At 72.5% G+C, this 111685-nt stretch carries 101 protein-coding genes, 1 tRNA gene and 5 pseudogenes (1 of these 107 only partly in view); 47 read left to right on the top strand and 60 right to left on the bottom strand.

What is annotated here, in order from left to right:
* Nucleotides 1–1595: the 3' portion of a GAF domain-containing protein gene (locus ACFWFZ_RS03555; protein ID WP_387115932.1), read on the top strand. The gene continues 154 nt to the left of window position 1, outside the view; 1595 of the gene's 1749 nt are visible here — the last part of the coding sequence; its start codon lies beyond the left edge, outside the window; its stop codon occupies nucleotides 1593–1595.
* Nucleotides 1596–1668: 73 nt separating this feature from the next.
* Here the strand turns inward: ACFWFZ_RS03555 and ACFWFZ_RS03550 are convergent, their stop codons facing one another.
* From ACFWFZ_RS03550 to ACFWFZ_RS03540, 3 genes are all read right to left on the bottom strand, one after another.
* A complete protein-coding gene (locus ACFWFZ_RS03550; protein ID WP_387115929.1) occupies nucleotides 1669–2379 on the bottom strand; it encodes a response regulator in 711 nt (236 codons plus the stop codon).
* Nucleotides 2380–3270: 891 nt separating this feature from the next.
* Nucleotides 3271–4380 carry a mechanosensitive ion channel family protein gene (locus ACFWFZ_RS03545; protein ID WP_387115926.1) on the bottom strand — a complete coding sequence of 370 codons (1110 nt, stop codon included), beginning with the start codon at nucleotides 4378–4380 and terminating at the stop codon, nucleotides 3271–3273.
* A gap of 200 nt (nucleotides 4381–4580) precedes the next feature.
* The gene (locus ACFWFZ_RS03540; RefSeq protein WP_387115923.1) at nucleotides 4581–5858 is read right to left on the bottom strand and encodes a pyroglutamyl peptidase; all 1278 of its coding nucleotides are present in this window, start codon (nucleotides 5856–5858) and stop codon (nucleotides 4581–4583) included.
* A 186-nt stretch (nucleotides 5859–6044) separates the two neighbouring features.
* Here ACFWFZ_RS03540 and ACFWFZ_RS03535 point away from each other — a divergent pair.
* From ACFWFZ_RS03535 to ACFWFZ_RS03515, 5 genes and pseudogenes are all read left to right on the top strand, one after another.
* Nucleotides 6045–6117 (top strand): annotated as a pseudogene (locus ACFWFZ_RS03535).
* A gap of 126 nt (nucleotides 6118–6243) precedes the next feature.
* Nucleotides 6244–7383 (top strand): gala protein, encoded by a 1140-nt coding sequence (locus ACFWFZ_RS03530; RefSeq protein ID WP_387115920.1) that lies wholly within the window; start codon nucleotides 6244–6246, stop codon nucleotides 7381–7383.
* Nucleotides 7380–9056, top strand: a complete 1677-nt coding sequence (locus ACFWFZ_RS03525) for an ankyrin repeat domain-containing protein (protein WP_387115917.1) — start codon at nucleotides 7380–7382, stop codon at nucleotides 9054–9056. The genes ACFWFZ_RS03530 and ACFWFZ_RS03525 overlap by 4 nt, the downstream gene beginning before the upstream one ends.
* On the top strand, nucleotides 9053–10252 hold the full coding sequence (locus ACFWFZ_RS03520) for an AAA family ATPase (protein ID WP_387115914.1): 1200 nt from the start codon (nucleotides 9053–9055) through the stop codon (nucleotides 10250–10252). The genes ACFWFZ_RS03525 and ACFWFZ_RS03520 overlap by 4 nt, the downstream gene beginning before the upstream one ends.
* A gap of 15 nt (nucleotides 10253–10267) precedes the next feature.
* Nucleotides 10268–11458, top strand: a complete 1191-nt coding sequence (locus tag ACFWFZ_RS03515) for a VWA-like domain-containing protein (RefSeq protein WP_387115911.1) — start codon at nucleotides 10268–10270, stop codon at nucleotides 11456–11458.
* Between the two features lie 21 nt (nucleotides 11459–11479).
* On the opposite strand, the pseudogene ACFWFZ_RS03510 reads toward ACFWFZ_RS03515, so the two are convergent.
* Nucleotides 11480–11656 (bottom strand): annotated as a pseudogene (locus tag ACFWFZ_RS03510) (alpha/beta fold hydrolase); the annotation flags it as partial.
* Between ACFWFZ_RS03510 and ACFWFZ_RS03505 the strand changes: the two are divergent.
* Both ACFWFZ_RS03505 and ACFWFZ_RS03500 read left to right on the top strand, forming a co-directional pair.
* Nucleotides 11581–11868 carry an ATP-binding protein gene (locus ACFWFZ_RS03505; RefSeq protein WP_387115908.1) on the top strand — a complete coding sequence of 96 codons (288 nt, stop codon included), beginning with the start codon at nucleotides 11581–11583 and terminating at the stop codon, nucleotides 11866–11868. The pseudogene ACFWFZ_RS03510 and the gene ACFWFZ_RS03505 overlap by 76 nt on opposite strands.
* Before the next feature lie 230 nt (nucleotides 11869–12098).
* Entirely contained in the window at nucleotides 12099–13580 is a 1482-nt protein-coding gene (locus tag ACFWFZ_RS03500; protein WP_387115905.1) for a DUF4157 domain-containing protein, read from the top strand.
* A gap of 112 nt (nucleotides 13581–13692) precedes the next feature.
* On the opposite strand, the gene ACFWFZ_RS03495 is transcribed toward ACFWFZ_RS03500, so the two are convergent.
* From ACFWFZ_RS03495 to ACFWFZ_RS03485, 3 genes are all read right to left on the bottom strand, one after another.
* Nucleotides 13693–14100, bottom strand: a complete 408-nt coding sequence (locus ACFWFZ_RS03495) for a PPOX class F420-dependent oxidoreductase (protein WP_387115902.1) — start codon at nucleotides 14098–14100, stop codon at nucleotides 13693–13695.
* Between the two features lie 148 nt (nucleotides 14101–14248).
* On the bottom strand, nucleotides 14249–14770 hold the full coding sequence (locus tag ACFWFZ_RS03490; RefSeq protein WP_387115900.1) for a hypothetical protein: 522 nt from the start codon (nucleotides 14768–14770) through the stop codon (nucleotides 14249–14251).
* Between the two features lie 124 nt (nucleotides 14771–14894).
* Nucleotides 14895–15836 carry a LysR family transcriptional regulator gene (locus ACFWFZ_RS03485; RefSeq protein WP_387115897.1) on the bottom strand — a complete coding sequence of 314 codons (942 nt, stop codon included), beginning with the start codon at nucleotides 15834–15836 and terminating at the stop codon, nucleotides 14895–14897.
* A gap of 89 nt (nucleotides 15837–15925) precedes the next feature.
* Between ACFWFZ_RS03485 and ACFWFZ_RS03480 the strand changes: the two genes are divergently transcribed.
* Genes ACFWFZ_RS03480 through ACFWFZ_RS03470 form a run of 3 tightly spaced genes read left to right on the top strand, consistent with a single transcriptional unit; the run spans nucleotide 15926 to nucleotide 18267 of the window.
* Complete coding sequence (locus tag ACFWFZ_RS03480) at nucleotides 15926–16132, top strand: hypothetical protein (protein WP_387115894.1); 207 nt, start codon at nucleotides 15926–15928, stop codon at nucleotides 16130–16132.
* Nucleotides 16129–17121, top strand: coding sequence for an alpha/beta hydrolase (locus ACFWFZ_RS03475; RefSeq protein ID WP_387115891.1), 993 nt, complete (start codon nucleotides 16129–16131; stop codon nucleotides 17119–17121). The genes ACFWFZ_RS03480 and ACFWFZ_RS03475 overlap by 4 nt, the downstream gene beginning before the upstream one ends.
* Before the next feature lie 30 nt (nucleotides 17122–17151).
* Complete coding sequence (locus tag ACFWFZ_RS03470; RefSeq protein WP_387115888.1) at nucleotides 17152–18267, top strand: DUF4185 domain-containing protein; 1116 nt, start codon at nucleotides 17152–17154, stop codon at nucleotides 18265–18267.
* Nucleotides 18268–18290: 23 nt separating this feature from the next.
* Here the strand turns inward: ACFWFZ_RS03470 and ACFWFZ_RS03465 are convergent, their stop codons facing one another.
* Nucleotides 18291–19196, bottom strand: coding sequence for a helix-turn-helix domain-containing protein (locus ACFWFZ_RS03465; RefSeq protein WP_387115885.1), 906 nt, complete (start codon nucleotides 19194–19196; stop codon nucleotides 18291–18293).
* A 296-nt stretch (nucleotides 19197–19492) separates the two neighbouring features.
* Here ACFWFZ_RS03465 and ACFWFZ_RS03460 point away from each other — a divergent pair, with 296 nt between their 5' ends.
* The gene (locus ACFWFZ_RS03460; protein ID WP_387115882.1) at nucleotides 19493–20014 is read left to right on the top strand and encodes a ricin-type beta-trefoil lectin domain protein; all 522 of its coding nucleotides are present in this window, start codon (nucleotides 19493–19495) and stop codon (nucleotides 20012–20014) included.
* A gap of 110 nt (nucleotides 20015–20124) precedes the next feature.
* Here ACFWFZ_RS03460 and ACFWFZ_RS03455 read toward each other — a convergent pair whose 3' ends face one another.
* From ACFWFZ_RS03455 to ACFWFZ_RS03435, 5 genes are all read right to left on the bottom strand, one after another.
* On the bottom strand, nucleotides 20125–20556 hold the full coding sequence (locus ACFWFZ_RS03455) for a GNAT family N-acetyltransferase (protein WP_387115879.1): 432 nt from the start codon (nucleotides 20554–20556) through the stop codon (nucleotides 20125–20127).
* 171 nt (nucleotides 20557–20727) lie between these two features.
* The gene (locus ACFWFZ_RS03450; protein ID WP_387115876.1) at nucleotides 20728–21390 is read right to left on the bottom strand and encodes a CDP-diacylglycerol diphosphatase; all 663 of its coding nucleotides are present in this window, start codon (nucleotides 21388–21390) and stop codon (nucleotides 20728–20730) included.
* Between the two features lie 444 nt (nucleotides 21391–21834).
* Complete coding sequence (locus ACFWFZ_RS03445; RefSeq protein WP_387115873.1) at nucleotides 21835–22479, bottom strand: response regulator; 645 nt, start codon at nucleotides 22477–22479, stop codon at nucleotides 21835–21837.
* Nucleotides 22431–23759: a sensor histidine kinase gene (locus tag ACFWFZ_RS03440; protein WP_387115870.1), complete on the bottom strand. Its 1329-nt coding sequence runs from the start codon at nucleotides 23757–23759 to the stop codon at nucleotides 22431–22433. The genes ACFWFZ_RS03445 and ACFWFZ_RS03440 overlap by 49 nt, the downstream gene beginning before the upstream one ends.
* 1 nt (nucleotide 23760) lies before the next feature.
* The gene (locus ACFWFZ_RS03435) at nucleotides 23761–24615 is read right to left on the bottom strand and encodes a CPBP family intramembrane glutamic endopeptidase (protein ID WP_387115867.1); all 855 of its coding nucleotides are present in this window, start codon (nucleotides 24613–24615) and stop codon (nucleotides 23761–23763) included.
* Between the two features lie 274 nt (nucleotides 24616–24889).
* Between ACFWFZ_RS03435 and ACFWFZ_RS03430 the strand changes: the two genes are divergently transcribed.
* Entirely contained in the window at nucleotides 24890–25132 is a 243-nt protein-coding gene (locus ACFWFZ_RS03430; protein WP_387115864.1) for a DUF6332 family protein, read from the top strand.
* A 117-nt stretch (nucleotides 25133–25249) separates the two neighbouring features.
* Here the strand turns inward: ACFWFZ_RS03430 and ACFWFZ_RS03425 are convergent, their stop codons facing one another.
* From ACFWFZ_RS03425 to ACFWFZ_RS03405, 5 genes are all read right to left on the bottom strand, one after another.
* Complete coding sequence (locus ACFWFZ_RS03425) at nucleotides 25250–26992, bottom strand: PKD domain-containing protein (protein ID WP_387115860.1); 1743 nt, start codon at nucleotides 26990–26992, stop codon at nucleotides 25250–25252.
* Between the two features lie 476 nt (nucleotides 26993–27468).
* Nucleotides 27469–27588: transfer RNA gene (locus ACFWFZ_RS03420), tRNA-Gly, on the bottom strand.
* A gap of 166 nt (nucleotides 27589–27754) precedes the next feature.
* Nucleotides 27755–29308 carry an FAD-dependent oxidoreductase gene (locus tag ACFWFZ_RS03415; RefSeq protein WP_387115857.1) on the bottom strand — a complete coding sequence of 518 codons (1554 nt, stop codon included), beginning with the start codon at nucleotides 29306–29308 and terminating at the stop codon, nucleotides 27755–27757.
* Nucleotides 29305–30024, bottom strand: a complete 720-nt coding sequence (locus ACFWFZ_RS03410) for a class I SAM-dependent methyltransferase (RefSeq protein WP_387115854.1) — start codon at nucleotides 30022–30024, stop codon at nucleotides 29305–29307. The genes ACFWFZ_RS03415 and ACFWFZ_RS03410 overlap by 4 nt, the downstream gene beginning before the upstream one ends.
* Nucleotides 30025–30090: 66 nt before the next feature.
* Nucleotides 30091–31326: a lycopene cyclase family protein gene (locus tag ACFWFZ_RS03405; protein ID WP_387115851.1), complete on the bottom strand. Its 1236-nt coding sequence runs from the start codon at nucleotides 31324–31326 to the stop codon at nucleotides 30091–30093.
* A 217-nt stretch (nucleotides 31327–31543) separates the two neighbouring features.
* Between ACFWFZ_RS03405 and ACFWFZ_RS03400 the strand changes: the two genes are divergently transcribed.
* Genes ACFWFZ_RS03400 through ACFWFZ_RS03385 form a run of 4 tightly spaced genes read left to right on the top strand, consistent with a single transcriptional unit; the run spans nucleotide 31544 to nucleotide 36547 of the window.
* The gene (locus tag ACFWFZ_RS03400) at nucleotides 31544–32992 is read left to right on the top strand and encodes a polyprenyl synthetase family protein (protein ID WP_387115848.1); all 1449 of its coding nucleotides are present in this window, start codon (nucleotides 31544–31546) and stop codon (nucleotides 32990–32992) included.
* Nucleotides 32989–34509: a phytoene desaturase family protein gene (crtI, locus tag ACFWFZ_RS03395; protein WP_387115845.1), complete on the top strand. Its 1521-nt coding sequence runs from the start codon at nucleotides 32989–32991 to the stop codon at nucleotides 34507–34509. Before ACFWFZ_RS03400 ends, crtI begins: the two co-directional genes overlap by 4 nt.
* Nucleotides 34506–35540, top strand: a complete 1035-nt coding sequence (locus ACFWFZ_RS03390) for a phytoene/squalene synthase family protein (protein ID WP_387115843.1) — start codon at nucleotides 34506–34508, stop codon at nucleotides 35538–35540. Before crtI ends, ACFWFZ_RS03390 begins: the two co-directional genes overlap by 4 nt.
* On the top strand, nucleotides 35537–36547 hold the full coding sequence (locus ACFWFZ_RS03385) for a DUF5914 domain-containing protein (protein WP_387115840.1): 1011 nt from the start codon (nucleotides 35537–35539) through the stop codon (nucleotides 36545–36547). Before ACFWFZ_RS03390 ends, ACFWFZ_RS03385 begins: the two co-directional genes overlap by 4 nt.
* A 184-nt stretch (nucleotides 36548–36731) precedes the next feature.
* On the opposite strand, the gene ACFWFZ_RS03380 is transcribed toward ACFWFZ_RS03385, so the two are convergent.
* Entirely contained in the window at nucleotides 36732–38825 is a 2094-nt protein-coding gene (locus ACFWFZ_RS03380; RefSeq protein ID WP_387115837.1) for a SpoIIE family protein phosphatase, read from the bottom strand.
* Nucleotides 38826–39130: 305 nt separating this feature from the next.
* On the opposite strand from ACFWFZ_RS03380, the pseudogene ACFWFZ_RS03375 reads away from it, so the two are divergent.
* Nucleotides 39131–40485 (top strand): annotated as a pseudogene (locus tag ACFWFZ_RS03375) (NAD(P)/FAD-dependent oxidoreductase).
* A gap of 68 nt (nucleotides 40486–40553) precedes the next feature.
* On the opposite strand, the gene ACFWFZ_RS03370 reads toward ACFWFZ_RS03375, so the two are convergent.
* The 4 genes from ACFWFZ_RS03370 to ACFWFZ_RS03355 all read right to left on the bottom strand — a co-directional run bounded on the left by ACFWFZ_RS03370 (nucleotide 40554) and on the right by ACFWFZ_RS03355 (nucleotide 46925).
* Nucleotides 40554–42665 (bottom strand): xanthine dehydrogenase family protein molybdopterin-binding subunit, encoded by a 2112-nt coding sequence (locus ACFWFZ_RS03370; RefSeq protein ID WP_387115834.1) that lies wholly within the window; start codon nucleotides 42663–42665, stop codon nucleotides 40554–40556.
* Between the two features lie 27 nt (nucleotides 42666–42692).
* Nucleotides 42693–43712, bottom strand: a complete 1020-nt coding sequence (locus tag ACFWFZ_RS03365) for an FAD binding domain-containing protein (RefSeq protein WP_387115832.1) — start codon at nucleotides 43710–43712, stop codon at nucleotides 42693–42695.
* Entirely contained in the window at nucleotides 43709–44332 is a 624-nt protein-coding gene (locus ACFWFZ_RS03360; RefSeq protein ID WP_387116315.1) for a 2Fe-2S iron-sulfur cluster-binding protein, read from the bottom strand. Before ACFWFZ_RS03360 ends, ACFWFZ_RS03365 begins: the two co-directional genes overlap by 4 nt.
* Nucleotides 44333–44801: 469 nt before the next feature.
* Nucleotides 44802–46925 (bottom strand): MMPL family transporter, encoded by a 2124-nt coding sequence (locus ACFWFZ_RS03355; RefSeq protein WP_387115829.1) that lies wholly within the window; start codon nucleotides 46923–46925, stop codon nucleotides 44802–44804.
* Between the two features lie 73 nt (nucleotides 46926–46998).
* Here ACFWFZ_RS03355 and ACFWFZ_RS03350 point away from each other — a divergent pair, with 73 nt between their 5' ends.
* The gene (locus tag ACFWFZ_RS03350) at nucleotides 46999–47496 is read left to right on the top strand and encodes a MarR family winged helix-turn-helix transcriptional regulator (RefSeq protein WP_387115826.1); all 498 of its coding nucleotides are present in this window, start codon (nucleotides 46999–47001) and stop codon (nucleotides 47494–47496) included.
* A gap of 68 nt (nucleotides 47497–47564) precedes the next feature.
* Nucleotides 47565–47771: a hypothetical protein gene (locus ACFWFZ_RS03345; RefSeq protein ID WP_387115824.1), complete on the top strand. Its 207-nt coding sequence runs from the start codon at nucleotides 47565–47567 to the stop codon at nucleotides 47769–47771.
* Nucleotides 47772–47843: 72 nt separating this feature from the next.
* Here ACFWFZ_RS03345 and ACFWFZ_RS03340 read toward each other — a convergent pair whose 3' ends face one another.
* Nucleotides 47844–47990, bottom strand: a complete 147-nt coding sequence (locus ACFWFZ_RS03340; RefSeq protein WP_387115821.1) for a hypothetical protein — start codon at nucleotides 47988–47990, stop codon at nucleotides 47844–47846.
* A 260-nt stretch (nucleotides 47991–48250) separates the two neighbouring features.
* Between ACFWFZ_RS03340 and ACFWFZ_RS03335 the strand changes: the two genes are divergently transcribed.
* Nucleotides 48251–49078, top strand: coding sequence for a S1 family peptidase (locus ACFWFZ_RS03335; protein ID WP_387115818.1), 828 nt, complete (start codon nucleotides 48251–48253; stop codon nucleotides 49076–49078).
* A gap of 296 nt (nucleotides 49079–49374) precedes the next feature.
* Here ACFWFZ_RS03335 and ACFWFZ_RS03330 read toward each other — a convergent pair whose 3' ends face one another.
* Together ACFWFZ_RS03330 and ACFWFZ_RS03325 are read right to left on the bottom strand one after the other, a co-directional pair.
* Nucleotides 49375–50169: a DUF4328 domain-containing protein gene (locus tag ACFWFZ_RS03330; protein ID WP_387115816.1), complete on the bottom strand. Its 795-nt coding sequence runs from the start codon at nucleotides 50167–50169 to the stop codon at nucleotides 49375–49377.
* 248 nt (nucleotides 50170–50417) lie between these two features.
* Complete coding sequence (locus tag ACFWFZ_RS03325; RefSeq protein WP_387115812.1) at nucleotides 50418–51488, bottom strand: hypothetical protein; 1071 nt, start codon at nucleotides 51486–51488, stop codon at nucleotides 50418–50420.
* 257 nt (nucleotides 51489–51745) lie between these two features.
* Here ACFWFZ_RS03325 and ACFWFZ_RS03320 point away from each other — a divergent pair, with 257 nt between their 5' ends.
* Entirely contained in the window at nucleotides 51746–54493 is a 2748-nt protein-coding gene (locus ACFWFZ_RS03320; RefSeq protein ID WP_387115808.1) for a M4 family metallopeptidase, read from the top strand.
* Between the two features lie 100 nt (nucleotides 54494–54593).
* On the opposite strand, the gene ACFWFZ_RS03315 is transcribed toward ACFWFZ_RS03320, so the two are convergent.
* The 8 genes from ACFWFZ_RS03315 to ACFWFZ_RS03280 all read right to left on the bottom strand — a co-directional run bounded on the left by ACFWFZ_RS03315 (nucleotide 54594) and on the right by ACFWFZ_RS03280 (nucleotide 69296).
* Nucleotides 54594–55334: a class I SAM-dependent DNA methyltransferase gene (locus ACFWFZ_RS03315; RefSeq protein WP_387115805.1), complete on the bottom strand. Its 741-nt coding sequence runs from the start codon at nucleotides 55332–55334 to the stop codon at nucleotides 54594–54596.
* Nucleotides 55335–55376: 42 nt separating this feature from the next.
* Nucleotides 55377–56282 (bottom strand): class I SAM-dependent methyltransferase, encoded by a 906-nt coding sequence (locus ACFWFZ_RS03310; RefSeq protein WP_387115802.1) that lies wholly within the window; start codon nucleotides 56280–56282, stop codon nucleotides 55377–55379.
* A 123-nt stretch (nucleotides 56283–56405) separates the two neighbouring features.
* A complete protein-coding gene (locus ACFWFZ_RS03305; protein WP_387115799.1) occupies nucleotides 56406–59387 on the bottom strand; it encodes a condensation domain-containing protein in 2982 nt (993 codons plus the stop codon).
* Nucleotides 59377–61236, bottom strand: coding sequence for a non-ribosomal peptide synthetase (locus tag ACFWFZ_RS03300; RefSeq protein WP_387115796.1), 1860 nt, complete (start codon nucleotides 61234–61236; stop codon nucleotides 59377–59379). Before ACFWFZ_RS03300 ends, ACFWFZ_RS03305 begins: the two co-directional genes overlap by 11 nt.
* A 1-nt stretch (nucleotide 61237) precedes the next feature.
* Complete coding sequence (locus ACFWFZ_RS03295) at nucleotides 61238–63136, bottom strand: non-ribosomal peptide synthetase (protein ID WP_387115793.1); 1899 nt, start codon at nucleotides 63134–63136, stop codon at nucleotides 61238–61240.
* On the bottom strand, nucleotides 63136–66330 hold the full coding sequence (locus ACFWFZ_RS03290) for an amino acid adenylation domain-containing protein (protein ID WP_387115790.1): 3195 nt from the start codon (nucleotides 66328–66330) through the stop codon (nucleotides 63136–63138). The genes ACFWFZ_RS03295 and ACFWFZ_RS03290 overlap by 1 nt, the downstream gene beginning before the upstream one ends.
* A gap of 315 nt (nucleotides 66331–66645) precedes the next feature.
* Complete coding sequence (locus ACFWFZ_RS03285; protein ID WP_387115787.1) at nucleotides 66646–67944, bottom strand: condensation domain-containing protein; 1299 nt, start codon at nucleotides 67942–67944, stop codon at nucleotides 66646–66648.
* 32 nt (nucleotides 67945–67976) lie between these two features.
* Nucleotides 67977–69296 (bottom strand): MFS transporter, encoded by a 1320-nt coding sequence (locus ACFWFZ_RS03280; protein ID WP_387115784.1) that lies wholly within the window; start codon nucleotides 69294–69296, stop codon nucleotides 67977–67979.
* Nucleotides 69297–69826: 530 nt separating this feature from the next.
* Here ACFWFZ_RS03280 and ACFWFZ_RS03275 point away from each other — a divergent pair.
* Nucleotides 69827–70234: a YciI family protein gene (locus ACFWFZ_RS03275; RefSeq protein ID WP_387115782.1), complete on the top strand. Its 408-nt coding sequence runs from the start codon at nucleotides 69827–69829 to the stop codon at nucleotides 70232–70234.
* Nucleotides 70235–70238: 4 nt separating this feature from the next.
* Entirely contained in the window at nucleotides 70239–71399 is a 1161-nt protein-coding gene (locus tag ACFWFZ_RS03270; RefSeq protein ID WP_387115779.1) for an RNA polymerase sigma factor, read from the top strand.
* Nucleotides 71400–71442: 43 nt separating this feature from the next.
* Here ACFWFZ_RS03270 and ACFWFZ_RS03265 read toward each other — a convergent pair whose 3' ends face one another.
* Together ACFWFZ_RS03265 and ACFWFZ_RS03260 are read right to left on the bottom strand one after the other, a co-directional pair.
* Nucleotides 71443–72000 (bottom strand): pyridoxamine 5'-phosphate oxidase family protein, encoded by a 558-nt coding sequence (locus ACFWFZ_RS03265; RefSeq protein ID WP_387115778.1) that lies wholly within the window; start codon nucleotides 71998–72000, stop codon nucleotides 71443–71445.
* 169 nt (nucleotides 72001–72169) lie between these two features.
* Nucleotides 72170–73516 carry an acyl-CoA synthetase gene (locus ACFWFZ_RS03260; protein WP_387115775.1) on the bottom strand — a complete coding sequence of 449 codons (1347 nt, stop codon included), beginning with the start codon at nucleotides 73514–73516 and terminating at the stop codon, nucleotides 72170–72172.
* A 166-nt stretch (nucleotides 73517–73682) separates the two neighbouring features.
* Here ACFWFZ_RS03260 and ACFWFZ_RS03255 point away from each other — a divergent pair, with 166 nt between their 5' ends.
* Both ACFWFZ_RS03255 and ACFWFZ_RS03250 read left to right on the top strand, forming a co-directional pair.
* The gene (locus ACFWFZ_RS03255; protein ID WP_387115772.1) at nucleotides 73683–74171 is read left to right on the top strand and encodes a DUF1772 domain-containing protein; all 489 of its coding nucleotides are present in this window, start codon (nucleotides 73683–73685) and stop codon (nucleotides 74169–74171) included.
* A gap of 142 nt (nucleotides 74172–74313) precedes the next feature.
* The gene (locus ACFWFZ_RS03250; protein WP_387115769.1) at nucleotides 74314–74454 is read left to right on the top strand and encodes a hypothetical protein; all 141 of its coding nucleotides are present in this window, start codon (nucleotides 74314–74316) and stop codon (nucleotides 74452–74454) included.
* A 105-nt stretch (nucleotides 74455–74559) separates the two neighbouring features.
* Here the strand turns inward: ACFWFZ_RS03250 and ACFWFZ_RS03245 are convergent, their stop codons facing one another.
* A complete protein-coding gene (locus ACFWFZ_RS03245; RefSeq protein ID WP_167751168.1) occupies nucleotides 74560–74715 on the bottom strand; it encodes a DUF6131 family protein in 156 nt (51 codons plus the stop codon).
* Between the two features lie 511 nt (nucleotides 74716–75226).
* Here ACFWFZ_RS03245 and ACFWFZ_RS03240 point away from each other — a divergent pair.
* The 3 genes from ACFWFZ_RS03240 to ACFWFZ_RS03230 all read left to right on the top strand — a co-directional run bounded on the left by ACFWFZ_RS03240 (nucleotide 75227) and on the right by ACFWFZ_RS03230 (nucleotide 76525).
* Nucleotides 75227–75406 carry a CsbD family protein gene (locus ACFWFZ_RS03240; protein WP_387115765.1) on the top strand — a complete coding sequence of 60 codons (180 nt, stop codon included), beginning with the start codon at nucleotides 75227–75229 and terminating at the stop codon, nucleotides 75404–75406.
* Between the two features lie 174 nt (nucleotides 75407–75580).
* On the top strand, nucleotides 75581–75826 hold the full coding sequence (locus tag ACFWFZ_RS03235; RefSeq protein WP_387115762.1) for a hypothetical protein: 246 nt from the start codon (nucleotides 75581–75583) through the stop codon (nucleotides 75824–75826).
* Between the two features lie 357 nt (nucleotides 75827–76183).
* The gene (locus ACFWFZ_RS03230) at nucleotides 76184–76525 is read left to right on the top strand and encodes a hypothetical protein (RefSeq protein ID WP_387115759.1); all 342 of its coding nucleotides are present in this window, start codon (nucleotides 76184–76186) and stop codon (nucleotides 76523–76525) included.
* Between the two features lie 83 nt (nucleotides 76526–76608).
* Here ACFWFZ_RS03230 and ACFWFZ_RS03225 read toward each other — a convergent pair whose 3' ends face one another.
* Nucleotides 76609–77043: a VOC family protein gene (locus ACFWFZ_RS03225; RefSeq protein WP_387115756.1), complete on the bottom strand. Its 435-nt coding sequence runs from the start codon at nucleotides 77041–77043 to the stop codon at nucleotides 76609–76611.
* Nucleotides 77044–77090: 47 nt separating this feature from the next.
* Between ACFWFZ_RS03225 and ACFWFZ_RS03220 the strand changes: the two genes are divergently transcribed.
* From ACFWFZ_RS03220 to tnpB, 4 genes are all read left to right on the top strand, one after another.
* Nucleotides 77091–77567 carry a DUF2809 domain-containing protein gene (locus ACFWFZ_RS03220; protein WP_387115753.1) on the top strand — a complete coding sequence of 159 codons (477 nt, stop codon included), beginning with the start codon at nucleotides 77091–77093 and terminating at the stop codon, nucleotides 77565–77567.
* 145 nt (nucleotides 77568–77712) lie between these two features.
* Nucleotides 77713–78525: a polysaccharide deacetylase family protein gene (locus tag ACFWFZ_RS03215; RefSeq protein ID WP_387115750.1), complete on the top strand. Its 813-nt coding sequence runs from the start codon at nucleotides 77713–77715 to the stop codon at nucleotides 78523–78525.
* A gap of 265 nt (nucleotides 78526–78790) precedes the next feature.
* Entirely contained in the window at nucleotides 78791–79375 is a 585-nt protein-coding gene (locus ACFWFZ_RS03210; RefSeq protein WP_387115744.1) for an IS607 family transposase, read from the top strand.
* Nucleotides 79372–80868, top strand: a complete 1497-nt coding sequence (gene tnpB, locus ACFWFZ_RS03205; RefSeq protein ID WP_387115741.1) for an IS607 family element RNA-guided endonuclease TnpB — start codon at nucleotides 79372–79374, stop codon at nucleotides 80866–80868. The genes ACFWFZ_RS03210 and tnpB overlap by 4 nt, the downstream gene beginning before the upstream one ends.
* Nucleotides 80869–80961: 93 nt before the next feature.
* Here the strand turns inward: tnpB and ACFWFZ_RS03200 are convergent, their stop codons facing one another.
* Nucleotides 80962–82479 (bottom strand): SpoIIE family protein phosphatase, encoded by a 1518-nt coding sequence (locus ACFWFZ_RS03200; protein WP_387115738.1) that lies wholly within the window; start codon nucleotides 82477–82479, stop codon nucleotides 80962–80964.
* A 197-nt stretch (nucleotides 82480–82676) separates the two neighbouring features.
* Nucleotides 82677–82868, bottom strand: coding sequence for a hypothetical protein (locus ACFWFZ_RS03195; RefSeq protein WP_387115736.1), 192 nt, complete (start codon nucleotides 82866–82868; stop codon nucleotides 82677–82679).
* A gap of 64 nt (nucleotides 82869–82932) precedes the next feature.
* Between ACFWFZ_RS03195 and ACFWFZ_RS03190 the strand changes: the two genes are divergently transcribed.
* Nucleotides 82933–83478, top strand: coding sequence for a GNAT family N-acetyltransferase (locus tag ACFWFZ_RS03190; RefSeq protein WP_387115733.1), 546 nt, complete (start codon nucleotides 82933–82935; stop codon nucleotides 83476–83478).
* Between the two features lie 106 nt (nucleotides 83479–83584).
* Here ACFWFZ_RS03190 and ACFWFZ_RS03185 read toward each other — a convergent pair whose 3' ends face one another.
* Nucleotides 83585–84124 carry a hypothetical protein gene (locus ACFWFZ_RS03185; RefSeq protein ID WP_387115730.1) on the bottom strand — a complete coding sequence of 180 codons (540 nt, stop codon included), beginning with the start codon at nucleotides 84122–84124 and terminating at the stop codon, nucleotides 83585–83587.
* 266 nt (nucleotides 84125–84390) lie between these two features.
* Between ACFWFZ_RS03185 and ACFWFZ_RS03180 the strand changes: the two genes are divergently transcribed.
* The 4 genes from ACFWFZ_RS03180 to ACFWFZ_RS03165 all read left to right on the top strand — a co-directional run bounded on the left by ACFWFZ_RS03180 (nucleotide 84391) and on the right by ACFWFZ_RS03165 (nucleotide 89417).
* On the top strand, nucleotides 84391–86463 hold the full coding sequence (locus ACFWFZ_RS03180; protein WP_387115727.1) for a SpoIIE family protein phosphatase: 2073 nt from the start codon (nucleotides 84391–84393) through the stop codon (nucleotides 86461–86463).
* 135 nt (nucleotides 86464–86598) lie between these two features.
* Nucleotides 86599–86808, top strand: a complete 210-nt coding sequence (locus tag ACFWFZ_RS03175; protein ID WP_387115724.1) for a hypothetical protein — start codon at nucleotides 86599–86601, stop codon at nucleotides 86806–86808.
* A 130-nt stretch (nucleotides 86809–86938) separates the two neighbouring features.
* A complete protein-coding gene (locus ACFWFZ_RS03170; RefSeq protein WP_387115721.1) occupies nucleotides 86939–87442 on the top strand; it encodes a hypothetical protein in 504 nt (167 codons plus the stop codon).
* A 106-nt stretch (nucleotides 87443–87548) separates the two neighbouring features.
* Nucleotides 87549–89417 carry a M48 family metalloprotease gene (locus ACFWFZ_RS03165; protein ID WP_387115718.1) on the top strand — a complete coding sequence of 623 codons (1869 nt, stop codon included), beginning with the start codon at nucleotides 87549–87551 and terminating at the stop codon, nucleotides 89415–89417.
* 140 nt (nucleotides 89418–89557) lie between these two features.
* Here the strand turns inward: ACFWFZ_RS03165 and ACFWFZ_RS03160 are convergent, their stop codons facing one another.
* The 11 genes from ACFWFZ_RS03160 to ACFWFZ_RS03110 form a co-directional block, all read right to left on the bottom strand.
* Entirely contained in the window at nucleotides 89558–89989 is a 432-nt protein-coding gene (locus ACFWFZ_RS03160; protein WP_387115715.1) for an ester cyclase, read from the bottom strand.
* Between the two features lie 129 nt (nucleotides 89990–90118).
* Nucleotides 90119–91678 carry an MFS transporter gene (locus ACFWFZ_RS03155; protein ID WP_387115712.1) on the bottom strand — a complete coding sequence of 520 codons (1560 nt, stop codon included), beginning with the start codon at nucleotides 91676–91678 and terminating at the stop codon, nucleotides 90119–90121.
* Between the two features lie 157 nt (nucleotides 91679–91835).
* Nucleotides 91836–92594: a 2OG-Fe dioxygenase family protein gene (locus ACFWFZ_RS03150; RefSeq protein ID WP_387115709.1), complete on the bottom strand. Its 759-nt coding sequence runs from the start codon at nucleotides 92592–92594 to the stop codon at nucleotides 91836–91838.
* Between the two features lie 101 nt (nucleotides 92595–92695).
* Nucleotides 92696–93427 carry a class E sortase gene (locus tag ACFWFZ_RS03145; protein ID WP_387115706.1) on the bottom strand — a complete coding sequence of 244 codons (732 nt, stop codon included), beginning with the start codon at nucleotides 93425–93427 and terminating at the stop codon, nucleotides 92696–92698.
* Between the two features lie 240 nt (nucleotides 93428–93667).
* Nucleotides 93668–95185: a glycerol kinase GlpK gene (glpK, locus tag ACFWFZ_RS03140; RefSeq protein ID WP_387115703.1), complete on the bottom strand. Its 1518-nt coding sequence runs from the start codon at nucleotides 95183–95185 to the stop codon at nucleotides 93668–93670.
* A gap of 151 nt (nucleotides 95186–95336) precedes the next feature.
* Entirely contained in the window at nucleotides 95337–96185 is an 849-nt protein-coding gene (locus tag ACFWFZ_RS03135) for an MIP/aquaporin family protein (protein WP_387115700.1), read from the bottom strand.
* 473 nt (nucleotides 96186–96658) lie between these two features.
* Nucleotides 96659–96889 carry a DUF6479 family protein gene (locus tag ACFWFZ_RS03130; RefSeq protein WP_387115697.1) on the bottom strand — a complete coding sequence of 77 codons (231 nt, stop codon included), beginning with the start codon at nucleotides 96887–96889 and terminating at the stop codon, nucleotides 96659–96661.
* Nucleotides 96890–96938: 49 nt separating this feature from the next.
* On the bottom strand, nucleotides 96939–97316 hold the full coding sequence (locus tag ACFWFZ_RS03125; RefSeq protein WP_387115695.1) for a DUF3618 domain-containing protein: 378 nt from the start codon (nucleotides 97314–97316) through the stop codon (nucleotides 96939–96941).
* Entirely contained in the window at nucleotides 97313–97726 is a 414-nt protein-coding gene (locus tag ACFWFZ_RS03120) for a phage holin family protein (RefSeq protein WP_387116312.1), read from the bottom strand. The genes ACFWFZ_RS03125 and ACFWFZ_RS03120 overlap by 4 nt, the downstream gene beginning before the upstream one ends.
* A gap of 86 nt (nucleotides 97727–97812) precedes the next feature.
* Entirely contained in the window at nucleotides 97813–98889 is a 1077-nt protein-coding gene (locus ACFWFZ_RS03115) for a YihY/virulence factor BrkB family protein (RefSeq protein WP_387115692.1), read from the bottom strand.
* Nucleotides 98890–99049: 160 nt separating this feature from the next.
* Nucleotides 99050–99184 carry a CorA family divalent cation transporter gene (locus ACFWFZ_RS03110; protein ID WP_387115690.1) on the bottom strand — a complete coding sequence of 45 codons (135 nt, stop codon included), beginning with the start codon at nucleotides 99182–99184 and terminating at the stop codon, nucleotides 99050–99052.
* A gap of 35 nt (nucleotides 99185–99219) precedes the next feature.
* On the opposite strand from ACFWFZ_RS03110, the pseudogene ACFWFZ_RS03105 reads away from it, so the two are divergent.
* Nucleotides 99220–99411, top strand: a pseudogene (locus tag ACFWFZ_RS03105) (NADPH-dependent oxidoreductase); the annotation flags it as partial.
* A gap of 99 nt (nucleotides 99412–99510) precedes the next feature.
* On the opposite strand, the gene ACFWFZ_RS03100 reads toward ACFWFZ_RS03105, so the two are convergent.
* Nucleotides 99511–99942 (bottom strand): CBS domain-containing protein, encoded by a 432-nt coding sequence (locus ACFWFZ_RS03100; RefSeq protein ID WP_387115687.1) that lies wholly within the window; start codon nucleotides 99940–99942, stop codon nucleotides 99511–99513.
* 167 nt (nucleotides 99943–100109) lie between these two features.
* Here ACFWFZ_RS03100 and ACFWFZ_RS03095 point away from each other — a divergent pair, with 167 nt between their 5' ends.
* Nucleotides 100110–101360 carry a cytochrome P450 gene (locus ACFWFZ_RS03095; protein ID WP_387115684.1) on the top strand — a complete coding sequence of 417 codons (1251 nt, stop codon included), beginning with the start codon at nucleotides 100110–100112 and terminating at the stop codon, nucleotides 101358–101360.
* 298 nt (nucleotides 101361–101658) lie between these two features.
* A complete protein-coding gene (locus tag ACFWFZ_RS03090; protein WP_387115681.1) occupies nucleotides 101659–102042 on the top strand; it encodes a VOC family protein in 384 nt (127 codons plus the stop codon).
* Between the two features lie 149 nt (nucleotides 102043–102191).
* On the opposite strand, the gene ACFWFZ_RS03085 is transcribed toward ACFWFZ_RS03090, so the two are convergent.
* The gene (locus ACFWFZ_RS03085) at nucleotides 102192–102377 is read right to left on the bottom strand and encodes a DUF6381 family protein (RefSeq protein WP_387115677.1); all 186 of its coding nucleotides are present in this window, start codon (nucleotides 102375–102377) and stop codon (nucleotides 102192–102194) included.
* A gap of 36 nt (nucleotides 102378–102413) precedes the next feature.
* On the bottom strand, nucleotides 102414–102773 hold the full coding sequence (locus tag ACFWFZ_RS03080) for a hypothetical protein (protein ID WP_387115674.1): 360 nt from the start codon (nucleotides 102771–102773) through the stop codon (nucleotides 102414–102416).
* A gap of 133 nt (nucleotides 102774–102906) precedes the next feature.
* Here ACFWFZ_RS03080 and ppk2 point away from each other — a divergent pair, with 133 nt between their 5' ends.
* Complete coding sequence (ppk2, locus tag ACFWFZ_RS03075; RefSeq protein ID WP_387115671.1) at nucleotides 102907–103875, top strand: polyphosphate kinase 2; 969 nt, start codon at nucleotides 102907–102909, stop codon at nucleotides 103873–103875.
* 158 nt (nucleotides 103876–104033) lie between these two features.
* Nucleotides 104034–104438 (top strand): hypothetical protein, encoded by a 405-nt coding sequence (locus ACFWFZ_RS03070; protein ID WP_387115668.1) that lies wholly within the window; start codon nucleotides 104034–104036, stop codon nucleotides 104436–104438.
* Nucleotides 104439–104514: 76 nt separating this feature from the next.
* Here ACFWFZ_RS03070 and ACFWFZ_RS03065 read toward each other — a convergent pair whose 3' ends face one another.
* Together ACFWFZ_RS03065 and ACFWFZ_RS03060 are read right to left on the bottom strand one after the other, a co-directional pair.
* Nucleotides 104515–105384, bottom strand: coding sequence for a helix-turn-helix transcriptional regulator (locus ACFWFZ_RS03065; protein WP_387115666.1), 870 nt, complete (start codon nucleotides 105382–105384; stop codon nucleotides 104515–104517).
* A 350-nt stretch (nucleotides 105385–105734) separates the two neighbouring features.
* The gene (locus ACFWFZ_RS03060) at nucleotides 105735–106184 is read right to left on the bottom strand and encodes an SRPBCC family protein (RefSeq protein ID WP_387115663.1); all 450 of its coding nucleotides are present in this window, start codon (nucleotides 106182–106184) and stop codon (nucleotides 105735–105737) included.
* 207 nt (nucleotides 106185–106391) lie between these two features.
* Here ACFWFZ_RS03060 and ACFWFZ_RS03055 point away from each other — a divergent pair, with 207 nt between their 5' ends.
* From ACFWFZ_RS03055 to ACFWFZ_RS03045, 3 genes are all read left to right on the top strand, one after another.
* Nucleotides 106392–106967, top strand: coding sequence for a hypothetical protein (locus ACFWFZ_RS03055; RefSeq protein ID WP_387115660.1), 576 nt, complete (start codon nucleotides 106392–106394; stop codon nucleotides 106965–106967).
* A gap of 17 nt (nucleotides 106968–106984) precedes the next feature.
* Nucleotides 106985–107194 carry a hypothetical protein gene (locus ACFWFZ_RS03050; protein WP_387115657.1) on the top strand — a complete coding sequence of 70 codons (210 nt, stop codon included), beginning with the start codon at nucleotides 106985–106987 and terminating at the stop codon, nucleotides 107192–107194.
* 576 nt (nucleotides 107195–107770) lie between these two features.
* A complete protein-coding gene (locus ACFWFZ_RS03045) occupies nucleotides 107771–108334 on the top strand; it encodes a ribosome-inactivating family protein (protein WP_387115654.1) in 564 nt (187 codons plus the stop codon).
* Nucleotides 108335–108515: 181 nt separating this feature from the next.
* Here the strand turns inward: ACFWFZ_RS03045 and ACFWFZ_RS03040 are convergent, their stop codons facing one another.
* Nucleotides 108516–109370, bottom strand: coding sequence for a hypothetical protein (locus ACFWFZ_RS03040; RefSeq protein WP_387115651.1), 855 nt, complete (start codon nucleotides 109368–109370; stop codon nucleotides 108516–108518).
* A 292-nt stretch (nucleotides 109371–109662) separates the two neighbouring features.
* On the opposite strand from ACFWFZ_RS03040, the pseudogene ACFWFZ_RS03035 reads away from it, so the two are divergent.
* Nucleotides 109663–110908, top strand: a pseudogene (locus tag ACFWFZ_RS03035) (molybdopterin oxidoreductase family protein); the annotation flags it as partial.
* A gap of 88 nt (nucleotides 110909–110996) precedes the next feature.
* On the opposite strand, the gene ACFWFZ_RS03030 reads toward ACFWFZ_RS03035, so the two are convergent.
* Nucleotides 110997–111221 carry a DUF6480 family protein gene (locus tag ACFWFZ_RS03030; protein WP_387115648.1) on the bottom strand — a complete coding sequence of 75 codons (225 nt, stop codon included), beginning with the start codon at nucleotides 111219–111221 and terminating at the stop codon, nucleotides 110997–110999.
* Nucleotides 111222–111339: 118 nt separating this feature from the next.
* Nucleotides 111340–111570: a DUF5133 domain-containing protein gene (locus ACFWFZ_RS03025; protein WP_030302032.1), complete on the bottom strand. Its 231-nt coding sequence runs from the start codon at nucleotides 111568–111570 to the stop codon at nucleotides 111340–111342.
* Nucleotides 111571–111685 lie beyond the last annotated feature (115 nt).

The following is a 111685-nucleotide window of genomic DNA, read 5'->3' as shown; positions in this document are numbered from 1 at the left end:
TGGATCTGCCCCAGGTCCTGCGCGGCATCGTCGAGGCCGCCGTCGTCCTCGTGGACGCGGAGTACGGCGCCCTCGGCGTCATCGGCGACGACCGGAAGCTGGCCGAGTTCCTTCCCGTCGGCATCTCGGACGACCTCCGTGCGCGAATCGGCGATCTGCCGTCGGGCCACGGCATCCTGGGGGAAGTGATCCGGCACCCGCGGCCCCTGCCGCTGTCCGAGCTGTCCGAGCTGTCCGAGCTGTCCGAGCACCCTGCCTCCTACGGCTTCCCGGCCCACCACCCGCCGGTGCACTCCTTCCTCGGGGTCCCCATCCGGGTGCGTGACGCCGTCTTCGGGAACCTCTACCTCACGGAGAAGCGCGGCGGAGCCGAGTTCGACGCCGAGGACGAGGCGGTCCTGTCCACCCTCGCCGTCGCCGCCGGCATCGCCATCGACAACGCCCGGCTCTTCGAGGAGGTCCGGCTGCGCGAGCGCTGGCTGGAGGCCGGCACGGATGTCACCAGCTCCCTCCTGTCCGGGGTCTGCGAGAACGAGGTCTTCGCCGGAATGCTGGAGCGCGCCAGGGACATCACCAGCGCCGACACGGGCGTCTTCTACCTCATCGGCAGCGCCGGGGAGGTGCGCGGCTCCGTCGCCCTGGGAGACTGCGCCGAAGCCCACCGGGGCATGGTCCTGGCGAGCACGAGGGGCACCCTGGCAGAGGCCGCGCTCGCGCAGGACGGTCTGGTGGCCGTAGCGGACGTACAGGCCGACGTACGTATCACCGTGCAGCCGGAGCGATGGACAGGCTTCGGCCCGGCCGTCGCCGTCGCCGTGAGTACCGAGGGGAGGCTCAGCGGCGTGCTGGTCCTGGCCAGGCGTCACGGCCGTCCGGCGTTCGCGACCGCCGAGGTCGCCGCCCTGCCGGGGTTCGCCGGCCAGGCGGCTCTCGCCCTCGAACTGGCCGACCGGCGCCGCGACGCCGAGCAGATGACCTTGCTGGAGGACCACGACCGCATCGCCCGTGACCTCCACGACCTGGCCATCCAGCGCCTTTTCGCCACCGGGATGACACTGCAGAGCGCCCAGCGGTTCGTCGACCATCCCGAGGCGTCCGAGCGGCTGGCCCACGCCGTGGACGATCTGGACGCCACCATCAAGATCATCCGATCGACGATCTTCGGTCTCCGGCAGCACGACGTCGCCGCGACGGGTGCGAAGCTGCGCTCCCGCGCGGTCCAGACCCTGGACGAGGCGACGGCGGGCCTCGGGTTCGTCCCGGCTCTGCGCATGGAAGGCCTGATCGACACCGACGTACCACCCGCCATCGCCGACGAGGCCGTCGCGGTACTCGGAGAGGCTCTGTCCAACGTCGCCCGGCACGCGAGGGCCACCCGCGCGGAGGCCTCGATCGTCGCCGACGACGGTGTCCTGACCGTCACCGTGACGGACAACGGGGTCGGGCTGGCCGACGGAGGCCACCTCAGCGGACTGCGCAACCTCGCAGAGCGCGCCGAGAAGCTCGACGGCAGCATGACGGTCGGCCCGCGCGGGTCGGACGAGTCGGGCACCCGTCTGGAATGGTGGGTGCCCCTCGCCCCACCGACCCCGTGACCACGGAACGTGTTCCGGCTCCGGGCCCGGGGCAGGTGGGCACGTGCCACGTGGCGAACGAGGCGAACGAGGGCTAATGACTCGGCTGGGTCGTGTCCCCTCCGTGCCCCTGGTCGCGAACCTGCGCGGCGATGACGGCCGCCTGCACCCGCCGTTCGACTCCCAGTTTGCCCAGCAGCCGGGAGATGTGGTTCTTGACGGTCTTCTCCGAGAGGTAGAGCTGCTTGGCGATCTGGCGGTTGGTGAGGCCGTCGCCGATCAGTTCGAGGACCGATCGCTCGCGCTCGGAGAGGGCCGCCAGACGGGTGTCCTCGGTCGGCTTGGCGACTTCCGGGTCGCGCAGTGAGTGCATCAGGCGAGCGGTGGTGGCCGGGTCGAGCATGGATTGCCCCGTGGCCACCGTTCGTACGGCCGACACCAGGTCGGAGCCTTTGATCTGCTTCAGGACGTATCCTGCGGCCCCTGCCATGATCGCGTCCAGCAGGGCCTCCTCGTCGTCGAACGAGGTCAGCATCAAGCAGGCCAGGTCCGGCATGCGGGAGCGCAGTTCCCGGCAGACCGTGATGCCGTCGCCGTCGGGCAGGCGGACGTCGAGGACGGCGACGTCGGGGCGCAGCGCCGGTCCTCGGGCCAGGGCCTGGTCCGCCGTGCCTGCCTCGCCGACGACGGTGATGTCCGCCTCGGCTTCGAGCAGGTCGCGCAGCCCGCGTCGGACCACCTCGTGATCGTCGAGGAGGAACACCCTGATGGAGGCCTCCGCGGAGGCTCTCGCTGTGTCGGACATCTTCGCCGCCTGATGGGGATGGCGCCACGTGTTCTGCCACCTGCATTGTCTCAGCAGGAGGCCGGCCGCACCCCTCAGGCCGGAACGGCGGCCCCGTCGCGCCCCGCGCCCCGCGCACGACGAGCCGAACGGCGCCTACCGATCTGCCGGGCTACTGCCCGCGGGGCTGCGGCCGCGCGTGATCGCGGGTGCCCCGCGCGGCCACCACAACAGGCCGCTGACCGCCTCCGGACCGGAGTCCGTACAGCGCGACTCCTGCCTCGCCCTGCTGCGGGACGCGGAGGGCGGCGGATGGCCGGCCTCTGCCTGTACTACCCGGCGATGCAACCGCCGTCGCCGGCGAGGGCTCGTTGACAGCCCCATCGCAGGCCTTGAGCACCAAGTGGTGCAGTCCGCGTTCGTTCGTCGAGCCGATGTACATCCCAGGCCGCTTGCGGATGATGTCCGCGCCCTCCCTGCCGGAGACCGTCCTGACCCGTTGGGTCTGCTCCTCCGACTGGTCGCTGTCCCTGGTGTGGTGCGTCTGCGGCGGGGCCGCGGGTCCGCCTCGGGCTGCTCGTACGCGTCGATGCCGAGGCCGGACAGGTGCAGTACGAGCCGACGCCGGGACGAGCCGGGCGTCACGCCTGCGCTCCACCCACTCCTCCCAGGGCAGCAGGCGTGGCCGGAGAGGCTTGCCGGGTCGCGGTGTTCGGCGCATGGGGTCTCCCCAGGCCCACAGGGCCGAGGGGAAGCGTCGCAATGCGGAGTGCCACGGCTCGTACCGGATGTGCGGGCGTGGTCCGACGACGCGGCGAGGTGCCGCGCCGGGCGCCGCGACCCGGTGATCCTTGGCGGTCACAGCACTAGGGTCTGTATCGAGTTGCCCCGCGGGGCAACTCGATACAGACCCTAGCGGTCGCTGTCCGTGAGGATCGACGGGGACGCTCCGCGCTGGTGGGGAACGGAGGCGGGCGAGGGTGGCGCCGGGACGTCGTCGCGTTGGAGCGCGATCGTGTGGGTCGGGGCCGGGATCGAGATGCCCTCCGTGCGGAAGCGCCGGTGCAGGCGCTTGATGAACTCGTGCTTGATCCGGTACTGGTCGCTGTACTCCCCGACGCCCAGGATCACGGTGAAGTTGATGCGGGAGTCGGCGAACGTGTGGAAGCGGACGGCCCCCTCGTGGTCGGGGACCGCGCCGTTGATGTCGGCCATCACGCCGTCGACGACCTCCAGGGTCACCCGCTCGACGTGCTCCAGGTCGCTCTCGTAGCCCACTCCCACCTGGACCAGGATCGAGAACTGCTGCTCCGGCTGGGTGTAGTTGGTCATGTTGGTGCGCGCGAGGCGGGCGTTGGGGATGATGACGAGGTTGTTCGACAGGTTGCGCACCACGGTGTTGCGCCAGTTGATGTCGACGACATAGCCCTCCTCGCCGCTTGTGAGCCGGATGTAGTCACCGGGCTGCACGGTCTTCGAGGCGAGGATGTGCACCCCGGCGAAGAGGTTGGCGAGGGTGTCCTGGAGTGCCAGCGCCACCGCCAGACCGCCCACGCCGAGAGCGGTGACCAGCGGTGCGATGGACACGCCGAGGGTCTCCAGGGCGACGAGCACGCCCATCACGAGGACCACGATGCGCGTGATGTTGACGAAGATGGACGCCGACGCGGCCACCCCGGTACGCGTGCCCGCCACGGACTGGACGAGGCCCGCCACGACCCGCGCCGTGCTGAGCGTGGCGATGAGAATGAGCATCGCGGTCAGGGACTGGTTCACGAAGCCCAAGACGCGCGCGGTGAGCGGCAGGGTCGTGGCCGCCACCGCGGCGCCCGCGATCAGCGCGGCGCCGGGGGCGATGGTGCGCAGCGCGTCGACGATGATGTCGTCGCCGCGCCAGCGGGTCCGTGCGGCGTGCCGCCCCAGCCACCGCAGCAGGGTGCGCAGCAGTAGTCCGGCCGCGGCGCCCGTCGCCAGGGCGATACCGGCGACGAGCCAGTCGTTCAGGACGAGGTCCCGGTTCAACGGCCCCCCTCGGCTGCGCGGCGTCGGCCCGTGGGCGTGGATGCGGCGGCGGGCGCCGCCGGCCGTCGTATGAGGTGTGTCGTCACCTTGTCACCTGTCAGTTCGTCGTGCTGTAGGCCGCGTTCGGGCGTGTGTACGTATCCGGAACGGGCTGCCATCCTGCCGCACGGCGGGGTGACGCACCGCAGGCGGGGCGGCGACTACCGTCGTACGGCGGCGTGTTCGAGGACCGCGCGAACCTCCGCGGTGATCGCGCTCTCGTTGCGCTCGAACTCGGGTCCGGTCAGCTGCTGCGGGTCGGCCGGCAGGCCGGTGAGCACCGGGGTGTGGAGGTGGCCGCCGGGCAGGTGCGGGGCCAGTTCGGCGCGCAGCCGGTTGGAGCGGTAGGCGACCTCGTTGGACAGGTAGCCGCCTCCGCCGCCCGCCACGGCGCGCGAGCCGGGCGTCGGGCCGTCGGCCCGGTCGACGGGAGCCGTGCCGCCGGCCGGGATCTCGGTGACGTCGCTGTTGAGGAGGACCGGGTACGGGGTCTGCACTGCGGCGGTCACCGCGTCGGCGGGCAGCGTGGTGCGGAGGAACTCCGGGCCCGGGCCGAGGCCGGGGGCCGTCACCGGGTGCTCGCGGGTGCCGCCGGAGAGGGCACGCGCGTTGTCGGGGTAGGGGTCGGCGGACCGTGCCCGGCCGGCCCAGTCCTCCAGGGTGAAGATGCCGGGGTAGCCCTGGCTGACGGTGGTGATGATGTCGGCCGCGGCGGGCCCTGCGGTGAGGTGCGGGGCGAACGCCCGCTCGACCATGCCGGCGTCGAAGTCGGCGTACCGGACGGGCAGGACGACGGCGCGGATCTCGGCCGGGCTGCCGTCGGCGAGGGTCACGCGCCGGCCGTTGAGCTGCAGGGCGGCCGATCCGGACGGATTGGCGCGGCGTATCTCGGCGTCGAGCCCGAAGGGGTCGAACCCGCTGATGAAGATCCTTCGTATGCCGGGTGCCGTCCGGAAGGCGTTGTCGGTGAGGCCGCGGGAGGCGTCCTCGAAGCCGGCGCGGAGCCCGGCCCGGTCGACGGTGAACTGCGGCTGCCAGCGGGCGAGTGCGGCGGTCATGCCCAGCCGCGCCCAGTACAACGGCCGGTCGTCGCCGGAGGCGAGGTCGCCTCCGGGGCGCTGCCCCTGGGCGCGCCGTACGGAGGCCTGCCAGAGGGCCTCGCCCCAGGCGTCGAGGAGCCGTTCGGCCTCGGCGGGGTTGCGTGCCGTGCACAGGGCGGCGGGGAACCGCCGTACGAAGTCCCTGAGTCCGCCGCGCTCGACCAGGGCGGTGGTACGGGCGTCCGCGAGCCGGGACTGTTCGGCGTCGAGCGGCACCGACGCCGGGGGGCGGCAGGCGGACGCGGTGTCGGTGGCGGCGTGAGCCGGGGAGGCGATCGTCACGGGGAGGACGGTGACGAGGAGGGCGGCGGCCGATGCCGCGCGACGTAAGAGCATCATGCGATGTGACATTACATAGCACCCGTCACCCTCACCAGGCACACCGGCCGAAGCCGTCGGGACTGGCTCGACTCCACCGCAGGCGCGTCCGGTTCGGGGCCCCGCCCGCCTCCGACGGCACCCTCGGCACCTTCCCAGAACTGGTGATCGATTTTCGGCCGCCCGGTGGGTATGATCGCCGACAGCAAGGCCGTAGCGCAGAGGTCGTCGCGCCCACGCATCGAGCTGGAGGACGTCGGTTCGAATCCGACCGGTCTTGCGTCTCCTTCAGCAGTTCGGCAGGTCAGCAAGTCAGCAGTTCCGAAGTTCAGCGGTTGTGCAGTACTCGTCTTCTTCAAGTCGTGATGGACGCCGGGCACCGGCGAAGGAAACCGGTGGAGTGGTGATGACACAGCCGACACCCGTACGGTGCCCCGCGATCGAGCACCCCGACCTGCCGCCGGCCGACCCGGCCGGTCTCGACCCGCTGCTCGCCCGACTCGCCGCGGACCGCCCCGTCGAGGCCGACGAGACCTTCCCGCTCGGCACCCTGCGCGCCGACGGCCGCGTCGACCTCTGCAAGCAGGGCCTCGGCCCGGCCGGGGCCGCCCGGCTGCTGCCGGCCGCGGCCGCATCCGCGCACGCCACCCACCTGCTGCTCGGCACCAACGCCATCGGCGACACGGGCGCAGCCACCCTCGCCGAGGCCCTGACCGCCGACGGCCACGGGCTGCACACCCTCTACCTCGGCTGCAACCGGATCGGGCCCGACGGGGTGGGCGCCCTGGCCGGCGCGCTCGCCGAGGACAACACCGTCCGCGCCCTCTGGCTCAAGCGCAACCCCCTCTTCGAGGACGGCGCCCGCACGCTCGCCGCGCTGCTGCGCCGCAACACCGCCCTGCGCACCCTCGACCTCGTCAACACCGGTATCGGCGCCGACGGCGTACGCCTCCTGCTCGACGCTCTCCTGGAGCGCGAGCAGCCCCTGGAACGGCTCTTCCTCGGCGGCAACGGCCTCGGCCCCGACGCCGCACCGCTGCTCGCCGCCCTGATCCGGCAGGCGGGGGTGCGCGAGCTGTACGTCCCCGCCAACCACCTCGGCGACGAAGGCGCCGCGGCCCTCGGCTCCGCCGCGGACGGCTCCGCGCACCCGGTCCGCCTCGGGCTCGGCGGCAACGGCATCGGCGCCGCCGGAGCGCGGGCGCTGGCCGCCTCCCTCGGCGGCATCGAAACGCTCGACCTCGGCCGGACCATGTCCGAGCGCAGCCTCGGAGCCCGCGGCAACCACCCCGGCGACGAAGGGGCGTACGCACTGGCCGCCGCCCTGCCCGGCAGCCCCCTGCGCCGGCTGGAGCTGCGCCACACCGGCCTGACCGGGCGCGGCGCCAAGGGCCTGCTCGCCGCGGTGCCCGACGACACGCCTCTGGAGTACGTCGGCCTCGGCCCCGGACTCCCCCGCCGCGTGAAGCGGTCCTTCAGCGAACGGCTCCGCCCCGCCCGGGCCGCCCACCCCGACGTGCGCGCCATCGGCAGCGTGTACCGGTGAGTCGGGCGAACGCCGAACCGCCCGGCGGTTTCCGGCAGGAGGACGGCCCGGCATGGCAGCGGATCCGCCGCTACGCCGTGCCCGGCTGGATGATCGAGCAGGCCACCGCGCACCGGCTGGCCGGTGACTGGCGGGCGGCCTGCGCGGCCGCCGCCGTGGACGTCGCCTTCGAGCTGCCCGCGCTCGAAGCCCGGTACGGATCCGACGTGGCCGAGGCCGTGGCGCAGGACCTGCGGCACCTCGCCCCCGACCTGCTGCGCTGGCACCTGCCCCGGCTCCTGGGCGGCCGCACCACCATCGCCCCCGACCTGCGGATCGTGCTCGCCTGCTACGGCGGCCCCGGAGGGCCGGCCCTGTCGGTCACCACGCCCGTCATGACCGAGGGCTCGCAGCGGCTGCGCCTGCACTGCGCGCCCGTCGTCACCGAGCGGAACAAGTACACCGGACGCGGCTTCGTCCCGGAGCACTGGACCGCCGTCCGGCCGTTCTGGGACGCCCGCCACGCATCCGAGCTCGGCGCGCGTTTCGCCGACCCGGAGGGGCTCGCCGAGCGGGTCGCTCAGCTCAGGGCCGACGGGGACACGGTCGGCGCGTTCGGCGCGGCGGGCATCGCCTGTGACCTGACGGTCCCCGCGACGCGGCCGTACCAGAGCCCGGCGGACCCGGAGGTCCTTCTCCCGCGGCTGCCCGCCGACCTCACACGGATCGCGCCGGAGGTGACACGGCTCGTGGCGGCCGGAGCGGGCGACCGGTACCGGCTCCCGGCCGCCTGGCCCTACTCACTCCTCCTGGAGCATGCCGGTCCCGGCGCACTCCGGGCCCGCTTCGTCCAACAGGCCGAGGCGACCTCCCTGCCGGCCCTGCCCCGGTACGCCTGGCAGCGGCTGCCCGATCTCGAACTGGTACGGACCGGCCGGATCTCGCCCCGCGAGCTGCACCCGCTGGTGGCCGCCGCGCTGTTCCCCGGAGCCGGTCCGGCGGCGGGCCCGCCCGGCCCCGAGACGGACGGCGGGCCGGTACGGGTGCGCTGTCGCGGGGCGTGGCACGAGGTGCGCTCGCGAGGCGGCGTACTCGACGTGCCGCACACCCCCGAGGAGCAGCAGCGGGAGCGCGCGATGCGGGCGTTCGGCGGCGCCGTCTCGGGGTGCTTCGCCGTGCAGCAGTCCTGGACCACGGGCGAGGGGCGGCTGCCGCGCGGCCTCCAGGCGCAACGGCACGAGTTCTTCCTGCGCGTGCAGCACGGTGACACCCCAGGCGTGGTGGCGCTGCTGGACGCGGGGGTGGACCCCCGGATCCGGGACGCCCGCCATCGCGGGCTGCTGCACGCACTCCACCTGCTCGACCACGAGGTGCTGCTGCCACGGCTGTTGGCGGCCGGTCTCGACCTGGAGGCGCGGGACAAGGCCTGTCGCACCCCGCTCCTGTCCGCCGTGCACTGGGGTGGTTCGCCGGATCTGGTCAGGGCCCTGCTGGCGGCCGGCTCCCGGATCGACGTCCTGGACGAGATGGACCTGTCGGTCTCCCAGGAGATCCGCCGCTACAAGCGCACCGACCTCGCCTTCCTCCGGGACCGCGTCGACGAGGAGTTCCCCGGGATCGGCGCCGACTGGTTCGACGAGCACATGGAGTACCGGGAGGACGAAGACACAGAGGAAGGGGACGAGGACGCATGAGTGCCACCCAGCCGCGGCCCGCGCGGGCGCTGGCCGCCGCCGACGCCCTGGGCGCCCGGCTGAGCGCCACCCGTACCGAGCCCGCTGCCAACCCCCAACTGGAGGCGCTGGCGCTGGCCGTGACAGCCAATCAGCCTGTGCTGCTGTGGGGTGAGCCGGGCATCGGCAAGTCCGCCGGCATGGAACAGCTCGCCACCGCGCTCGGCGTCCCGCTGGAGACCGTCATCGCCAGCGTCCACGAGCCGTCCGACTTCGCCGGGCTGCCCATCGTCGGAGACGACCCCGCGACCACCGGTGTCCCCATGGCCCCGCCGGACTGGGCGGTACGCCTGGCCCACACCGGCCACGGACTGCTGTTCTTCGACGAGCTGTCCTCCGCCCCGCCCGCCGTCCAGGCGGCCCTGCTGCGCGTGGTCCTGGAACGCCGGGTCGGCAGCCTCGAACTCCCGGCGGCCGTAAGGATCGTGGCCGCGGCCAATCCGCCCGCCAGCGCCGCGGACGGCTGGCACCTCAGCCCGCCGCTCGCCAACCGCTTCGTCCACCTCGACTGGACGCACAACCCGCGCACCGTGGCCCGCGGCATGGCCGGCACCTGGCCCGAGGTGGCGATCCCGACCGTGGATCCCGCCAAGGCGTCCGGGGCGGCGGCCCGCGCCCGCGGCGCCGTCTCCGGCTTCCTGACCGCCCGGCCGGGACTGGTCCACCACATGCCGGCCGAGGCCGCCGGGCGCGGGCGCGGCTGGCCCTCCCCCCGTACGTGGGAGATGGCCCTGCGGCTGCTGGCCACCGGATACGCGGCCTCGACGGGCCGGGAGGCCCTGGCCGCCGCGCTCACCGGCGCCGTCGGGGAGGCCGCCGGGATCGAGCTGCTCTCGTACCTCGAACACCTGGACCTGCCCGACCCGGACCGGGTGCTGGCCGATCCGGACGCCTTCGCGCTGCCCGAGCGCGGCGACCGGCAGCTGGCCTTCCTGATCGCCGTGGTCGCGGCCGTGCAGAGCGAACTCACCCGTCCCCGGTGGGAGGCAGGCTGGGCGGTCCTCGCCAAGGCCGTGGACGCGGGCGTGCCCGACGTAGCGGCCCGCGCCGCCGCCGACCTCGCCGCGATGCGCGACCTCGACTGGCCGGTGCCCGCGGGCATCGACGCCTTCGTGGAACTGCTCCAGCTGTCCGGCTCGCTACCGGGCAGCGCCTGAGGCCCGGAGGGGAACGTGGACCGAAGCCTCGACCGCGCGAAGCTGCTGGCAGCCCGCTACAAGGCGGCCGAGGCCCGTCCGTACCTCGCCTCCGCGCTGTACGCCCTGACCGTGGTCCCCTCGGCCGGGGTACGCACCATGGGCGTCGACCGGCACTGGCGCTGCTACGTCTGCCCCGCCTTCGTCGAGGCGACGCCGGTCGTCGAGCTGGCCGGGGTGTGGATACACGAGGTGGCCCACCTGCTGCGCGACCACCACGGCCGGGCCGAGCGCCTGCCGGCCGCCGAGCAGCGCGACCCCGTGCGGGTCAACATCGCCCAGGACTGCGAGATCAACGACGACCTGCTCGCCGACGGGCTGGTGCTGCCCGAGGGCCGGATGGAGCCCAGGCTCTACGGTCTGCCCACGGGCGGGCTGTTCGAGACCTACCTCTCGTCCATTCCCCCGACTCCGCACGGGCCCGACTGCGGTTCCGGTGCGCACGGCACCCCCGTGCCCTGGGAGCTCGGCGAGGACGGCGGCCCCGCCCGGGTCGGCCCGGTGGAGGCGGAGGCGCTGCGCCGGCAGACCGCCCAGGCCGTACGCGCCCACCAGCGCACCCGCGGCCGGGTACCCGAGGGCTGGGCCCGGTGGGCCGAGGAGCTCCTGGAGCCTTCCGTCGACTGGCGCCAGGCCCTGGCGGGAGCGGTCCGCGAGGCCGCGGCCTGGGCGGCCGGTGCGGTGGACTACACCTACCGCCGCCCCTCGCGCCGGACGCCGGCCCTCGGCGGCCGGGTGGTGCTGCCCAGCCTGCGCAGGCCGCTGCCGCGGGTGGCCGTCGTGGTGGACACCTCGGGTTCGATGGGCCCGGACGACCTCGCGGCCGCGCTGGCGGAAGTCACCGGCGTCCTGCGGGAGGTCGGGGTCGGCGGCAACCGGGTGGCCGTCCTCGCGTGTGACGCCGACGTGCACGCCGTGACCCGGGTACGCAGCGCGGGCGAGGTGGCCCTGGCCGGCGGCGGAGGCACGGACATGCGGGTCGGCATCAGCGCGGCGCTGGCGATGCCCGACCGGCCGGACGTCGTGGTCGTGCTGACCGACGGGTACACGCCGTGGCCGGACGAGACGCCGTCCTGCCGCCTGATCGCCGCCCTGATCGGGCAGGCCCCGCCCGTTCCCCCGTCCTGGGTGGAGACCGTACGGGTCGCAGACTTCGGCCCGTCGTAGGCTGCCCCGGGGTGCGCGCGCTCAGCCGTGAGGAGGCAGCCGCAGGTGCAGGTGCAGGTGCAGGGCGAAACGGCGGACGGCGTCGGTGAACGCCTGGGGATCGTCGAAGTTCGCGAGATGGCGTGCCCGCGGGATCAGTTCGATGCGGGCGTCCGGATGGACGTGGGCGAACTCCCGCTCGCCGGAGCGGAAGACGGAACACAGGCCGCCCGCTCGCCGGAACCGGTACCGACCTGACCGAGCCCTTCCAGCGCGGAACGGAACGCGTACGCACCGGCGAGCACGCCGGCGCGGGCCTCGGTCCGGCCATCGTGCACAGTGTCGTCCGCGCCCACGACGCAGCCCTCGACCTGTCCCCCCGCCCCACCGGCGGCCTCGTCGTCACGGTCCGCGTTCCGGCCGCGGCGTAGGCCGCTCGCCGCGGTGGGGGCTGGTGGGCTGCCTCAAGGGGCACCCCGGTTGCACGGCTTGATGTGCGTCCGGGCAGAGTGCCCGCGCCAGGCGGCGATCGTTGGTTTCGCGTCGGCGCGTCAGCTGATAATGCTTCAGGCCCCCTGGTCACGATGGGTGTGACCGCTCACGGGGATGTGGCCGGCAGCCGCCTGGTGCGGCTTCCCTGACATACCGAGAAGGCGATCGCGTGAGTCCCAGGCAACCCCGCTCGACGCGGAAGACCGACGACCAGCTACCGCAGTCCTCACGCCAGTCCGCCGCTCCGCAGCAGGCGGCCGCACCGCCTGTGGGGCTGCTGGGGCTGCAGGCCGGCGCGGGCAACGCCGCGGTCGTGCAGATGCTCCGTCGGGCCGGCCAGCTCCGGGACCGGGAAGAGCACCGGCACACGGACGGCTGCGGGCACCAGCAGCCCGGGCAGCACGCGGTGCAGCGGTCCGCCGTGCACGACGTCCTGCGCGCCCCCGGGCGTCCCCTGGACGCCGCCACCCGCACCGACATGGAAGCCCGGCTCGGGGCGGACTTCTCCGACGTCCGCATCCATGACAACAGCGCCGCCAGGGACTCCGCCGCGGAAGTCGGGGCCCGTGCCTACACCTCCGGCAGCCATGTGGTCATCGGCGCCGGCGGCAACGACAAACACACCCTCGCCCACGAACTCACCCACGTCATCCAGCAGCGCCAGGGGCCTGTCGCGGGCACCGACAACGGTGCGGGGCTCAGGGTCTCCGACCCGTCGGACCGGTTCGAGCGGGAGGCGGAGGCCAATGCCAGCCGGGTCATGGCACCCGGGCACCAGGCCGCCGCGGACGTGCAGCGCCATGCGGCACCGCCGGCCGCGTCCGGCTCCCGACCCTCGGTACAGCGCGTCGAGAACCCCCAGGACCGGTTGACGGTCGAGTACTGGGAGGACAAGGCAGGAGTGGGCGGATCCACCTCTGCGGCAGCCAAGGCCAAGTCCGCGCAGATCGCCGCTTCCAAGAGGGCGGCGAAGGGGTTCAAGGCCAGCAAGCCCGCGCGCACGATCGACGAGATCGTGAGGACCGTCGGACCTCAGCTCCTCGCCAGTCTGGCGAACATGCCGCAGGACGCCGGGCGGTTGGAGCTGTACAGGTCCATGAGTTTCGACGAGGCCCACAGCGCCCTCACCTACTGGGGCGACGAGGCCTCGCGCAACGAGATGACGGCCTACATAGCCGGCGGCGAGGGCACGGGTAAGGGGTTTCGGGAGAACGGGTACACCGGCATGACGATCGGTGCCCATCTCGGCGACCAGGGTCAGGCCGACAACTACTACGAAAGCCAGGGCGACCCCTATGCCGTCCAGCTGAAGTTCACCTTGAAGCCCGGCGCCCACGAACTCCTCTTCAACCAGGCCCACATGGCACTCGGACCGGGTTACAAGAACGACCTGATCCGCAAGGCGAACGACGGAGGGTACAAGAACGCGAACGCCAACGAGGGCACGCTGGGCGGGTACATCGGCGTGAAGGCCGAGGACAAGGAACCCTACAGCCTGGGCATCGCGCAGGGTAACAACGGCAAGAACGGCAGGGAGCTCGGTGCGAGTCAGCTGCTCTTCCAGCTGTTCGTCGAGAGGGTCGAACTCGTGAAGAACAGGTCCGGGAAAGACCTGCCCGCTGTCGCAGCCCCGCAGGAACTGACCGCTTAGGTCGTCTCCGCGGTCGCGGATCGCCGTGGATGCCCGGGGCCGGTCCCGTCCGGGGCATCCACGAAGCCCACGATGCCAGTGCTGAGGCTGGAGAGGCCTGCCGGCCACAGCATCAGATCGAACCGACGACCTTGCGGGGAACGACCCGGACCACGACGCGTGTGGCGTCGTCGACGGAGGCGGGGTTGAAGTCCCGGTAGTCCTTGCCCGTGTACTTGCGCGAGAGCTCGTTGATCAGCTCCTGCCCGCCCTCCGTGGTCAGCTCGGCGGTGCCGCGCACCTCGGCGTAGGTGTACGGCGCGTCGGGCGGGTTGATCATCACGGTGATACGCGGGTCACGGCGCAGGTTCTGCTCCTTCCTGCGCCCCTCGGTGGTGGAGATGAGCAGGTCGTCGCCGTCGCGCATGAGCCATGTCACGGACAGTTGCGGGCTGCCGTCGGGCTGGATGGTCGCCACCGTCGCGAACATGGGGGAATCGTCGATGATGCGCTTCAGATCATCGGAGAGTGCAGCAGACACGGGCGCAAGCCTTTCCGGAAGGGCGTCCCGCACCCACGGCACGGAACCCGACAACAACACTGACCCTGTGTCACCATAGCCCTCGACGCCACGACGCAACGTCACCACGCGGCTGCCGGCGTCCGATCGCGCCGCCGCCCGCCGGGCCCTACCCGGACGTGGGGCGGCCCGGCAGGGCCGTGCCGCAGCCGGTGCAGTAGCGGGCGTCCGCCTCGATCGCGTGGCGGTGGCAGCGGGTGCAGACCGCGTGGAGCGCGCACGGTTCGGGGGCGGCGGCAGGGGTGCTCCGCGCGGCAGGGGTGCTCCGTCCGATGCTCATTCCGCGGCGCCTGCGGTGTGTGGTCAGGACGAGCAGGCCCTCGGGGCCGGCCCGCAGCGCCCGGGAGGTGCCGCGCGGCAGCAGGCCGATGAATCCCGGGGTCAGCCGGGACTCGATGCCGTCCAGGGTGAGGGTCCCGCCGCCTTCGACGACGACCAGCATCACGTCGACCTCGTCCTCGGTGTACGCCGACCCTCCGGTCCCGGGCAGGTGGCGCACCAGGTTCGCGTCCAGCTGCCGTTCCGCACCCACCAGCCGCCACAGCGCGCCGCTCTCCCCCTGCGCAACCGCCGCGACCAGCCCCGCGACCGTTACGAACTCCGCCTCCCGCACAGCTTGCCTGTCCTTCACACCCGAGCCGAACCTCACCGCACCACACCATCATGATCTCCCACTCGTGGCGAACGGGCAGACCGACAACATTCGCGGGCCGTGACTGTCGGTCTCAGTGTGCATGTGATGCGCGTGGCACGCGTCAGCCGAGCTCACCGCGTGCGTTCGCGGGCGGGTCCGCCAGCCAGTCCCGCGTAGGGTCGTACTCCAGCCAGCGCCGTTGCCGCGCTTGTCCTGTGCAGGCCGCGGTGAGGCTGTTCAGGCCCGGGTGTCCGTTGCCGGTGCGCCACAGCAATGACCAGGCGTACAGCGGCGTGGGGTTGACGAGGGGGACGGAGCGCAGCCCGGGGACCTCCGGCAGGGGTACGTCGGCGGGCAGCAGGCAGAAGCGGTGGGGGTCCTGTGCCACCTCGGCGAGGAAGTGGGCAAGGCCCAGATTCACGCTCGTGGCCCTGTTCCGGATGCCGAATCGCTCGGCGAACCGGTGGAGGAAGTCGAGCCGTTCCAGCGCACCGGGGGCCCACATCACGCTGTCGCGCAACTGGTCGGGCCGAAGCTCCGCCTCGGCCGCGAGCGGATGGCCGGCGCTCAGGACGGCGTCCACCGGTTCGAGGCGGACGAGGCGGTGTACCAGGCCGGTGGGCAGAGGCGGGTGGACCCGGCCGAAGGCCGCGTCGATGTCGCCGCGCAGCAGCGCCTCCGTCACCGACGGGAGATCCCGCCCGTGCCCCAGCACCAGCTCGCCGGCCTGTCCCGCGATCTGGGCCAGGGTCCGCATCGGTGCGTAGAGGTGCCCCCAGACGTCCACGTGCAGCGGGCGGTCCCGCCCGGTCGCCGCGGCGACCGCGGCGTCGGCCGCGGTCACGGTCTGCCGGGCGGGTGGCAGGAAGCGCTGGCCGGCCTCGGTGAGGCGCACCCCGCTGCCGTCACGCCGGAACAGCTGGGTGCCGAGGAGGGATTCGAGTCGCGAGATCCGTTTGGACAGGCCCTGTTGGGTGATGGCGAGCCTTCCCGCCGCCCGGCCGAAGTGCAGTTCCTCGGCGGCGTGCACGAAGGCACGCACCTGCGCCACGTCGAGATCCACGGCTCCCACCCTAGGCGACAACCAACGGTTGTCGGCCGTGTCCGTGCGTTGTTGGACCAGGGGATGGCCTCGGGCGTTGGATTCCCGGTATGCGAAGACTGATTCCCTCCACTACGCCGGCAGGCGCCCCGTACGGCTCCGATCTCGCGGCGCTGGTGCGTCTCGTGAAGCGGGGCCGGCTGCATCCGGAGACCGGCTCGGTGACCGGCCGGGCCGAGACCCCCGGCACACTGGTCGCCCTGCGAGAGCGCCGCATACGCGGCAAGGCCGTGCTGGTGACGGGAGGGACCCGGTGAGCGTCCGCGAGTTCGCCGCCGCCCAGTACACGCGCGCGGTCGGCGCGGGCCTGGACCCGCCCGAGTACCGGCGCGTCACCGACGGCCTCGCCTCCCTCCCCGACTGGGGGCCGGCTTTCGCGGACACCGGGCACGCCTACCTGCGGCGTGCGCAGAAGGCGGCGTCGTCCGTCTCGGCGGGCGAGCACCTGTTGACGGCGGCCCGCTGGTTCCACGTGGCCACGCTCGCGCCGTACACGCAGGCCCACCGCGCCGCCGTCGAGGCGGACCAGGCCCTGGGCCGGGCCCTCGCCGCGCTGGAACCCGGAGCGCGGCGGGTCAGCGGCGAGGGATTCACCGGCTGGCTGCGCGGCCCCGCCGACGCCGCCGCCACCGTGGTCGTCGTGCCCGGTCTGAACTCGGCCAAGGAGGAGTTCCTCGACCTGTCGTCCGCGCTGCTGGCCAGGGGACTCGCGGTGTTCGCGATGGACGGCCCCGGGCAGGGCGTCCTCGCTGCCACGACCGTCTTCAGGCCGGACTGGGAGCAGGTCGTGAGCCGGGTCGTCGATGCGCTCGGTGTCCCACGCATCGGGCTCGTCGGCCTCAGCCTGGGCGGCTTCTTCGCGGCCCGGGCCGCGGCGATGGAGGCCCGCGTCGCGGCGGTCGCCACCGTCAGCGGCCCCTTCCGCCTCGACTGGGAGGAACTTCCCCCGTCGGTACGGGACATCATGGCGCAGCGTGCCGGAGGGGAGCGCGCCGCCCGCGATTTCGCCCGTGAGGTGGACCTCGCCGCCCTGGCATCGCGCATCGCGGCCCCGCTGCTGGTCGTGGACGGAGGCCAGGACGTCATCCCCGGCGTCACGAACACCGAACCTCTGGCCCGCCTGGCCCCGCACGGCGCCTACCTGTCCGTCCCGCACGGCGATCACCTCCTCGGCAACGCACGGTCCGACTGGCTGGCCCCCCTGGCCGACCACTTCCTGCACACCCTGAACGGCGGGGAGGCGTAACGCCCGGGCCGCCGCTCCGGTTGTGGGAGCGTGACGGGTGTACAGGGACCGGGACGGGGGCTGCGCAGGTCGACGTTTCTGAGGGCGGGCGCCGCGGCCGCCCTCGGGGCGGGCCGCGCCGGCCGCGCGGTCGGCGGGGATCCCGCCAGGGCAGCCTGTTCCGCGGGGCTGCAGGTGGTGAAGGTCCGCGATCTGACGGGCCCCGGCATCACGACGCGCTTCCGGATGGACGCCACCGACCTCGGCATCCCGGTCCGGACGCCCGACGGGCGGATGCTGTTCGTCTTCGGCGACACCTTCGAGGAGGCACGGGTGGGCGGCGGCTGGTGGCGCTCGCCGGTCGGCCTCTACTCGGCCACGGACCGCCTCGACGAGGGGATCACCTGGAGCGGGGCGGTCGGCGGACAGCATGCGCAGCAGCTGTGGGCTTACGAGCACGACAATCCGCTCTTCAGTACCCAACTGCCCTCCGACGTGCTCGCCGTCGGAGGCAGCCTGTTCCTGCACGTCAGCGTGCACAGGGGGTGGGGCAGTGTGCTGTGGAGCGAGATCTGGCGGTCGGATGACTCGGGCGCGCACTGGCGGCACACCGGGGCCCGGTTCCCGGGGAACGCCCACGGCGGGCTGTTCCAGCTGCTGACCTGGGCGCTCGGGGACGACGGTTTCGTCTACCTGTATTCGACCGGCTACGGCCGCAACGGGCCGCTCCTGTTGCACCGGGTACGTGCCGGGGCCGTCGCCGAACCGGCCGCGTACGAGCCGTGGGGGTATCGCGCGGGATCGTGGGGCTGGGGGAACGCGCCCACGCCGGTCCTGGACGGCGGCTTCGGGGAGCTGTGCCTGCGGCGGCTGGACGGGCGCTGGCTCCTGGTCTGCTTCAACGCCGCCGAGGGCCGTATCGAGGCCTTCGTCCTGGACCGGCCCACCGCGGACCTCGGCACGGCGTACCGGCGGACACTCATCCACGGCACGGCCTGGGGGCAGGAGGCCGGCCCGTACGTCGCCCAGCCCTACGGCGGCTACGTCGTCCCCGGCTCGCGCCTCGACGACCTGCACCTGACGGTGAGCCAGTGGCGGACCGGGACCGAGACCGGCTGGCCGTACCGGGTGATGCAGTTCCGGGTCCGGGGGCTGGAACCGCGCTGACGGCCGCCGGGCGGGGGCGGGGGTCAGGTCCAGCGCTGCGGATCGGATCCGTCGCAGGCGCGGGCCGTCAGGGACGTGGGGCCCGCCGCGAGACAGGTTCCGGCGGCCAGGTTGCGGAGCTGCACCGTGCCGTCCTCCCGGCCGGTGACCGTCCATTCCTGATGCGTGGAACTGTCGCACGAACGGGCGCGGGGGACTGTCCCGCTGTTGTCCAGGCAGGCTCCCGTGGCCCGGTTCCGCAGGTCGCCGGGGCCGGAACCCTGCGGACGGAACTCCCATTCCTGGTAGTGGAGTCCGTTGCAGGGCCAGCTCCGCAGCCCCTCGACGCTGTCGTCCAGGCAGGTCTCGGTGGCCTTGTTCCGGAACACGCGGGCCGCCGCGTCGGGGTCCGGCGACCCGCTCAGCAGCGTGGTGCCGGCGACTCCCAGGGCCAGGCCCGTCAGCAGTCCGGCCGCCGTCCACCGCCAGCGTCCGTAGGCGGACGGGCCGGCGCCGGGCCGTCCGCGGAGCGGCGCCGTGCCCTCGCGAACCGGCGAGGGCACGGTAGCCGGCCCGCCGGCCTCCGCCGCGGGAGACGGGGAAGGGACGCGTACGGGCACGGGCACTGGCCCGGACACCGGCGGGGCTGTGGCCGGTCCCGCACCGGCGTCCGAACCGGCCGGCTGTCGGCTCTGCGTCCGGTCGGCGGCTTCCCAGAGCGCACGGTAAGCGGCCGGGTCGGTGTCCATGGCCCGGCAGATCTCCCGTACGACGCTCCAGGGCGGCACCGTCGACCCGCGGAAGTAGCGGGAGAGGGAGGAATCACTGATCAGCGCCCGCTGCTCCAGGTCCCGCAACGTCATCCCGGATCGCTGCTGCAGCGCCCGCAACGCGTCGCCCAGCCGCCGGGCGGCCGTGGTGTGCCGGTCGACGCCGTCAGGATGACTCATCCGTGCCTTCTTCCCCAGTGGAAGGTCGCCGAGGCGAGGGTCGAGGTGTCCCGGAGCGGCGCACCTGTCCCGGGATACGCCCGTCCCCGCAGGTCAGGAGGTTAGGGATCCCGATATGGGCGAAGCAACCGGGACAAGGTTGCGACACCCTGACGGACCGCCACAAACTTGGAGCATCCAGTCGGCGGTTCACCCCTCAAGGTGAAGAACGCGGCGCCCCTCCCCCGCCTGTCGTGCGGCACAGGTGTGCCCGCCGCCGGCCCGTTTCCTCCCCACAAGCGAAAGGTCCATCAGCAATGCGCTTCGACACCCGTACGGCCCGGAACCTGTCGGCCGGCCTGGCGCTCATGCTCCTCCCCCTGGCCACCGTCGAAGGAGCCGCCGGCGCCGCGGAGTCCGGAAACCGACCCGGTACGGCGGCAGCGGCCGCGGTGGCCTACAGGGTCCAGCTCAGCAACCGGTGCCTGGACGCCGACACCAACCACATCAACGACAACCCCGTGAAGGCGCAGGTGTGGGACTGCAACTACGCCGCCAACCAGCGCTGGATCCTGGAGCCGTCCGGGGCACTGAGGGTCGACTTCAACAACAACAAGTGCCTGGACGCCGACACGAACACCATCAACAACGACGGGGGCACGGTGCAGCTGTGGACCTGCAACGGCCAGCCCCAGCAGATCTGGGACCGCCGGGCCGACAACACGATCCGCCTGAGGTACAACGGCAAGTGCCTGGACCACGACACGAACAAGAACCACAACGGCGGAAGGGTCCAGCTCTGGACCTGCAACGGCAGCCCCCAGCAGACCTGGCGCTGACGGTGTCCCCGGCGGCCCGGGCCGCCCCCTGAAGCCCGGAGCGGAGCGCGGGGCCGACGGCTTCCCGCTCCGCTCCGGCAGTTCCGCCGCCCCCCCGGGGGGCGGGTGGCTCACTGACTGCCGAGTGTCATCCACCGTTCGGGCGCCTCCAGCGGGGCGAAGCCGATCTTGGAGTACACCGCGTGCGCGTCGGCGGTGGCCAGCAGGACACGCCGGAGGCTGTACGGGGCGAGGTGATCGCGCACCGCGGTGACGAGCGCGGTGCCGATCCCCTTGCCGCGCACGTGCGGGGAGATGTACACGTCGCAGAGCCAGGCGAAGTCGGCGTGGTCGGTCACCACGCGCGCATAGCCGACCTGCGCGCCGGAAGACCGTTCGTAGACGCCGAAGTTGAGGGAACCGGCGATGGCCCGGTCCTGCTTCTCCCGGGACCGGTCGCGGGCCCAGTACGCGTCCTGCGAGAGCCATTGGTGGACCAGCGCGTTGTCGATCCGTGCGGAGTCGGCGGATATCTCGTATGCAGCGGGAAGGAGAGTGGTCATGGCTGCATCCAAGCAGTTCCGGCCACTCCCCCACCGCTGGATTTCGCTCGGTGCCTGATCATGGAGCCGTGTGGACGTCGCCGGCGACCCGCCGGCCGGACCGCTGCCTCCGGGTCGGAGCCGGCCGCCCGCGCAGGATCATCTGTGATCCTGCGCGGGCGGCCGGAGGCTTCAGCTGTACACGAGCAGGTGGTCGCAGGTGTTCGTCCCGCCGGTGAGGGAGGAGTCGCTGTTGAGGACGTAGAAGGTCCTGGCGAATCCCGTCGCCGTCATCTTCGGTACGACGATCAAGGTCTGGCCGGCCATGTCCAGCCCGAACCTCCGCACCACGTACAGGTTCAGGAGGTCGAAGAGGTTCTGCGTGAGCGTGTCGAGCCGCAGGATCCGGTACGTGCGGTCGCCCGTTCCGTCCGAGCCCGTCACGGCCGCCTGATACTGGGTGTCTCCCCATTGCGACGGCTGGGGGGCGACACGTCCCGATGCCTCAAGGTCCTGTAGCCGCCGTTGCGTGCTGGTCCGGACGGCGGCCATGTGGATGTGCAGCTGGTTGAGCTGCCGGGCGGACTGCGAGTTGATCCCCAGACCGATGTACGGGGACTGGACGGGGACGTCTCCTCCGGAGCGGGCGTTCTCCCATGCCTCGTGCCAGTAGTTCGCGACGGTGGTCGTCACCAGGAACGGGCACTCGATGCCCGTGATCCGGCAACTCGGCAGGAGGAGGTAGTTGTGCTGGTTCTCGGGTTTGCCGTGCAGCACGACGTAGTTGGGCATCGTCTTCAGGCAGTCCGGCCTCTGCCCGGACGGCGGGACGATCCCCTGTGTGCAGTACTGCACGTCCTGCCAGAGCGGGTCGTTGTCGGTGGGGCTGCCGCAGAAGGGCTGGAGATGCGACGGAGGGCAAGGGCTCTGTCCGGATCCGGGCGGAGCCGGATCCGTGGGACAGGGGCAACACGGCGGATCCCCGGCGGCGGAGCCCGGCCCCGCCGCCGCGGACGCGCTGCCGCCCGCGCCGGTCAGCAGTGTTCCCGCGCCCAGGGCGCCGGAGAGTGTCACGAATTGACGCCGACGCATGTCGCTCGTCTTGGCGGTGTCCTTCACAGGTGCGCGCTCCGATGGTCGCCGACCGCTGGTCCGCTCACAACGTAGGGGGTGGTCCGGCCTTTTCCCGGCAGTCAGGCGGGGGCGCGGCAGGTATTACGCCGGACGGCGGGGCCGGCCCCCGTGGGGCGTGCCCGCGGCCGCCGCCCTGACCGCGACCGTCACCCGGTGAGGGGCTCGCTACCGCTTGAGGTAGGCCAGGACCGCCAGCACGCGGCGGTTGTCGTCCACGGACGGTTCGATCCGCAGCTTGGTGAAGATGGCCGCGGTGTGCTTGGCGACCGCGCTCTCGCTGATGAACAGGGCCTGAGCCACGGCCGCGTTGGAGCGGCCTTCGGCCATGAGGCCCAGTACGTCCAGCTCACGCGGTGTCAGCTCAGCCGTGGTCCCGCGGGCGTCGCTGCGTGCCAGCAGCCGTGCGATGACCTGCGGGTCCATGACCGTACCGCCCGTGGCAACGGTGCGTACCGCGTCGACGAACTGGGTGGTGTGGGTGATCCGGTCCTTGAGGAGGTAGCCGATGGCACCCTGGCCCCCGGCGAGCAGTTCGTGGGCGTAGAGCTGGTCGACGTACTGGGAGAGTACGAGGACCGGCAGCGCGGGCCGGATCCGTCGTGCGGCCAGGGCTGCCTGGAGGCCTTCGTCGGTGAAGGTGGGTGGCAGCCGGATGTCCACCACGGCGACGTCGGGGGCGTCTTCGAGGAGGCTTCTGAGGAGGGCGGGACCGTTGTCGACGGCGGCGACGACCTCGAAGCCGTGGTCCTGGAGGGTGCGGGTCAGCCCGTCCCGGAGGAGGAAGAGGTCTTCGGCAAGGACGACGCGCACGGTATCTCCAGGGTCGCGGTGGTCGGGCCGCCCCGCGGGCTGTGCAGGACGAGGGTTCCGTCGAAGGGTTCCAGGCGGCGACGCAGCCCCCGCAGTCCGCTCCCCTCCGGGTCCGCGCCGCCGCGGCCCTGGTCGGCGACCGTGACGCGCAGGAGGCCGTCCGCATGGCTCAGGCGGATGCGGACCTCGGGGGCGCCGGAGTGCTTGGCGGCGTTGGCGAGCAGCTCCGCGACGGCGAAGTAGCCGGCGGACTCGACCGGGGCCGGGAGCCGGCCGGGCAGGGCCGCCTCCACGTGCACGTCGAGATGGCTGTCGAGGGCCAGCGAGCGCACCGCGTCGCCGAGGCCGCGGTCGGCGAGTACGGGCGGCAGTACGCCGTGGACCAGCTCGCGCAGGTCCTGGAGGGCCCGCTGCGAGGTGGCCCGTACCTCGTGCAGCAGGGCGCGGGCGGCCAGCGGGTCGTGGTCGAGCAGGCGGGTGGCCTCGTCGAGGGTCATGCCCAGGGAGACCAGCCGGGCCTGCGCCCCGTCGTGCAGGTCCCGTTCGATGCGCCGCAGTTCGGCGGCCTGCACGTCGAGGACGTCGGCTCGGGAACCGGTCAGGTGCTCGATACGGCGGACGAGTTCGGTGGTGTACGGGGCGGCCAGCAGCCGGCCGCTCCAGCGTGCGTGCAGCCGCAGGGCCACAGGGGCCAGTCGCAGCCCCGCGGCCGCGAACCCGAGGCCGAGCACGAGCGCGGCGAGCATCGCCGGCGTGGAGTCGACCAGGACGAAGCCGTACCAGTTCCCGTCGCCCAGTAGCCGCCAGACGAAGGGCTGGACGGCCGCGCCGAAGAGCCCGTACTCGACGAGGGCCAGCGGCACGGCGGCGAGCAGCGCGCCCGTCCAGGGTTCCGCCCAGGCCCAGCGCAGGTCGTGCCAGAATCCGGCGTCGCCGAGGAGCGCGAGGGCCTGTCGGCGGCGGCCGGCCGGGCCGCCCTCGGGTGGGGTGGGCGGGGGTGGCAGCGGTCGGGGCGGGCTGATGACCGTTCCGGTCCAGCGGGCGGCCCAGTCGCGGTAGCGGTCGGACATGTGGCGCAGGGTCGTCGCCGCGGGCGGGAGCAGGAGGAGACCGACGCCGACGGGCAGGAGCAGCAGGGCCCCGATCACGAGGCCGCCGGCCCCGGCCACGGCGAGCGCGGCCAGGGACAGCAGCTGGCAGCGGCCGATGTCGGCCAGCGCTCGTCCGATGCGGGGCCGCTTGCCCCCGTACCCCGCCATGCCCACCTGTCGTCCTGTCATGTCAGCGCACGTCGGGCGCTGTTGCGACGGTGATGGTATCCGGCGCCGCGTGCGCCCCGCGGCGGGCGGTGGCGATCCACGGAAGCGCCGCGAGCAGGGCGGCGGCTCCGAGGAACAGCATCGGCGCCGTCCTCGCCGCCGTCTCGTCCGTCACGTACAGCATGCCGAGGTTGATCAGGGTGTGGAAGCCGCCCGCGAGCAGCAGCCGGTTGCTCCGTACGCCGTCCAGGGCCAGGCCGAGGATCACGGACATGGAGGTGGTGGCCAGCAGGAACCCGGCCGCATGGGCCGGTGCCTGTGTGAAGACCGGTACGTGCCAGAGGCCCCAGAGCAGCCCGACCGTGGCGGAGGCGGTGATCGGGCCGAAGCGGGTGCGCAGGAGCGGCTGGAGGTAGCAGCGCCATCCGATCTCCTCGGCGCATGCCCCGATGAGCTGGGCGGTCACGACCAGGGCGAGGGGGTGGGCCAGGGCCCGGGGGCTGGTAACGGGGAGCGAGCCGGAGGCCAGCAGGCCGCCGCACGCGCACAGGGCGACGATCAGGGCGGGAGTGAGCAGGAGGGCCGCTGCCCGGCGGGGGTGGGCTCCGGTACGGGTGTGGGTACGGGTACGTGTTCGGCCGGGCAGGGTGCCTGTGAGCCGGTCCCTGATCCGGCCCGGCCACAGGAGCGCCGCGGCGGCCACGGCGGCGGCGGGCCCGAGCTGGGTCAGTTGCACCACCTCGGGCGGTATACCGGTCGCGGGCTGGACGGCTCCGCACATCCCGGCGGCCACGAACGCGACCGCGAGGAACACGCCCGCTTGCGCCGCCCACCCCGTAGGCGGTGTCCGCCGCTGCTCCTGCTTGTGTTCCGGCATGCTGCCCGGCCTCCCCGTAGCTCGCTCAGGCGTGCCCGTCACGCCCTCCTTCGACTCTGCCGGTGGGGATCTGGCCGGTCCTTGCACGTGGATGCCGAAGGGGGGTGTACCCAGGTACACCCCCTGCTTCAGCGGCGCTTGCGCAGACGACCCTCCAGTGAGCGACCGCCGCGCCCCCGGCGTCCCCGCCCCAGTCGTCGGAGCCTGGCCGATGCCCGGGCCACGGCCGGCTGACCACGTGGACTACCGGCCGGGCAGATGCGATTCTTCAGCCATGACGACGAGACAGCGAAGCCAGGCCGAGCGGGACGCGATCCCTGTGGAGATCGGTTATGCGCTGCTGAGCGCATGCTTCCTCGGCGTCCTGGTGTTCGCGACGATCGCGGGGCCGACCGCCGTCTGGGACCTTCCTGCCGGGATGGAGAACTTCCTCCGCGTTGCAGGGCTTTGGGTCGCCGGAGGCCTGGCGGTGATCCGTGTGGTTCATGTCCTCTGGCGCTATGGACAGCGCGGCTGAGGTCTGTCGTCAAAGGTCGTCGCAGGGGCGCCCGCGGCCCGCGCTGCCGGCCGCGGCGCAGGCCGACCGGCGGGAGGGGGTGGCGCGGTGCCGCGCCGGTCGCGCCACCCCCGGGGGTCACTTCGTCTGGTAGACGCCGAAGACGTCGAGCACCAGGTCGGCGTCCTCGTGGCCCTGGTTCCAGAAGGTGATGACGCCGTGGTCGCCGTCGCTCGCCTGGACCAGGTTGGGGACGGTGTCGCCGGTCGTCCAGTTGAGGGTGGAGGAGCCGGGGCGCGGTCCGGCGGGTGTGGCGGGCTCGCCGTCCGCCGGCAGCGCGTAGGGGCTCGGGGCGACCGAGAGGAATCCGGTGCCGCGGGTCTCGGTGACAGTGGCGTTCAGCACGTAGGCCTCGACACCCGCCGCCGCCTCGGGCGTGAAGCCCTGCGTGATGAACTCCCGGGCCCGGAACCTGCCGCCGGGCCAGCCGTACGCCTCCTCGCGGGTGTCGAGCGTACGGAAGGGGGCGAAGGGCAGAAAGGCGGCCTTGCTGTCCGGGCTGTAGTAGCCGACGACGTCGACCACCACGTGGGTCGGGGACCAGGCCCCGTTGAAGACCTTGATCGTGCCGTCCTCGGCCACGGGCACGATCACCGCGTTGGCCACGGTCTGTCCGGGTACGAAGTTCACGTTCGACGCCGTCGGGACCGGCCCGGTGCCGGAGAAGGCGGTCATGTGGCCGGGCCCCTCGGGTTCGGTCACGGTGACGTTCAACGCCACGGCCGTGACGTTCTGGGGCACGCCCTGCCGGCCGCCGATCGGGGTGGTGAACGTGCTGCGGGCGGCGAGCTTGCCGTGGGCGGTGCCGCGGCCCTCACGGGTGTCGACGAAGCGGGCGGGCGTCATCGAGGTGTAGCCGCTCGCCGAGGCCCGGGTGAAGTAGCCGGTGACGTCGGCGATCAGGTCGACCGGGTGCCAGCCGCCGTTGAAGAGCTCCACGTACCCGTCCTCACCGACAGGCACGATCACCATGTTCGGGACGGACCGGCCGGCCGTGTAGTTCAGGTTCGAGGTGTCCGGGCGGTCGTAGCCGGCTCCGGGCCACACGGTCACGTGGCCGCTGTCGACGGTCTCCGTGGCGGTGACGTTGAGGGCCACGGCGGTGGCGCCCGCCGGGACGGAGGCGTTGCCGGCCACCTTGACGCGGGTGGAGCCCTGCCCGGGGACCTTGCCGGCCACGGCTCCGGTGCCGTTGCGGGTGTCGAGGAGCCGGGTCGGGGTGTGCGGGGTGAAGTCGGCGCCGGGGGTGAGGAAGGCACCGCCGTTGGTGGCCTGGACGGCGTTGACGGCGTCGGTCACCTTGACCTGCACCTGGTACTCGCCGGACTTCTCGTACGTGTGTGAGTGGTGCAGTTCGTGGTTGCCCTGGGCGGTGGCCGTGTCGCTCTTCCCGTCGCCCCAGTCGATGACGATGTCGAGCGTGAAGTCGGCGCTCGTGATCAGGGCGGTGAGCTCGATCCCGTGGGCGGTGTAGCTGGTGCCGCTGACGTCGACGGCCAGGGCCGGGTTGGCCCCCGCGTCGAGTGCGGCCTGCTCGGTCGGCGAGGCCTGGGCGGTCGGTGCGGCCTGGGCGGCCTGAGCCTTCTGCGGTGCGGCGGACTTGGCGGTCTCCTCGGCCTTGCCCTCGGTGGCGGTGGCAGTGGCAGTGGCAGTGGGCAGGGTGGTACGGATCGTGCGAGCCGCGGGGCTGTGGAAGCCCTCGGACGTGGATGCCTCGGCGATCGCCTCGGCCACGCCGGCCGCGACAGGTACGGGATCAGCCGCCGCCTGCGCGATGCCCGGGATGATGCCGATTCCGGCCGCCACGAAGGCAGCGGTCATTACGAGTCGGTGGTTGCGCACCGGCCCCCCAGTTGTGGTGATGAGCGAAGAGGGGCCACCGTATGGAAGGTTCCGGCCAAGGCTCACAGGGTTCTGGCGCCATTCACCCCATAGGGGTCAACGCCTCACCTGTGTGCGGTTTGCGATCGACAGCAGGGCCTCTGGCGCTGCGTCGGGGCCGTCGGCTCGCGCCGGTGTCCGGAGCCTGGCCGGGCGCACCGCACGTCAAGCCCGACCGAGTGCCATCAACGCTGTGTGAGGCAGCGCCGGCACACCGTCCGGACCGGCGAACCCGGAGGAGCCTGCGCCCGTCCACAAGGCCGCCACCCGCGAGGGTGACGGCCCTGTGGCGCGATCCGGGACCGGTGTCAGGACTTCGCTCCGGCGCGGCGAGCGCGGCGCATACAGGCCCTAGTGTACCCGCGCCGCCCCCGGCGCGACCGGTGTGTCCGCGCGCCCTTCGGGGCCTTCGGCCGCGGTGCCGACGGGATTTGAACCCGCGAGACAGCTGGGGGCAGGTCCGCCCCGTCCCCGTCAGTCGCCGTGGGAGGGACCTCCCCCACGGCGATCGCATTGGACCGCTCTGCCACAGCACCGCAACCTGACGGGAGCACGCGCGCTCCCGCTCCGGCCAAGCCTAGGGGCGGTGTTCTCCACGGACGAATCGTTTTCCCGGACACCGGCGACTGTGGTCGACACGGGAACGGCCGTGTGCTCCACCGCACCGGGGCCATCTGCCGACAGGTGGGGCGGTCCGGCAGGTCAGCGCCTTGCCCACTCGGCCGCCTTCCTCAGTACGGCGCCTCGGCCCCGGTCCGGTACGGTCCACAGCGCTTGGCCTCGGATGCCCCAGCGCTTCAGGAGGGCGTTCGCGGCCAGGAAGCCGGTCGTGGCCGCCCGTTCCATCAGTGCGACGGGCAGGTCGGTGCGGACGCAGTCGCCGGCCACCATCAGGCCGGGATCCGGCGTGTGGACGGTGGGGCGGTCGGCGTAGCCGCCCACGGGGAACAGCGGGCAGTCCTCCCGCCATTCGTGCCGGGCGTCGACGACCGTGGCGGCGCGGGTCTCCGGGTAGACGCGGTGGAGCTGCTCGACGAGGTCCCGTTGTTCGGCGGTGCGCGCGGCGCGCGGGTCCACCGCGTAGGCGTGGAGTTCCACGACGGATCCCCCGGTACGCGCCGCCCAGCGGGCCGCCTCGTCCTCCCAGCGGTCCAGCACGCTGACGTTGTCGAGGCCGCCGAATCCGCTGGTGCCCAGGAATCCGGGGCGGTCGGGGGCGACGGGCCGGTCCAGCCACAGCCGAGTGACCAGGAAGGGCGGTGCGGGGCGCAGGCGGGCCACTCGCTGCCGCCAGGCTGCGTCGCCCAGCCGTTCCGAGCGGGCGGCCAGGGACCGCAGGCCGGTGGCGTCCAGGGCGAGGACCACGGCGTCGTACCGGTGCTCGTCGCGGCCTCCCGCGACCTCGAACCCGCCGCCGGCCGGTGTGACGTGCTCGACGGGACTGCTCGTCCGTACCTCGGCGTCGTGTCGCCCCAGGTAACCGGCCAGGGGGGCCCACAGCGCCGCCGGATAGGCCGAGCGCGGCACGTCGAACAGCAGGCCCTCGGCGGAGCCGAGGAAGTAGATGTGGAACATCAAGGCCATCTCGGCCGCCGACAGCTGTCGCGGGTCGGCGAAGAAGCTCCGTGAGAACACCTCGAACGCCAGGTGGCGTGCCTGTGCCGGGAAGCGGATGGCTTCCAGGAAGTCGTAGGCGCTGATGTCGTCGAGGCGGAGGTACACGTCGGGGACGCGGACGTCGAGCAGCGGCAGAGCGCGGGCCGGGTCCATGGCGGGCAGATCCCGCATCCGGAAGGAGGGGCTCAGCGCTGCGAAGCCGAGTGCACTCCACGGCGGGGTGCGCGGTACGCGCCGGAAGCTGTCGCGCAGCCCGTCGGCGTGCAGCAGGGGGTAGTCGGGGAGTCCCGCGAGGCGTGCCAGGGCCGGGTCGGTTCGCCGCAGCAGGCCCCGCAGGTTGTAGTACTGCCGGAAGAAGGCGTGGAAGCCGCGGCTCATCGTCACGGTGGTGCCGTCGCGCAGTCGGGTCGGCCACCCGCCCGCCCGTCCCCCGAGGTAGGGCTCGCGCTCGTACAGGGTCACCGCCACTCCCCGCTCGGCGAGGGCCGTCGCGGCGGCGAGGCCGGCGATCCCGCCGCCGACCACGGCGACCGTGTGCCGTGCGGTGGCGTGACGGGTGCCCTGGTGCGCCGGCAGGATGCGGGCTCGCCGGTCCCGGCCGCGGCGCGCGGCAGACCCGGGGTGTGCGGGGCGGATCATCGGAGGTCCTGCGCGCGTGAGGCCACGAAGGTGTGGGTGATGCCCGTCTGCCAGCCCGGCAGGGGCAGGGCGCGGACCCGGTCGAAGCCCGCCTCACCGATGCGGCCGGCGAATCGGTCGGCCTGGTCGAAGCGGACGACGCTGTGCCACAGGTGACGGTACAGCGGCCCGTCGCCCAGCAGGGTCGCGGCGGGCTGGACGATGCCGCTGCACACCAGCGTCCACACCGCCCGGTCGGCGCGGCGGCCGCTGAGGCTGTACTCGTGGACCGCGAGCCGTCCGCGCGGTCGCAGCACGGTGCGGACGGTGCGCAGGACGGCGTCGGGATCGGAGACGTTGCGGAAGAGGTAGGCGGCGAACACCGCGTCGAACGGCCCGTCCACGCCGGCCTCGGCCAGGTGCTCGGCCGGCGTGTGGACGAAGCGGACGCTGTCCGCCCAGGGCTTGGTGGCGGCCCGGGCCAGCATGCCCGCCGAGGCGTCCACGGCTGTGATGTCGGCGGCCGGGAGGACGGTGCGGATCGCGGCCGTCGAGGCTCCGGTGCCGCAGCCGAGGTCCAGTACCCGCAGCCCCTCCCCACGGCCGGGCAGGCCGAGACGGCGCACCGAGCGCCGCAGGTGGGCGTGGTAGCCGGGGTTCGCTGCCACCAGGGCGTCGTAACTGCGGGAGGCGTGGTCGAACGCGTCGGCGAGGTCCTCGTCGCGCAGCAGTGTCATGCGGTCTCCAAGACGGTCGGGGCGGGAGGAGAAGGGGGTCAGGAGGAGAAGGGGGTCGGGTGAGGGTCAGGTGAAGGCGCGGCGGGGCAGTCCGGGCAGTTCGAGGGCGGTGCGCAGCATGGGGCCGACAGGGGCGTGCCGGCCGACGGCAAGGTCCTCCAGCAGATTCGTGCGCCCGTCGAGGAAGCGCAGCAGCCGGGCCGCTGGTACGCGGGTGAACAGGCGGCAGAACAGTTCGGGCCCGTCGACGCGGCCGCTGTCCAGGGCGCGCAGGAGTACGGAGTCCATGGCGCGGGCCCGCACGGAGTGCGCGGCCGGGGGTACGGGCCTGCGGCCTTGGCGCAGCGCGGCGGCGACGGACCGGGTCTGGCGCTGGAGTCCGGCGAAGGTGTACCCGGTGGACGGGCGGGTCGCTCCGCCGGCGGCGCCGATCCGGAACACCGACGTACCGACCCGTCGTGGCATGGGGGCGTCCGTCATGGGGATCACGCCGGTTTCGGCGGCGACGATCTGCACGTCGCCGAGGGGGAGGGAGAGGACGTCTTCGGCGTAGTGCCGCAGCGCCGCCTCGTAGCCGCTCGCCGTCAGGACGCGCGGGGAGAACTCCGTGTACTCCAGGAGGGCTTCGTGGGGGCTGGTGGGCAGGACGTAGCCGAAGGAGAGTCCGGAGGCGGGCTGCGGTGTCCGGAAGTCCATCAGTTCGGCGCTCCCGGGGTCGAACGCGGGGTGGGCCGTGCGGACGAACCAGCCGTGGAAGTGCTGCAGCAGGGTGGTGCGGGCGGCCGGGAGACTGCCCAAGGGACGGGAGTCGAACACCCAGCGCGCCTCCAGCTCGGCGGCCGGGCCGCCGGGCGGGGTCATCAGCACGCGGGCCCCGGTCCCGGCGGGGATCTCCTCGACGGTGTCCACGGCCGCTTCCAGGCGCCGGACGTTGGGGCTGTGGGCGAGGTCCCGCGACACCAGGGACTCGAAGTCGTCGGAGCGGATCATCTTGTACCGCAGCGGCGTGATGTCCGCCTCGACGGCGGGACCGGTGGGCGGCCGTACCCGCAGGTGGCGCCATTGCGAGCGCACCGCCGCGTCGAAGCGGCCGCGTCCGGACTCCCAGAAGCACCAGGTGCGCGGGCCCGGGCGCAGTGGGCCGGGTGGAGCATCGATGAGGATGACGGATGGGGTGAGGGCCCCGGGCACTGCGCGCACGCCGGGCATCCCTGGCAGGTCTGCCGGGTGTCCGCTCAGCCGGTGTGCCAGCGACAGCCCGGCGGCACCCGCCCCGATCACCGCCACGTCCGCCTTCAACACGGCTGCTCCCTCCATCCGATTGCACGCACACACCACGTAGCCCTTCCTGCCCCGGCCCCGGATCGGATGCGGTCTGCACCCGCGGGTCACCTGGTCAGCCGCGTCCGCACGATGGCATTCGTGCACGAATCGGGCATCTACGCCGACCCGCATCCGTATCACGGGAAGGGACCGAAGACCCGAGACAGCGATGGAAGCCACGACGAAAGGAACCGGGATGCGCCCGATTCAGGCGAAGGACCCCTCTGCGGCCGCGCCGCCGCCCGTCCCCCGCCTGACGGCTCCCGCGGAGTCCTCACCGCGGCCGAACCGGCCGGACGAGCCGAACCGGCCGGACGAGCCGAACCGGCCGGACGAGCCGAACCGGCCGGACGAGCCGAACCGGCCGGACGAGCCGAACCGGCCGGACGAGCCAAGTCGGCCGGACGAGCCGACCTGGCCGGTCCGGCCGGACCCGGCGTACGGCACGCAGGCCCCGATCGGCGTCAGCACTCCGAGCGGCGACGCCGTCGACGCGGACGTACCCGGGGCCGTCGGACGCGCCCTGGAGCAGGTCCTCACCGACCGGCTCGCACGGGCCGGGGTGCTGGACGCCCTCTTCGCCGAGGAACTGGCCGGACGCGTCGCGCGCTTCACCCGGGAGGGCGGCAAGCGCACCCGCTCGCAGCTCCTGTGGTGGTCGATGCGCGCCTGCGGCGGAGGCGACGAGATGGCCGTCGCCGCGACCCTCCGCATCGGGGCTGCGCTCGAACTGCTCCAGACCTGCGCCCTGGTCCACGACGACCTGATGGACGGATCGGCTCTGCGCCGCGGCCGGCCGACCTTGCACACCGATCTGCGCAACCACTACGCCGGTGCCGCGCCGGCGGACCGCTCCGCCCGCTTCGGGGAGGCAGCCGCGGTCCTCGCCGGGGACCTCGCCCTCGCCTGGGCGGACGACGCCGCGGCGGAGACGCCACTCGATCCGGCTACGGCGACCACGGTGCGCAGGGTCTGGAGCGACATGCGCACCGAGATGGTGGCGGGCCAGTTCCTCGACCTCCATGGTCAGCTGACCATGTCACGCTCCCAGCCGCAGGCACTGCGCGCCGCCCACCTCAAGAGCGCCCTGTACTCGGTCCAGCGGCCCCTCGCGCTGGGCGCGGCCCTGGCGGGCGCGGACGGCCGCACCACGCGGGCGCTGTGCTCCGCAGGGCGCTGCGTGGGCATGGCCTTCCAGTTGCGCGACGACCTCGACGACGTCTTCGGCGACCCCCTCCGGACCGGCAAGAGCTGCGGGGACGACATCCGCAACGGAAAGCCGACCTATCTGGCCGCGTTGGCGCTGGCGCGTGCCGAGGCCACAGCCGACCGGCCGGCGATGACGGTACTCGAACGAGCGCTCGGCAATGAGGACCTGAAGCCCGCCGACCTCGACGAGGTACGCGACGTCCTGGTACGGACCGGCGCCCGGCAGGCGGTCGAGACGAAGATCGTCCGACTGTCGGCCCGGGGACTGCGCCACTTCGACGGCGCCCTCCCCGACACCGCCGCCAAGGCACGCCTGCGAAGGCTGCTGACCTCGGCGACGGCCTCCCGGGCCACCGACGGCGGCCCGCCCGATCCCGTACGTCCCACACCTGCCGGGCCGTCAGAGGGCTCCGCCGCGCCGGGGACCCGGCGGTGACGCGCACCGTGCGCGGCCGCACCGACCACGTGGTGGTCGTCGGGGCGGGTCTCGCGGGCCTGTCGGCGGCTCTCCACCTGCTGGGCGCCGGGCGCCGGGTGACCGTCGTGGAGCGGGGCGATCTGCCCGGCGGGCGGGCGGGACGCCTCGATCTGAACGGCTACCGGATCGACACCGGCCCCACCGTGCTGACCATGCCCGACCTCGCGGACGAGGCCTTCGCGGCGGTCGGCGACAGCCTGTACCGGCGGGTGGACCTGGTCCCGCTGCACCCGGCGTACCGGGCGTCGTTCGCGGACGGCAGCACCCTGGACGTCCACACCGGCGCCGAGGCGATGGCCGCGGAGGTCGAGCGGTTCGCCGGTACGGCTGAGGCGGCGGGCTACCTGCGGCTGCGAGCCTGGCTGGAGCGCGTCTACCGGGCCCAGATGCGCCGCTTCATCGACGCGAACTTCGACTCCCCCCTCGACCTGCTCACCGGGGACCTCGCCCGGCTGGCCGCGCTCGGCGGCTTCGGCCGGCTGGACCGGCGCATCGGCGGCTTCCTGAACGACGAGCGGCTGCAGCGGGTGTTCACCTTCCAGGCCCTCTACGCCGGCGTGCCACCGGCCCGGGCACTGGCCGCGTACGCCGTCATCGCGTACATGGACACGGTCGCCGGGGTGTACTTCCCGCGCGGCGGCATGCACGCCCTGCCGCAGGCCATGGCGGACGCCGCCGCCGACGCGGGCGCCGAGCTGAGGTTCGGCGAGCCGGTGACCCGGCTGGAACGCTCCGGCGAACGGATCACGGCCGTGATCACGGCGAAGGACCGCATCCCCTGCGACGCGGTCGTCCTGACCCCCGACCTGCCCGTCGCCTACCGGCTGCTCGGCCGCCGTCCCGCCCGGCCGGTGCGGCTGCGGCACTCCCCTTCCGCCGTCGTACTCCACGCGGGCACGCACCGCACCTGGCCGCTCCTGTCCCACCACACGATCTCGTTCGGCGCCGCCTGGCGCACCACGTTCGACGAACTCACCCGGCACGGCCGCCTGATGAGCGATCCGTCACTGCTCATCACCCGGCCCACGGCGACCGACCCCGCACTCGCCCCACCGGGCCGCCATCTGCACTACATCCTCGCTCCCTGCCCCAACGCCCGGATCGGGCCGGACGGCGCCGCCTGGGGCGAACTCGGCCCGCGCTACCGGGCCGACCTCCTGCGCGAGTTGGAACGGCGCGGCCTCGACGGCATCGAGGCGGCCATCGACGAGGAGTCCCTCGTCACCCCGGCGCAGTGGCTGGACCAGGGCCATGCCGCCGGAACCCCCTTCTCGGTGGCCCACACCTTCCTGCAGACGGGGCCGTTCCGGCCCCGCAACCTGGTCCGGGGCACGCAGAACGCAGTCCTCGCCGGCTGCGGCACCACCCCCGGCGTCGGCGTGCCCACCGTTCTGGTCTCGGGAAAGCTGGCGGCCGCCCGGATCACCGGCCCGGCCCGGCGTCCCTCCACCCACGCGAAGGGGGCGACCCGTTGACCGCACGCGAACTCGACGCCGCGGGCATCACCGACCCGGTACTCCGCGCCGCATACCACCGGTGCCGGGAACTCAACGCGGCGCACGGCAAGACCTACTTCCTGGCCACCCGCCTGCTCCCCGCCGAGCACCGGCCTGCCGTACACGCCTTGTACGGCTTCGCCCGGTGGGCCGACGACATCGTCGACTCGACCGACCCCGGAATCGACGACAGCCTGCGCGGGACGCGCCTGGCAGCGCTCCAGCAGCGTCTGTGCAGCGGACTTCGCCGGCCGAGCGGCGACGAACCCGTGGTATTGGCCCTCGCCGACACCGCCCGCCGATACGCCATCGACCACCGCCACTTCCACGACTTCATGACGGCGATGCGCTCCGACCTGACGGTGACGGACTACCCCACCTACGCCGACCTGCGCACCTACATGCACGGCTCGGCCGCGGTGATCGGCCTGCAGATGCTGCCGGTGCTGGGTACGGTGGTACCGCCCGAGGAGGCCGAGCCGCACGCCGCGGCCCTCGGCGTGGCCTTCCAGCTCACCAACTTCCTCCGCGACGTCGGCGAGGACCTCGACCGCGGGCGCGTCTACCTGCCGGCCGACCTGCTCGCCGCGCACGGAGCCGACCGGGAGCTGCTGCGCCGCTGCCGGGAAGCCGGCCGTCAGGACCGGCGCGTCCTGGCCGCGTTGAGGGAGTTCGAGGCACTCACCCGCAGCGTCTACGAGGACGCACGGCCCGGCGTCGCCATGCTCGACCCCGTCTCCCGGCCCTGTATCCGCACCGCCTACATCCTGTACGGGAGCATCCTCGACGCCGTCGCCCGGGACGGCTACGCCGTGCTCCACCGCCGCGCCGTCGTACCCGGGCGCAAGCGTGCCGCCGTCGCGGCCGAGGGACTGGTCCGGCTGGCCGCGGCCCGGCTGCGCCACCGCGTGCGGTCCGCCGAGGCGCGCACGCCCGTGCCCCCGGCTCCCGCCGCTCCCCCGGCTCCCCCGGCCGACCCGAACCGACCGGTCTCGAAGGAGGTCGCGTGAATCCGCAACCGTCGGCACGCAGGTCCCGGCTCCCCCTCTCGCTGCGCCGCGAGCCCGTTGCGTGGGACCGGCAAAGGCCGACCTGGCGCGACGCGAGGCCGAGCCTCATCGCCGGGGCGCTGAAGCGGGCGCAGGCCCGGCCGTCGGGGAACTGGTACGTGGTGGGGGCGACCGCCGGCCTGTGCCCTGACCGGCCCCTGGCCCGCACGGTGGCCGACCGCGAGGTGGTCGTCTGGCGCGGCGGCGACGGGCGGCTCCACGCGGGGCCCGGTATCTGTCCGCACCTCGGAGCGCCCCTCGCGGACAGCCCCGTCCGGTGCGGGACACTGGTGTGCCACTGGCACGGACTCGCTCTGGACGGATCCGCGTTCGCGGGCTGGGAGCCACTGCCCGCCTTCGACGACGGCGTCCTCCTCTGGGTGCGTCTCGACGAGACCGGCGGGGAGGCGCCGCTGGACGCCCCCGTCGTACCGGACCGCCCGGCCCCGGCCCGCGGGCTGACGGCCGTGTACGAAGCCACCGGGCTCTGCGAACCCGAGGACGTCATCGCCAACCGGCTGGACCCCTGGCACGGGGCCTGGCTCCACCCCTACTCGTTCGTGGACCTGTCCGTGGTCGAGTCACCCGACGCGGACGACCTCCTGGACCACCTTGAGGTCGAGGTCTCCTTCAAGGTCGCCGGCCGGCTCGTGGTGCCGGTGCGGGCGACGTTCACCGCGCCCGGACCACGGACCGTCGTCATGCGGATCACCGAAGGTGAAGGCGCGGGCTCGACGGTGGAGACCCACGCCACCCCGCTCGGACCGGATGATCGAGGCCGTCCCCGCACTGCGGTGATCGAAGCCGTCGTAGCCGCCTCCGACCGCCCGGGCTTCGCGTTCGTACGGCGTGCCGCCCCGCTGCTGCGCCCGGTGATGCGCGCGGCGGCGGCCCGGCTGTGGCGCGACGACCTCGCCTACGCCGAACGCCGCTGGCACCTGCGCTCGACGGCCCGGTTCCCGGGCTGACTGCGCAAGGACGGGCAGCGCCTCGGCCCGCACGGCCGGGCGGGAGCGGACGCGGAGCCTGGTTCGGCGGCGTGGATGGGCGGTTCAGGCCGGAGGCAATGGGGCGGCGCGGGAAACACCGACGGGGTCCCTCACCGGGCTCCGCGACGGGGCTCAACCCCTCGGCCGCATCGAGGCCTCCCCTTCATGTCGTGCGGAGGGTCTGTTCGGTCCAGATGGTTTTGCCGTTGTCGCTGTAGCGCACGCCCCAGTCGTCGGCGAGCTCGCCGACGATGAACAGACCGCGGCCGCCCTCGTCGGTGGGACCGGCGTGGCGTAGGTGTGGAGCGGCGACGCCGGCGTCGCGGAGTTCGCAGGCAAGTGTGCGGTCGTTGATGAGGCGCAGCTCAAGGGGTGGTTTTCCGTAGCGGACCGCGTTGGTCACCAGCTCGCTGACGATGAGTTCGGTGTGGAAGGCCGTCTCCTCGTCCACGTTCCAAGCGGTGAGTTGTCGGCGTACATGGTGTCGGGCGGTCGCGGCGGCCTTGGGTGCCGCGTGGAGCTGCCAGGTGGCGACGCTTTCGGCGGGGAAGGCGCGCGTACGGGCGAAGAGGACAGCGGCGGGAGCCGCCCGGCTCTCGGCAGGCAGGGCGTAGAGGACGTCGTCGCGCAGGTCCGCGAGCGAGCGGTCGGCATGCGCCGTGAGGAGATCGGCACTGGGGGATCGGCCGACCACTTCCAGGGCCGGGACCGGATGGGTGGAGAGGATCACGAGGCTGTCGTCGGGGACCTCGAAACGGGAGGCGGCGAAGGGCGTCCGATCCGGCATGCCCAACGGCGAGCCCGAAGAGAGCTCCTGTGACCAGGCACTGCCGTCCGGCAGGACCAGGGTGAGGGCCGGGGAGCCGGCGCCCGCGACGGTGAGGGTCCTGTTCAGCGGATCGTGGACGGCATAGGCGCACGCGGCTGCGAGTACCTGGTCGTGCAGCGGGTCGGTGGGCGGCAGGCCGGCGCGCTCGGCTGCCAGGAAGGCGACGGTGCCCTGCAACCGGGCCAGGAGTTCGTCGGGCTGCAGGTCGAAGGTGGACAGGGAGCGGATGACGGTACGCAGTTGTCCCATGAGGGTGGCGGTGTGGAGGCCGCTGCCGGCGACAGTGCCCACGACCAGCGCGGTTCGGGCCCCCGACAGAGCGATGGTGTCGTACCACTGGCCGACGCCTCCGGCCGGTACGAGAAGGTGCTCCGTCTCCAGCGCGGTGCGTGAGAGCGGGCGGCGGGGCAGCAGGTGGCGTTGGACGGTCGCGGCGATGGTGTGTTCTCGGCTGTAGCGCCGGGCGTTGTCGACACACAGGGCGGTGTGGTCGGCCAGCTGGAGCACGAGGTCGGCATCGGACTCGTCGTACGGAACCGGCTGCCGTGTGCGGTACAGGCTGATCAACCCCAGCACGGCGCCCCTGACGGCCAGCGGGGCCGTGATGAGCGTGTGCGCCCCCGACTCGCGGATCGCCTCCTTGCGGTTCGGGTCGGCGGCCAGCCATGGCAGGTCGCCGTCCAGTGCCACCACCCGGGGCCGCAGGTCCGACAGCGCCTGGGTGTAGGGCGTGGGGAAGGGAAGGCTGCGTACGTCGCCCAAGGGGTGAGCCTGCGGCTTCTCACCTCCCGTGTCGACGTTGCTGCGGAACGCGGCGCGGCGCAGGGGCACGTCCGGGGCGAGGGGGGACGGGTGCGGCTCCTCTCCCCGCACCACGGCATCCACTACTTCGACGACCGCGATATCGGCGTAGGACGGTACGAGGGTGTCCACCAGTTCCTGACAGGTGACCATCACGTCGAGGGACCGTCCCACCTGCTCACGTACGGCGTTCAGGACCGCCGCGCGTGCCCGCCCCCTCTCCCGCTCGCTGACGTCCACCACGATCAGTGCGACGCCCAGGACCTCTCCGGATGGTGCCTGAAGGCGAAAGACGGACACCTCGTGGAACTGCCCCCGCGAGGCCTCGGCCTGACGGTGCACCTGTACGACGTGCCCCACCACGGAGCGGCCGCTGTCCAGCACCCCGCGGACGAGCGACGCGACGGCGGGCCCGTCCACGAGAAGCGGGAGACAGACCTCTTCGAAAGGGCGTCCGACGACGTCCTCCATCCGCACGCCCCGCATGCGCGGCGTGGCGGCGTTGACCCGCACGACGCGCAGCTCGGCATCCAACAGGTGCAGACCCACGGGTGACCGGCCGAACAAGGCGTCCAGCAGGGCAGCCTCCGGATCCCCTACAGACCTGGTCGAGTCACCCCGGCCCATCGCCACCACCTTCCGTCGTCCCGACTCCCGCCGCCGGTGGCACCGTCCCGGGCACGCGACCACTCCTGCTCGTCCCCAGATGTAGACCAACCCGTCAGAGCGAGCCCGCGCGCCACGCCGAGGGGTCGTCGTCCCGCTGGACGTTCCCAACCCGCTGTGCAGGCCCGCCCGGCATTCCCGCTGCGGGGCCGTTCGGCGGCGCCGGCCGGGGTCCTGCGGGGGTTCATCCCGCTTTCCGGGTGCATGGAACGGCCTGCCGGGGAAGGTGCGCCGGGGACCTGTACTCCCGAGAAGGGACGGACACCATGGCGCGACCGAGGATCGTGGTCGTCGGCGCGGGCTTCGCCGGCGTCGCCTGCGTACGCCGCCTGGAGCGGACGCTGTCACCCGGGGAGGCGGAGATCCTGCTGGTCACTCCGTTCTCCTACCAGCTCTACCTGCCCCTGCTCCCGCAGGTGGCCTCCGGGGTGCTCACCCCGCAGTCCGTGGCGGTGTCAGCCGCCGCCACCGGACCCGGATCGTGCCCGGCGGAGCCGTGGGCGTCGACACCCGGGCCAAGGTCTGCGTCGTCCGGAAGATCACCGGCGAACTGGTGGACCAGCCCTACGACTACCTGGTGCTCGCGCCGGGGAGCGTGACCCGCACCTTCGACATCCCGGGCCTGGCGGAGCACGGCCGCGGTATGAAGACGCTCGCCGAGGCGGCCTACCTGCGCGACCACGTGATCGCCCAGCTCGACCTGGCCGACGCCGCCGCGCCGGGATCACCGGAACGGGCCTCACGACTCGGTTTCGTCGTCGTGGGCGGCGGCTACGCCGGCACCGAGACGGCCGCCTCCCTGGAGCGGCTCACCACACACGCCGTCAGCCGCTACCCCCGGCTGGACCGGCGGGAGATCACCTGGCACCTCGTGGACGTGGCCCCCAAGCTGATGCCCGAACTCGGCGACCGGCTGGGCCTGGCAGCCCTCGACGTGCTGCGCCGCCGCGGCATCCAGGTCTCGCTCGGTGTATCCGTCGCCAAGGCGGGCCCCGAGGAGCTCACCCTCACCGACGGCCGCGTGCTGCCCTGCCGGACCCTCATCTGGACCGCCGGCGTCGCCGCGAGCCCCCTCGTCGCCACGCTGGGCGCAGAGACGGCCAGGAGCGGCCGGCTCGTCGTCGCTCCGGACCTGCGGGTGCCGACCGCGGACGGCACGTTCGCACTCGGTGACGCGGCCGCCGTACCCGACCTCGCCGGCGGCGGGGACGGCGCGGTGTGCCCGCCCACCGCGCAGCACGCCGAGCGCCAGGGCAGGGTCGCCGCCGACAACGTCGTCGCCACCCTGCGGGGCACGCCCCTGCGCCCGTACGTCCACAAGGACCTCGGGCTGGTCGTGGACCTCGGCGGCCGCGACGGCGTCTCCCGGCCGCTCGGCATCGGCCTGCGCGGGATGCCCGCCCAGGCCGTGGCCCGCGGCTACCACTGGGCGGCGCTGCGCACCGGCGCCGCGAAGACCCGGGTGATGACGAACTGGCTCCTGAACGCCGTGGCCGGCGACGACTTCGTCCGGACCGGCTTCCAGACGCACAAGCCGGGGACGCTGCGCGACTTCGAGTACACGGACCACTACCTCACCCCGGAGGAGGTACGGGCCCGCACGGCTGCCGGCGGGGGCTGAACGGCCGGGGCAGCGCGGATGCGCTCCGCCATCCGCCACCCCGCCACCCCGCCACCCCGCCGTTGGTCTCAGTCGGCGCGTCCGAGTGCGGTCAGCACGCGGTCCGGTGTCAGGGGGAGTTCACGCAGACGGTGTCCTGTGGCGTGGCAGAACGCGTTCCCGATCGCGGCCGCCGTGCCGACGATGCCGATCTCGCCGATCCCCTTGCTGCCCATGGGGTTGAGGTGCTTGTCGTGTTCGTCGATCCAGTGGACCTCGATGCCGGGTACGTCGGCGTGCGCCGGGACGTGGTAGGCGGCCAGGTCGCTCTCGGTGAAGTCGCCGAACTCCGCGTCCATCGTGCTGTGTTCGGTCAGCGCCATGCCGAGTCCCATGACCATGGCGCCCTTGAACTGCGACCGCGCGGTGAGCGCGTTGAGGATGCGGCCGGCGGCGAAGACGCCCAGCATGCGCCGTACGCGGACCTCCCCGGTGACCGTGTCGACCCGTACCTCGGCGAAGTGCGCGCCGAAGGCGTGCCGGGAGTAGGGGGACTTCTGCTTGGCGGACTGCGTGGTGTCGGCGGAGGCGGACAGTCCCCCGGTCGGCAGCGGCCCGTGGTGGCGCTCCAGTCGTGCGGTGAGGGCGGTGCAGGCGTCGTGGACGGCCCACCCCCAGGAGCCGGTGCCCGAGGAGCCTCCGGCGAGCGAGGCCGCGGGCAGGCCGGTGTGTCCGATGGCGACGGCCACGGAGTCGAGCGGAACCCGCAGGGCATCGGCTGCCACCTGGGCCAGGACGGTACGGGCTCCCGTGCCGATGTCGGTGGCGTTGATCTCGACGAGGTAGCTGCCGTCGGGGCGGGCGTGCGCCCGGGCGGTGGAGGGCGCGATGAGGACGGGGTAGGTGGCGGCGGCCACGCCGCTTCCGATGAGATACGGGCCCTGGCGGCGCGGTTCGCGGCAGTCTGCCCAGCCGAACCTTTCGGCGCCCTCGCGCAGGCACTCGACGAGGTGACGGCTGCTGAAGGGGAGGCCGCTGTCCGGTTCGGTGCGGGGTTCGTTGCGTACGCGCAGCTCGATCGGGTCGATGCCGAGGGTGTCGGCGAGTTCGTCCATCGCCGATTCCAGGGCGTACATGCCCGGTGCCTCGCCGGGGGCGCGCATCCAGGACGGGGTGGGTACGTCGAGGGCGACGACCCGGTGCGTGGTGCGGATGTCGGGCACGGCGTACATGACGCGGGCCGGCACCGCCGCCTGTTCGACGAACTCGCGGACGCGGGAGGTGTGGGTGGTGACCTCGTGGGTGAGGGCGGTCAGGGTGCCGTCGGTCCGGGCGCCGAGCCGGATGCGGTGCAGGGTTGGCGCCCGGTGGCCGACGGTGGCGGGCAGGTGGGCGCGCGGGAGGGCCAGTTTGACGGGCCTGCCGTAGTGGCGCGAGGCCATCGCCGCCAGGACCACGTGCGGGCGCGGGGTGCCCTTGGAGCCGAATCCGCCGCCGACGTGCTCGGAGACGACGGTGACCTCCTCCTCGGTCAGCTTGAGGAGTGCGGCCAGCGCGGTGCGGACGGGGCCGGCGCCCTGGCTGGAGTCGTGCACGGTGAGGTGGTGGCGTTCCTCGTCCCAGTCGGCGAGGGCGGAGTGCGGTTCCATGGGGTGGTTGTGCAGGGGCGCCACCGCGTACCCGCAGTCGATCTGTACGGGGGCGGCGGCGAGCGCCGCGTCCGGGTCTCCTTGCTCACGGTGTGCGGGGTGGCCGCCGTTGGCCACTTCGGGGGTGTAGGCGCGCTGGTGGTCGACGCTGAGGGTGACGTCGTGGGGCTCGGTCTCGTAGCTGACGTGTACCGCGGCGGCTGCGGCCCGCGCCCCCTCCAGGGTGTCGGCTACGGCCAGGGCCACGTACCAGCCGCGGTGGGGCACGCTCAGGTCCTGGAGGAGGCGCAGGGTGGGGTCGTCGGCCGCGCCGAGGCGGGGTGCGTCGTGGGGCGTCAGCACGCCGACCACACCGGGCACGGCGGTGGCGGCCGCGGTGTCGACGGAGGTGACCCGGCCGCGGGCGATCGTGGCGGGCACGGGCCAGGCGTAGGCGCAGCCGGGGGGTGTGTGCTCGACGGCGTACCGGGCAGCTCCGGTGACCTTCTCGCGTCCCTCGCTGCGCCGGGCCGGGCTGCCGAGGGCGGAGGGGCTGTCGGGCGTGGTGGGCATCGCGGGTCCCCATTCTGTTCGGGGCGGTCAGGGCTGGGGGCGGGCGGGAGGAGCGCCGGAGGCGGAGCGGATCAGCGTCGTGAGGGCGTCGCGCGCGAGGTTGTGGGCGAGGTCGACCTTGTAGGCGTTGCCGGGCAGGGGCCGGGCCGCGGCCAGCTCCGCGTCGACGGCTTCCCGTACGGCCTCGTCGGTGGGGGCGATGCCGGTGAGCAGTTCCTCGGCGGTGGTGGCGCGCCAGGGCCGGTGGGCGAGGCCGCCGAAGGCGAGGGCGACGTGGCGTACGCGGCCGTCGTCGAGTTCGAGCACGGCGGCCACCGAGGCGAGGGCGAAGGCGTACGAGGCGCGGTCGCGGGCCTTGCGGTAGAGGGAGACGGCTCCGGGCGCGGGCGGGGGCAGGAGCACGGCGGTGACGATCTCGCCCGGGCGCAGGACGGTGTCCTGTTCGGGGTGCTCGCCGGGAAGCCGGTGGAAGTCGGCCGCCGCCACCTGGCGGGTGCCGTGCTCGCCGTCGTAGAGCTCGATCTCGGCGTCCAGGGCGGTGAGGGCCACTGCCATGTCCGAGGGGTGGGTGGCGATGCAGTACGGGGAGTGGCCGAGGACGGCGTGGTCGCGGTGGACTCCGTCGCGGGCCGCGCAGCCGGTACCGGGTTCCCGCTTGTTGCAGGGCTTGGACACGTCCTGGAAGTACGGGCAGCGAGTGCGCTGGAGCAGATTCCCGCCGGTGGTGGCGACGTTGCGCAGCTGTCCGGACGCGCCGGCGAGGAGGGCCTGCGACAGGGCGGGGTAGCGGGTCCGGACCAGGGGGTGCACGGCCAGATCGGTGTTGGACACACCGGCTCCGACCCGGAGTGCTCCCGTGGGCAGCTCCTCGATGTCGTGGAGGGGCAGCCGGGTGAGGTCGATCAGGGTGTCGGGGGTCTCCACGCCGTGCTTCATCAGGTCGACCAGGTTGGTGCCGCCGCCGAGGTAGCGGGCGCCGGGGTGGCCGGCGTAGGCGGCTGTCGCTTCCTGGAGGCTGGTGGCCCGTACGTAGGCGAAGGGCTTCACGCGATCACGTCCGGAGTGTGGGGCGGAGGCGGGGACGGGGTCCGGTCAGGGGCCTCGACGGCAGCGCAGGCCGCCACGGCGTCGGCGATCCCGTTGTAGGCGCCGCAGCGGCAGAGGTTGCCGCTGAGCCGCTCCCGGATTTCCTCGGCGCTCAGGACGGCCGGGCGGGCGGTGTCGGCCGCGGTGGCCTCGTCGGTCACGTGGGAGGGGTGTCCGGCGGCGGCTTCCCGCAGTACCGCGACGGCGGAGCAGAGCTGGCCGGGAGTGCAGTAGCCGCACTGGAAGGCGTCGTGGTCGAGGAAGGCCTGCTGGAGGGGGGACAGCGTGCCGTCGGGGGCGGCGAGCCCCTCCACGGTGATGATCTCGGATTCGTCCAGGGTCACGGCCAGCAGCAGGCAGCTGTTGGCGCGCCGGCCGTCGACGAGGACGGTGCACGCCCCGCACTGCCCGTGGTCGCAGCCCTTCTTGGAGCCGGTCAGGTCCAGCAGCTCCCGCAGGGCATCGAGGAGGGTGACGCGGTGGTCCAGGTCGAGGACGTGGGTCCGGCCGTTGACGCGGAGCGCGACGCGCGAGCGGACGGGGCCGGCGGCGGCCGGTGGGTCGGCCAGCCGCTGTTGCAGGGGATTGCGTGCACGTGCGGCCACAACGGCCCTCCATGTCCGATGGCGGAAGGTATGCCCTGGCATCTTCCCCGGCCCGGCGGTGCCATACGTCCCCGACGCGGCCGCCTGGGGGCGGCCCGTCGGTGTCCGTGAGGCTGTGGGTCAGCCGGTCGGCCCAGTGGGCATCGCGCTGCCCGGCCCGGTTCCGGCGCTCCGGGACCGTCGTGCCGACGGGGCCCGAGCAGAGGCACGCGGACGACGCCGTGTACGTGGACTTCCGGGGCGCGTACGTCGCGTGCACAGGGCTGGTGAGGGAGGCATGGGAGGTCAGGGGCGGCGAGGTGTGACCAGGCCGCCCGGTTCACCTGCTCGACCGGCGGTCGTAGCGTCACGTGGGCCTGCCTCACGGTGAACCCAGCCGCACGCGACCCGGGGGCGAGCCAAGAGGCCCGCCCCCGGGGGTGGTCCGTGCGTGCGGCGCCGTCGCTCAGCCTGAGGAGGTGCGCGCCGGCTCGGGCGTGCCCTTGGCCGCGGTGGGACGGGCCAGGGCGCTGGGCCACCAGGCGCGCGGGCCGATGTCGATGACGAGGGCGGGGACGAGCAGGGAGCGTACGACGAGGGTGTCCAGCAGGACACCGAAGGCGACGATGAAGGCGATCTGGACGAGGAAGGCCAGCGGGATGACCATCAGGGCGGCGAAGGTCGCGGCGAGGACGACGCCCGCGGAGGTGATGACCCCGCCGGTGGTGGTCAGTCCGCGCAGCACTCCCTGGCGGGTGCCGTGGGCGAGGGCCTCCTCCCGCACGCGGGACATCAGGAAGATGTTGTAGTCGACGCCGAGTGCGACCAGGAAGACGAATCCGTAGAGGGGGACGGAGGCGTCGGTGCCGCTGAAGCCGAGCAGGTGCTCGAAGACGAGGGTGGAAACGCCCAGGGTGGCGGCGAAGTTGAGGGCCACGGTGGCCACCAGGAGCACCGGGACGAGCAGGGAGCGCAGGAGCAGGATGAGCACGAGCATGATGATGGCGAGGACGACCGGCACGATGACGGTGCGGTCGCGGGCGGCGGTCGCCTGCGTGTCGTACTGCTGGGCGGTGTAGCCGCCGACCAGGGCGTCGGCTCCGTCGACGGCGTGCAGGCGTTGGCGCAGCCGCTGGACGGTCTCCTTGGCGGCGTCGCTGTCCGCGGCTGCCTCCAGCGTCGCGTCGATCCTCACCCGGCCGTCCACCACCAGTGGGGTGCCGGGGCCGGGCCGCCCGGTGGTGGTGACCGGGGCGGCGGAGGCGACGCCGTCGGTGTCCTGGGCTGCCGCGATGACCTGGGCGGCCTTGTCGGCGGTGGCGATGATCACCGTCGGGTTGCCGGAGCCGCCCGGGAAGTGCCGGCCCAGGGTCTGCTGGGCGCTGACGGACGGTGCGTCGTTGACGAAGATCTCGTCCAGCGGAACACCCTTGGCAGACAGGCCGGGTGCGAACGCCGCCAGCGCCAGGAGGACGAGCGTGGTGGATGCCCACACACGGCGCGGAGCCCGGTCGACGAGGGCGGCCACCCGGCGCCACACGCCGTGGCCGCCGCCTTCGGTTTTCGCGGGGCCTGGGGCGGCGGGCCAGTAGGCGGCGCGGCCGGTGAGGACCAGGACGGCGGGCAGGAAGGTGAGGGTGGCCAGCACCGCGCAGACGATGCCGATCGCTCCGACCGGGCCCAGCGCACGGTTGTTGGTGAGGTCGCTGGCGAGCAGGGCCAGCAGGCCCAGGGCGACGGTGGCGGCGCTGGCCGTGATCGCGCCGGCCGAGCGCCGCACCGCGGTCCACGCCGCCCGCGTACGGTCTCCTTCGCGGGCGGTGAGTTCCTCCTTGAAGCGGGCGGCCAGGAGCAGCGCGTAGTCGGTGGCCGCGCCGATGACCAGGATCGACAGGATGCCCTGGACCTGGCCGTCGACCCGGACGGTGCCCCTCGCGGCCAGCCAGTACACCACCGCGCAGGCCAGGCCGAGGGCGAACACGGCGCTGAGGATGATCACCAGGGGGAGCAGGACGCTGCGGTAGACCAGCAGCAGGATCAGCAGGACCGCTCCGAGGGCCACCCCGAGCAGCAGACCGTCGATCCCCGCGAACGCGTCCGCCAGGTCGGCCTGGCTCGCGGCCGGACCTGCGATCTGGGTGCTGGTGTCGGGCACCTGTCGTGCCGCCGCGCGGATGTCTTCCAGCACGGTGGGCAGCTCCTCGCCGAGGTCCGGCGCGAGCGGGACCACGGCCTGCAGGGCGCCGCCGTCGGCGGAGACCACGGCCGCGGAGGGTGTCCCGGCGATCCCCGGCCGGCCGGCGAGGGACCCGACGGCCTGGGTGGCGGTCTGCTGCTGGGAGTCGCTCACCCGGCCGCCGGCAGCGGTCCACACCACGATGGCAGGCACCGTCTCGGACCGCTCGAAGGCCTTACGGGCCTGCAGCACCTGGGTGGATTCGGCGCTGCGCGGCAGGAACGCCGCCTGGTCGTTGGTCGCGACCTCGCCCAGCTTGCCCGCGTACGGGCCGAGCGTCCCTCCGATCGCCAGCCACACGACCACCAGCACGAGGGGAATCGTCCAGCGTACCCAGCGCGATGCTCTCACCATGTCCGTCCTCAGAACACACCGACTATGTCAGCGATAAAGTATCTCAATCATTGAGAGATCTTATGCTGAGGGTATGCGCAGCGCCGACGAACCCTCCCAGACCCTTCCGCCCCAGGACCCGATCGGGTTGCAGTCCTTCGCCGTCCTGCTGCGTCACATGAACGGGGAGTTCAACCGCATCACCCAGGAGTTCGCCCAGGCGCAGGGCCTGCACCTGACCGACGTACAGGCTCTGATCGCCATCCTCGACGCCGACCAGGACGACACCGAACCGGGCCCGATGACCCCTGGCCGGCTGCGAAAGCGGATGAACCTCACCTCCGGCGCCGTCACCGCCTGCCTGGACCGGCTCGAAAAAGCCGGCCATATCCACCGGGTCCGCGCCGAGGACGACCGCCGGGTGGTCCACCTCCACTACGCCCGGGCCGGCCGGACCGCGGCCCGTGACTACTTCCGCCCCCTCGCCGAGGCCACCGACACCGCACGTCGTCAGTTCAGCGCCGACGAACTCGCCACCGTCGTACGCTTCCTCGCGGAGATGAACCGCCGCCTCGACCTGGTGCGCCGCTGAAGCGCGACCGTGTCGTAGCCGGACCAGGCGTCACCGCCGACGACGGTGTCGCCCTGCCCGGCAAGCCGGTGACCACTGAGCGCCACCTGCATGCCGACGGTGTCGACGCTGCCGTCGTCCCGGACGAACTGCGCGTCCAGAGGGGAGACGTCGACGCCTCCGAAGAGCCTCCGGTGCGCCTCGGACGCGAGGCCAACCGGCTGCGCGCGGCGCGGTTCCGCACCCGGCCGTGGCCCGACCGGCATGCACCGGTCGACCCTCACGGCGGTCGGTGAGACCGCTGCAGCCCGGAGCCCGGCCGGGGCCTGGTCACCTCGGCCGGGCAGCCGTACGCGGGCATCCCCGGTTCACCGCCGCCGGCGCAGCCGCTCCAGTAGGCGACCGGTTCGCGCCCGGTTGCGGGGGTCGCCGGCGGCTCGACGGGCGGCGGCAACGGCCCGCTGCCCCTGCGGACTGCGCGCGAACTGCCTGATACGGGTCAACAGCGCTGACATGGCTCCTCCTTGAGGTTTTCTGTCACCGCTCGTGCCCCGCTCCGCGGGAGTCATGCCAGAGCGTGGCCACTACGCTCCACAGCCCGTGCAGCGGTCCCCGCTCCCCCGCGCTCGGGGCCAGGGCCTCGACCACGGGGGCACGTGGTGGGGTTCTCCCCACCACCGCGGTGCCGCTGCCTGGTCTGTTCATCGTCCCGGTGCCCCGATGGGCGGATCGATCTTGACTCAGCAGGCTGGACACATCCGAAATCCCCCATGGAATGGAGTGTTCTGTGTCCCCTGTGCAATCGGTACGGGCCCGCGCGGGTCGTGCCGCCGTCGTCACTGTTCTCGCCGCCGCGGTGTGCGGCACGCTGACGGGCGGCAGCGCCGGAGCGATCGTCAACGGCGGTGATGCCACCGAGCGGTACCCCTTCATGGCGATGATCCCGGAGTCGGCCCCGGCGGCCGGGGTGCACGACGGCAACTGCGGGGCATCGCTGATCGATCCGCAGTGGGTGCTGACGGCTGCCCACTGCGTGTGGGGTGACCAGCTCGTGCTCGACGGTGTCGTCCGTGTCGGCAGCGACCACCGGAAGTCCGGCGGGACCGTCCGGGCCATCGACCGGATCGTCGTCCACCCCGGCTACGTCAACGGCGCCGGCACAGGCGCCAACAAGGACGACATCGCCCTGGTCCGCCTCGACCGCCCCGTCGCCCAGCAGCCGATCCGCCTCGCGCAGCGGGCCGGTCAGCCGGGGACCCCGACCCGGATCCTGGGGTTCGGCACCACCTCCGACACGGAGTTGAGGTTCGCGGACCGTCTGCAGGAGCTGGCGGTCCGCAGGGGTTCCGACGCCGAGTGCGCCCCCGGCTACGCCGACCGGACCCGGCTGTGCACCATCGGCCGCGTCCCTGACGCCATGGCCTGCTTCGGCGACTCCGGAGGTCCGCAGCTGCAGAGGGGCATGCACGGGCGGTGGGAACTGCTCGGAGTCACCTCGGGGCCCGGCGCCCCCGGCGTCGCGTGCTCCAAGGGGCCGGGCCTCTACAGCAGTGTTCCCGCCTACGCCGGCTGGATCCGGGAGACCATCAGGCGCGACGCCTGAGGGTCGACGAGGTTACGCCTGCGCAAGGGATCGCAGGGGACGTGCGGGGTCTGCCGGCCGACGCCCTCCGGCGGTGCCCCGGCAACGGCCCCACCGCCCGCGCCGCGGCCGGGGTGATGTCCCGGCGCTCCCGGTTGCCGGCCTCCCGGCCTCCCCGGCCTCCCGGACCGATCGGTGCTCGCTTCGCCGCCGCCCGGGGCGGCGGCGGGGGCGCATGGGGCGAGTTCGCGGTCGGCGCCGCCGCGGGCCGACCCGGCAGTGCCGGCAGTGCCGGCAGTGATGGGTCGCAGGCCCCGTCAGGCCCGCGCGTACGGGCCTTCCGTCGCCATCGTGTTCTGCATCGCCGTCAGCCTGCGGACGAAGAGGACGGCGAGCACGCCCGCGATCATGGTGGCCAGGTCCGCGACGATTCCGAGCTTCCCCACCCCGAGCAGCTCGTCCACGGTCTCGGCCTCCATGTAGAGCCGGCTGAAGACGCGGCCCACGATCGCCGCGAGGACCCAGACGACCCACCAGGACGTCAGCAGCGCGGCGGGCGCCGTGCGGTCGGAGCCGTCGGGGCCGCGCTGGGTGCTGGCCCGCCAGGTCTGCCGGGCGATCCGGTAGGGCAGGAACAGGTGCGCCACGGGGATGAACCAGGCGCCGATGGCCCAGCCGCGGCCCAGGGTGAAGGCATCGGGGCGGAAGATGCCGCCGTTGCCGCGGACACGGTGGAACCAGACGATGAAGACGACGACGGTGGGCAGCATCGTGAGCATCTGAAGCAGTCCGGCGATGACGGTGAGCGCGGGTGACAGACCGAGTTCGAGGTCGTCGAAGTGGGTCTCCCCCGTGAACCCTCCCATCCACGACTGCTCGTACGCACCGGCGCCGGCGGAGAACAGGTACACGGCGGAGGTGGCGCCGAGCAGCCAGGTCAGGGCCGTCGCAAGGCCGTTCGGGGAGCGCAACTCGCCCTGGGGCACCGGCGGAGCCGCGTGGACAGGCCCGCCCGGGTAGGGGTGGTGCTGCTGAGGGGCCTGGTACGGGGCCGGGCCGGGCTGCGGGAACGGCTGCGGAGGCGGCGGTGAGCCGGGCGGGCTGAAGGACACGACGGTGGACCCCCCACGGGAACGGATGGCATGCGGACCGGCCTCAGCCCGACGGGCGGGGGCCCCGGAGAACATATGCCGGTCGCATGCCCGGAGTCCAGACAGTTTCTGCTGGTCAGAGCGTAGGCGCATGGGCAAGGTGGCCCGGCGGTGTTCGTGGAACGCCGCGCGCTCGGGCAGGCATGCGCATCGGCGCGCACCGCCTCTGGGGGGCGCCTGCGGCCATTGTCGTGAGTGGGCACAGCGCTTCAGCGGCGCAGGGGGGCCGTCCCGTCGGGGGTCGGGCTGGGGGTGCCCAGGGGCTCGGGGGCGCCGTTCGGGGCGGGGAGCGGTTGCAGCCAGCCGCGGATGGCGGCCTGGACGCCGGCCTGGAAGCGGGTGTCGGCATCCAGTTCCTCCAGCATGCGGGTGATCCGGCGGCGGGCGGTGTGTACGTGTACGCCGAGCCGGCGGGCGATGGTCTCGTCCTTCAGGCCGGAGGCGAGCAGCCCGAGGAGTACCCGCTGGTCCGCGGTGAGGGGGCTGCCAGGGCTGCCGACGGGGGTGGCGCGTGCCCACAGGGATTCGAACAGCGGTAGAGCGGCGCGGTGCACCAGGGAGTCGCCGAAGACCAGGGCCGCTCCGTCGGCTCCCTCGGCGTCGGAGGGTTGTGGGGGCAGCAGGCAGATGCGCCGGTCCACGAGGACCAGGCCCGTGGGCAGGCGCTGTCCGATCCGGGCGTGGAGGCCGAGTCGGGTGAGGGCGACCAGCGCCCCGGCCCGTTCGGGGAAGTCGGTGCCGCGCCGGTCGGTGACGGTCCGTACGGTCACACCACGGGCCAGGAGACGGCGGATACGGCCCGCGCCCGCCTCCCCCACCTCCCTCGCCTCCCCGGCTGCCCCTGCCTCCCCCGTCTCCTCCCCCGTCTCCGCCGTCTCCTCGGCATCCCCGACGTCACCGCACCGAGGCGCCGTCAGCGCGCCGCGGTCGAGTACGAGCACCTCCGTCTCGGCGGAGTCGAGCATGCTGTCGAGGCGGGCTCCGACGGCTTCGGCGCCGGTGACGATCTCGATGCCGGGCGGGGGTCCGACGGGTAAGGCAGGCGGCGGCAGCTCGTGGGCCAGTCTGTCGGCGTAGGTGCGCAGGGACTTCAACTCCGCCGATTCCCGGTGCAGGAGGGCCTGCCGGCGCTGGATGAGTACGCGCAGTACGGCGGCCGGGTCGGAGGCCGTCATGGCGGACGGCGGATCGGAGGCCGGGGCGGAGCCCGGGTGGATCACCGCCCTGCTGTCGTCCTGTGTGCGGGCCGGAGTCCGGTCGTGCGAGTCGGTTTCGATCATGCCGGGGATTTTGACCGCCTTCACAGGGCCCCCACAACCGTGCATGTCCACTTCTGAGGGGGCCGGGGCTCTGGTCGCGAGCCGCCCACGGCGCTTGCATGGCGGCGACTGACAGCAACGCATCAGGCACTCATGGTTGAGGAGACCCCTTGCCCAAGTTCAGCGCAGGTTCGTCGGCTCCGACCCCGACCGCCCGACGGATATGGCGGAAAGAGCTCCGATCCGCCGGAGGAATCGCGGTTCTACTGGCCGTCGCGATGACCTTGCAGGCGTCGCCGGCGTGGGCCGCCGACCCCGGCCCCTCGAACGTCATCCCCGGCCAGGACACCGCGACCCCGGTGCTCGTCGAGGGCATACGGGAGTCCGTGGACGCCAAGGCCGCTCCGGCCGACGCGGCACGCGGACACCTCGCGGCGAACAAGAGCCGCTACAAGATCCCGCGGGCGGGCAGCGACCTCGTCCCCCTGTCGGCGACGGCCACCGGGTCCAAGGACGAGACGGTCCGGCTGCAGCAGAGGCACCGCGGAGTCGACGTCCTGGGCGGCCAGTACGTGGTGCGCATGCAGAAGCAGGACGGCAAACGCGTCGTCACCGGCACCTCGGGGCACTACTTCACAACCCTGAGCACCGACGTCACCCCCCAGGTCGCCGAGGACGTCGCGGTCCGCCGCGCGGTGGCCGCCACGGCCCGCCGACTGGGAGCCACCCTCGACAAGAGCCGGGCGCCCCGGTCGGAGGCGGGTGATCCGGCAGCCACCGGCATGACCGGCGAGGCCAAGGGGCTCGTCGTCCTGCCCAAGGGGGCCGGCGTACTCGCCTACCGCGTCACCGTACGCGGCACCGCGCCCGGCACCGGCGCGCCGGTCGTGGACGAGGTGTACGTGGACGCCCGGTCGGGCTACCCGGCGCTCCAGTACAGCGCGCTGAAGACGCTGGCGGCTCCTGCGGCCGCCGCGCGGACGGCCGGTGGGGCCGCGGAAGGCGCGACGGCGGACGGGCCGCCGGCCGCTCCCGCGAACCTGGTGCCGGAGACCGGGGCCGGCACCCGGCTGGGCGGCGCCGCGGCCTCGCTGGACATCGCCTACGATCCGGCGGCCGGGAACTACCTCCTGGCGGACGCGGGCCGGATGCGCGCCACGTCCAAGAACCTGCTGTCCACGTGGGACGCCCGGGGCAAGTCGGTGTCGGAGACATCGGGCCGGTGGCCCTCCGGCATCACGATGTTCTCCTCCCCGAACACCACCTTCGGCGGGGCGGCGACGGATTCGGGAGCCGTGGACGCCCACTGGAACGCGGGCCAGGTCTACGACTTCTACAAGAAGAACTTCGGGCGCGACAGCCTCGACGGGGCCGGCGGAGCCGTCAACTCCCTCGTCGGCGTGACCTATTACGGCCTTCCCTACGCCAACGCGTTCTGGGACGGCACCAAGATGGTCTACGGCAACGGCGACGCGGAGTACAAGCCGATGTCGGCCGACACGGACGTCGTCGGCCACGAGATGACCCACGGGGTCATCGAGCACACGGCGAACCTGGTCTACGCCGGCCAGTCCGGCGCCCTGAACGAGGCCCTGGCCGACTACTTCGGCAACGCCATCGACGTCACCGCGAGCGGCACGCCGATGAGCGATCCGGCCGCCGGCCTGATCGGCGAGGACCTGTGCCGCACGAAGGCCGCCGCCGACTGCGCGCTGCGCGACCTCAACGACGGGGCCACCACCTCGAAGAGCTTCCTGGGCGTGTCGTTCGCCACCGACAACGGCGGCGTGCACCTGAACTCCACGATCTTCTCCGGGGCGCTGTGGGACATGCGCGAGGACCTGGGCGGGGAACTCGCCGACAAGATCGTGTACAAGGCCGTCACCGAGTACATGACGCCGATCGACGGGTTCACCGAGGCCCGGGGCGCGGTGCTCGCAGCGGCCAAGGCGCTGGGCGCGTCCTCCGCCCAGCAGAACACCGTCAAGCGGTCCTTCAACGCCCACGGCATCGTCCCGGGCTGGGAGCAGGCCCTCGGCGTCGACAGCGACACCCTCTTCGGGACGCTGAACACCACCGACTCCGGGGTCGGTGCGGGCGGCGGCTGGTGGACGGCCTCGAAGTCCAACGACGACGGCTCCGAGCCCTATTCGGTCTACGCCGGCCGGCTGGACGGCAAGGGCGCGCCGAAGGTGGTCAGCCCCAACGACGGCCGCTACCACACCGCCCCGGCGACGGACGGCAAGACCGTGGTGTGGACGGCGTACGGTCCGAAGTCGGTCGACGTGCTCTCCCGCCCCGTGGCCGGCGGCCCGGTCAAGACGCTCTACACCTCGACGACCGGCGTCGCGGGCCTGCGGGTGCAGAAGAACACGGTCGTGTTCGAGGAGTACGACATCCTCGGCGGCCGGCACGTCGGCTACATGCGGCCCTCCGACAAGGCGCCCGTCTTCACCGACGGGAAGAAGTGGACCACCCTGACCGCTCTGCCCTCCATCAGCGACAACAAGATCGCCTACGCGAAGCTGTACCCGCAGGACGGTTCCTACCGGCTGGGCGTGGAGGTCGTCGACCTGGCCACCGGCAAGGCGGTCATGACCGAGCAGCTCGACGAGCCGGTGAGCCTGGGCCAGACCGGTATCAACGGCAAGAACGTGTTCTGGCTGGCGGACAGCGACGAGAGTGACGGCGGCCTGACGTCGGTCGTCAGCTCCGGCCTGGACGGCCGCGGCGCCTTCCTCGTCAGCAGCGAGCACAAGCCGGGCGCTTTCATGGCCTCCGACCTGACGGTCTCGCAGGACGCGCTGACCCTGGTCGCCCGGACGCCCGACACGCGCTACCGCAACGACTCTCTGCCCAAGCTGTGGCAGCTGACGACCGACGGCTCGCGCCGCGAGCGGGTCTCCTGCAACCGCGGTGAGCAGAACTACCCGGCGGCCGGTGCGGGCCGTCAGGTGGCCTGGCTGGACGCGACCACCGGCTCGACCGACCTGGTGGTCCGGGAACGCCCCGCCGGCACCTGCTGATCCACACCGCCGAGAGAGGGGGCCGACGGCTGTGCCGTCGGCCCCGTCCGCGTGCCGGGACGGTTGCCACCGAGTCGGTCACCGGACCGCGGAGAGTGCCTCAGGCCGGCTTGCGCCACACGGAGACGTGCTTCTCGGAGTCCTGGGTGAACTGCGCTCCGTCCCAGTCCGCGACGCGCCGTTCCAGTTCGAGCCCCGCGATCCGTGCCATCAGGTCGAGTTCCGCCGGCCACGCGTACCGGTGCCGGGACTGGTCGCGGCGGTAGGGGCCGTCGTCGCCGTCGCGGGTGAGGTGGTGCGAGACGAGGACCTGCCCGACCAGGTCGAAGGTGTCGAAGCCGAGATGCCTCTCGGAGATGTCGAAGGGCACGGCGACCTGCCCGGGCGGCAGGCGGCGAAGGGGCGGCACGCCGAGCTCGATGACGAACCGGCCGCCGGGTGCCAGGTGACGGGCGGCGTTGCGGAAGCACTCGACCTGCTCGTCCTGCGTGAGAAGGTTCGTGATCGTGTTGTAGACGAGGTAAACCAGGGTGAACATGCCAGGGACGACGGTCGTGGCCATGTCGCCGATCGTGACAGGCAGCACGTCCTCGTCGATCTTGCGCCGCAGGACCGCTGCCATGGGCTCGGACAGTTCGATTCCCACGACGGGCACGCCGCGTTCCCGGAGCGGGACGCCGACTCGTCCGGTTCCGACGGCGAACTCCAGCGCCCGGCCGTCGCCTGCGAGTTCGGCGAGGAAGTCGAGGGTCGGGCCGAGAACGGCGGCCGAGGACATCTCGCGCTCCTCGGCGTCATAGCGGTCGGCGGTCGCGGCGGTCCACAGCTCACTGCTCGTCACGGGCGACCACTCTGCCGGGCGCGCCGGGGGCCGTCCACTGGTTTACGCCCGGAGCCACGCCGCGTCAGCGGACTCCGCTCGGTCCTTGACGGCGATGGAACGGGCGGGTTCCGTGGGCGCAGCCGGCTGGCACAGGCGTGTCGTTGCGAGGTGGACCCTGAAGGCGCAGGGGACGTTCCCGTCGGGCGTCGTCATGTCCGCGACCTCGGCGAAGAACGCGTTGCGCAGCCGCTCCACAGTCGGGCGATCGAGCGGGCCGAGATCATAAAGGCCGGAAACAGCGGCCCATACCTGCTCCACGGGTCCGCTCAGATCGATGGGAACGCTCTCCCAGTCGACCGCTGCGAAGCCTGCGGGGCCGAGGACTTCGTCGAGCCCCTCACGGCTCCGTGTCCTCCTGTCCCCCATCGCCGGGATCCGCTGTGAGGCCGGCGCCTCTTCGATCGTGCGCCGCAACAGCGTGAGGAACCTTTCATAGGCCTCACCGCCTACGGCCCCGCCCCCCACCGCGCATGCCAGCACCCCGCCGGGAGACAGTACGCGGGCGACCTCGGCTGCGACGTGCTCGATCTCGCTCATCAGCATCAGCGCCATGTGGGAGACGCAGGCGTCGAAGCTGCCGTCGGCGAACGGAAGCTCCTGGGCACGCCCCTGTGCCAACGCGGCTTCGGAAAGGGCCGGTCGGCGTCGTGCCAGCGCCAGGGAGTGCGCGGACAGGTCCACTCCCGCCAGCTGTCTACCGGGGCTGCTCGCCAGCACATCGAGCAGAACGCCGTCGCCGCAGCCGAGGTCGAGTACGCGCGGACTTCCAGCCACCCGGTCGCACAGGACCTCATAGCTGGACCGGCCGTCCGGAGCACGGCCGCGGCCGAACGCCTCCGCGGTCACTGCCGGGTACTCGGCGTGGAACGCCTGCAGGAACGCCTCGTGCGGTGAGGTGGTCGTCATCCCTCCAACCTACGCCGTCGGCCTTCCTGCCGGCCGTCCCCGGTCCGGAACATCCTCTGGGCAGGAGGGGGACCGCGGCTGCGCCCGGAGTGCAGTGCCGGTGCTCCGGGCGCAGGCGGCGGGTCAGGCGGTGGCCGGTGTCGTGGCAGTGACCATCTCTGCCAGGACGGTGCGCCGGTCCTCGCCCGGCCGGGGGCGCAGGGGCCGGGCCAGGCGTGTGCTGTCGTAGTGCCAGCGGTGGTCCAGGTCCTGCGGTACCGCGTCGGTTTCGCGGAGGTCCGCCCGGGTGCCGAGCAGGTCCGTGAGGTCGTGGGCGAGGTCGTGCCAGGAGACGTGGCCGCTGCACGCGTTGGCGACGCCGTGCACGGGCCGGTCCAGACAGTCGGCCACCGCGCGGGCCAGGGCGGCCGCGTGCACCCAGGCGGCTCCGAACCAGGCGTGTCCGCCGGTGCCCGGGCGGGGCAGTTCGATAGGCCGGCCCTGTTCGGCGGCCTGGTAGAGGGTGCCGAGCGCGCCCCAGCGCAGCTGTTCGCGCAGCCGGTCGTGGGCGCCCCAGACGATCGGTGACCGTACGGCGCTGGCGCCGCCGCGTCCTTCGGTCCCTGCCGCGCGCAGCAGCATGGCCTCGCAGTCGAGCTTGGCCTGTCCGTACGGGCTGACGGGCTGGTGGGACGCCGACTCCTCGGCGACGCGGGCCGCCACGGGATGCCCGTAGGCGTCGACGCTGCTGACGAAGACGAACGGTCCGCGCCGCCACGCGTCGACCATCGTCTCCATCGCCGCCAGGTCCACGTCGTGCCGGGTGAAGGTGCAGGCGGCGTGGACGACCGCGTCCGCCTGCGCGACGGCTTCCCGCAGCCCGGCCAGGTCGGTGAGGTCGCCCTCGAACACGTCGACGCCGTCGGTGGCGATCAGGTGGGCGGACTCGGGTCGGGCCAGCGCCAGCACGGGACGTCCCTGGGCGGCGAGTTCACGCACCACGAACGCGCCGACACCGCCTGTCGCGCCGGTGACCAGCACCGTGCCCGGGCGGATCTCCCGGGAGCGGGGAGCCGGCCGGCTCGCGGCTTTCGCGGCGCTCTGCCGTGCCGCCCGTTCGTCGAGGAGCGCGGTCAGTGCCCGCGGCGTGCGGGCCTGGAGTACGTCGAGGCCCGTGAGCGGCAGTCCGAGGTCCGTACGCAGCCGCTCGGCGAGCTGTACGGCCTTCAGGGAGTGGCCGCCGAGCGCGAAGAAGTCCTCGTCCGGCGACGGGCGGAGGCCGAGCACGGCGGCGAAGGCCTCCGTGACCGCCTGGGCGCGGGGGCCGGACGGTGCGTTCGGCGTGGACGGCCGCCCGGGCAGCCGGGCGTGGTCCGCCGCCCCGGCGGCCGTGCGCGGCAGCGTGTCGAGCAGGGTGACCGCGGCGGGCAGGGCCTCGGGGGCGAGCGTTCGCCGGAGCAGACCGAGGAGTTCGTGGCCGGACGGGCCGACGCTGTCGTGGAGGACGGCGTAGGCCACGGCCGGCCCCTGCTCGGACTCGACCACCGTGGCGTCGGCGACCATCGGGTGGGCGCACAGGGCCTGCGCGGCCGGGTGGCGGTCACGGGCCGGGAATGCCTCTTCCGGGGAGCTGTAGTGGGGGAAGGGCCGTGAGTCCAGGGTGAGTTCCGGGTCGGCCGCCACGGCGTCGAGCAGGGCCGCGTAGTCCCGTAGGGCCGCCTCCGCCGCGGTGTCGTCCAGGGCGTGCGCGTCGTACTGGACGAGGGCCCGGGGCCGTGCGGGATCGCCCAGGTCCAAGCCGTAGGAGAGGTTGAACTTCGCACCGTCGGAGGGGAGGTCGACGTACTCGGCCGAGGTACCCGGCAGCCGCAGCACCGTCGGTTCGCCGAGGACGTCGGAGGTGACACGGACCAGCGCGGTGCCGTCGGCGCCTCGTGCCCCGGCGCCGAGGCGTTCGAGGACCAGGTCGAAGGGGATGTGGCGGTGCTGCTGGGCTTCGAGGAGCGCGTCGCTCACGCGGCGCAGCAGCTGGGTGAAGGACGGGGCGCCGGAGAGGTCCACCCGTACGGGCAGGGTGTTGACGCAGAGGCCGACCAGGCCGCGCATGGCGGTTCCGCTGCGGTGGGTACCCGCCACGCCGATGACGAGGTCGTCGTCGCCGGTGAGGCGGTGCAGTGCGGCGAAGGCCGCGGTCAGCGACACCGCGAAGAGCGTGGCCTGCCGCTGTGCGCCCAGCGTCCGCAGGGCGTCGGGCACGGTGGATGCGAGGGGCACGGTGCGTACGGCCGCAGTACGTACGGCGGTGGGCGGCGCGGGCGCCGCCGGCTGGGGCAGGCGCGGTGGGGCGGCGTCGGCCAGCAGCTCGCTCCAGCGCTCCAGTTCCTCCTCGAAGCCGGGCAGGCTGTCGTGCTCGCGGCGGGCGTGGTCGGTGTACTGCGGCGCTGCGGCGAGGGTGCGTGGGGGCGTTCCGCCGGTGGCCGCCGTGTAGAGGTCGGCGAGTTCGGCGGCCACGGTCTCCAACGAGGTCCCGTCCACCGCGATGTGGTGGAACGTCAGCAGCACGGTGTGGTCCTGCGGTCCGTGGCGCAGGACCAGCGCCCGTACGGCGTCGCCGGCCGCGAGGTCGAACGGCCGGGCCGTCTCGCGCCGCAGCAGCTCCGGGGCCTGCGTCTCGTCGGTGTCGACGACGTGTACGGGGACCGTCCGCGGGGTCGGAAGCACCTCCTGGCAGGGCTCGCCCCCGTGCTCGGTGTAGCGGGTGCGAAGGATCGCGTGCCGGGCCACCAGGGAGGTGAGGGCGGTGGCGAACGCGGCCACCTCGAAGGGGCCGCGCACCCGGGTGGCGAACGGTACGTGGTACGAGTCGCCCGTGCCGCCGAGCCGCTCCATCAACCACATGCGGCGCTGCGCGCGGGAGAGGGGGGCGCATCCGGACCGCGGCGGCGCGCTCTCGGACTGCGCGGCGCACTCGGGCTGCGGTGTGCGGCCTTCCCGGCCGGTGCCCGCGCCGGTGGCGGGTTCGGCCGTGGTCGTGCCCCGGGCGGTACCGGCGCGGGCCCGGCGTAGCAGTTCCCGCTGGAGTTGCTGTCGGCGGTCGCGGGTCGCGGAGTCGGCGTCAGTGGACATCGCTGTCCTCCGGGGTGTCGGGGTGGAGGTCCGCGTGGGCGGCCAGGAGGGTGCTTTCGACCAGCGCGGCCTGTGCGGCGACGGTCGGCGCGGCGAAGAAGTCGGCGAGGGAGATCTCCACTCCGAGTTCCTCGCGCAGGTCCTCGGTGACGACGAGGGCGAGGAGGGAGTGGCCTCCGATGAGGAGGAACTCTGCATCGGCGTGTGTCACTTCGGTGCCCAGGGCCCGGCTCCACACCTCGGCGACGGCCTGTTCCAGCGGTGTCATCCGCGCCGCCGGCTCGTCGGTGGGCCGGCTTTCGGCGGCTTGTGCGTGTGCGATGAGCGCGCGCCGGTCGACCTTGCCGGCCGGGGTGAGGGGAAGCCGCTCCAGCACGGTGACCGCGTCGGGTACGAGGTGGGCGGGCAGGACCGCGGTGAGGCGTTCGCGCAGCGCAGTGCCGGGAGGTACGGGGCCGGGCGCGGCGACGACGAACGCGACGAGGCGCGCTTCGGGGGTGCCGGCGCCGTCGACGGTGACGGCGGCGTCGTCCACGTCCGGCTGCTGGCGCAGGGCGTGCTCGACCTCGGCGGGTTCTATGCGGAAGCCGCGGACCTTCACCTGGTCGTCGTTGCGGCCGTGGAACCGGAGGATGCCGTCGGGGCGGAGGGAGACGATGTCGCCCGTGCGGTAGAGCCGTCGGCCGGCGGCGGCGGGATGTTCGACGAACCGCTCGGCGGTCAGTGCGGGCAGGCCCGTGTACCCGTGGGCGAGCCTGCTGCCGCCGATCCACAGCTCGCCGCGGTCTCCGTCGGCCACCGGGTGGCCGTCGGCGTCCAGGACGTGCGCCGTGGCCCCGCAGATGGGCCTGCCGATCGGTATCGGTCCTGCGCAGTCCCGTTCGGTGACCCGGTGGGCGGTGGCGAAGGTGGTCGTCTCGGTCGGCCCGTAGCCGTTGACGAGTTCGAGCCAGGGGAAGGCGGTGAGCACCTCGCGGGCCTGTGCGGCGGCCATCGCCTCGCCGCCCACGACGACCGAGCGGAGCTGGGCGAAGACGCGGGAGCGGCGCGCGGCGAGCTGGTGGAAGAGGGCCGTGGTGAAGAACGCCACCGTCACGCCGTGCCGCTCGACGTGCCGGGCGAGGTCCTCCAGGGTGGGCCGCTGTTCGGTGCAGACGACGACGGCGGCGCCGTTGGCGAGCGCGGCCCAGACCTCGAAGGTCGAGGCGTCGAAGGTCATGGGCGAGTGGAACAGGACGCGGTCACGGCCGGTGAGGGTGACGTAGTCGGGCGCCGTGACCAGCTCGGCGATGGCACGGTGCGGCACCAGGACGCCCTTGGGGCGGCCTGTCGAGCCGGAGGTGAACATGATGAACGCGGGGCTGTCCGGGTCGGACTCGTCGACCGGCCGGCCGCTCGTGAGCGGCTCCTCGGGCAGAGCGAGGACGGGTCCGCGGAGTGCGGCCGCTTCCAGCAGTTTCGCGTCGCCGACGGTGAGCGTCACGTCCGCGTCGGCGATCATCGCGTCGGTGCGCGGCCGGGGCTGGGAGGGATCGAGCGGTACGCACACGGCTCCGGCCAGCCACAGGCCGAGCTGGGCCACGACCGTTCGGGACGACCGTGCCGTCAGCAGCGCCACCCGGTCGCCTCGGGTCACGTCGTGCTCGCGCAGGCGCGCCGCGAGGGCGTGGCCGGCCTGGAGCAGGCGGCCGTAGGTGAGGGTGGTGTCGCCGTCCACGACGGCGAGGGCGTCGGGGGTGAGTGCGGCATGCCGCGCGACGAGTGCGGGCAGGGCGGTGCCGTTCCCGGCGTCGGCGGACTGCGGATCGGCGGACTGCGGATCGGCGGGCTTCGGGATGGTGATGGTCATGTCAGGCTCCGGCCGGCTGCGGGGTCCGGCGCTGGTCGAGGAGGGCGGCGAAGGCGCGCAGGTCGGTGCTGCGCAGCAGTTCGGGGGCGCGCAGGCGCACTCCGGTCTCGCGTTCGACGGCTTCCAGCAGCCGTGCGGCGATGATGGAGGTGCCGCCGGCGTCGGTGAAGTTGTCGCCGAGGCCGGTGCCGGGGCGACCCAGGAGGTCGCGTACGGTCGACAGCACGAGCCGCTCGGTGGCGGTGGCGGCGGCGTCCGTGTCGGCGTCGGCGTGCTCGCCCGCGGTGGCGGTTGCGGGGGCCGGGACCCGGGCTGCCAGGGCGGGCCGGTCCACCTTGCCGTTGGCGTCGAGCGGAAAGCCGTCGACGATCCGTACGCCGCCGGGGACGGCCTGCTCGGGGAGCCAGGCACGGACCGCGTCGAGGAGGTCCCCGGTGGCCGGTTCGGCGCCCTCGGCGAGCCGCAGGTGTGCGACGAGACGGCCGTGGCCGGAGCTGTCGCGCTGCACGGTGACGACGGCGGTGCGTACCCGCGGGTCCTGCTCGAAGGCGGCTTCCACCTCGGCGAGTTCGATCCGCACCCCGCTGATCTTCACCTGGTCGTCGAGGCGGCCGAGGAAGTCCAGGCTGCCGTCGGCCTTCATCCGCACCCGGTCCCCGGTCCGGTAGAGGCGGTCGGTCGACGCCAGCTCCGGCTCCTGCGGGCGTGCGGTGAACCGGCGTGCCGTGAGTTCGGGGTCGAGGTAGCCGAGTGCCAGGCAGTGGCCGCCGACGCGGAGTTCACCGTCCTGGCCATGGGGGACGGGGTGGCCGTCGTCGTCGGTGACGACGAGGGTGACGCCCGGCAGCGCGGTGCCGATGGGCGGCGGGGCCTGCACGCCGGCGTCCGGGTCGGTGCTGCGCATGGTGTGGGTGGTGGTGACCACGGTGGCCTCGGCGGGACCGTAGGCGTTGTGGACGGTGGCGGTGACGTCGGGGCCGGGGCGACGGCGCATGCGGTCGCCGCCGACGACGAGGTGGCGGAGCTTCAGGTCCCGCGGCCAGGGCCGGTCCAGGAGCGGTTCGACGGTCGGGGTGGCCGCGACGGCGTGGGTGAGGGCGGAGTCCCGCCACCAGCCGGTGAGTACGTGTGAGTCCCAGCGGGTGTCGTCCGGCGCCGGGACGAGGGCGGCTCCGGAGGTCAGTGCGGCCCACAGTTCCAGCAGATGCGGATCGAACGCGACGCCGATCAGCAGGGACTGGCGGTCGCCCGGTGCGAGGCCGGTCTCGGCCCGGTACCAGTCGAGCGCGACGGAGAGGGAGGCCTCGCCGACGGCGACCGCCTTGGGGCGGCCGGTGGAACCGGAGGTGAGGACGGCGTACAGGGCGCCCTCGGGCGCGCGCCGGGTGCCGCGTACCGAGTCGGTGAAGGCGGCCACGACGGCGGCGGGGGCGTTGACCCCGTCGGTGGGCAGCGGCAGCGCGAGGTGCTCCCCGCCGCGGTGCGCCTCGGGCAGGAGTCCGGGGTCGCCGATGAGGCAGGCGACGTCGAGGTCCTCGGTGACGGCCTGGGTGCGGCGTTCGCCGGGGCGGGGGCCGAGCGGGAGGTAGACGGCGCCGATCCGGGCGAGCGCCACGGCGGTCGCCACCAGGGCGGTGGAACGGTCGAGGCAGACGCCGACCAGGTCGCCCGGGCGGACGCGGTCGCCCAGGGCCGCGGCGACCTGTTGGGCCGCCCCGTCGAGGTCCTGGTACGTCCAGATGCGGGTGCTGTCGACAACGGCCGGGGCCTGCGGGGCGCGCCGCGCCCAGTCCTCGAAGCGGGCGAGCACTGCGGTCGGTTCGGCGGAGGGCCCGTGGGCGACGCTGAGCGGAGCGCCGGCGTCGAGGAGTGCGGCAGGGGCGGTCAGGGACTGGGTCATCACGACTCCGTGGAAAGGGCGGTGGCGGCGAGGGCTTCGGCCTGGTCGGCGAGGACGGGGTTGCGGAAGAGCACCCGCAGCGGCGGGCGCGTTCCCAGCCGGGGCTCCAGCCACGCGGCCAGCTCGGCGGCCAGCAGGGAGTGGCCCCCGCTGTGGAAGAAGTGGGAACGGGCGTCGATCCGGCTGTGGCCGAGTACCTTCCTCCAGCCCTCCGTGAGCAGCGCCGTCATCGGGTCGTCGGAGGCTGCGGTGACCGCGGGCGAGGGCTCCGGGCCGGTTCCGGCCCCGGCCTCGGCGGTGTCGCCCGCGTGGCAGGTGTCGTCCGCGTGGCAGGTGTCGTCCGCGTCGAGTTCCGCCGCCCGGCGGGAGAGGACCGTACGGTCGGGCTTGCCGCCGGCGAGGGTCGGCATGGTGTCGAGCGATGCCCATCGGGCGGGCACGAGGGGGCCCGGCAGGCGGCGGCCCAGCTCGGCGTGGAGGGCCTTCTCGTCGAAGTCCGCCCCGTCGGGCCCGTCTTCGAGGAAGCCGACGAGCCGCGGGCCGCCGGGGCCTTCCCGGTCCAGTACGACGGCGCAGGACCGGCCGCCCAGCACCGTGGACGCCGCGGCCTCGATCTCCTCCAGTTCGATGCGGTGACCGCGCAGCTTGATCTGGTTGTCGCGCCGCCCGAGGAAGTAGAGCAGGCCGTCCAGACCGCGGTAGCCGAGGTCGCCGGTGAGGTAGACGCGCTGCCCGTCGAGGGCGTCGACGGTGACGAACCGGGCGGCGGTCACCTCCTCATTGCCCGCGTAGCCCTCGGCGAGACCGGGTCCGGCGACGGCGAGTTCACCGACCGCGCCGGTCGGCAGCGGGCGGTGGTGGGCGTCGAGTACGTGGATCCGCTCGCCCGGGAGTTCGGTGCCCAGCGGGATCTCGGCGCCCTCGACGAGGGCGTCGCGGGAGACCTCGTGGACGGTCGAGGTGACGGCCGCCTCGGTGACGCCATAGGCGTTGAGGACGGTGGCATCGGTCTCGGCGAGGACGCCGCGCAGTGCCTCCGTGGGAAGACGCTCGCCGCCGAGGACCAGGAGCCGGGGCGTCCAGCTCTCGTCACGCAGTGCGGGGCGCAGGTCCTCGCGGGTGGCGAGGAAGTAGCTGGTGGGAAGGTTGGCGACGGTGACCCGGGCGGAGGCCAGCAGTTCGGTGAGCTCGGCGCCGGTGGGCACCTCGTGCTCGGGCAGGACCAGGCACGCGCCGGCGTACAGGGTGGGCAGTACCTCTTCCAGCGCCACGTCGAAGGACGGCTGGGCGAACATCAGGACCCGGTCGGAGGTGACGAGGCCGAACCGGTCGGCGGCCGCCGTCATGTGGTGCACCAGGGCTGCGGGCCCGACGGCGACCGGCTTGGGGGTGCCGGTGGAGCCGGAGGTGTGGATGACGTACGCGGTGCCGGGAAGCACGGCGCCGTCGCGCGCCGGGGGCAGTACCGGGGCGTCGATCCGGGTGGTCGGCAGTGCGTCCGGCAGGGCCGGGCCGCCGTCACCGGTGAGGACGAGCGCCGGTGCGAGCCGCTCCAGCAGCAGGCCGAGGCGGGCCGGCGGGTCGGACGGGGACAGCGGGCAGTAGACGGCGCCGGTGCGCAGGCAGGCGAGCAGGGCGACGACGGAGTCCGTCCCGCGGGGCAGGACCACGGCCACCGGCCGGCCGGGGGTGACACCGGCGGCCTTCAGGCGCTCGGCGAGCGAGCCGACGCGGGCGTCGAGTTCGCCGTAGGTCAGACGGCGGGCGCCGCACAGCAGGGCCGGCTGCGAGGGGTGGTGCGCGGCCACGGGATCCAGCGGATCGCGGCCGTCCGGGACGGGTACGGGTTCGGCGGCCGGCTCCACGGCGGCCGGAGCGAGATGGGCCAGCGGGGTCTCGGGGCTGTCGAGGTAGGCGCGGAGCAGGTCCAGGAAGCGGCGGGAGAGCAGCCGGGCGACGTCCTCGCCGAGGAGGTCCGCGTCGTAGTCCCAGACGAGGGTCATGCCGGGCGCACCGTGGCGCGGGGTGACGCCGCGCCGGTCGTCCGGGAGCAGGACCACGTCGAGGTCGAAGCGGGTGGTGCCGGTGTTGAAGCCCTCGAAGAGGGTGATGTCGAGGCCGGGTACGTCGATCTCGGGCAGGGGCGCGTCGTGGGCGCTGAACATGACGGAGAAGAGCGGGTTGTCGGCGCCGGAGGTGTGCATGCCCAGTGCCCGGGTCAGCTCCTGCACCGGTACGTCCTGGTGCGGCAGCGCCCGGATGAGGGTGTCGGTGACCTCGTCCATGGTGTCCTGCGCGGGGACGGCGGCGTCCAGGGTGAGCGGCAGCGGGATGGTGTTGACGAACATGCCCACGGCGTCCTCGTAGCCGAGCGGGCGGTTGCCGACGGCGGTGCCGATGACCATGCGGGAGCGGCCGCTGTGCCGGCGCAGCAGTTCCGCGAACAGCCCGAGGAGGGTGGAGAAGGGGGTGAGGCCGCGGGTACGGGCGTGTCCGCGCAGGCGTTCGGCGAGGTCGGCGCCGATGCTCTGGCGCAGCTGACCGCCGTGGTGCCTGCGGCGGGCGCCGGGACGCGTCAGGCCGGGCAGCGGCAGGTCGTGCTGCTGGTCGCGCAGCTCGGTCCGCCAGAAGTCGAGCGATGCGGGGGCGTACGCGGTCTCGGCCCGTGCCTGGACGTGGTCCGCGTACGAGGAGGCGGCCGGGAGTTCCGGGGTCTCGCCGAGGACGTGGGCGCGGTAGACGCGGAAGACGTCGTCGAGCAGGATCGCGAAGGAGTGGCCGTCGTGGATCAGGTGGTGCTCGACGTGGACCAGCCGGTGGTGGCGCTCGGCCAGGCGTACGAGCGTCCAGCGGATCAGCGGTGCCTGGAAGGTGTCGAGCGGTGTCTCGGCCTCGGTGCGCAGGAGGCGGGCGAACGCCGCCTCGGGGTCCTCCGCGCTGCTGAGGTCGACGGTGTGCAGCCGTGGCGAGCAGTGCTCCGCGACCCGCTGCTCCGGTACGGAGCCGGCGGAGGCGACGAGTTCGAGGCGCAGGCCGGCATGGCGTGCCAGGGTGGCGGCGAGTCCGCGGCGCAGGGCCTCGGCGTCGAGAGTGCCCCACAGGTCCAGTGAGGCGGTGAAGTTGTAGGCGCGGCTGCCGGGCTGCATCTGCTCGTGCAGCCAGACGATCTCCTGCGAGGAGGAGAGGGGAAGCATGGGCGATCCCTGAGGTTGTCGGGTCGGTTTCCGGTGCCGGTCACGGTCGTGTCCGGCCGTCGTACGGGCGGCCTCGCGGGTCGCGCGGTGCCGCCCGGACGTGCGGGGATGCTGGGGGGGGAAAGCCCGGGGGCACGGCGCGCGCGGCAGGGTGGGGGCGCGCTGGGGTGCCGGGAGGGCGGTGTGGGGGCCGGTGTACGGCGGCCGCGGGCCGGTGTCGCGTCGGCGGGAGTGCCTGCGGTCGGAGGCGGGTGCTGGGGAGGGACACGTGTGCGCGGACCGTCCGGGCGGCGGGGAGACCGGGCGGCCGCGGGGTCAGTGCACGGTGTGCTCCGAGGGGCGCAGCGCGTGGGTGAGCGCGGCGAACGCCCGGTTGGCGGTCTCGTCGTCGAGTACCGCACGGTCCCACACCATCCGCAGGCGGATCTCCGCTCCCTGGGTGACGGACACGGCGAAGGGGCCGCGGACGGGCCTGCCGTCGACGTGGACCTCTCGTCCTTCGACGCCGGCCAGGGTCAGGGGCGGGCGACGGCTGTCGTCGTCCACGGTGAGCAGCCCGTCGAGGCCGCCGGTCCAGCCCGAGCCGGTGGCCCGTACGGCGGTCACGACCGCGTCGAACGGTACGTCGGCCCGGTCGAGGTCGTCCCACCACGCGTCGGCGGTGGCCTCCGCGTCGGGTCCGTGGCCGGTGTCGGCGGGGAATACGAGGGTGTTGAGGAAGCAGCCGATGACCGGCTGCGCCCCTGCGGGACGGCCGCCCCACGGGTAGCCGAGCGGGACGGTGCGGTCCGGGCCGTACAGTTCGCGGGCCGCGGAGCGGCAGGCGTCGAGCAGTCCGGGGAAGGAGACTCCGCCGTCGTGTGCGGGCAGCAGGGCCTGCGCGGCTCCGCTGGGCGGGGCGCTCTCGGGCGCTCGTGCGGGGCGGGGCGCCGGAGCGTGGGTGTGCAGCGTGCGCAGCCGTTCCGCCCAGTACGCGGCCGCCGTGGGCGTCTCCGCTCGTTCCTCGGCGGCGAGTTGCCGCAGGACCGCGTCCTCGTAGGCGGCGAGTTCGGCTGCCGTCTCCCCTGCCGCGGCGCCGGGTTCGGGCGCCTCCTCGCTGTAGGCGGCGCCGAGTTCGTCGACGATCCGCGCCAGCGACCGGCCGTCGCAGACGGCGTGGTCCAGGGCGATGGCGAGGACGTCCTCCTCGCGCTGCTCGTCGCGTACGAGGAAGAGCCGCAAGGGGGGACCCTGTGGATCCCAGGACGCGAGGGCGCGACGGAGCGCGTCGGCCGCGGGCTCGCCCGGTGCGACGGCAGGCCGGGCCACGGTGACGTCCGCATCGTCGGGAGCGGCGACGCGCAGTACGGGGGTGCCCCGGACGATGGCGGGCCGCGAGCGCAGGGCGGTGTGCCGTGCGGCGAGCCTGTGGGCCGCGGCACGCAGGCGTTCGGTGTCGACGGTTCCCCTGGGGAACGCGAAGAACATGGGCACCACGTCGGGGCGTCCCGTCGGGTCCAGCGAGCGCACCAGCATGAAGCGGCGCTGTGCTCCGGTGACAGGCAGCAGGGCGTCGGACCGGTCGGCGGTGAGACGCCGGTAGCGGGCGAGGTACTGACTCGTGATGCTGAGCACGGGGTCCTCTTCGTCGTGGCGGCGGGCGGTGGTCAGCCGGTGGGCGCGGGGGCGGGCCGTTCGTCCCCGCCGGCACGCGCGTCGGCGTCGGGGGCGGCGTCGGCAGCAGTGCCGTCGTCGGGGGCGGCGGCGTCCTGCGGACCGGGCAGGTCGCGCATCCGGCGCAGCGGGGAGAGCAGCAGCGGCAGTGGTACGGCGAGGATGCCGACGGCGCACCAGACGAGGGCCGTACGCGACCCGTAGGTCTGCGCGAGGGCCCCGCCGATGAGCGCGCCGAGCGGCAGCGTGCCCCACATGAGGAAGCGCAGAGTGGCGTTCATCCGGCCCAGCAGGCGGGGCGGGCACATCCCTTGGCGGAAGCTGACCTGGGCGACGTTGTAGACGACGGCGCCGAAGGAGACGGCCGCGGATCCGGTGGCGAAGAGGACCGCCCCGGCGAGACCGTGCGTGGACAGGGGCCACAGCAGTGCGAACGGGCCGGTCACGAGGAGGGACAGGAGGATGACGCGGGCCTGCCCCAGCCGTGCGGCCAGGCGGCCGGCGCACAGCGCGCCGAGGAGCCCGCCGACGGCCGAGGCGGACAGCACCAGCCCGAGCCCGGCGGCCTGCAGTCCGACGGTGCGGACGAGGTGCACGGTCTGCGTGGCCATGAGGACGGCCGTGCAGAGGTTGGCGAGGCCGGTGGTGAGGGCGATGACACGGAGCAGGGGGTGGCCGAAGACGAAGCGGACGCCCTCGCTGATCTCCTTGCGCAACGAGGCTCCGGGCGCGGCTGGTTCGGGGGCTTCCTCGGCCCGCCCGATGCGGTGGAGGAACAGGGCCGAGAGCAGGTAGCCGATGGCGTCGAGGATGACGGCGAACTGCGCTCCGACCAGCTGGACGAGTCCGCCGCCGATCCCGGGGCCGGTGACGTGCGCGGTGGAACGGACCGTCTCCAGCGCGCCGTTGCCTGCGACGAGCTGGTCGCGGGGCAGGATCTGCGGCAGGTAGCTCTGGTGGGCGACGTCGAAGAACACGGTCGCCACGCCCGTCACGAGCGCGACGGCGTAGAGCTGGGCCATGGTCAGGACGTCGGCGAGGGCGGCGGCGGGGATGCTCGCCATGGCCAGCGCGCGCACCAGGTCCGCCCGGATCATCAGGGGCCGTTTGCGCATACGGTCGGTGAGTGCGCCGGCGGGCAGGCCGACGAGCAGGAAGGCGGCGGTCTCCGCTGCGGTCAGGAGGCCCACCTGGAAGGCGGGGGCGTCGAGTACGAGGACGGCCACGAGGGGCAGTGCCACCAGCGTCACCTGGGCACCGAACTGTCCGGTGGCGGCTCCCGCGAGCAGCAGTCGGAAGTCACGCAAGCGCATGGGGCCACCTGTGCCACCGGTGGCGGCGCGGTTTGTGTCGGACATGTGAACGACATTCACCGATTAATCGCGCAACAGTCAAAGCAAACCTGTCAGTTTCGGACTTGTTTTGCGGCCACCCGGACACCAGTCGGGAAATTTTTCGTACTACCCCGGGTACCGCAACGTAAATTCCGGCGAGTCGAACTGGCGGCGCGAGACGGGTGGGGCAAGGGGTGCCAGGGGTGCGCGAGGGCCCTGAGCGGCGACCCTTACCGTGAGTAACCGATTCTATCCTGGCCGAAAAGGTTCATCTGTGATCACGTTCCTGCGGAATCGGATATTCCGTCCGCTATGAACGCCGCGCGGCCTCCGCTACGCCACCCATGCCGCACGCGGGCCGCCGGGCGCCCGGACGCCGGCCGCCGGCCGCCGGACGCCGAGAAAAAGGGGCCGGGATGTCCGACGGGGATGTCGAGAAGCGGCTTTCGGCTCCGTCCCCGGTGTGAAGGCGACCAGAATGGGTCGCACCAGCACCGAGGAGAAGCACCATGGCCAAGTACCTGCTGCTCAAGCACTACCGCGGCGCCCCGGCTCCGGTCAACGACGTGCCCATGGACCAGTGGACGCCGGAGGAGATCTCGGACCACATGCAGTACATGCACGACTTCGCAGCGCGGCTCGAGGCCACCGGCGAGTTCGTCGACGGCCAGGCGCTCGCCCCCGAGGGGACCTTCGTGCGCTACGACGGCGAGGGCCGCCCGCCCGTCACCGACGGGCCGTTCGCCGAGACCAAGGACCTCGTCGCCGGCTGGATGGTGATCGACGTCGACAGCTACGAGCGCGCCCTGGAACTGGCCGGGGAGCTGTCTGCCGCCCCCGGAGCGGGCGGGAAGCCCCTCCACGAATGGCTTGAGCTGCGCCCGTTCCTGTCCGCGCCGCCCACCATCTCGGAGTGACTCGGTGAGGGACGAGGTCCTCCTGCGGAGCCTCACGCCCGGCGTGCTCGCCGTCCTCGTCCGCCGCGGAGCAGACTTCGCGGCGGCCGAGGACGCCGTGCAGGACGCCCTGGTCGAAGCGGTCCGCGTATGGCCGGCCGACCCGCCGCGCGATGCGAAGGGCTGGCTGGTCACCGTGGCCTGGCGCCGGTTCCTCGACGCGAGCCGTGCGGACGCCTCGCGCCGCCGGCGGGAGGACCTCGTCGGCCAGGAGCCGGCACCCGGGCCCGCTCCCGCGGTCGACGACACCCTCCAGCTCTACTTCCTGTGCGCGCACCCCTCCCTGACGCCGTCGTCCGCGGTCGCGCTCACCCTGCGGGCCGTCGGCGGACTCACCACCCGCCAGATCGCCCAGGCGTATCTGGTGCCCGAGGCGACCATGGCGCAGCGCATCAGCCGCGCCAAGCGCACCGTCTCCGGTGTGCGGTTCGAACAGCCCGGCGATGTCGCCACCGTGCTGCGCGTCCTCTACCTGGTCTTCAACGAGGGCTACTCCGGCGATGTCGACCTCGCTGCCGAGGCCATCCGGCTCACCCGTCAGCTCGCGGCCCGGTTCGATCATCCCGAGGTGGCGGGGCTGCTCGCGCTCATGCTGCTCCACCACGCCAGGCGGGCCGCGCGGACGGCGCCCGACGGCAGCCTGGTACCGCTCGCCGAGCAGGACCGCGGCCGGTGGGACACGGGGATGATCGCCGAAGGTGTCGCGGTCCTGCAGGCGGCTCTCGTCCGGAACCGGCTGGGCGAGTTCCAGGCGCAGGCCGCCATCGCGGCGCTCCACGCGGACGCGCCCACCGCCGAGGAGACCGACTGGCCGCAGATCGTCGAGTGGTACGACGAACTCGCGCGCCTCACCGGCAGTCCCGTCGTACGGCTCAACCGTGCGGTGGCCGTCGGCGAGGCGGACGGACCGCGGGCCGGTCTGGCGGCGCTCGCCGCGCTGGACGATACGCTGCCCCGCCGTGCCGCGGCGGCGGCCTACCTCCACGAGCGCGACGGTGACCTGGCGACGGCGGCGCGGCTGTACGCGGAGGCGGCCCGGAAGGCTCCGAACCTCGCCGAACGCGACCACCTGACGCGCCGGGCAGCCCGGCTCAACGCCCGCCTCAACGGCATCCGTTGCGACTGAGGGGCTGCGGGCCGCGCCCTCGCGGGCTGCGGGACCGCGTCGCTCAGAAGGTCCACCGCGTGTGGCTGTAGACGCCGTCGTCGCGCCCGAAGCCGTACGCCGTGGTCGGAGCCACCGCGAACACCACCGCGGTGCCCTGCCGGAACGCGTCGTCGATGCCGTGGAAGGTGCCCTCGGGCGAGGTGATGTGGGGCCCGTACTTCGTCTCGTACGCCGTGATCACCTCCTCCACCACGGCCGGGTCGGAAACCTGCTCCGCCCTGCCCTCGACGACGATGTCGAGCCCCTCGGTGAGCGAATTCCCCCCGGTGGTCAGCGCGCAGTGGCCGTCGTGAGCCAGGTTCTTCGCCTTCTGCTCCCCCGGTCCGGTGGAGAAGTACATGACGCCGTCGTGCCAGGCGGCGATCACGGGGGTGACGTGCAGGCGCCCTTCGGGCCGGACCGTGGACAACCAGAAGATCTCGGCGGCGCCCAGCTGTCGCTGGGCCTCGGCCCAGTCGGTGGCGGTGACTTCGGCGGCACCCGGGCGGGGGTTGAGCGCCGAGCTGTAGCGGGCGTCGAGTTCGGTGGTGGGGTGCTTCGCGGATCCGTGGGGCGGCATCGTGGATCTTCTTCCTCTCCCCCGTTCGCTGTCGGCACGCTGCCGAGGGGGAACGAGCCCGTGCATCCTCCCGCGCGGGTGCGCCCGCCGGCGCCCTACGCGGCCGTCGACCGGTCCGGGGTCACCCGGCCGGTCGCGTGCCACGGCCGACGGCGGGCAGGGAAGACCTTCAGCCGTCCAGGAGGAGGCGCTTTTGCGGTTTGCCCATCGCGTTGCGCGGGATCGCCTCGACGAAACGGACCTCGCGGGGGCGCTTGTGGACCGACAGGTGGGCGGCGACGAAGTCGGTGAGCTCCGCTCCGGTGACCGCCTCGGCGACGACGAACGCGACGATCCGCTGGCCGAGATCCGCGTCGGGGACGCCGACCACGGCGGCCTCGCGCACCCGGGGGTGGTCCAGCAGTGCGTTCTCGATCTCACCCGCCCCGATCCGGTACCCGCCCGACTTGATCATGTCGGTGGACGCTCGGCCCACGATCCGGTGCACGCCGTCCTTCTCGTCGACGGCCGCGATGTCACCCGTACGGAACCATCCGTCCTCGGTGTATGCGGCGGCCGTCGCCTCCGGTTGGCCCAGGTAGCCGGAGAACAGGGTGGGGCCGGTCAGCTGGAGTTCGCCGATCTCCGCGCCGTCCTCGGCCGCGATACGGGTGGCGATGCCCGGCAGCGGGGTTCCGACCGTGCCCGGGTGGAGGTCGCCGCCCGCCCGCCCGCTCACCGTGATCAGTGTCTCCGTCATCCCGTACCGCTCCACGATGCGGTGCCCGCTCGCACGCTCGATGTCCCGGAAGACCGGCGCGGGCAGCGCCGCACTGCCCGACACCAGGAGCCGGGCCCCCGACAGGGCGGCCGCGGCGTGCGGCTCGCGGGCGATGCGCGACCATACCGTCGGCACGCCGAAGTACAGGCTCCCGCCCGCGGCCGCGTACGCCTCGGGCGCAGGCCGGCCGGTGTGCACGAGGCGGCTGCCCGTACGCAGAGCTCCGAGGACGCCGAGGACCAGTCCGTGGACGTGGAACAGCGGCAGTCCGTGGACCAGGGTGTCCTCGGCGCTCCACTGCCAGGCCTCGGCCAGCGCGTCAAGGTCTGCGGTGATAGCGGCGCTGCTGAGGACCACGCCCTTGGGGGCGCCCGTGGTGCCAGAGGTGTAGAGGATCAGCGCGGGATCCTCGGGTGTGCGTACGCCCGCCGGGGCGGGGGCCTTGTCCGATCGGCGGGCGAAGTCGACGTCGAGGGCGCGGGCACCGGAGTCGCGCAGGATGTGCCCGCGCTCGGCCGGACCCGCATCCGGCGGCAGCGGAACACACGGCACGCCGGCGAGGAGCGCTCCGACCACGGCGGCTACCGTCTCCAGAGAGGCCGTCGCGGTCACCGCGAACGCCGGGATGCCCGATGCGGCGAGATCTGCGGCCACCTGGCGGGCAGCGCCCAGCAGTTCCTCGTAGGAGGCGGTGCGGCCGGCGACGGTGACGGCGTCCGCGCGGTCCCCGTGGACACCGGTGAGGGCGGTCAGCATGGCGGGGCGGCTCCGTTCGGCGGTGGCGTGAGGTGCTGTTAGGCGATGTGCACGGTCCGGCCAGCCTACGCGGCCCGGACCGGGCCGTCGCACCCTATGATCGGCGGGACTCGACCGTTCGAAGACCAGTTCTCGACCTGATTCTCGATCCGGGGGGAAGCAGCACGTGGAAACGGCACGGCTGGCGACGATGATCGCCGCGACGATCACCATCGGCTGGATGAGCGGCCTCTTCTACGGATTCTCCGTGTCCGTGATGCCGGGGCTCCGGGTCGCCGCCGACCGTACCGCCATCGAGAGCATGCAGCGGATCAACGTGGCCATCCTCAACGGCTGGTTCCTGCTGGGCTACATCGGCGCGCTCGCCTTCAGCGCGGCCGCGGTGGTCCTCCACGCCACCGGCAGCGGCGGCCGGGACGCACTGGGGCCGCTCATCGGCGCGCTCGTCGCCTACCTCGCGGCCATGGGCGTGACGGCCCGGATCAACATCCCGCTGAACAGCGCCCTCGAACAGGCCGGCCCCGTCGAGCGCATCGCCGACCCGGCGGCGGTCCGCCGGGCCTTCGAAGCGCCGTGGGTACGTGCCAACGTGTGGCGGGCCGTGCTGTGCACGATCTCCCTCGGCCTCCTCGCCTGGGCGCTGGTCCGGCACTGACGGGACGGCGGGCGAGCCCGAATTCGGGCCCCGCAGCGCGTTGTCGGGCAGAGCGCGGGCAGGTGCGGTACATGAAGACCACAGAGAAGCAGCAGACACGCTTACGGCAGATCGGCGCCCCCGGGGAACGGAGGGCTCTGCGATGACGGTCCCGAGTACGAACGCGAGTGTCGGTGCCAGTGCCGGTGCCGGCGTCGTGGACGCCCCCGTGTGGGTTCACCTGGCGGTGATGGCGGCAGCGATCCTGATCCTCTTCTACAACCTGGCCAGGGACGGCCGTTGACGATCCGCTCGTCCCCCACGGGAAATGCCGGCGTCATGCGGCCGACGTGCCGAGGCCTGTCCGGTCATGATCGACCGGACAGGCCCGATGCGGCCACGGCCGCGTCTACCAGTAGTGGCGCCGGCCGCCGACGGCGTGTCCGACCGATCCCATGATCCACAGCGCCGCACCCACCACGAGCAGGATGACCCCGAGGGTCCACAGGATGGAGATCCCGGTCAGAAGTCCGATCAGCAGGAGGATCAACCCGACGGCAATCATGAGTACCTCGTTCTCGCGTTGGAGTGTCGGCGGAAACGGCGGGATCCGCCGTGGTGCTTCAGTCGCCGTCTGCCCCCGAACGCGGTCCTTATCTGTGCCTCCACACGATCCGACGCGATGGGTTGGAACCCGTACGGCCGGGCAGACGCAGTAGCGCGCGTAACGGCGCACCACCATCCTCGATCGCCGAAAAGCCGAGGTGAGCCGCATGGACCGGGACACGTCCGAACCGAAACCCGACAGCTCCAGGCCGAAGCCGAGGCCGCCGCACCCGACCCCGCGGGACGTCGCCCACGCACAGCGCGGGCCCCGGCCGGACGAGCCCCGCCCCGCTCCCGCCGAACCGTCTCCCGTCAAGCGGCCGCCGGTGGCCGAGCCACCTGACTGAGCCGTCTGAGGCGTAACCCGGGGCGAGCGCCGGACGGCCCACTGTGCGTTGCGGGTCCCTCCCGGCGGACGCATGGTGGGCAGTGCATTCCCCCCACTCGAGTCACTCAAGGAGTACCTCGTCATGAGCAAGGCAAAGGCTAAGGCCAAGCAGGTCAAGGGCAAGCTCAAGGAGACCGCTGGCGACACCATGGACGACAAGCGCATGCAGACGGAGGGCAGCGCCGAGCAGATGGCCGGCAAGGCCGAGGAGATGGCTTCGGAGGCTGCGAACAGGACCAAGAAGGGCATGCACAGGTCCTGACCGGCGCACCTCCCCGCGCCCGACGCAAGGAGGGGCCGGACCCGTCATGCCGACGGGTCCGGCCCCTCCTTCCGTCACCCTGACGGTGCATCGCGACGCCGGTAGTCCTGCCCGCCCGTGCCCGTCGGCCGGGGCCCGGCCGCGCCGCCCCCGCGCTCGGCCTGCCCCGGCAACATGGCCGGTACCTGCCTGGCATGCCACCAAAACGGATGTCGTGGTCGTCGACCCGGCCGCCCTGAACTCGCCCCGCGCTTCGACTGGGTCGGCAAGGTCGTCTTCAACGGGCGCCCCGAGAACATCGATGCGGTGTCCGTGGACGGGCGGCCGCTGAAGCTCGACGGGCGGCTGGTCGGCGTCGACCCGGGCTGCGTCGTCCGCGAGGCGGAAGCGGCCGCCGGCCGCCCCCGCGCAACCGGGTAAGTGCTGCGGCGGGGAAGGTGGCCGGGTCGCGGTGTTCGGTGCGGGGCGTCGCGAGGCGGAGGGCCACGTCCCAGGTCTCCGGCGGCTTCCTCGGCGGCCTCCAGGGCTTCCGCGGTCTGGTGGTGCGTCATGCCCGTGGCCTGTCGGCGTACCCTGTCGCGGGCTGCACGTTCCTCGGGGGTCGGCTCGTGCGGCGGTTCGTTCGTCGCGGTGTCCCGGATCATCGGTGGTACGCCTTCCACCGGTGGCCTGTCAGGCCCCTCGCCTCGTCCCTCCTCCGTACCCGCGGCAGGCCCTTCCGTCTCCGGTGGTGCGGAGCGGCCGGCCGCCGCGACCGCCTTCCTCCAGGAGTCACCCATGACACGCTCGCTCGACGGTCTCGTCTTCGTCCCCGTGGCCGACCAGGCACCCGGCCAGGTCGGTCGGCAGACCCGGTTCGCGTACCACGAGCGCGACGGTCTCGTCTGGGCCGACTACCAGGGCGGGGACGTGGTCAAGGGGCATCTGATCGGCACCCGGGAGGACGACACCGTCGCCTTCCGCTACGTCCAGCTCCGCGTCGACGGCACGACCGCGTCCGGGCGCTGCACGTCGCTCGTGACCGTCCTCGCCGACGGCCGCCTGCGCCTTGAGGAGTCCTGGAGTTGGGAATCCCAGGAGGGCAGCGGCACCAGCGCGGTCGAGGAACCGCTGGACTGACACCGCGACCTCCCTGCCATCGGCCGCCAGGGTGCCGACGGCAGCGGTACGGCAACGGCGGTGCAGCAAGGGCCGTACGGCCCTCAGTCGAGACAGAACTCGTTGCCCTCGACGTCCTGCATCACGAGGCACGACTCGTTCACCCCATCGGCGGCGAGCAGCCGCACGCGTACCGCGCCGAGCGCGACCAGTCGTGTGCATTCGGCCTCAAGGGCGGCCACGCGCTCCTCGCCCACGAGCCCGGTCCCGACCCGCACATCGATGTGCAGACGGTTCTTGACGGTCTTGCCTTCGGGAACACGCTGGAAGAACAGTCGCGGGCCCACACCCGTGGGGTCGACGCACGCGAACGCCGAACCCTGACGCTCGGGCGGCAGGGCGCGATCGAAGTCGTCCCAACTGGCGAACCCCTCGGGTGGCGGCGGTACGACGTACCCGAGTACCTCGCACCAGAAGCGGGCGACGCGCTCGGGTCGTGCGCAGTCGAAGGTGACCTGGAACTGCTTGATCGACGGCATCGGGCCATCGTAGGGACGACCCGGGCCGGTTGTCGGAGAATTTCCCGGTGACTCTCGTATCCGGAGCCGGTGACGGCTCCTCCCCCCGCGACCCGGCCGCCGTACGGATCCGTCTGGTGGCGGCCGGAGCGGCTCTGCTGACGGTCGGCGCGGGGCTCGGGCTGCGGGCCGTGGCGGCCGGCGGCGTGGCCGAGTACGGCGGGGACACGCTGTACACCGTCCTGCTGCTGGCCCTGCTGGTGCTGGTCGCGCCGCGGTGGACGCCCCTGCGCGCTGCCGGTACGGCGCTGGCCCTGAGCTGGGCCGTCGAGCTGTTCCAGCTCAGCTCCGTCCCGGCGGAGCTGTCCCGGCACAGCGTGGCCGCCCGCCTGGTGCTCGGTTCCACCTTCAACGCACCGGACCTGTTCTGGTACGCGGTCGGCGCGGTGGGCGGCGGGCTCCTGCACACGGCGATGAGCCGGCGCCGCCGGACCCCGGTGGCCGGTGGCAGGACCCCCGTGGCCGGTGACACTCCTCACACGTGACGGGCACGGTGGGCCGCTGGGCCCCGTATCGGCGGGGTACGGGCCGCCGGACCGGCCGATCGACCGAGGGGCATCCCGGACATATGACCTAGCCTGGATCGGCAACGCGAGTTCGGGGGGCCGAGCGCAAAGGAAGAGCGCCTTCATGGGCACCACCAGCATCTCCGCACGCCGCCTGCGGCGTACGGGATCCGCCGCCACGGCGGCCGTCCTCGGCATACTGGCCGTATCCGGTACCCCTGCCCTCGCCGCCACGGACGGCTCTGCGGACGGGGCCGCGGGCAGGAAGCCGTCCGATTCCGCCGCATCGGCCGGAAACCCGGGGGCCGCCCGGAGCGCCACGGGGATCCCGTCGGGGATCTCCCGCGTGGCGCAGGGGTCGGGGCGCGATGTCGCGATCACCATCGACGACGGCCCGGACCCCCGCTGGACGCCCCAGGTCCTCCAGGTGCTGCGGAAGAACCACGTCAAGGCCACCTTCTGCATGATCGGGACCAAGGCACAGAAGTACCCGGAGCTCGTGCGCGAGGTCGCCGCCGACGGTCACCGCCTGTGCAACCACTCCGTCGACCACGACGTGACCATGGACCGCAAGCCCGTCGCCTTCCAGAGGCAGCAGATCCTCCAGGGCAAGGCCATGATCGAGAAGGCCGCGCCCGGAGTGCCGGTCGGTTACTACCGCGCACCGGGCGGTGCCTTCACCCCCGACAGCCGGGCGATAGCCGCGGCGAGCGGGATGCGGCCGCTGGGCTGGAGCGTGGACCCCAAGGACTGGAGCCGGCCGGGCCTGCCGGCGATCATCTCCGCCGTCGAGGAGAAGCTTCCCCAGCAGCCGACCGTCCTCTTCCACGACGGGGGCGGCGACCGCAGCGAGACCGTCGCGGCCCTCAAGGAGTACCTGCCCTGGCTCACCACGCAGGGCTACCGCTTCACCTTCCCGGCGCGCACGACCCCGTAGCGGGCCCGCCGACGGCTGCGGGCGCTCCCGTACCGCGCGGACGGGGGCGTCCCACGTCCGGGACGGGCCGCTCCGGCGCCTCCGGAGCCGGTCCCGCTCCCCTACGTCCTCCGCGGGCGTCGGCGCATCGCGCTCGCGGCACGCACGAGGAGCTGCCGGAGACAAACCCGCCTGGCCGCCACCACCCGTGAGGGGGGCGGGGGTGAACAACAGTCGCATTTTTCATCAGTAGTTATCTTCCTTCGTCAGTTTTTATCCTGATGGCGTGAAGCTTTCCGAGTGGGCGGCGCGCAACGGTGTGCACTACCAGACCGCATGGGCCTGGGCGAAGGAGGGCCGTATGCCGGTCCCTGTCGTGCAGACGCCGTCCGGTATGTGGCTGGTCGAAGAGTCCGCTCCCGAGATCGGCGGGCGGACGGTGGTGTATTGCCGTGTTTCGTCCGGCGACCAGAAGGCGGATCTTGACCGGCAGGTCTCCCGTGTCGTCCGGGGGGCCAACGGGCTGGGGCTCGCCGTTGCCGAGGTTGTGACCGAGGTTGGGTCGGGAATGAACGGGAAGCGGCGGAAGCTGCACCGTGTCCTGTCGGACCCTGCCGTTGCCGTCATCGTCGTGGAGCGTCGCGACCGGCTGGCCCGTTTCGGTGTCGAGCATCTGGAATCGGCATTGTCGGCTTCCGGCCGACGCCTGGTGGTGCTCGATCCGCAGGAGACGACCAGCGACCTGGTCCGGGACATCACCGAAGTCCTCACCTCGATGTGTGCCCGACTGTATGGGCAGCGAGCGGCGAAGAACCGGGCCGCACGCGCTATCGCCGAGGCCACCGCCCCGGCGGCGGAGACGACCGGGTGAGCGTGGCGGAGCCTGCCGGGAGCGGGAAGAAGAAGCGCCGGGGGTTCGAGGCGCGGCCCGGCTTTCACGTCGTGGGCCACAGACTCGCCCTCGACCCCAACGCGTCCGCCCTGCAGGCTCTGGCCTCGCATTGCGGGGCGGCGCGGGTCGCCTACAACTGGGCGGTACGGCATGTGCTGGCGAGTTGGTCGCAGCGCGCAGCGGAGGAGACCTACGGCGTCCCCGAGGCAGAGCGCGTTCCGTGGCGGTCGTGGTCGTTGCCGTCGTTGCGGAAGGCGTTCAACGAGGCCAAACACACGGACCCGTTCCTGCGGGAGTGGTGGGCGGAGAACTCGAAGGAGGCCTACAACACCGGCCTCGCGAACGCTGCTGCCGCGTTCGACAACTACGCCAAGTCCAGGCGCGGCGAGCGTAAGGGCGCCCGGATGGGCAGGCCCCGTTTCAAGTCGAAGCGGAAGGCTCGCCTGGCGTGCAAGTTCACCACCGGCACCATCCGCCTCGATGACCGGCGGCATATCGTCCTGCCCCGCCTCGGCCGGATCCGCCTCCACGAGGACGTCCAGCCCCTCGTGGACCCGATCGCCGAAGGCGGGACGCGGATTCTGTCGGTGACGGTGCGGTTCGAGCGGGGCCGCTGGTTCGCGGTCCTACAGACCGAGGAACGTCAAACCATCGCCCCTGCCAACCGGCCTGGCACGGCGGTTGGGATCGACCTCGGCGTGAAGACTCTCCTCGTCATGGCGGACTCGGCCGGCGAGGTCCGCGAGGTCGCGAACCCCAAGCACTACGACCAGGCACTCACGCAGCTCCGGAAGGCCTCCCGGACCGTCTCCCGGCGACGCGGCCCGGACCGGCGCACCGGACAGGCCCCGTCCCGTCGCTGGGAAAAGGCCAACGCGGTCCGTAACCGCGTGCACCACCGGGTGGCGAACCTGCGGGAGAACCATCTCCACCAGGCCACCGCGCATATCCCCGCCGAGTACGGCACCGTCGTGGTCGAGGACCTCAACGTGAAAGGCATGGTCCGCAACCGGCGTCTGTCCCGCCGTATCTCCGACGCGGCGTTCGGGGAACTGCGGCGCCAGCTCACCTACAAGACCCAGCGCCACGGTGGACGTCTGATCGTCGCCGACCGCTGGATGCCCTCCTCGAAGACCTGCTCCCGCTGCGGTGTGGTGAAAGCCAAGCTGCCCCTCAGCGTGCGTGTCTTCGAGTGCGACGCCTGCGGACTCGTCCTGGACCGGGACGCGAACGCAGGCCACAACCTGACCGCCCTCGCGGCGGCCAACCGTAAAACGGGTACCGGAGTGGCCGGAGACCCGGGCCCCGCCCTGGTGGTGGTGCCGAAGCCTCGTGGAGCCAAGCAGAAGACCCGCACCGCCCGAACCCGCAAGGGGACGGGCACGCGGGCAGCTGGCGCAACACCCCACCAGGGGACGGAAACGAGAGATCGTCGACAGGACACCAGGCGCGAGCAACTCGCGCTCTGGTGACACCGTCACGAACCTTCCGGACGGAAACGCCCGGAATACTGAGAGTCGCTGAGACTCGAAGCAACGGCCTCACCCGGCGGCGGCTGGGCGCGATCAGGCGAGTGGGTCGGGGGTGGGGGCCGGGGCGGGTGTGGCGCGGGCGATCAGAAGGGCTACGTCGTCGTGGACGCCCGGGTGGCGCATGGTGTCCAGTAGTAGGTCGCAGGTCTCGTCCAGGGGGCGGCCCGGGTCGTCGAGGGCGTCGAGGAGGACGCCGAGGCGCTCGTCGATCGGATCGTCGCGGGTCTCGACCAGGCCGTCGGTGTAGAGGACGAGCTGGTCGCCCGCCTCGACGGGGAGGCTGATGGTGTGGAAGGCGACGCCGACGCCGCCCAGGGGTGCGCCGGTGGGCAGGTCGAGGAGTTCGCGGGTGCCGTCATGTCGTAGGAGGACGGGTGGGAGGTGCCCGGCGAGGGAGAGGTGCCACCGCGCGGCACGCGGGTCGTAGACGACGTAGACGCACGTCGCGATGGTGTCGAGGCCCTCGGTGACGTGGTCGAGGTGGTGCAGGACCTGTGCGGGGTCGAGGTCGAGGTCGGCCAGGGTCCGCGTGGCGGTGCGCAGCTGGCCCATGCTGGCCGCGGCTCCGACTCCGCTGCCCATGACGTCTCCGACGACGAGGGCGGTCTTGTCCCCGCCCAGCGGGATCACGTCGAACCAGTCGCCGCCGATCTCCATGGTGGCCTGGGCAGGCCGGTAGCGGGTGGCGACCTCCAGGCCCGGTCGGCGCGGCGGTGTGTGCGGCAGCAGGCTGCGTTGGAGGGTGAGGGCGGTGTGGCGTTGCTCTTCGACCGCCCGGTGCCGCTCGGTGACGTCGACGCTGGCGGTGGCCACGCCCAGCACGGTCCCGTTGGGGGCTTCGAGCCGGTAGAACGAGATCGACCAGGCATGGTCGTGGTCCGGGTCGGCCGGGGTACGGCCGACGGTGTACTGGTCCACGATGGGCACACCGGTGGCCAACACCTCACGCATCGCGGCCTCGAAGGACGGGTCCACGGCGGGCAGCACCTCATGGACGTGGCGGCCGATGTGCTCGGCGGCGGGCACCCCGTTGAGGCGTTCCTCCGCCGGGTTGACCGAGACGTAGCGCAGGTCCGTGTCGAGCACGCCGAGGCCGACCGGCGACTGGGCCACGAGCCGGGCGGAGAGTGCCAGGTCCCGTTCGACCTGCCGTACCGTCGCCTGGTCCGCGGCGAGGCCCAGGGCGTAGTACTCCTGCTGGGAGTCCAGCAGCCGCATGTTGCGGAACTCGACCATGCGTGTGCTGCCGTCCTTGTGCCGGACGGGGAAGACGCCGACCCAGCTGACGCCTGCCTCCATGACCTCGGCGAACATTTCCAGTACGACCGGGAGGTGCTCCTCGTGGAGCAGCAGGCGGCCCGCGTACTCCCCGAGGGCCTCCTCGGCGGTGTAACCGAACAGTTCCTCCGCCTGCGGGCTCCACAGGTCGATCCGGCCGTCGGCGTCGAGGAGGATGGCGGCCACGCGCAGCACGTCGAGCAGGCCGCCCGGCCCGGACGCGGCGGGCTGCGGCCCTTCCCGATCGCCGTGCGAGGGCTCGATCGCTCCCATCTGCGGGCTCTCCTTCCGGCCGCCGCAGGCTGCGGCCTCACCTCCCGGCCATCTCATCGTCCTCCTCCACGGGGCGGGCGTGCACGCCACGCGTCGGGGGATGGCGCTCACCACTACGGCGCACTCGATTCGCACACGTGCGCGAAGAACGGTCCTCCGTGTGCGGGGTCCGCGACGACGGGCCGGCAGGAGCCGCTTCAGCAGGGCTCGTCGGCGCACCGGCTCCGGTGTCTTGGCGGGCGGCCGGTGGCGGCCCGCTGCTGGACGCGGCCGCTGACCGGGACGCTGCCGAGGACGAGCGCGGTGGCGAGGCCGGCTCGGGCGAGGGGGACTCGGCCGTGGACGGCTTGGCGGAAGACGCTGTGGACGGCAGCGTGCCACAGCGGCATCTCGCCCCACGGTGCCGCCAGATGCGGACGTCTCCTGTCAGCGCCGGCTGCCATGCTCCTTCTCATGACGGATGAGAGTCGGCCCCAAGTCGCCCAGGTCACCGACGTCCAGGAGGTCGCTCCGGCGCTGCGGCACCAGCTGATCGACTGCTGGATCGAGGTCACCAACTCGGGGGGCGCCGCCGGGTTCCCCTTCCCGCCGGTCGACCGCGGCCACGTGGCACCCGTCGCGGACGAAGTCCTCCGCCGTCTGCATCCGCGGCGGAGCAGGCTCGTCACCGCCGGGTTCGACGGGGTCCTCGCCGGATGGGTCGTCCTCCGGCGTGATCCCGACCGGCTCGTCGGGCACTGGGGCACGGTTCACCATCTTCAGACCCGTCCCGGGTTCCGTCGCCGCGGAGTCGCGTCCGCCCTCATGCGGGAGCTCCGGAAGATCGCCCGCGATGAACTGGGGCTTGAACAACTCCACCTCGCGGCCCGGGGAGGAGAGGGCCTGGAGGACTTCTACGCCGGACTCGGCTGGCGTGAGGTGGGCCGCTGGCCCGGAGCCCTGCGCCTCGCCCCCGACGACACCCGGGACGAGGTCCTGATGCTCCTCGACTCCCTCTGACCCGGCCCGGCGGACACAACGCACGATCGACACCCCGGGCCGCCTCCCGGTGCGGGACCGGGAGGCGGCCGGGTGTGGGGCGGGTGGACCGGCGCGACAGCGTGGATCAGCGGAACAGCATGGACGCGTCCCCGGCCGGGGTGGTCACGGAGCCCGGGCACAGGAAGCTGCCCGAGGTCTTGGTGGCGGTGAAGGCCCGGTTGACGTACTTGCGGCTCGTGCCGTCGCGGTCCCACACGATGTTCGCCGCCTTGTAGCGGCAGGAGATGAAGCTCTGCCTGCCGGTGATGTCGATCAGATCGGTCCGGGCCGTGCCGGCCGCGTCGTCGAAGGTGAAGGCGGGGTTGTTGTTGAGGGTGGCGGCGATACCGCCACCGCAGGCGAGATTGCCTCCGGGCGTGTTGATCGTGGTGCGGTCGACGGTGAGGGCGTTCGGGGCGGCGGCGCTGGTGCTCCCGTTCGTCCAGCTGCAGCTGTTGCCGGCGACCGCCATCACGCCGTCGACCTTCTGGTCGTCGGCCGCTGCGGCGTGGTCTTGTGCGAGGGCGGTGCCGGTACCGGCCAGGCCCGCGGCGACGACGAGTGTCGCGATTGCGGCGGCGCGGGCGAGTCGTGTGGTGCGGGAGATGGGCGTGGTGTGCCTCATGGGTCGCTCCTCCATGCCACGTACTGGTGGGGGTGGGCGAGGCGCTGGGCCTCTCAGGGGGTGCGGAGTGCGTGCCGGGAGCGTCCCACAGCCACCTTGAAGTGTCAGGAGCCTGTCAGGTACATGGCGATAAATGGCTGGAATTACCGGTCGGTACGGGCATGCGGACCGGGGTCCGCTGTGAGACCGACACGAGATTCGCCGTGAGGTCCGCGTCCCGAATGACGGGCACAATGAGGGAAGACCTCGACGAAGGGGGACCCCTGATGTCATCGGACCGGCCGGGGGGTGCGGACGCCGACACCCCCGGTCCGATCCGGTCCGAGCCGGGGTCCCTTCTGGAACACGTCTCGGTGGCCGTGTTCGGTCTGGACGGCGAGGGCCGGGTCCGCTACTGGGGGCCGGGCGCACGCCACCTGTTCGGCTACGCGCCCGAGGAGATCCTGTCCCGGCCGGCCTCCGTCCTCTTCCCCGACCCTGCCCCGGGAACCCCCGGCGGGGCCGCCCAGCTGGTGGAACGCGGCCTGAGCCTGGGTTACTGGCGGGTCCGTATGCCCGCCCGGCACCGCGCGAGCGGGGTCTTCGACTGCGGTTTCCGGGTGTTCCCGGTGACCGGGGTGTCGGACGACTCCGTGATCATGGGGCTGGCCAGCAGGGGTGACGAGCTCGACCGGGTCAAGACGAACCTCGTCTTCCTCGATGCGCTCTTCGAGACCTGTCCGATCGGCCTCGTCATGCTCGACGAGGAGCTGCGCTACGTGCACCTCAACCAGGTGCTGGCCGACATGGACGGACTCCCCGTGCGGGAGCACCTGGGGCGGCGCATGACCGACATCATGATCACGTCCGACGGGGGCGAGTACGAGCGCATGCTCCGGGCCGTGGCCGAGAGGGGACGTCCCCTCGTGGGCGCGCTGGTGGGGCTGCGCACACCGGGCCGGCCCGACCGCGACCAGGTCCGCTCCGTGAGCTTCTTCCCGCTGAGCGGGGCGGGGGACACCCGGCCCGGGGTCGGCGGGCTGCTCGTCGACGTGACCGACCGCGAGCAGGCCCTGCTCGAAGCGACGGCCGCCCGGCAGCGGCTGGATCTCCTGGACCGCGCGTCGGCCCAGGTCGGCACGACCCTGGACCTGGAGGTCACCGCCCGCGAGCTGATCGCCGCCGTCATGCCCGACTTCTGCGACGGCGCCGTCGTGGAAATGATCGAGTGGATGTACGAGGACGAGCGGTACGACCCCGCGCTGCCCCTGACCACCCGGCGGATCGCCTCCGGGACCGTCCTGCCGCCGCCCGCGCCCGAGCTGGTCGGCGGCCTGGAGCGGGTCACGTACCCGCCCGGCTCCGGCATCCACCAGATGCTGAGCACCGGCCGCCCGCTCCACGTCGTGGTCGACGAGGAGTTCGCCACCCGCACCGCCGCCCACCACGCCCGTGCCCGGCTGCTGCTCGACAGCGGTCTGAGCGGCATCGTCATCGCCCCCCTCATCGCACGGGGCACGGTGCTGGGCATCGCGATGTTCGGCCGGTCCGCCGCCCGCACACCCTTCGCCGACCAGGACATCACCCTCGGCGGCGAGCTGGCCTCCCGCGCCGCGCTGTGCCTGGACAACGCGCGCCTGTACGGGCGGGTGCAGGACATCGCGCTGACCCTCCAGCGCGCCCTCCTGCCCAGCGCCGTGGCGTCGGGCGCCCATGTGAGCGTCGCCCACCGCTACCTTCCGGGCAGCCGGATCACCGAGGTCGGCGGAGACTGGTACGACGTGATCAGTTTGCCCGGCGACCGGGTCGCGCTGGTCGTCGGCGACGTCATGGGGCACGGCGTACCGGCTGCCGCGTCAATGGGCCGGCTGCGTATCACGGCCAAGGCCCTCGCCACCCACACCCGCACCCCCGAGGCGCTGCTCGCCGAACTCGACACGTGCGCCCAGGATTCCGGCATCCAGCTCGCCACCTGCCTCTACCTCGTCTACGACCCGCACACCGGCCGCGCCCGCATCGCGAACGCCGGCCACCCGCCGCCCCTGGTACGCCTCCCGGACGGCACGGTCGAAACCGTCGGCGAGGGACTGGGGGTCCCGCTCGGGGTGGGCGGAGTCCCCTTCCGGTCATCCGCGGTCGACCTGCCCGAGGGGGCGGTGCTCGCCCTCTACACCGACGGCCTCATCGAGGCGCGCGGCCAGGACATCGAAGCCGGCCTGGACGCGCTGCGGGAACAGCTCCGTACGGTGACGGGCCCGCTGGAGGAGGCCGCGGACCGGATCATCTCGAAGCTGCTCCCCGACGAGGCCACCGACGACACGGTCCTCGTTCTGGCCCGCATCCGCCGCGCCGCCGCCTGATACCTCGTACGCACGCGCGGGGTATCAGGGGCAAGGACACCCCGCTTGCCGTGTCGGTCTTCACGGCCTGGGACCGACGGAGGGCCGCCGGGCGGGGGGAACCGGCCGCGACGGGCACAAGGGCCCGCGTCGTCTGTGCTCAAGCCGGTCCCGCGGGACGTCCCGGAACCCCGCCGCGACCTGGAGCTCCACCCGAGGATCACCGAGCTCTACCGGGGAGACCCGGCCGGGACGGCTCCGACCGCCACCCGGGAGTCGGCCCGCCCCCAAACCAGCGCCTGGATCTGGCTCGGCGCGGCCGCAGCAGCCGGAACCGCCGGAAGGAGGCGGGGCGTAGAGCTGTGAGCCGGGCGGTCCCGACGTAGGCTTGGAAGACGGCGGTCCACCGACCGCGCAGGCGGCAGGCCTGTGCCCGAGCGCTCGCGAACGCTCGGGACTGCGTTCCCATTCCCGTTCGGCAACTGGAGGTAGGGACGTGGTTGACCCGACGATCTGCGCCGGAGCGCAGGAGCGGGCACTGGTGGCCGACCTGGTAGCGGCTGTGCTGCAGGACGCCGCCCCCGAGGAGGTGGAAGTCTTCCGACAGGACCGGGACGGCTTCCTGGACGGGCGTTCCCCGCATCAGGAGCACAGGGACGAAGAGCTCGGCTTCGGGGTGGAGGTCGTGGCCCTCCTGACACCGTTCGTCGTCGCGGCAGCGCAAGCGGCGGTACGCCTGATCGCCGATGCCTTCGCCACATCCTTGCAGGAGGAGGCGCAGTCCACGTTCTCTCATTGGCTGCGCCGGATCCTGCACCGCGGGTCCGGTGACGCAACCGGGGTCCGCGACGACAACCCGGCTTCCCTGACACCCGAGTTGGTGAAGCGGGTTCGCAGTGCCGCGTACGAGGTCTGCTGTCGCATGGGCGCGGACCAAGGCGACGCCGATCTCGTGGCCGACGCTGTGGCGGGTCGCTTCGTGGTGGGAGGGACGGGTTGAGGAGAGTCCTGGTATGGCTTCCGCCGCTCAACCTCCCACCGGTGCCCGGCCGGCCGGCTCATGGTCGGCAGGAGTACTGAGGTACCCGGCCGGAACCAGCGTACGTGTGGCCTTGTTGCTGGCCGCGGTCCTCACCGCCGGAGTGTTCGTGGGCGACTGGCTCTACCTGGGCAGCACCACCGGCCCGCCGCGGCTCGTCGCCCCGTTGGTGTGGCTGGCGCTTCCGCCACTGCTGGCGCTCGTCGCGTTGGTGGCCCTGGTGGCTGCCACTCCTACCGTGCTTGAGCGTCGCCGCCGTTGGGCGGAGGTACCCCTTGACGTCGGCCGGGCCGCACGCAGGCGGGTGGGACGTCTGTCGGCTCAGGCGGGGCTGAAAGACGCCCCCCGCCTCATGTGGAATGCTGCGGCTGCGGGAGCGACGGCACAGGCCTACGGTGTTCCCGGACGGTACCGTATCGCGATCGCACCAGCCCTCCTCGGCGCCGCCAGCCGACGCCCGGACGTCTTCGACACCGTGCTCCGCCACGAACTCGCGCATGTGCGCAACCACGACGTCGTCCCGGCTGCGGTTGCCCGCGTCGCCGGTTACGTCGTCATCGTTCTCCTCGCCGTACCCGTGGCAGGGCGCATAGCCGACCACGACCTGTCGCTGCTTCCTGATTTCCTGTGGCGCGCGGTGCTCCTCGCGTTGCTGGTACGAGCCATACGAGCGGCGGTGCTGCGCTGTCGCGAACACTACGCCGACGTTCGCGCCGCCTCCTGGTCCGACCAGCCTTTGCACATCGCCGAGATCCTCAGCTCCTCCCGGGTGGTTCTGCGCAATCGGCCGTGGAGGAAGCCAGGTTGGTTCGCACTCCATCCGACGCCCGACCGGCGTGCCGCGATCGTACGTGCCCCGGAGCTCTTGGGGCGTCCGCAGGCGGTGGAACTGCTGACCGCCGCGCTGCTGGCCGCGGCGGCCCAGCCGCTGCTCCAGGAACTTCTCGTCGCCTCCGGCGAGAGCAGTGCCACGGCGGACCGTACCTCCCACACGGTGGCTTACGCCGCCGTCGGCACCGTGGTCGCGTCCGTCGCCCTGAGAGCTGTCGGCACGCGGACCCTCGACTACAGAGCGCTGCTGGGCTCGGCAGTCGTACTGGTCGTCGGTGCGGGAAGCGGCGCGGCGATGTCTCTGGCCGGCACCGGGGTCCTTTCGCCGCTTCCGGGTGTCCCCGCGGAACTGGCGGGGACAGCCCTGTCCTACCTGCTCGTGGAGGTGCTCACCTGTGCGGTCGCGGGGAGCGCACTGCTCGTCCTGCTCACTGACGGACTGCGCCTGCGCCATGACAGCGGCGATCGGGAACCGGGCACCTCATCGACACTCCTCCTCGGCACGCTGGGTGGAGGTCTGGCCGCCGCTGCCACGTTCCCTGTTGCTCTCTTGTTCACCAGGGCCGGTCCTGCCGTCACGCAGGGGGTCCTGCTCGACAAGGTCGGGAACGACCTGGCGGCCGGCGCGCTGGGCCTCCTGGCAGTCGCCGGTGCGGTCGTCGTGCTGCTGGCAGCACGCAGGAGAAGCTCCTTGAGAAGGGGTCTGTGGACCGGCGTCGCCGCAGGCGTCATCGCGACCGCGGGATCGATCGCCCTGCGGCTGCATATGCTCCCCTTCCCCGACGACGACGCGGCGTGGCGCTACTACGCGGGGATGGCCTGGATCGCGATCACGGCGGCGGCGGTGGCGGCGGTGCTCGTCAGCGCACTGGGGCGGGAGGGCGCCCCCCTGGGCATCGTGGCATCGGCCGTCGCCTGCGTCACGGCCACGGTCGGATTCGCGCTCACCCAGAGCATCGCGGTCAGGCTTGTCGACCCGCAGACAGCGGTCATGACGTTTCAGTACATGGGGAACATGGCGGCTGTGACCAGTCCGCCCCTGGCCGCCGCGGCGTCGATGCTCACCGGGGCGACGCTACGTGGAACGGCACAGACGTCCCCGTAGCCGTGCAACGGGTGGGCTTGGCCGTCGCGGTGTACTTGTCGGAGGACGACCAGGCCCGCTCTTCGTGGTCGGTGCTGGGTGGTCGGTGCCGCCTCGCGGCACCCGGACGGTTGTGGGCCCCTCGGCGGGGCTCCTGACAGTCAGCCCTGCAGCTGCTTGGTCAGACCCAGTTGGCTCATGATGGCGCCGGTGTCCAGATAGACGCGGCCCTCCTGGATCTTGCCGTCCTTCACCTCGTAGATGTCACACGCGTGCACCGTGACGGGACGCCCCGTGGCGGGTACGGTGCCCGCGTGCAGGACCAGGTCCGCGGTCTGTGTCCCGCTGCCCGTGTACTCGACGACCACCCGGTCCCCTTGGGAGGTGAGGTGGTCGAGGGTGAACGTGCCGTCGGGCATGGCGTCGAACAGGGCCTTCGCGAGTTGGGTGAAGCCGTCCGGGCCCTGCAGTGTCCTTCCGCTGCCCTCCTCCACGACAGTGCAGTCGGGAGCGACGGACCCTGCGATGGACTCGAAATCACGGTCGTTCCACGCCCGGAAGAGCTCGCGGACGAGAGTTTCATTGTCAGCCATGGGAACCTCCAGTTGGGAGCATGCCTTCCCTTCCATGCTGACTCCCCGCCTGCGACTGTGCGACCCGATGACGGGACGGCCGGGGTGCGCCGGTTTCCCGAGGCCGCTCAGGCCCGTGAACGGTCTGCCTCAGGACCCCGCCGTCCCCGACGGCTGCTGCGGTGCCGCCCGGGCCCGGCGCGGAATGATCAGGTACGCCGCCACCGCCAGGGCGAGAGGCAGGAGGCTCACGATCAGCATCGTGAGCCGCAGGCCGTCGGTGAAGTCCAGGTCCAGATCCAGTCCGGACTGCCGGAGCAGGTTCGGGTCGTACCCGGCGGAGCCAGGACTGCGCGCCATCGCGCTGCGCGTCGCGTCCACGGCCTGATCGGCTTCGGTCGCCGAGATTCCGCGCTCGTCGGCATCGTTGAGCCACTGCTGCTGGAAGAAGAGGTTGAAAAGCAGGAGGAACACGGCGGGGCCGAGCGCGTAGCCGCTCATTCCGAACGCCGGCTGGACGGAAGCCACGGCGCCCGACTTGCCGGGCGGGGCGTGCGAGAGGATGGTCTCCGCCACAGCGGCGGACGTCACCAGTGATCCGAGGTTGGTGAGCCAGGTGGCCAGTACGACGATCCACAACGCCATCGTGGGTTTGGCGGTGGCCGCCATCAGCAGCACGCCCGCCGCCATCAGCAGCAGGCCCGTGATGAGGACCGGCCTGGGGGTGTACTTCCCGATCAGGCGCCCTGCGAGGATGACGGCACCCGCGATGGCCAGTGTGCCGGGCAGATACAGCAGGCCGATCGTGCTCTGGGGCAGCGACATGATCACAGCGCCGAACTGCCCCAGGGCGAAACTGAACCCCGCGACGATGAAGTTCAGCGTCAGGCTGGCCAGCGCGGCCACGGTGAACGGGCCGCTGCGGAACAGCGACAGGTCCAGGACCGGTTGCGGTGTCCGGCGCTCACGGAGTACGAACAGCACGCCGGCGACAGCACTGACCACCAGCGGCAGCCATGCCTGGAGCTGGGTGATCCCGGTCTCCGCCTCGGCGATGCCGTGCACGAGGGTCAGCAGGGTGACGCCGACCAGGCTGACGCCGAGGAAGTCGACTCGGGGACGGTCCAGGACGGGGGGTTCGACGACGTACCGGGCCGTCAGCCCGAGGGCGATCAGTGCGAGCAGGGGGGCCAGCAGGAACAGCCACCGCCAGCCCCAGTTGTCCACCACCCAGCCCCCGGCCGCCGGGGTGACCCCGCACAGCAGCATTTCGATGGCCATGAAGAGGCCGATGGCCGCGGGCCGCTTCTCCGCCGGCACCGACAGCTTGAGCAGGGCCAGCGACACTCCCAGAACCGCGGCCAGTGCCAGGCCGTCGAGGAGGCGCATCACCAGCAGGAAGATGTAGCCGGGGGACAGCGCTGACATCAGGTTGACGGCGATGTCGCCGACCAGCCCCAGCATCAGCGTTCGCTTGAGTCCGAAGGCGTCCCCGAGACTGCCCACGGCGAGCACGGCGGCGGCCACGACCAGCGTGGCCGCGCCTCCGAGGAACCCGACGGCCTCGGGCGGCACCTGGAGCGCCCGGGTGATCTGCGGCATGTTCAGGCTGAGGACCAGCGGGTCGACCGCCGTGATCGTGAAGGCGAGGGAGAGTCCGGAGATGACCGGGAGCATCGCGAGCGTGGAACGCGAGTCCGCAGGCGACACAGCAGTACCTCCCATAGGGCCCAGTGCCCCCGCCGTCGACCGACGGTAACCCGCACTCCGCTTCCGACCGGCCCGTCCCGGCAGGTGCGCGCGGCTCGACACCTGTTCGGACCAGCGGACCTGCGCGTACCGGCCCGGACCGGTCACGCCGCGTCGGTCAGCCGGGCGTGAGGGTCGTCACCAACACGTCGCGGTGGGCCGGGCGCGCGGCGTCGACCGGGCAAACGGGCGACACATCGTGCAGGGTGCTGCGGTCGTCGGAGACCAGCAGGCTCGCCGGTTCGCGCAGTGTGACGGAAAGGATCTCGTCGCCCTCGGGGGTGTAGACGGTGCTTTCGCCCCCGGCCGCGTTGTCCCGGTCGAGGAGCAGCGAGGACACCAGGCTGACGCCGTCCCGGTGCCTGCCCTCGGGTGACGGCTGCCCTGCCCCCTCCGCCGTGGCGACGACCCGGAAGGGATGGACCTTGACGCTCCACCACTCGGCGACGTCCAGCGCGCCCGCCAACCGGCCCAGCAGACCGATGACCTGGCGCAGCACCGGATCGGCCACGAAGTCGTCGGTGAGCGGATCGAAACTGCGGTCCACCGACGCGTAGAGCGGATTGGTCTTGCCCGGCTGGACGAACACGGTGTGGGGCAGCAACCGCAGCTCCCCCGTCACGGGCGACAGCGAGAAGTGCCCGTAGCGCCGGAGTCTGTGGGTGCCGCGCCGGGCCGCGTACTCGTCCTGCGTCAGATCCTGCCAGTGGGCCGCGAACCGTGCCCAGGACGATGCGTCGGCCCCCAGGCAGGCCAGTACGTCGGCCGGAGGCATGAGGTAGGCGCCGGCGCCGGCCAGCGCGGCGCGGGCCGCCGCCTCCGCGGCCCTGGTCCGCTCGTCCGCCGGGGGGAAGAGGAAGCCGGTGTCGGTGTTCACGGTCTGCCACCACCCATTCTCTGGTGGGGTGGAGAAATGCGGGCTCAAGACATCATCGGTCGGCCCCGGACACCGCGCACCTCCGTGCGGACGGCATCGGCTCAGGAGGTCCTGGTGGCGCGGAGGACGCCGATCTTGTCGATGCGGTGTTCCGGGTTGCCGTGGGCGTCGCTCCAGAAGTTGCCCTCGGCGTGGTCCTCCGGGGTGGCGCAGGTCGAGATCGTGATCATGGCCTGGGTGGGGGCCGCGCCGGGTGCACCGGGTACCGCCGCGCGCTGTTCCTCCAGTGAGCGCGCCGACCGGAAGGACGTCTTGCGGGTCTCGATGACCTCGTAGGTGTACTCCACTGCGCCCACGGCCACGAGGACCGTGTCGCCGGCGCCGACGGCGGGCAGGTCGCGCAGCGGACCTCCGGCGGAGAGGCGGTGCGCGGTGACCAGGAAGTTCCCCACCTGGCCCGGTCCGACTCCGCCCCGCGTCCCGTACGGGCTCGCCGCGACCCCGCGGTCCTGGATCCGGGTGCCCGGTACGTCGTCGGTGGTGCCCTCGTAGGGCACGACGCGCAGCCCGGATATGCCCGCGGAGGGTATGGACAGCGTCGACTCCCGAATGTGGTCCTCGCCGGGCTTCGGATCGGCCGCGCGTGAGGGCGTAGGTGAGGGCGCGAGTGAGGGCGCGGGTGGGGGCGCGGCGGCGGCTGATGCGGGGACCGCAGCCGACGGCGGCGGCGCCGCGGGTCCCGCAGCGGCCGAGGGCCCGCAGGCCGCCAGCAGGGCGGTCATGGCTCCGGCCAGCACGACGGGAACGGCTCTGGACGAGAACGGCGGGGGCATGGGCGCATCCGTGGGGGGTCGGTCGCCCGGGTCGAGCGGCAGGTGGGTGACCCGGCGGACGGCCAGGGTGACATACGGAGCAAGAAGTCCATAAGGGTCCAGGTCTGTGACCTCCCTCCCCTGGGCGCCGGAGGGAGGTCGGCCCCCGCCGCGTGCCCGGGGGCGGTGCGACCAGATCGAGGGCGGTGTGGCTCGTCGGCTCGTCCAGATGAACGGAGCGGGAACGGGAACGGGAAGCGCCTATTCGACCTTGGCCCAGTCGAGCGTGCGCTCCACCGCCCGCTTCCAGCCCTCGTACCCTTCGGTGCGCCGTTCCTCGGACCACTGGGGGTCCCAGCGCTTGGACTCCTGCCAGTGCGTGCGCAGTTCGTCGGTGTCCCGCCAGAAGCCGGTGGCGAGGCCGGCCGCGTAGGCGGCGCCGAGCGCCGTCGTCTCGGCGACGACCGGACGGCTGACCGGTACGCCCAGGATGTCGGACTGGGTCTGCATGCACAGGTCGTTGGCGGTGACGCCGCCGTCGACCTTGAGCACGTCGAGGTGTACGCCCGAGTCCTGTTCCATGGCTTCGACGACGTCGCGGCTCTGGTAGCAGATGGCCTCCAGAGTGGCCCGCGCCAGGTGGCCGCCGTCGTGGTAGCGGGCGAGGCCCACGATCGCGCCGCGGGCGTCGGAGCGCCAGTACGGGGCGAACAGGCCGGAGAAGGCGGGGACGAAGTAGATGCCTCCGCTGTCCTCGACCGTCCGGGCCAGGCGTTCGCTCTCGCCGGCGTCGTTGATGATCTTCAGCTGGTCGCGCAGCCACTGCACGGCGGAGCCGGTGACCGCGATGGAGCCTTCGAGGGCGTAGACCGCGGGGCTGTCGCCGAACTGGTACGCCACGGTGGTCAGCAGGCCGTGCTGCGAGCGGACCAGTTCCGTCCCGGTGTTGAGGACCAGGAAGTTGCCGGTGCCGTAGGTGTTCTTCGCCTCGCCGGGCGAGAAGCAGACCTGGCCGACGGTGGCCGCCTGCTGGTCGCCGAGCACTCCCGTGATGGGAATGGCCTCCCGCAACGGCCGCGAGGTGCGCGTGCGTCCGTACGCCTCGGCGTGGGAGGACGGGTTGATGGTCGGCAGCATGGACCGGGGAATGTCGAAGAATCCCAGGAGCTCGTCGTCCCAGTCGAGGGTCTCCAGGTCCATGAGCATGGTGCGGCTGGCGTTGGTGACGTCGGTGGCGTGGACGCCTCCGTCGGGGCCTCCGGTGAGGTTCCACAGCACCCAGCAGTCGGTGTTGCCGAAGAGGGCGTGTCCCTGCTCGGCCGCCTCCCGCACCCCGTCGACGTTCTCCAGGATCCACTGGATCTTGCCGCCGGAGAAGTACGTGGCCGGGGGCAGACCCGCCTTGCGGCGGATCACGTCGCCCTGGCCGCCGCGATCCAGTGCGGCGGCGATGGAGTCGGTACGGGTGTCCTGCCAGACGATCGCGTTGTAGTACGGGCGCCCGGTGCGGGGGTCCCAGACGACGGTCGTCTCGCGCTGGTTGGTGATGCCGACGGCCGCCAGGTCGGAGGCGTCGAGGTTGCCGTGGCGGAGGGCGTTCTGGATCACCGAGTTGGTGCGCTCCCAGATCTCCACCGGGTCGTGTTCGACCCATCCCGAGCGGGGCAGGATCTGGGAGTGCTCCAGCTGGTGCCTCGCCACTTCGTTGCCGGCATGGTCGAAGATCATGAAACGGGTGCTCGTGGTCCCCTGGTCCACTGCGCCGACGAAGTCAGCCATGGGGTCCCGCCTTCTCTTGAGGATGCGGTGTGTGCGGGCCGAGGCCCGGACGGGTGCCGCGGAACCGATACTGATCCACGGACCCGGGACCGGCCGGGACGGACGGGCCGTGGCGCGTCCGTCCCGGGTGCGGTAAGCCTTCTTCGGGTGGTCAGCCCTCTTCGGGTGCCGGCACCCGTCCGGGGGGCTCCGGTTCGGCGGTCGGCAGGAACCGGCCGACGAGGAACTTGTAGGCGGCTCCTCCGAGCACCCCACCGATCAGGGGGCCGATGATCGGGACCCAGAAGTAGAGGTTCCCGTACTGATCTCGCCATGCCCCGCCGTAGCCGGTGAGGAAGCTCGCCAGGCGCGGGCCGAGGTCACGGGCCGGGTTGATCGCGTAACCGGCGTTGGTGCCCCATGCCATGCCGATCGCCACGACGATCAGGCCGACGATGAACGGGGCGAGGTTGGCGCCGGGGGGCGTGCCCAGCAGGTCCGTGACGGCGAAGATCAGGAAGAGCAGGATGGCGGTGCCGATGATCTGGTCGCGCAGTGCGCCCCACTCGGTGACCGGCAGGTTCGTGTTCCCGTTGGCCGGGAGCGTGGAGAAGACGCCCTGCGTCTTGATGGTGTGACCGGGGTCGGCCTTGGCCAACGCCTCGGTGTAGTTCCAACGGACGAGCAGAGCGGCCACGAAGGCTCCGGCCAGCTGGGCGGCGGCGTAGGGAGCCACGTTCTTCCAGGGGAAGCCCTTGAACGCGGCCAGCGCGACGGTCACCGCGGGATTGAGGTGAGCACCGCTCAGCCTCGCCGCGACATACACACCCAGGGTTACGCCGAGACCCCAGGCCCAGGCGATGCTGTCGTGGTTCCCGAGTCCGCCCGCGGGGTCCGTGAGGGCTCCGCCGGCGACCACCTGGGCCACCACACCACAACCGAAGAGGATGAGGATCATGGTGCCGGCGAATTCGGCGAAGAGTTCGCCGACCAGACCCGATCTATGGAGGCGCTCCGTCATGGGTGCCCTTTTCCGCCGGGCCGAAGGCCGGCTTCGACTGCCCCGAGTCCTCTGTGTCTGACCGCGGCACGGAGTACACGCCGCGTGCGAAAAGCCGATTCGGCCTTACGCAGCGCACACGCCCGTGTGCGGGAACACCCATATTGCACTTCCCTCCGCTTCCGCGCTCCTCAACCGGAGCCGAACGGGGCGTGACAGGGCCCGGCCGGGGTGACTACAGGCGCCGGCCGGGCCCTGCGTGCGCGGGATCCGAGGATTCCGGTTCCCACGCTGACACAGGCGGCTACATTCCGCATCTTTTCGACTACCGCACGCAACACGGCGGGGTGGCGTGGACGGCGGGTGTGCGGGCGACACCGGACCTCAGCCGGCCGAGTCCTCCCGCCGCCGGGGGCACTGGTTCGCCCCCCGGACCGGGCACCGCTCTCGATGCACTTCCCCTGCCGGGCCTCCCCAGCCGCTCGCCTGTCGGTTCACGCCCGGGGACCCTGGTCGCCGGGGGTGTCGTCCGGCGTCTGCCAGGAGTCCTCGCGGCCCCGCGCCACAGGATTCTGATCGGCCGAGCGGGCGGGGGCCCGGCGTCGCGCGGCGCGTCGGCTGCCGTACCAGAAGGCGGCGATCAGAAGAACGGCCACCACCACCCCGGCGAGAATGAGGAACAGGGCTCCTTGGCCTTCGGCCGCGAGAATCTCGATAGCAGTCATGGCCCGCGCCTACCCGCTCTCGCCGGGAGTACGAGCTCGCCACGGCCTTTCACCGGCATGCGCGGCTGCGCCAGACCAGCAGGGCGACCAGCAGAGCTGCGCCGGCCACGAGCAACGGCTTGTGGTTGGCGCGTGCCGTCGACGCGACCCGGCCCGCCGCGTCCAGGACCGGATCGGGCGTCGCGTCGTGCACCAGCTGCGCCGTGTGCGCGGCCTTGTCGTGGATGCGGTCGGCGACCTGCGCGGTCTTCTCCTTGGCCTGCGCCTTGACGTCGGCCTTGCCCGCCAGCGCCTCGATGGTCCGCCCGAGTTCGTCACGCGTACGTTCGACCTGTTCGCGCAGCTCGTCGGGGGTGTGCGTACCGCTGTCGGTCCGGCCGTCGTCGGGGGTGTGGGGCGCGTCAGGTGTGTCGGGTGCGTTGGTCATCGGTGCGCCTTCTCCCTCATCTCGGCCAGGTCGGCCTTTACGCTGTCGATGGTCTGCGCCGGCACCGGGGAGCCGGCCCTGGCGACCTGCTTCTTGCCTGCCATGGCGATCACCGCGGCGACGAGCGCCAGTACCGCCGTGACGATCAGGGCTGACGCCCACAACGGCAGTACCAGGGCGAGAGCCGCGATACAGGTCGCCGTCAGTGCCTGAGCCGCCAGGAATCCCAGCATGCCCGCCGCGCCGAAGAGGCCGCCGCCTTTTCCGAAGCGTTTCCCTTTCTGCGTCATCTCGGCCCGCGCCAGCTGCATCTCCTCGCGGACCAGTTCCGAGATCTGCCGGGAAGCGCGCGAGACGAGAACGCTCACGGATTCATCGGCGATACGGGTCTGCCGTTCTATCGTGCTCATACGGAGCCTCCTCTTCGCGATGGACACGTCACTGTCGATGCGCGCCTACCCGGTATACGAGGCGACACCCGTTCCACCTGATCGGATCAGCGGTTCATACGGCGGCGGTCTTCGGCGTTCCACGCGCGGGTGTCGCGGGGGCGGACATAGGGCTCCTCGCCCTTGGGCAGCCCGCCGGCCGTCGCCCGCTGGCGGGCCAGTTCCGCGTCGAATTCCAGCCCGAGGAGGATGGCGAGGTTGGTGATCCACAGCCAGATCAGGAAGACGACGACACCCGCGACGGTTCCGTACGTCTTGTTGTAGGAGCCGAAGTTCGCGACGTAGAAGGCGAAGCCGGCCGAAGCCGCCATCCAGATCAGCAGGGCCAGGAGGCTGCCCGGCGTCACCCACTTGAATCCGCGGCCCTTCGCGTTCGGCGCCGCCCAGTACAGGAGCGCGATCATGATCGTGACGAGGAGCACCAGGGCCGGCCATTTCGCGATCGACCACACCGTCAGCCCGATGTCGCCGATCCCGAGGGCGTCGCCCGCCTGCCGGGCCAGGCGGCCGGTGAAGACGACGATCAGCGCGCCGGCACAGGCGAGAACCATCAGCGTGACCGTGAGCGCGAAGCGCAGCGGCAGCACCTTCCACACCGGGCGGCCCTCGGGCACGTCGTAGACGGCGTTCGCGGACCGGATGAACGCGGCGACGTAGCCGGAGGCGGACCACAGGGCCACGACGAGACCGACGACGGCCATCAGCGATCCGACGCCGCTGCGGCCCTGCAGCTGCTCGACCGCATCCGTGATCACCTCCCGGGCGGAGCCGGGAGCCAGCTGCTGCAGGTTGTCCATCACCCGCCCGGCCGTCGACTCGCCGGCCAGGCCGAGCAGCGATACGAGGACCAGGAGCGCGGGGAAGATCGCCAGAACTCCGTAGTAGGTCAGTGCCGCGGCCCTGTCTGCCAGCTCGTCGTTGCCGAACTCCCTGGCCGTGCCGCGGAGTACCGCTTTCCAGGAGCGTGCGGGCAACTCGGAGGGGTCGTCCGGGGCGCGTTCCTCGACCAGCGGGCTCGGGCCGGCGCCGGACTCCCGGCCGGTGTCGGCACTTTCACGGTCCTGCTCGCCCTGGCGCTCAGGCTCGCGCTCGACGCTGCGGTCTTGGTTCGGTGGAGTTCTCATACCGTGCGGCTGTCCAGCGCGGCGCCGGTCATGTCAGTCCGGCAGTGGGCAAAACCGGGCGCGGCGCAGCCTCCCGGCCCTCAGAGCCGGCCGTTGCGGCGGAAGGCGCGGTAGAGGAGGCCCGACGCCGTCGCCTGAGACCGACGGCGAGCGGGTGGCCTCAGCTCCAGCCCGGTTCCGGCATGTGCTCGACGTGCATCCCGTACACGCCGGCGACCATGGTGGGGAGGGCGAAGATCGCGGCCCATGCGGAGATGCGCCTCATGTCGCCGAGCCGGAAGGGGGTCCATCGCATTTCTTGCGACATCAAAGCCGGGTGCGGGGGTAGCCGGTCTGAACGACGTCGGCTTCTCCCTGGCCCCGAACGCCGTCACCTACTGGGTCGGCGAGGCCATGCACAGCACCGACTACCAGGACCTCGACAAGACGCCCGAGAAGACCGCCGCCACGACGGCCACGCTCGCCGCCAACACCGCCCACCTGGCCCGACGGCTCAAGGGCGCCTCCTACCCGGCGAGCTGACCGGCGCTTCCGTACGACCGTGACCGTGCCCGCCGCCTGACCTCTGCCTGACCGCCGGCCTGACCACCCGCCTGACGGCTCCGCACCGGCACGGCGCCGTCACCGTCCGCGTGCCTCCTCCTCCGCCGCCGCGATGGACGCGAGCGGCGACCCCGGGTCCCGTTCGACTTCCAGGTCGCCCAGGGTGACGATGCCGACGAGCTCGCCGCTCCCGGTCTGCACCGGCAGGCGCCGCAGTGCGTGTCGGCGCATGAGGTCGACGGCCTCGTCGACGTGGGCGTCCGGCCCGACCGTGAGCGGTTCGGTGCTGCATATCGCCTGCACGGTCGTCTCCGCCGGGTCGCGGTCCTCCGCGAGCGCGCGGACGACGAGGTCCCGGTCCGTGAGGATGCCGCAGAGCCGGCCCTGCTCGACGACCAGTACGTCCCCGATGCCGGCGTCCCGCATCACCCGCGCCGCTTCCGCCAGTGAGGTCAGGCGCTCCACGGTCACCGGGTTGCGCGTCATCACCTCGTGCACTCGTCGGGTCATCGGTCCTCCCGATGGTCGAAGCGGCGATGCGGCACGACACGACACGTGCCGCGCTGGGGCCTACCCCCTCCTACGGAGAGGTAGGCCCCACGGTGTTCCTTCCAGTATCCGGGTGAAATCGACCGGGCGCCTTGTGTGCGGGCAGCAGCCCCGGGTAGCCGCGTCCCATGCCGACACTCAAGAATCCTCCGTCCGTCTGGACCGACGGCACTCTGTCGCTGCTGGCGCAGGGCTACGCCTGGCTTCCCGACCACATGCGCGCTTCTGCGGACGGTACGGTCCGCACCCGCCTCCTCGGCCGCCGGACGCTCGCGCTGCGCGGCCCGGAAGCCGTCGCCTTCTTCTACGACGAGCAGCACGTGCAGCGGCGGGCCGCGCTCCCGGACCCGGTGCTCGACACCCTTTTCGGGCAGGGCGCCGTGCACACCCTCGACGGGCTCTCCCACCGCGCCCGCAAGGCGATGTTCATGTCCCTGCTGAAGGACGAGAAGGGCATCGAGGCGTTGCGGGAGCACGTACTCCTGCGCTGGCGAGAGGCCGTGGTCCGGTGGCGGGACAAGCCGGATGAGCCGGTGGTCCTCTTCGACGAGACGGCCAGGGTCCTCGCCCTGGCCGTCTGCGACTGGACCGGGGTACCCGTCACCGGGGCGGGCGGCGCGCGGCTGGCACGGGACTGTGTGGCGATGGTCGACGGGTTCGCGACGGCCGGTCCGCGCCACCTGCGCGCCCGTCACGCCCGCAAGCGGCAGGAGGAGGCGCTGGGGGAACTGATCGTGCGGGTGCGGGAGCAGCGGGAGACGGCTCCCGACGGCAGCGCGCTGGACGTGGTCGCCCGGCACCGCGACGCCGACGGCTCCGTACTGGACCCGCATCTGGCGGCCGTGGAGCTGCTGAACATCATCCGGCCGACGGTCGCCATCGCGTGGTTCGTCACCTTCGCCGCACACGCCCTGCACCGGTGGCCCGAGCACCGCGGCCCGCTCCGCGGTGACGTGTCAGGGCACCTCGCCGCCGGTTTCGCCCACGAGGTCCGCCGCTTCTACCCGTTCGCGCCGTTCGTCGGCGGGCTCGCCGCCCGCGATCTGGAGTGGCGCGGCAAGACCGTTCCGGTGGGCACGCTGCTCCTGCTGGACCTGTACGGGCAGCATCACGACCCGCAGTGGTGGGCTCACCCGTACCGGTTCGATCCCCACCGCTACGGAACCGGGGAGAGCCTGCGCAATCTCATCCCCCAGGGCGGCGGCGACGCGGCGGAGGGCCACCGGTGCCCGGGCGAGGACATCACGGTCACGCTGCTGGCGGCCCTCGTCACGGAGCTGGCCGGGCTCGACGTCAGCGTTCCGGACCAGGACCTGACCATCCCGCTGTCCCGGATGCCCACGCTCCCGCGCAGCGGATTCCGGTTCCACCTCGCGTAGGCGCCGTAGGCGCGCAGGCGCGTAGCGGTGCCGCGGTGGACATGATGACGGACATGAGGGGCCCCGACCGGCCGGGGGGTGGCCGATCGGGGCGGCCCCAGCCGGCCGGGGGGGAAGGCGGGCCGGGGCGTTCTCGGGCGGGGGCGGGAAGAGCGGCCGCCTCACGACGCAGGACCCTGCGCCGGGGCGGGCCGGGGACATCAGCCCTCCCGCACCTCACACATGGGGAACGGTCAATAGTCCGTCGTTGTTCCCGAAAGGCTGGCGCTCGACACGAAGATCAGTAAGGCTTGCACACATGGTTTCGACAGTGCAGAACGTGGCGGTCGACTGTGCCGATGCCTACGAGCTGGCCCGGTTCTGGAGCAGCGTGACGGGCGGCCCGCTGCATCCGGACGTCAGACCCGGTCACCGGGAGACCCTGGTGCTGCTGCCGGAGGGCCCGGTGCTGTACTTCAACCAGGTGCCCGAGCCCAAGACGATCAAGAACCGTATCCATCTGTGCCTGCGTCCCGAGACCACACGCGACCAGGAGGTGGACCGGCTGCTGGGCCTCGGCGCCACTTTCGTCGCCGACCACCGCAATCCCGACGGCTCGGGCTGGGCGATCCTCGCCGATCCCGAAGGCAACGAATTCTGCGTCCTGCACGGCGATTCCGATCGCGCGACTGCAGACTCCTGAGGTCCTGTCGTCGACGTGGCGACGCTTTCGACGACAGAGCCGACGACAGGCCGACGACAGGGCCAAGCCAAGCCTGCCTGGATCGCCAGGACCAGCAGCCGCTCCCGTTGGTCGTCGGAAGTCGGACGCTTACGTGGGGCCCATCGTGGCTACATGGGATCCATCGTGGCGCTTTCCGGGCCGCCCAGCTCCTGGCACCGCGCACGCAGGCGCACGGCCTTCTCCATCAGCTGCTCCCGCTCCGCGCGATCACCGGCCCGCTGCGCAGCCAGCTCCAGCTCCTCGGCCTGCTGCCGCAGCTTCCCGACCTCACTCGCCTGCCTGTCACCGCTCACGTTGGGTCCTCCTCCGGCACGTGTGGTGGGTTTCCGTCAGTCCTTCGGGTCGATCCCGGTGTAGGCGGACGCGTCCTTCCCTCCGCTGGGACGTTGCGAGCGGCCGCGGGTTCCCATGTCGTGGTGGCCTTCCTGGCCCTTCTTCGCGATGTCCTCACCGCGGCGCGAGTCCGACTCGACCGGCGTCCCCTCGTCCTCTTTCGCAGCGTCCCGCCCGCGACGCTTGCCGCCCGTGGCGGCGTCGGACTTCTTCGGCTGGTCGAACGAGCGCCGGGCGCTGGGGTTGTCCTGGGTGTGCGTGGAGTCGACGTCCGGGGACCAGCCGTGCTGCTCGGTTCCCTCGTGCCGGCTCGGTCCCTCTCCGTGGGGGACGTGCGACTTCGGGCTGCTGGACATGAGCGGTCCTCCTGCCTTGCGATCTGCCTTGCGGCCCCCTGATGTGCCTCTGCCCCGCCCTTGACAGGTCAACCGCCGACACCGGACGCGCGGGCCGCGCCATACGTGCGCGCAATCCGGGTAGACACGTGGCGTGACTCAGCCGAACCCCCACCCGCACACGTCCGACGACCTGCTCTCCGGCCTGAGTGTGGACGCCCGCCGGCCGGAGCAGCCCGTGCTCCTGGACGGCTCTGGGGCGCCCATCCGCACGTGGCAGGAAAACTATCCGTACGACCACAAGGTGGGACACCGGGAATACGAGCGGACGAAGCGGATCCTGCAGATCGAACTCCTGAAGCTGCAGCGCTGGGTCCGGGAGACCGGCGCCCGGCTGGTGGTGATCTGCGAGGGCAGGGACGCGGCCGGCAAGGGCGGCACGATCCAGCGGTTCACCGAGCGGTTGAACCCCCGCGGGGCCCGGATCGTCGCGCTCGCGAAGCCCACCGAGCGGGAGGCGGGGCAGTGGTACTTCCAGCGGTACGTCGACCATCTGCCGGCAGCCGGTGAGATCGTCTTCTTCGACCGTTCCTGGTACAACCGCGCCGGCGTCGAGAAGGTCATGGGGTTCTGCACGGAGGACCAGTACGAGCTGTTCCTGCGGCAGTGCCCGGCCTTCGAGGCCATGCTCGTGGAGGACGGCGTGCTGCTGGTCAAGTTCTGGTTCTCGGTCTCCCGCGCCGAGCAGCGCACCCGCTTCGCGATCCGCCAGGTCGATCCGGTGCGGCAGTGGAAGCTGTCGCCCACGGACCTGGCCTCTCTGGACCTGTGGGACGCCTACACCACGGCCAAGGTCGCGATGTTCCGTGCCACCGACACCGCTCACGCGCCCTGGACGGTGGTCAAGAGCAACGACAAGCGGCGAGGCCGGCTGGAGGCCATGCGCAGCCTGCTGTGGCGCATCGACTACGACCGGAAGGACGGGAAGGCGGTGGGCCGTCCCGACAGCCTCATCGTCGGGGCCGCCGACACGCTCCTGGAGTCCGGTGAAGAACCCACCGACCTCTCCCCCACCCCTCTGGCCGGTCCGTCTCTCGGCCCCGGCCTGCACCCCGACCCCTGACTCCCGACCGGTCGGCGGTCGGTCGGCGGTCGGTCGGTCGGTCGGTCGGTCGGTCGGCGGCAGGTCGGCGGGGGCGATCGCATCGTTTCCCGGCTGCCGATCGGGATCCTTTCGCGGAGTGGCTTTCGCCGCTGGCGTCGGCTCGCTGAAGTGGTGGCATGCATCTCACACCGGCCCATGCCACGCAGGCCGCGACGGACGTCGAGCCCCGGACGGAAGGGGGCGACGACGCGTGCGAGCGGGTCAGGCAGGCCCTGCGCCGCGCGGGGTTCGACACGTCGACGCCTACGGAGGACGGCCTGCGGGTGTGGACGGCCCCCGAGGGGGTGATGGTGGGCTGGGTCGCCCGTGAGGTGCTGCGGCCCACCGTGCAGATACACGGCCATGAGGACGACATCGACCGTCTCACCTCCCTGACCGGCCTGCACAAGGCGCTCCGGACGGCCCTCGCCGTGATCCTGCGCGAGGCGGGCCTCGACGCCTCCGCGCACGGGGAACACCTCGTCGTCGTGCGGCCCGCGGACGCCCGCCCGGCCGAGGAGGGTGCGGGGACGCCGGAGTGACGCCGGTCCAGTCCGGTCCAGTCCGATCCAGTCCAACGAATCCGATCGAATCCGGTCCCGACGCCGCGACGACCGGTCACGATCCGGCGAGCGCGTCCCGGGGAGGAACCCCGTAGGCCTCTCGGTAGGCGGCGGCGAAACGCCCCTGGTGGTGGAAGCCCCACCGGTGGGCGATGGCCGTGACCGTCTCCCGCGTGGGATCCGCCGCGACGAGATCCGCGTGCGCATGTGCCAGGCGTACGCGACGCAGATACGCCATGGGAGTCGTGGCGAGGTGGCGTCGGAAGGCGTACTGGAGGGCCCGCGGGGTGACGCTGGCGGCGGCAGACACATCGGCCAGGCCGATGTCGTCCGCGGGGTGCGACTCGATGTACGCGACGGCGCGGCGGACGGTCTCCGACGTCGCGTCGCGGGTGTCCGCGAGGACGGGCTCGGGGCGGGCGTCGGTGGGGAAAGCCGCCAGGACGGTCGCGGCGAGCAGCCGGGCGGCGGCGTCGACCACCAGCGATGCGCCGCCGGACGGCAGCGCCAGGATGCTCGCTTCGACGTAGTCGACGGTCCGCTTCCACTGGTCGGCCATGGCGCGGGAGACGGGGGTGAACCGGGTGAAGCGCAGCGGGCGGGCCTTCTGGCCGGGCAGTCGTCCCGCGAGCTCCTGCACCAGCGCGAGCGGCACGGTCACGGCCCGCAGGTCGGCGCAGTACACCCGGCCGGCGTAGGGCAGGTGGGGCTGCGAGATCGCCAGGACGTCGCCCGGCCCGGCTCGGGTGACGTCGTCCTTGCACTCCCGGACCATGCGGCCGCCGACGACGTGCGTGATGGCCACGGCACCGAGGGGGTCGGTGGCGTAGGAATACTCCGTCGGTAGCGCCAGCGTGCTGAGCGCCAGCGGGCCGGCGCTCGTACGGGAGTACTGGAACGGCCTGTGAGGTGCGGGCGTTCGCATGCGCAGGCTCGTCCCGTATGCCGTCTTCAACCAGTCGCGTGCGACATCGACTTCGGTGGTCCGGAAGCTCTCCCTGCCCGGCGGCCTCCCCTGTAGCTGCTGTGGCATGGCAACGGACGTCCTATCGCGCGGCGTGGCGCGGCACGGAGGAGCAGCGCGATCTCAGGATAAGTCGAGCGGCGGACGAATCGTGCGGGTCGAGTCAACGAGGAAGTCCTGCTGTGGGTTGGGCGGAAGGCCGAGGCGCGTGCCGCCTCGGCCTCGGCCGGCATGCCGAGCCGTACGGGGCTGTGCACCCCGGCGGCTTCCGGCGTGCACAGCCCGTACTGACGGTGTCTCAGCGCGTGGTGTCAGACCTGACCGCGCCAGGCGCCGGAGGCGGAGCCGCGGTCCTCGATGAAGTGCTTGAAGCGCTTCAGGTCGCCCTTGACCTGCCGGTCGACGAAGCCGAGCTTGTCCCCGAGGTTTTCCGCCATCCCCTCGGGGTCGAAGTCCATCATCAGCGTGACCTGCGTATGGGACGGGTCGATGGGCTCGAAGGTCACCAGGCCCGACTGCTCGCTGTCGCCACCGACGGTGACCCAGGCGACCTTGGTATCGGGGATCTGCTCGGTGATCTCCGCATCGAACTCCCGTTCCACCCCCGCGACCTTCGTCACCCAGTGCGTGAGGGTTTCGGTGCGCTGCTCGATGCGCTGCACGCCGTCCATGAACTGCGGGAAGGACTCGAACTGCGTCCACTGGTCGTACGCGGTGCGGATCGGGACGTCGACCTCGATGGATTCCTTGACCTGCGACATTCTCAACCTCCTGGGTGTCGGCTGCGGACCCCGGACCCGGTGACGGGTCACGACCGGTTTCACGGCCGGGCACTCCATCCATCGGTGCCCTGCCACGCCGCACCTGCCCCACCCCGCGAACGGCACACACCGAACGAGCTGTCTTACTGGGCCACACGGCCCGAGCCCAGTCGGTCGCCGGTCGCTCCGGGGCGACATCATTGCCCCATGGACGCCACCCCGACAGAGGCCACCCCGCCACACCCCACTCCGGCGGACGCCACTGTGACGGTGCCCGAACTCCTCACCGAGCGGCTGCGGTTGCGCGCGGCTCACGACGAAGACGTCCCGGACCTGATCGCCTGCCCCCCGCTCGTCGCCTCCGGCGGAGGCCCCTTCGCGATCCCCCTCGTGGTCGCGACCACCGCGTTGCTCGCCGTACCGCCGGCCCTCCACGCGCGGCCGGCCGCCTTCGAGCGGGCCGCCGCGACCCTCGCGGCAGCGCTGCTGCCGTGGCCGCTGATCGGCTCCTGGGTGGGTATGTTCGCCTTCCTCCCGTCCGCCCCTCTCCTGCTCCTCGCAGCCGTCGCGGACCCGCGGCGGCGCCCGAGGGCCGCCAAATTCTTGGCAGCGGCGGGCCTCCTGCTGGCGGTGGCGGTGTCGCTGTCCTGGTGGAACCGCGGTTACCAGGGCGACGTCCGGGGTGTCCGCTCGCGGATGCCGGCGGGGGTTCGAGCGGCCGGTTCGCGGCCCTCAGGCCTTGACTCCCCCCGACAGCGCCTGCAGACTCACCACACTTGTTGATCTTCGCCACGGGGGGCGTGAACGACTTGATGGTCTTCTACACATGTCTGGGACTGCCCGTCGCCGCACTGGTCGCGTTCCTGCTCTGGAGCGACAGGGCCACGCGGACGAAGAACGTGGACGGGCTGCAGATCGAGGAAGAGGCCCGCCGGGAGGCCCGCTTCGACAAGCTGTCCCCCGCACGCCGGTTCTACGCACCGCCCAGCCAACTCAAGTCCCGCCGCTGACGCGCAGTTTCAGAGCGCAGCCGGGTCGGGCACACGGCGGTGTACGGCCTCATCCGCGTAGTAGGTGGCGCGGCAGACGACGAGCGAGGCGTCTGATCGACCGGCGCGCGCCCGCCCCACGGCTCCGCCCCGTCCTTCCGCAGGGGCGCCGTGGTGCGGTGGACGCCTTTCCCTTTCGCAGTCGCACGGGCACGGGCACGCATGCCGCAGGCGCGACGGGCGTCGGGGCCCAGGCCGCGGACCACGAGCACGGCCACACCCGGCCGGCAGGACCTGAGGCGTCCGTGGCCGAAGGCGTGAGCGGTCACGGGAGGGGCGAAATGCCCGTAGTAAGGGATTCGGATCAGGCTGATTTCTTAGCATCAGAGGTCAACAATTGTCCCGGCCGCCACTCGGGCGACTACAAAGGACCCCATCGAACCGGACCCGACACGGACGGGGTGATAAACCCGTAGGCGGTCGGAATGATGGCGAAGGTGGTGGTGTGCATGCGCGAGTGCGGCACGATCGAAGCGATTGCGGTCAGATTACTCACTAAAAGCCCGAGTCCGGGACCTCTCCCCTGAGGGGCCGGCCATGCTGATGCCGATCCTGTTCTCCCCGGCACAAGCCTCGGCCGACGAGTACCGGTCCCTGACTTCGACCATTCGGTCGAAGGCGGAAGATGCGCAGGGATTCTTCGGTGGAGAGGGACGCAAGGAGGGCGAGATGCCCCACCTTCCCCTCCACATCCAACTGCGGGGGCTGTTCATCGAGCTTTTCATCGAGCTCCGTCCGCGCAATACGAGCCTCCGTATCTCCGGATTCCGGAAACTCTTCGAGAACGGCCATGCGCCGCCTGAGGCGTCCGTCCACCACGTACGGGACTCGACCGCGCCGCAGGAACTGCCCCGAACGGAAACCCTGCCGTTCGGCGGGAGCCGTGCCGACCTGGAGACGGCCGCCGCCGTCCGGCGGGCGGGGATCCTGATCGGGCGCCGGCCCTTGAGCCTCGCGGTGATCCGGCTGCACCAGAACTGCGATCCGCGGAGCACCGCTTACGGGATGCTCGTGCTCTCGGAAATGCTCTGCGAGGCCGCTCGCTACCCCGCCCTGGCCGATGCGATGTCACGCCTCTGGGTAACCGGAGGACGACTGTAGTCCGCACCAGCCGCCCTTGTTCCCACCCACCCACTGACCCGAGGCGTTGGGGCGCCGACGGAGAAAGGACGTCGCTGTTCGGAAGGCCGGGGCGGAAGGCGCCGCCCCGGCTTTCGCCGGTCCGGACCGGCATCCTGCAGAGGCGGACACCGGCGGGTGGTACCCGTGTCCCTGAGACTCCTCAGCGCGCCGGCACGGTGTCGTCTGCTTCACTCTGGTCGTCATGGCCTGAGGCAGAGGGTTCGTGGACCACTTCGACATCCACGACCTCGGCGTCCACGACCACGTGCGTCGGCTTCGTCAGGTCGAGGCCGGACAGGTGCCTTTTGAGCCTTTTGGCCATGGGGAGGTAGGTCGCGAGAGTGAGCCCGCCGGACACGACAGCTCCGACGACAGGGATGGCCTTCGAGACGGTCTTCGCGAAGGTCTGCTTCGTCATCTGAACACCGAGGTAACCCGCGACCTTTTTGACTACGGGATAGATGACGCCCTGGGTGAGTGCCTTCTGCGGCAGCTTCTTCGCGACCTGCTTCGACATCATCCCGGCGACCTTGCCCACGGCGGCGTTCGCCGATTGGGTGCCGAACATGACGCCGATGAAGAGAGTGAGCACTCCCTTGGTCGCGTCGTCGAGGTCGTCGTTCTCGTCGGACAACAGGTCCGGCCAGCTGTAGAGGTAGGCGAGCTTCTGCGCGATGCGCAGCATGTGGCCGAAGTACTGGACCACATCGGCGGGCACGGTGGCGGGAAGGAGGAGCAAGCCAGGTATCCCGGCAGCCGCAGAGAGGGCGCTGGTTTTGGCAGCTTCGTAGTTGATGGAGTCGTTGGCCGCTTTGTCCAGAACCTCGACAGGGATACCCGCCGCTGCGGGGGTCTCTTCGATTGCTCGACGGATTTCTTCCTCGGAGCACTGGCGGCCGAGTGCCTGCCGGAGGTACGCCTCCCGGTTGATACGCACACCCGGAAGGTTTGCTGCGCGCACCAGGGCTGCGGAGAAGCGCAATTCCGGGTTCTCGATCCCTTTGCTTGTGGCCATGGCAGGAACCTACAGCAGCCGGGGGATGCGGCGAGGTCTTTCCAAACTCCTCGTGGTGTACGGCAGTTATGGCCCGGGGGCAGGGTGCGGGTGCCGGGCACCGGGTGCCGGGTGCCGGGTGCGTCGGCGCGTACGGTCAGGCGGGGTGATGCGGGGGTGCGTCGGGTGGAGGTACCGCACACAGGCGGCCAGGCACCGGATACGGCGGCAACTGGGGTATCGTGCGGCCCGGTTCACGATCAGCTCTCGTGCCGTGCGGTCACCGATGACGATCCGCAGGGTGCCCGGTGCCGGCTTCCGCAACTGGGCCAACCCTCGGCACGTCGAGGAACTCGCCAGGATCTGGAACATCCCGCCCGACCGCATCCCGCACGACGGGCCGCCCACCCACGTGGTGCGGATGGTCCACCTCGCCGAGGAAGGCTCCCTGCGCATGCTGTGGGTCTGCGGCACCAATCCCGCGGTGTCCCTCCCGGATCTGGAGCGCATCCGCGCCGTGCTCGGCCTGGAGGGGCTCTTCCTCGCCGTCCAGGACCTCTTCCCCACCGAGACGACCCAGTTCGCCGACGTGGTGCTGCCCGCGCCCGGCTGGGGTGAGAAGACCGGCACGTTCACCAATGCCGACCGCACCGTGCACCTCTCCCTCAAGGCGGTCGATCCGCCCGGCGAGGCACGCCCCGACCTCGACATCTTCCTGGACTTCGCCCGCCGGATGGACCTGTGTGACGCCTCGGACGCGCCGCTCCTGCCCTGGCGGGGCCCGGAGGACGTCTTCGAGGCGTGGAACGGGTGCAGCCGCGGCCAGCTCTGTGACTACAGCGGCCTGAGCTACGCCCTGCTGCGCGAGCGCGGCGGCATCCAGTGGCCCTGCACCGCCGAGCACCCCGACGGCACCGAGCGTCTTTACACCTGCGGCGACTTCCGCAGCGGGCCCGCGGACTGCGAGAGCTACGGCCGCGACCTCCTCACGGGTGCCTCGCTCGACGAGGAGGCGTACCGGTCGCTGAACCCGGACGGCAAGGCGGTCCTGCGTACCGCCGCCTACGCCCCGGCACCCGAACAGCCCGACGCCGCCTACCCGCTGTGGCTCACCACCGGGCGCACCCTGTACCAGTTCCACACCCGCACGCGCACCGGCCGCGTTCCCGAACTGCGAGCAGCCGCACCGGACATGTGGATCGAGATGTCCGAGGCGGACGCGGTGCGGGCAGGCATCGGGGAAGGCGAACGACCTCGCCGAGGTGACCACGCGGCGCGGGGCGGTCCGGGCCCGCGTCCGGGTCACCGGCATCCGCGAGGGCGTGCTCTTCCTGCCGTTCCACTACGGGTACTGGGACGCCCAGGACAGAACCGGGCACCGCCGGGCCGCGAACGAACTCACGCCCACCTCGTGGGATCCGGCGTCGAAGCAGCCGCTGTTCAAGTCCGGCGCGGCCCGCATCACGCCGGTCGCGCCGCTCCCCGGCCTTGCCCCGGCTCCCACGGTGGCGGCCTCCGCGCCGGAGCCGCCGTCGCGGCCCCGCCCCGGCGAGGACTGACAGTGGGCGTACGGCTGCGTCCAGCGACGGCACTGGGGGCGCCGGGCGAGGGCGGCTCCGTCGCGCAGTCGCTCACACATTCATAGGTTCATACGTTCAGCATGATGGCGTAGGCGAGGAAGAAGAGCGCGCACGCCAGGGCCACCAGGCAGATCAGGACGAGGGGGCCCTTGCCCCAGCCACGGGTCAGGGGGCGGTACGGCCCCGCGCCGGAGCCGGTGCTTGACTCACCGGGCGGTGTCTCGCCGGGCGGCACCCCGTCGAAGGGCCGGGTGGTGTTGCGGGGGTCCGGGTCCGGAACGCGTGCGGACATGACTGCCTCCCTCACCTCGGGCGCCGCGCCCGCCCTGCCGGCGGGGCGGCTGGGGTATCCGGCGCCTACCCACGGCGGGGCGCCCCATCCCTCGGCCGACCGCCGGGGGGTGTACCCGTCAGCCGGAGGCGAGCACGGAGTCGTCGAGGGTGCCCGTGCCGGGCAGGTGATGGCGGGCGGCGATCAGGGCTGCGTGCACGTCCGTCGTCCCGGTGGCCACGCACAGGGCTCGCTCGACCGCCTCGATCTCCTTGCGCACGGGCGAGTCGCCTTCGGCTGCATCGAGTACGGACAGCGCCCAGTAACGGTCGACGAGGCCGGGCAGCACGGCCGGGTGAGCCATCAGCATGGGTGTTCGCCTTTCGCCAGCGGATCGATCAAGTGGCCGTCGCCTACCCTGCCGATCACCGTTGAACCCTGCCGGAGACGATCACCGCCCGCAGGTCACTCCGGCCCGGCGGCGC

Origin of the sequence: Streptomyces sp. NPDC060232 (assembly GCF_042726555.1) — a bacterium.
In the GTDB taxonomy this organism is placed as follows: Bacteria; Actinomycetota; Actinomycetes; order Streptomycetales; family Streptomycetaceae; genus Streptomyces.
The sequence above is the reverse complement of the archived record's forward strand: the minus strand, read 5'-3'. Positions and strand labels throughout refer to the sequence as shown.

Excerpts from the sequence above, each read along its gene's own strand:
- ACFWFZ_RS03370 (WP_387115834.1), bottom strand. The coding sequence starts at position 42,665 with ATGCCCACCACGCCCGACAGCCCCTCCGCCCTCGGCAGCCCGGCCCGG.
- ACFWFZ_RS03380 (WP_387115837.1), bottom strand. The coding sequence starts at position 38,825 with ATGGGCCGGGGTGACTCGACCAGGTCTGTAGGGGATCCGGAGGCTGCC.
- ACFWFZ_RS03325 (WP_387115812.1), bottom strand. The coding sequence starts at position 51,488 with ATGATCGAAACCGACTCGCACGACCGGACTCCGGCCCGCACACAGGAC.
- ACFWFZ_RS03120 (WP_387116312.1), bottom strand. The coding sequence starts at position 97,726 with ATGAGCACGATAGAACGGCAGACCCGTATCGCCGATGAATCCGTGAGC.
- ACFWFZ_RS03180 (WP_387115727.1), top strand. The coding sequence starts at position 84,391 with ATGTCATCGGACCGGCCGGGGGGTGCGGACGCCGACACCCCCGGTCCG.
- ACFWFZ_RS03200 (WP_387115738.1), bottom strand. The coding sequence starts at position 82,479 with ATGGGAGCGATCGAGCCCTCGCACGGCGATCGGGAAGGGCCGCAGCCC.
- ACFWFZ_RS03045 (WP_387115654.1), top strand. The coding sequence starts at position 107,771 with ATGCTGATGCCGATCCTGTTCTCCCCGGCACAAGCCTCGGCCGACGAG.
- ACFWFZ_RS03225 (WP_387115756.1), bottom strand. The coding sequence starts at position 77,043 with ATGCCGTCGATCAAGCAGTTCCAGGTCACCTTCGACTGCGCACGACCC.
- ACFWFZ_RS03410 (WP_387115854.1), bottom strand. The coding sequence starts at position 30,024 with ATGACACTGCTGCGCGACGAGGACCTCGCCGACGCGTTCGACCACGCC.
- ACFWFZ_RS03115 (WP_387115692.1), bottom strand. The coding sequence starts at position 98,889 with ATGAGAACTCCACCGAACCAAGACCGCAGCGTCGAGCGCGAGCCTGAG.
- ACFWFZ_RS03040 (WP_387115651.1), bottom strand. The coding sequence starts at position 109,370 with ATGGCCACAAGCAAAGGGATCGAGAACCCGGAATTGCGCTTCTCCGCA.
- ACFWFZ_RS03240 (WP_387115765.1), top strand. The coding sequence starts at position 75,227 with ATGAGCAAGGCAAAGGCTAAGGCCAAGCAGGTCAAGGGCAAGCTCAAG.
- ACFWFZ_RS03030 (WP_387115648.1), bottom strand. The coding sequence starts at position 111,221 with ATGTCCGCACGCGTTCCGGACCCGGACCCCCGCAACACCACCCGGCCC.
- ACFWFZ_RS03430 (WP_387115864.1), top strand. The coding sequence starts at position 24,890 with ATGACGACGAGACAGCGAAGCCAGGCCGAGCGGGACGCGATCCCTGTG.
- ACFWFZ_RS03090 (WP_387115681.1), top strand. The coding sequence starts at position 101,659 with ATGGTTTCGACAGTGCAGAACGTGGCGGTCGACTGTGCCGATGCCTAC.
- ACFWFZ_RS03310 (WP_387115802.1), bottom strand. The coding sequence starts at position 56,282 with ATGACGACCACCTCACCGCACGAGGCGTTCCTGCAGGCGTTCCACGCC.
- ACFWFZ_RS03080 (WP_387115674.1), bottom strand. The coding sequence starts at position 102,773 with ATGTCCAGCAGCCCGAAGTCGCACGTCCCCCACGGAGAGGGACCGAGC.
- ACFWFZ_RS03100 (WP_387115687.1), bottom strand. The coding sequence starts at position 99,942 with ATGACCCGACGAGTGCACGAGGTGATGACGCGCAACCCGGTGACCGTG.
- ACFWFZ_RS03190 (WP_387115733.1), top strand. The coding sequence starts at position 82,933 with ATGACGGATGAGAGTCGGCCCCAAGTCGCCCAGGTCACCGACGTCCAG.
- ACFWFZ_RS03125 (WP_387115695.1), bottom strand. The coding sequence starts at position 97,316 with ATGACCAACGCACCCGACACACCTGACGCGCCCCACACCCCCGACGAC.
- ACFWFZ_RS03250 (WP_387115769.1), top strand. The coding sequence starts at position 74,314 with ATGACGGTCCCGAGTACGAACGCGAGTGTCGGTGCCAGTGCCGGTGCC.
- ACFWFZ_RS03355 (WP_387115829.1), bottom strand. The coding sequence starts at position 46,925 with ATGGTGAGAGCATCGCGCTGGGTACGCTGGACGATTCCCCTCGTGCTG.
- ACFWFZ_RS03160 (WP_387115715.1), bottom strand. The coding sequence starts at position 89,989 with ATGGCTGACAATGAAACTCTCGTCCGCGAGCTCTTCCGGGCGTGGAAC.
- ACFWFZ_RS03530 (WP_387115920.1), top strand. The coding sequence starts at position 6,244 with ATGACACAGCCGACACCCGTACGGTGCCCCGCGATCGAGCACCCCGAC.
- ACFWFZ_RS03280 (WP_387115784.1), bottom strand. The coding sequence starts at position 69,296 with ATGCGCTTGCGTGACTTCCGACTGCTGCTCGCGGGAGCCGCCACCGGA.
- ACFWFZ_RS03480 (WP_387115894.1), top strand. The coding sequence starts at position 15,926 with ATGCGAAGACTGATTCCCTCCACTACGCCGGCAGGCGCCCCGTACGGC.
- ACFWFZ_RS03230 (WP_387115759.1), top strand. The coding sequence starts at position 76,184 with ATGACACGCTCGCTCGACGGTCTCGTCTTCGTCCCCGTGGCCGACCAG.
- ACFWFZ_RS03305 (WP_387115799.1), bottom strand. The coding sequence starts at position 59,387 with ATGTCCACTGACGCCGACTCCGCGACCCGCGACCGCCGACAGCAACTC.
- ACFWFZ_RS03130 (WP_387115697.1), bottom strand. The coding sequence starts at position 96,889 with ATGACTGCTATCGAGATTCTCGCGGCCGAAGGCCAAGGAGCCCTGTTC.
- ACFWFZ_RS03425 (WP_387115860.1), bottom strand. The coding sequence starts at position 26,992 with ATGACCGCTGCCTTCGTGGCGGCCGGAATCGGCATCATCCCGGGCATC.
- ACFWFZ_RS03320 (WP_387115808.1), top strand. The coding sequence starts at position 51,746 with ATGACCTTGCAGGCGTCGCCGGCGTGGGCCGCCGACCCCGGCCCCTCG.
- ACFWFZ_RS03070 (WP_387115668.1), top strand. The coding sequence starts at position 104,034 with ATGCATCTCACACCGGCCCATGCCACGCAGGCCGCGACGGACGTCGAG.
- ACFWFZ_RS03275 (WP_387115782.1), top strand. The coding sequence starts at position 69,827 with ATGGCCAAGTACCTGCTGCTCAAGCACTACCGCGGCGCCCCGGCTCCG.
- ACFWFZ_RS03135 (WP_387115700.1), bottom strand. The coding sequence starts at position 96,185 with ATGACGGAGCGCCTCCATAGATCGGGTCTGGTCGGCGAACTCTTCGCC.
- ACFWFZ_RS03095 (WP_387115684.1), top strand. The coding sequence starts at position 100,110 with ATGCCGACACTCAAGAATCCTCCGTCCGTCTGGACCGACGGCACTCTG.
- ACFWFZ_RS03455 (WP_387115879.1), bottom strand. The coding sequence starts at position 20,556 with ATGACCACTCTCCTTCCCGCTGCATACGAGATATCCGCCGACTCCGCA.
- ACFWFZ_RS03440 (WP_387115870.1), bottom strand. The coding sequence starts at position 23,759 with ATGACAGGACGACAGGTGGGCATGGCGGGGTACGGGGGCAAGCGGCCC.
- glpK (WP_387115703.1), bottom strand. The coding sequence starts at position 95,185 with ATGGCTGACTTCGTCGGCGCAGTGGACCAGGGGACCACGAGCACCCGT.
- ACFWFZ_RS03520 (WP_387115914.1), top strand. The coding sequence starts at position 9,053 with ATGAGTGCCACCCAGCCGCGGCCCGCGCGGGCGCTGGCCGCCGCCGAC.
- ACFWFZ_RS03060 (WP_387115663.1), bottom strand. The coding sequence starts at position 106,184 with ATGTCGCAGGTCAAGGAATCCATCGAGGTCGACGTCCCGATCCGCACC.
- ACFWFZ_RS03400 (WP_387115848.1), top strand. The coding sequence starts at position 31,544 with ATGCGCCCGATTCAGGCGAAGGACCCCTCTGCGGCCGCGCCGCCGCCC.
- ACFWFZ_RS03185 (WP_387115730.1), bottom strand. The coding sequence starts at position 84,124 with ATGAGGCACACCACGCCCATCTCCCGCACCACACGACTCGCCCGCGCC.
- ACFWFZ_RS03540 (WP_387115923.1), bottom strand. The coding sequence starts at position 5,858 with ATGATGCTCTTACGTCGCGCGGCATCGGCCGCCGCCCTCCTCGTCACC.
- ACFWFZ_RS03460 (WP_387115882.1), top strand. The coding sequence starts at position 19,493 with ATGCGCTTCGACACCCGTACGGCCCGGAACCTGTCGGCCGGCCTGGCG.
- ACFWFZ_RS03065 (WP_387115666.1), bottom strand. The coding sequence starts at position 105,384 with ATGCGAACGCCCGCACCTCACAGGCCGTTCCAGTACTCCCGTACGAGC.
- ACFWFZ_RS03245 (WP_167751168.1), bottom strand. The coding sequence starts at position 74,715 with ATGATTGCCGTCGGGTTGATCCTCCTGCTGATCGGACTTCTGACCGGG.
- ACFWFZ_RS03300 (WP_387115796.1), bottom strand. The coding sequence starts at position 61,236 with ATGACCATCACCATCCCGAAGCCCGCCGATCCGCAGTCCGCCGATCCG.
- ACFWFZ_RS03340 (WP_387115821.1), bottom strand. The coding sequence starts at position 47,990 with ATGTCAGCGCTGTTGACCCGTATCAGGCAGTTCGCGCGCAGTCCGCAG.
- ACFWFZ_RS03235 (WP_387115762.1), top strand. The coding sequence starts at position 75,581 with ATGGCCGGTACCTGCCTGGCATGCCACCAAAACGGATGTCGTGGTCGT.
- ACFWFZ_RS03550 (WP_387115929.1), bottom strand. The coding sequence starts at position 2,379 with ATGTCCGACACAGCGAGAGCCTCCGCGGAGGCCTCCATCAGGGTGTTC.
- ACFWFZ_RS03055 (WP_387115660.1), top strand. The coding sequence starts at position 106,392 with ATGGACGCCACCCCGACAGAGGCCACCCCGCCACACCCCACTCCGGCG.
- ACFWFZ_RS03295 (WP_387115793.1), bottom strand. The coding sequence starts at position 63,136 with ATGACCCAGTCCCTGACCGCCCCTGCCGCACTCCTCGACGCCGGCGCT.
- ACFWFZ_RS03415 (WP_387115857.1), bottom strand. The coding sequence starts at position 29,308 with ATGATCCGCCCCGCACACCCCGGGTCTGCCGCGCGCCGCGGCCGGGAC.
- ACFWFZ_RS03110 (WP_387115690.1), bottom strand. The coding sequence starts at position 99,184 with ATGCGATGGACCCCCTTCCGGCTCGGCGACATGAGGCGCATCTCCGCA.
- ACFWFZ_RS03465 (WP_387115885.1), bottom strand. The coding sequence starts at position 19,196 with ATGAGTCATCCTGACGGCGTCGACCGGCACACCACGGCCGCCCGGCGG.
- ACFWFZ_RS03435 (WP_387115867.1), bottom strand. The coding sequence starts at position 24,615 with ATGCCGGAACACAAGCAGGAGCAGCGGCGGACACCGCCTACGGGGTGG.
- ACFWFZ_RS03290 (WP_387115790.1), bottom strand. The coding sequence starts at position 66,330 with ATGCTTCCCCTCTCCTCCTCGCAGGAGATCGTCTGGCTGCACGAGCAG.
- ACFWFZ_RS03195 (WP_387115736.1), bottom strand. The coding sequence starts at position 82,868 with ATGCCGCTGTGGCACGCTGCCGTCCACAGCGTCTTCCGCCAAGCCGTC.
- ACFWFZ_RS03145 (WP_387115706.1), bottom strand. The coding sequence starts at position 93,427 with ATGCCCCCGCCGTTCTCGTCCAGAGCCGTTCCCGTCGTGCTGGCCGGA.
- ACFWFZ_RS03260 (WP_387115775.1), bottom strand. The coding sequence starts at position 73,516 with ATGCTGACCGCCCTCACCGGTGTCCACGGGGACCGCGCGGACGCCGTC.
- ACFWFZ_RS03025 (WP_030302032.1), bottom strand. The coding sequence starts at position 111,570 with ATGCTGATGGCTCACCCGGCCGTGCTGCCCGGCCTCGTCGACCGTTAC.
- ACFWFZ_RS03350 (WP_387115826.1), top strand. The coding sequence starts at position 46,999 with ATGCGCAGCGCCGACGAACCCTCCCAGACCCTTCCGCCCCAGGACCCG.
- ACFWFZ_RS03335 (WP_387115818.1), top strand. The coding sequence starts at position 48,251 with ATGGAGTGTTCTGTGTCCCCTGTGCAATCGGTACGGGCCCGCGCGGGT.
- ACFWFZ_RS03265 (WP_387115778.1), bottom strand. The coding sequence starts at position 72,000 with ATGCCGCCCCACGGATCCGCGAAGCACCCCACCACCGAACTCGACGCC.
- ACFWFZ_RS03215 (WP_387115750.1), top strand. The coding sequence starts at position 77,713 with ATGGGCACCACCAGCATCTCCGCACGCCGCCTGCGGCGTACGGGATCC.